General features: G+C 28.9%; 119 protein-coding genes and 1 pseudogene (1 of these 120 running past the window's edge). 35 read left to right on the forward strand and 85 right to left on the reverse strand.

The window, feature by feature from the left end; all coding sequences use genetic code 11:
* Positions 1-435: 435 nt before the first annotated feature.
* The 3 genes from bvRMA01_RS04620 to bvRMA01_RS04630 all read right to left on the reverse strand — a co-directional run bounded on the left by bvRMA01_RS04620 (position 436) and on the right by bvRMA01_RS04630 (position 3170).
* The gene (locus tag bvRMA01_RS04620) at positions 436-624 is read right to left on the reverse strand and encodes a hypothetical protein (protein WP_247031290.1); all 189 of its coding nucleotides are present in this window, start codon (positions 622-624) and stop codon (positions 436-438) included.
* 61 nt (positions 625-685) lie between these two features.
* Positions 686-1753 (reverse strand): glycoside hydrolase family 3 N-terminal domain-containing protein, encoded by a 1068-nt coding sequence (locus bvRMA01_RS04625; RefSeq protein ID WP_433996701.1) that lies wholly within the window; start codon positions 1751-1753, stop codon positions 686-688.
* The gene (locus tag bvRMA01_RS04630) at positions 1716-3170 is read right to left on the reverse strand and encodes a UTP--glucose-1-phosphate uridylyltransferase (protein WP_247031292.1); all 1455 of its coding nucleotides are present in this window, start codon (positions 3168-3170) and stop codon (positions 1716-1718) included. The genes bvRMA01_RS04625 and bvRMA01_RS04630 overlap by 38 nt, the downstream gene beginning before the upstream one ends.
* Before the next feature lie 151 nt (positions 3171-3321).
* Here bvRMA01_RS04630 and bvRMA01_RS04635 point away from each other — a divergent pair, with 151 nt between their 5' ends.
* On the forward strand, positions 3322-5112 hold the full coding sequence (locus bvRMA01_RS04635; protein WP_247031294.1) for a phosphoglucomutase: 1791 nt from the start codon (positions 3322-3324) through the stop codon (positions 5110-5112).
* Between the two features lie 52 nt (positions 5113-5164).
* On the opposite strand, the gene bvRMA01_RS04640 is transcribed toward bvRMA01_RS04635, so the two are convergent.
* Together bvRMA01_RS04640 and bvRMA01_RS04645 are read right to left on the reverse strand one after the other, a co-directional pair.
* The gene (locus bvRMA01_RS04640) at positions 5165-5452 is read right to left on the reverse strand and encodes a hypothetical protein (protein WP_247032499.1); all 288 of its coding nucleotides are present in this window, start codon (positions 5450-5452) and stop codon (positions 5165-5167) included.
* A 671-nt stretch (positions 5453-6123) separates the two neighbouring features.
* On the reverse strand, positions 6124-7095 hold the full coding sequence (locus tag bvRMA01_RS04645; RefSeq protein WP_247032500.1) for a BTA121 domain-containing protein surface lipoprotein: 972 nt from the start codon (positions 7093-7095) through the stop codon (positions 6124-6126).
* Positions 7096-8318: 1223 nt separating this feature from the next.
* On the opposite strand from bvRMA01_RS04645, the gene bvRMA01_RS04650 reads away from it, so the two are divergent.
* Positions 8319-9104 (forward strand): hypothetical protein, encoded by a 786-nt coding sequence (locus bvRMA01_RS04650; protein ID WP_247032501.1) that lies wholly within the window; start codon positions 8319-8321, stop codon positions 9102-9104.
* A gap of 164 nt (positions 9105-9268) precedes the next feature.
* Here bvRMA01_RS04650 and bdr read toward each other — a convergent pair whose 3' ends face one another.
* A complete protein-coding gene (bdr, locus tag bvRMA01_RS04655; protein ID WP_283847907.1) occupies positions 9269-9514 on the reverse strand; it encodes a Bdr family repetitive protein in 246 nt (81 codons plus the stop codon).
* 286 nt (positions 9515-9800) lie between these two features.
* On the opposite strand from bdr, the gene bvRMA01_RS04660 reads away from it, so the two are divergent.
* The 12 genes from bvRMA01_RS04660 (at position 9801) to bvRMA01_RS04715 (ending at position 22449) form a co-directional block, all read left to right on the forward strand.
* Positions 9801-10634 (forward strand): complement regulator-acquiring protein, encoded by an 834-nt coding sequence (locus bvRMA01_RS04660; RefSeq protein ID WP_247032503.1) that lies wholly within the window; start codon positions 9801-9803, stop codon positions 10632-10634.
* Positions 10635-11116: 482 nt separating this feature from the next.
* Positions 11117-11326 carry a CRASP family complement regulator-acquiring lipoprotein gene (locus bvRMA01_RS04665; RefSeq protein WP_283847909.1) on the forward strand — a complete coding sequence of 70 codons (210 nt, stop codon included), beginning with the start codon at positions 11117-11119 and terminating at the stop codon, positions 11324-11326.
* A gap of 422 nt (positions 11327-11748) precedes the next feature.
* A complete protein-coding gene (locus bvRMA01_RS04670; protein WP_020282246.1) occupies positions 11749-12519 on the forward strand; it encodes a virulence associated lipoprotein in 771 nt (256 codons plus the stop codon).
* A gap of 476 nt (positions 12520-12995) precedes the next feature.
* A complete protein-coding gene (locus bvRMA01_RS04675; protein WP_247032506.1) occupies positions 12996-13811 on the forward strand; it encodes a virulence associated lipoprotein in 816 nt (271 codons plus the stop codon).
* A 252-nt stretch (positions 13812-14063) separates the two neighbouring features.
* Positions 14064-14354, forward strand: coding sequence for a hypothetical protein (locus bvRMA01_RS04680; RefSeq protein WP_247032508.1), 291 nt, complete (start codon positions 14064-14066; stop codon positions 14352-14354).
* A gap of 120 nt (positions 14355-14474) precedes the next feature.
* A complete protein-coding gene (locus bvRMA01_RS04685; protein WP_247032509.1) occupies positions 14475-15527 on the forward strand; it encodes a CRASP family complement regulator-acquiring lipoprotein in 1053 nt (350 codons plus the stop codon).
* Positions 15528-15760: 233 nt separating this feature from the next.
* Positions 15761-16837, forward strand: coding sequence for a virulence associated lipoprotein (locus bvRMA01_RS04690; protein WP_247032510.1), 1077 nt, complete (start codon positions 15761-15763; stop codon positions 16835-16837).
* Positions 16838-16965: 128 nt separating this feature from the next.
* A complete protein-coding gene (locus bvRMA01_RS04695; protein WP_247032511.1) occupies positions 16966-17841 on the forward strand; it encodes a virulence associated lipoprotein in 876 nt (291 codons plus the stop codon).
* 219 nt (positions 17842-18060) lie between these two features.
* Positions 18061-18873: a virulence associated lipoprotein gene (locus bvRMA01_RS04700; RefSeq protein WP_247032512.1), complete on the forward strand. Its 813-nt coding sequence runs from the start codon at positions 18061-18063 to the stop codon at positions 18871-18873.
* Between the two features lie 329 nt (positions 18874-19202).
* Positions 19203-20087, forward strand: a complete 885-nt coding sequence (locus bvRMA01_RS04705; protein WP_247032513.1) for a virulence associated lipoprotein — start codon at positions 19203-19205, stop codon at positions 20085-20087.
* A gap of 358 nt (positions 20088-20445) precedes the next feature.
* Entirely contained in the window at positions 20446-21276 is an 831-nt protein-coding gene (locus tag bvRMA01_RS04710; RefSeq protein WP_247032514.1) for a complement regulator-acquiring protein, read from the forward strand.
* 201 nt (positions 21277-21477) lie between these two features.
* Complete coding sequence (locus tag bvRMA01_RS04715; RefSeq protein WP_247032516.1) at positions 21478-22449, forward strand: complement regulator-acquiring protein; 972 nt, start codon at positions 21478-21480, stop codon at positions 22447-22449.
* 646 nt (positions 22450-23095) lie between these two features.
* On the opposite strand, the gene bvRMA01_RS04720 is transcribed toward bvRMA01_RS04715, so the two are convergent.
* Positions 23096-24166: a hypothetical protein gene (locus bvRMA01_RS04720; protein WP_247032518.1), complete on the reverse strand. Its 1071-nt coding sequence runs from the start codon at positions 24164-24166 to the stop codon at positions 23096-23098.
* A gap of 486 nt (positions 24167-24652) precedes the next feature.
* Here bvRMA01_RS04720 and bvRMA01_RS04725 point away from each other — a divergent pair, with 486 nt between their 5' ends.
* Positions 24653-25579 (forward strand): hypothetical protein, encoded by a 927-nt coding sequence (locus bvRMA01_RS04725; protein WP_247032520.1) that lies wholly within the window; start codon positions 24653-24655, stop codon positions 25577-25579.
* A gap of 827 nt (positions 25580-26406) precedes the next feature.
* On the opposite strand, the gene bvRMA01_RS04730 is transcribed toward bvRMA01_RS04725, so the two are convergent.
* The 32 genes from bvRMA01_RS04730 to thyX all read right to left on the reverse strand — a co-directional run bounded on the left by bvRMA01_RS04730 (position 26407) and on the right by thyX (position 57764).
* Positions 26407-27360 (reverse strand): hypothetical protein, encoded by a 954-nt coding sequence (locus tag bvRMA01_RS04730; protein ID WP_247032522.1) that lies wholly within the window; start codon positions 27358-27360, stop codon positions 26407-26409.
* A gap of 441 nt (positions 27361-27801) precedes the next feature.
* The gene (locus bvRMA01_RS04735; protein ID WP_247032524.1) at positions 27802-28587 is read right to left on the reverse strand and encodes a hypothetical protein; all 786 of its coding nucleotides are present in this window, start codon (positions 28585-28587) and stop codon (positions 27802-27804) included.
* A 468-nt stretch (positions 28588-29055) separates the two neighbouring features.
* Positions 29056-29601: a hypothetical protein gene (locus bvRMA01_RS04740; RefSeq protein WP_247032526.1), complete on the reverse strand. Its 546-nt coding sequence runs from the start codon at positions 29599-29601 to the stop codon at positions 29056-29058.
* Between the two features lie 232 nt (positions 29602-29833).
* Positions 29834-30676, reverse strand: coding sequence for a hypothetical protein (locus tag bvRMA01_RS04745; protein WP_247032528.1), 843 nt, complete (start codon positions 30674-30676; stop codon positions 29834-29836).
* A 348-nt stretch (positions 30677-31024) separates the two neighbouring features.
* Positions 31025-31843, reverse strand: a complete 819-nt coding sequence (locus bvRMA01_RS04750; protein ID WP_247032529.1) for a CRASP family complement regulator-acquiring lipoprotein — start codon at positions 31841-31843, stop codon at positions 31025-31027.
* A 163-nt stretch (positions 31844-32006) separates the two neighbouring features.
* Positions 32007-32906 (reverse strand): collagen-like protein, encoded by a 900-nt coding sequence (locus bvRMA01_RS04755; protein ID WP_247032640.1) that lies wholly within the window; start codon positions 32904-32906, stop codon positions 32007-32009.
* A gap of 244 nt (positions 32907-33150) precedes the next feature.
* On the reverse strand, positions 33151-33945 hold the full coding sequence (locus bvRMA01_RS04760) for a collagen-like triple helix repeat-containing protein (protein WP_247032530.1): 795 nt from the start codon (positions 33943-33945) through the stop codon (positions 33151-33153).
* Positions 33946-33985: 40 nt separating this feature from the next.
* The gene (locus bvRMA01_RS04765; RefSeq protein WP_247032531.1) at positions 33986-34768 is read right to left on the reverse strand and encodes a hypothetical protein; all 783 of its coding nucleotides are present in this window, start codon (positions 34766-34768) and stop codon (positions 33986-33988) included.
* 40 nt (positions 34769-34808) lie between these two features.
* On the reverse strand, positions 34809-35651 hold the full coding sequence (locus bvRMA01_RS04770; protein WP_247032533.1) for a hypothetical protein: 843 nt from the start codon (positions 35649-35651) through the stop codon (positions 34809-34811).
* Between the two features lie 330 nt (positions 35652-35981).
* Positions 35982-36623 carry a hypothetical protein gene (locus bvRMA01_RS04775; RefSeq protein ID WP_247032536.1) on the reverse strand — a complete coding sequence of 214 codons (642 nt, stop codon included), beginning with the start codon at positions 36621-36623 and terminating at the stop codon, positions 35982-35984.
* Complete coding sequence (locus bvRMA01_RS04780; RefSeq protein WP_247032538.1) at positions 36595-36843, reverse strand: hypothetical protein; 249 nt, start codon at positions 36841-36843, stop codon at positions 36595-36597. The genes bvRMA01_RS04775 and bvRMA01_RS04780 overlap by 29 nt, the downstream gene beginning before the upstream one ends.
* 305 nt (positions 36844-37148) lie before the next feature.
* On the reverse strand, positions 37149-38195 hold the full coding sequence (locus bvRMA01_RS04785; protein WP_247032540.1) for a hypothetical protein: 1047 nt from the start codon (positions 38193-38195) through the stop codon (positions 37149-37151).
* A gap of 250 nt (positions 38196-38445) precedes the next feature.
* The gene (locus tag bvRMA01_RS04790) at positions 38446-39429 is read right to left on the reverse strand and encodes a hypothetical protein (RefSeq protein WP_247032542.1); all 984 of its coding nucleotides are present in this window, start codon (positions 39427-39429) and stop codon (positions 38446-38448) included.
* 387 nt (positions 39430-39816) lie between these two features.
* On the reverse strand, positions 39817-40566 hold the full coding sequence (locus tag bvRMA01_RS04795; RefSeq protein ID WP_247032544.1) for a hypothetical protein: 750 nt from the start codon (positions 40564-40566) through the stop codon (positions 39817-39819).
* A 364-nt stretch (positions 40567-40930) separates the two neighbouring features.
* Positions 40931-41743 carry a hypothetical protein gene (locus tag bvRMA01_RS04800; RefSeq protein WP_247032546.1) on the reverse strand — a complete coding sequence of 271 codons (813 nt, stop codon included), beginning with the start codon at positions 41741-41743 and terminating at the stop codon, positions 40931-40933.
* Between the two features lie 54 nt (positions 41744-41797).
* Positions 41798-42604: a hypothetical protein gene (locus bvRMA01_RS04805; RefSeq protein WP_247032548.1), complete on the reverse strand. Its 807-nt coding sequence runs from the start codon at positions 42602-42604 to the stop codon at positions 41798-41800.
* Positions 42605-42852: 248 nt separating this feature from the next.
* A complete protein-coding gene (locus bvRMA01_RS04810; RefSeq protein ID WP_247032550.1) occupies positions 42853-43473 on the reverse strand; it encodes a virulence associated lipoprotein in 621 nt (206 codons plus the stop codon).
* Positions 43474-43640: 167 nt separating this feature from the next.
* The gene (locus bvRMA01_RS04815) at positions 43641-44240 is read right to left on the reverse strand and encodes a hypothetical protein (protein WP_020282274.1); all 600 of its coding nucleotides are present in this window, start codon (positions 44238-44240) and stop codon (positions 43641-43643) included.
* Positions 44241-44459: 219 nt separating this feature from the next.
* Positions 44460-45068, reverse strand: a complete 609-nt coding sequence (locus tag bvRMA01_RS04820) for a hypothetical protein (protein WP_247032552.1) — start codon at positions 45066-45068, stop codon at positions 44460-44462.
* Positions 45069-45311: 243 nt separating this feature from the next.
* Entirely contained in the window at positions 45312-46055 is a 744-nt protein-coding gene (locus bvRMA01_RS04825; protein ID WP_247032553.1) for a hypothetical protein, read from the reverse strand.
* Between the two features lie 245 nt (positions 46056-46300).
* Positions 46301-47110, reverse strand: a complete 810-nt coding sequence (locus bvRMA01_RS04830) for a hypothetical protein (protein WP_247032554.1) — start codon at positions 47108-47110, stop codon at positions 46301-46303.
* Between the two features lie 78 nt (positions 47111-47188).
* Positions 47189-47983 (reverse strand): virulence associated lipoprotein, encoded by a 795-nt coding sequence (locus bvRMA01_RS04835; protein ID WP_247032555.1) that lies wholly within the window; start codon positions 47981-47983, stop codon positions 47189-47191.
* Positions 47984-48129: 146 nt separating this feature from the next.
* Positions 48130-49011: a hypothetical protein gene (locus bvRMA01_RS04840; RefSeq protein ID WP_247032556.1), complete on the reverse strand. Its 882-nt coding sequence runs from the start codon at positions 49009-49011 to the stop codon at positions 48130-48132.
* A 618-nt stretch (positions 49012-49629) separates the two neighbouring features.
* Positions 49630-50436, reverse strand: coding sequence for a hypothetical protein (locus bvRMA01_RS04845; protein WP_247032557.1), 807 nt, complete (start codon positions 50434-50436; stop codon positions 49630-49632).
* Between the two features lie 200 nt (positions 50437-50636).
* A complete protein-coding gene (locus tag bvRMA01_RS04850) occupies positions 50637-50975 on the reverse strand; it encodes a hypothetical protein (protein WP_247032558.1) in 339 nt (112 codons plus the stop codon).
* A gap of 9 nt (positions 50976-50984) precedes the next feature.
* Entirely contained in the window at positions 50985-51599 is a 615-nt protein-coding gene (locus bvRMA01_RS04855; RefSeq protein ID WP_247032559.1) for a hypothetical protein, read from the reverse strand.
* Between the two features lie 859 nt (positions 51600-52458).
* Positions 52459-52629: a hypothetical protein gene (locus bvRMA01_RS04860; protein ID WP_247032560.1), complete on the reverse strand. Its 171-nt coding sequence runs from the start codon at positions 52627-52629 to the stop codon at positions 52459-52461.
* Positions 52614-53180, reverse strand: a complete 567-nt coding sequence (locus bvRMA01_RS04865) for a hypothetical protein (RefSeq protein WP_247032561.1) — start codon at positions 53178-53180, stop codon at positions 52614-52616. Before bvRMA01_RS04865 ends, bvRMA01_RS04860 begins: the two co-directional genes overlap by 16 nt.
* A 310-nt stretch (positions 53181-53490) precedes the next feature.
* Positions 53491-54456, reverse strand: coding sequence for a class 1b ribonucleoside-diphosphate reductase subunit beta (nrdF, locus tag bvRMA01_RS04870; RefSeq protein ID WP_020282285.1), 966 nt, complete (start codon positions 54454-54456; stop codon positions 53491-53493).
* Between the two features lie 40 nt (positions 54457-54496).
* Complete coding sequence (gene nrdE, locus bvRMA01_RS04875; protein ID WP_247032562.1) at positions 54497-56572, reverse strand: class 1b ribonucleoside-diphosphate reductase subunit alpha; 2076 nt, start codon at positions 56570-56572, stop codon at positions 54497-54499.
* Entirely contained in the window at positions 56550-56939 is a 390-nt protein-coding gene (gene nrdI / locus bvRMA01_RS04880) for a class Ib ribonucleoside-diphosphate reductase assembly flavoprotein NrdI (protein ID WP_020282287.1), read from the reverse strand. The genes nrdE and nrdI overlap by 23 nt, the downstream gene beginning before the upstream one ends.
* Positions 56940-56945: 6 nt before the next feature.
* Entirely contained in the window at positions 56946-57764 is an 819-nt protein-coding gene (gene thyX / locus bvRMA01_RS04885; RefSeq protein ID WP_247032563.1) for an FAD-dependent thymidylate synthase, read from the reverse strand.
* A gap of 405 nt (positions 57765-58169) precedes the next feature.
* Between thyX and bvRMA01_RS04890 the strand changes: the two genes are divergently transcribed.
* The 3 genes from bvRMA01_RS04890 to bvRMA01_RS04900 all read left to right on the forward strand — a co-directional run bounded on the left by bvRMA01_RS04890 (position 58170) and on the right by bvRMA01_RS04900 (position 61229).
* The gene (locus bvRMA01_RS04890; protein WP_247032564.1) at positions 58170-58991 is read left to right on the forward strand and encodes a S2/P23 family protein; all 822 of its coding nucleotides are present in this window, start codon (positions 58170-58172) and stop codon (positions 58989-58991) included.
* 525 nt (positions 58992-59516) lie between these two features.
* A complete protein-coding gene (locus tag bvRMA01_RS04895) occupies positions 59517-60074 on the forward strand; it encodes a hypothetical protein (protein ID WP_247032565.1) in 558 nt (185 codons plus the stop codon).
* Positions 60075-60347: 273 nt separating this feature from the next.
* Complete coding sequence (locus tag bvRMA01_RS04900; RefSeq protein ID WP_247032566.1) at positions 60348-61229, forward strand: hypothetical protein; 882 nt, start codon at positions 60348-60350, stop codon at positions 61227-61229.
* A 163-nt stretch (positions 61230-61392) separates the two neighbouring features.
* Here bvRMA01_RS04900 and bvRMA01_RS04905 read toward each other — a convergent pair whose 3' ends face one another.
* The 29 genes from bvRMA01_RS04905 to bvRMA01_RS05040 all read right to left on the reverse strand — a co-directional run bounded on the left by bvRMA01_RS04905 (position 61393) and on the right by bvRMA01_RS05040 (position 82108).
* Positions 61393-61983, reverse strand: a complete 591-nt coding sequence (locus bvRMA01_RS04905; protein ID WP_247032567.1) for a BTA121 domain-containing protein surface lipoprotein — start codon at positions 61981-61983, stop codon at positions 61393-61395.
* A gap of 232 nt (positions 61984-62215) precedes the next feature.
* The gene (locus bvRMA01_RS04910) at positions 62216-62833 is read right to left on the reverse strand and encodes a DUF777 family protein (protein ID WP_020282293.1); all 618 of its coding nucleotides are present in this window, start codon (positions 62831-62833) and stop codon (positions 62216-62218) included.
* A 13-nt stretch (positions 62834-62846) separates the two neighbouring features.
* Complete coding sequence (locus tag bvRMA01_RS04915; protein WP_020282294.1) at positions 62847-63758, reverse strand: DUF693 family protein; 912 nt, start codon at positions 63756-63758, stop codon at positions 62847-62849.
* A 72-nt stretch (positions 63759-63830) separates the two neighbouring features.
* Complete coding sequence (locus tag bvRMA01_RS04920) at positions 63831-64910, reverse strand: hypothetical protein (RefSeq protein ID WP_247032569.1); 1080 nt, start codon at positions 64908-64910, stop codon at positions 63831-63833.
* Between the two features lie 39 nt (positions 64911-64949).
* The gene (locus bvRMA01_RS04925; protein WP_247032571.1) at positions 64950-65510 is read right to left on the reverse strand and encodes a DUF792 family protein; all 561 of its coding nucleotides are present in this window, start codon (positions 65508-65510) and stop codon (positions 64950-64952) included.
* 32 nt (positions 65511-65542) lie between these two features.
* A complete protein-coding gene (locus bvRMA01_RS04930; RefSeq protein ID WP_247032573.1) occupies positions 65543-66874 on the reverse strand; it encodes a hypothetical protein in 1332 nt (443 codons plus the stop codon).
* Between the two features lie 12 nt (positions 66875-66886).
* On the reverse strand, positions 66887-67099 hold the full coding sequence (locus bvRMA01_RS04935; protein ID WP_020282298.1) for a DUF1322 family protein: 213 nt from the start codon (positions 67097-67099) through the stop codon (positions 66887-66889).
* 50 nt (positions 67100-67149) lie between these two features.
* Complete coding sequence (locus bvRMA01_RS04940) at positions 67150-67569, reverse strand: DUF1473 family protein (RefSeq protein ID WP_247032574.1); 420 nt, start codon at positions 67567-67569, stop codon at positions 67150-67152.
* A gap of 3 nt (positions 67570-67572) precedes the next feature.
* On the reverse strand, positions 67573-67992 hold the full coding sequence (locus bvRMA01_RS04945; protein WP_247032576.1) for a DUF1463 family protein: 420 nt from the start codon (positions 67990-67992) through the stop codon (positions 67573-67575).
* Positions 67992-69068 carry a DUF787 family protein gene (locus tag bvRMA01_RS04950; protein WP_247032578.1) on the reverse strand — a complete coding sequence of 359 codons (1077 nt, stop codon included), beginning with the start codon at positions 69066-69068 and terminating at the stop codon, positions 67992-67994. The genes bvRMA01_RS04945 and bvRMA01_RS04950 overlap by 1 nt, the downstream gene beginning before the upstream one ends.
* Positions 69069-69136: 68 nt before the next feature.
* On the reverse strand, positions 69137-69676 hold the full coding sequence (locus bvRMA01_RS04955; protein WP_020282302.1) for a DUF764 family protein: 540 nt from the start codon (positions 69674-69676) through the stop codon (positions 69137-69139).
* 22 nt (positions 69677-69698) lie between these two features.
* Positions 69699-70061 carry a hypothetical protein gene (locus bvRMA01_RS04960; RefSeq protein WP_247032579.1) on the reverse strand — a complete coding sequence of 121 codons (363 nt, stop codon included), beginning with the start codon at positions 70059-70061 and terminating at the stop codon, positions 69699-69701.
* Positions 70061-70450: a DUF3890 domain-containing protein gene (locus bvRMA01_RS04965; protein WP_247032580.1), complete on the reverse strand. Its 390-nt coding sequence runs from the start codon at positions 70448-70450 to the stop codon at positions 70061-70063. Before bvRMA01_RS04965 ends, bvRMA01_RS04960 begins: the two co-directional genes overlap by 1 nt.
* Positions 70451-70452: 2 nt before the next feature.
* Complete coding sequence (locus bvRMA01_RS04970; protein ID WP_247032581.1) at positions 70453-71382, reverse strand: hypothetical protein; 930 nt, start codon at positions 71380-71382, stop codon at positions 70453-70455.
* Between the two features lie 59 nt (positions 71383-71441).
* Positions 71442-72044, reverse strand: coding sequence for a DUF228 domain-containing protein (locus bvRMA01_RS04975; RefSeq protein ID WP_247032582.1), 603 nt, complete (start codon positions 72042-72044; stop codon positions 71442-71444).
* Positions 72045-72116: 72 nt separating this feature from the next.
* Complete coding sequence (locus bvRMA01_RS04980) at positions 72117-72716, reverse strand: DUF1357 family protein (RefSeq protein WP_247032583.1); 600 nt, start codon at positions 72714-72716, stop codon at positions 72117-72119.
* Between the two features lie 23 nt (positions 72717-72739).
* A complete protein-coding gene (locus tag bvRMA01_RS04985; protein ID WP_247032584.1) occupies positions 72740-73945 on the reverse strand; it encodes an anti-CBASS protein Acb1 family protein in 1206 nt (401 codons plus the stop codon).
* 45 nt (positions 73946-73990) lie between these two features.
* Positions 73991-74221 carry a hypothetical protein gene (locus bvRMA01_RS06210; protein ID WP_283847884.1) on the reverse strand — a complete coding sequence of 77 codons (231 nt, stop codon included), beginning with the start codon at positions 74219-74221 and terminating at the stop codon, positions 73991-73993.
* A complete protein-coding gene (locus bvRMA01_RS06215) occupies positions 74208-74633 on the reverse strand; it encodes a hypothetical protein (RefSeq protein WP_283847886.1) in 426 nt (141 codons plus the stop codon). Before bvRMA01_RS06215 ends, bvRMA01_RS06210 begins: the two co-directional genes overlap by 14 nt.
* A 26-nt stretch (positions 74634-74659) precedes the next feature.
* The gene (locus tag bvRMA01_RS04995) at positions 74660-74989 is read right to left on the reverse strand and encodes a hypothetical protein (RefSeq protein ID WP_247032585.1); all 330 of its coding nucleotides are present in this window, start codon (positions 74987-74989) and stop codon (positions 74660-74662) included.
* Positions 74990-75054: 65 nt separating this feature from the next.
* Complete coding sequence (locus bvRMA01_RS05000) at positions 75055-75234, reverse strand: hypothetical protein (protein ID WP_247032587.1); 180 nt, start codon at positions 75232-75234, stop codon at positions 75055-75057.
* 228 nt (positions 75235-75462) lie between these two features.
* Entirely contained in the window at positions 75463-76014 is a 552-nt protein-coding gene (locus bvRMA01_RS05005) for a hypothetical protein (protein WP_247032589.1), read from the reverse strand.
* A gap of 149 nt (positions 76015-76163) precedes the next feature.
* Positions 76164-76505: a hypothetical protein gene (locus bvRMA01_RS05010; RefSeq protein ID WP_247032592.1), complete on the reverse strand. Its 342-nt coding sequence runs from the start codon at positions 76503-76505 to the stop codon at positions 76164-76166.
* Positions 76506-76872: 367 nt separating this feature from the next.
* Positions 76873-78528, reverse strand: a complete 1656-nt coding sequence (locus tag bvRMA01_RS05015; RefSeq protein WP_247032594.1) for a hypothetical protein — start codon at positions 78526-78528, stop codon at positions 76873-76875.
* 202 nt (positions 78529-78730) lie between these two features.
* Entirely contained in the window at positions 78731-79171 is a 441-nt protein-coding gene (locus bvRMA01_RS05020; RefSeq protein WP_247032596.1) for a hypothetical protein, read from the reverse strand.
* Between the two features lie 152 nt (positions 79172-79323).
* Positions 79324-79692 carry a hypothetical protein gene (locus tag bvRMA01_RS05025; protein ID WP_247032598.1) on the reverse strand — a complete coding sequence of 123 codons (369 nt, stop codon included), beginning with the start codon at positions 79690-79692 and terminating at the stop codon, positions 79324-79326.
* Positions 79693-80031: 339 nt separating this feature from the next.
* Complete coding sequence (locus bvRMA01_RS05030; RefSeq protein WP_247032600.1) at positions 80032-80610, reverse strand: hypothetical protein; 579 nt, start codon at positions 80608-80610, stop codon at positions 80032-80034.
* A gap of 232 nt (positions 80611-80842) precedes the next feature.
* Entirely contained in the window at positions 80843-81502 is a 660-nt protein-coding gene (locus tag bvRMA01_RS05035; RefSeq protein WP_247032601.1) for a hypothetical protein, read from the reverse strand.
* Positions 81503-81550: 48 nt separating this feature from the next.
* A complete protein-coding gene (locus tag bvRMA01_RS05040; RefSeq protein WP_247032602.1) occupies positions 81551-82108 on the reverse strand; it encodes a hypothetical protein in 558 nt (185 codons plus the stop codon).
* A gap of 303 nt (positions 82109-82411) precedes the next feature.
* On the opposite strand from bvRMA01_RS05040, the gene bvRMA01_RS05045 reads away from it, so the two are divergent.
* From bvRMA01_RS05045 to bvRMA01_RS05055, 3 genes are all read left to right on the forward strand, one after another.
* Complete coding sequence (locus bvRMA01_RS05045) at positions 82412-83215, forward strand: p23 cell envelope protein (RefSeq protein WP_247032603.1); 804 nt, start codon at positions 82412-82414, stop codon at positions 83213-83215.
* Between the two features lie 11 nt (positions 83216-83226).
* Entirely contained in the window at positions 83227-83412 is a 186-nt protein-coding gene (locus bvRMA01_RS05050; RefSeq protein WP_020282332.1) for a hypothetical protein, read from the forward strand.
* A gap of 757 nt (positions 83413-84169) precedes the next feature.
* Entirely contained in the window at positions 84170-84622 is a 453-nt protein-coding gene (locus bvRMA01_RS05055; protein WP_247032604.1) for a hypothetical protein, read from the forward strand.
* 351 nt (positions 84623-84973) lie between these two features.
* Here bvRMA01_RS05055 and bvRMA01_RS05060 read toward each other — a convergent pair whose 3' ends face one another.
* The 17 genes from bvRMA01_RS05060 to bvRMA01_RS05135 form a co-directional block, all read right to left on the reverse strand.
* Positions 84974-85900, reverse strand: coding sequence for a hypothetical protein (locus bvRMA01_RS05060; RefSeq protein WP_247032605.1), 927 nt, complete (start codon positions 85898-85900; stop codon positions 84974-84976).
* A 468-nt stretch (positions 85901-86368) separates the two neighbouring features.
* Positions 86369-87721, reverse strand: a complete 1353-nt coding sequence (locus tag bvRMA01_RS05065) for a PBSX family phage terminase large subunit (RefSeq protein WP_247032606.1) — start codon at positions 87719-87721, stop codon at positions 86369-86371.
* Between the two features lie 2 nt (positions 87722-87723).
* Entirely contained in the window at positions 87724-88281 is a 558-nt protein-coding gene (locus bvRMA01_RS05070; protein WP_247032607.1) for a hypothetical protein, read from the reverse strand.
* Between the two features lie 911 nt (positions 88282-89192).
* On the reverse strand, positions 89193-89738 hold the full coding sequence (locus bvRMA01_RS05075; protein ID WP_020282337.1) for a chromosome replication/partitioning protein: 546 nt from the start codon (positions 89736-89738) through the stop codon (positions 89193-89195).
* Positions 89739-89795: 57 nt separating this feature from the next.
* Complete coding sequence (locus tag bvRMA01_RS05080; RefSeq protein ID WP_020282338.1) at positions 89796-90548, reverse strand: ParA family protein; 753 nt, start codon at positions 90546-90548, stop codon at positions 89796-89798.
* Entirely contained in the window at positions 90524-91090 is a 567-nt protein-coding gene (locus bvRMA01_RS05085) for a DUF226 domain-containing protein (protein ID WP_247032608.1), read from the reverse strand. The genes bvRMA01_RS05080 and bvRMA01_RS05085 overlap by 25 nt, the downstream gene beginning before the upstream one ends.
* Before the next feature lie 29 nt (positions 91091-91119).
* The gene (locus bvRMA01_RS05090; protein WP_247032609.1) at positions 91120-92229 is read right to left on the reverse strand and encodes a plasmid maintenance protein; all 1110 of its coding nucleotides are present in this window, start codon (positions 92227-92229) and stop codon (positions 91120-91122) included.
* Positions 92230-92715: 486 nt separating this feature from the next.
* Positions 92716-93093: a BBA14 family lipoprotein gene (locus bvRMA01_RS05095; protein WP_119024362.1), complete on the reverse strand. Its 378-nt coding sequence runs from the start codon at positions 93091-93093 to the stop codon at positions 92716-92718.
* Entirely contained in the window at positions 93090-93485 is a 396-nt protein-coding gene (locus bvRMA01_RS05100) for a BlyB family putative holin accessory protein (protein WP_247032610.1), read from the reverse strand. The genes bvRMA01_RS05095 and bvRMA01_RS05100 overlap by 4 nt, the downstream gene beginning before the upstream one ends.
* 24 nt (positions 93486-93509) lie before the next feature.
* Positions 93510-93671, reverse strand: coding sequence for a BlyA family holin (locus bvRMA01_RS05105; RefSeq protein WP_119024364.1), 162 nt, complete (start codon positions 93669-93671; stop codon positions 93510-93512).
* Between the two features lie 117 nt (positions 93672-93788).
* Positions 93789-94895 (reverse strand): DUF685 domain-containing protein, encoded by a 1107-nt coding sequence (locus tag bvRMA01_RS05110; protein ID WP_247032611.1) that lies wholly within the window; start codon positions 94893-94895, stop codon positions 93789-93791.
* Positions 94896-94936: 41 nt separating this feature from the next.
* Complete coding sequence (locus bvRMA01_RS05115) at positions 94937-95518, reverse strand: DUF735 family protein (protein ID WP_020282345.1); 582 nt, start codon at positions 95516-95518, stop codon at positions 94937-94939.
* A gap of 4 nt (positions 95519-95522) precedes the next feature.
* The gene (locus bvRMA01_RS05120) at positions 95523-96383 is read right to left on the reverse strand and encodes a DUF276 domain-containing protein (RefSeq protein ID WP_247032612.1); all 861 of its coding nucleotides are present in this window, start codon (positions 96381-96383) and stop codon (positions 95523-95525) included.
* The gene (locus tag bvRMA01_RS05125; RefSeq protein ID WP_247032613.1) at positions 96380-96709 is read right to left on the reverse strand and encodes a DUF2634 domain-containing protein; all 330 of its coding nucleotides are present in this window, start codon (positions 96707-96709) and stop codon (positions 96380-96382) included. The genes bvRMA01_RS05120 and bvRMA01_RS05125 overlap by 4 nt, the downstream gene beginning before the upstream one ends.
* Positions 96710-97301: 592 nt before the next feature.
* Positions 97302-97442, reverse strand: a complete 141-nt coding sequence (locus bvRMA01_RS05130) for a hypothetical protein (protein WP_054287481.1) — start codon at positions 97440-97442, stop codon at positions 97302-97304.
* 315 nt (positions 97443-97757) lie between these two features.
* Positions 97758-97883, reverse strand: coding sequence for a hypothetical protein (locus tag bvRMA01_RS06220; protein ID WP_054287482.1), 126 nt, complete (start codon positions 97881-97883; stop codon positions 97758-97760).
* Positions 97884-98127: 244 nt separating this feature from the next.
* Positions 98128-98979 (reverse strand): hypothetical protein, encoded by an 852-nt coding sequence (locus bvRMA01_RS05135; protein ID WP_020282348.1) that lies wholly within the window; start codon positions 98977-98979, stop codon positions 98128-98130.
* A gap of 434 nt (positions 98980-99413) precedes the next feature.
* Here bvRMA01_RS05135 and bvRMA01_RS05140 point away from each other — a divergent pair, with 434 nt between their 5' ends.
* From bvRMA01_RS05140 to bvRMA01_RS05205, 14 genes and pseudogenes are all read left to right on the forward strand, one after another.
* Positions 99414-100883: a BTA121 domain-containing protein surface lipoprotein gene (locus tag bvRMA01_RS05140; protein WP_247032614.1), complete on the forward strand. Its 1470-nt coding sequence runs from the start codon at positions 99414-99416 to the stop codon at positions 100881-100883.
* Between the two features lie 346 nt (positions 100884-101229).
* Positions 101230-101916 carry a BTA121 domain-containing protein surface lipoprotein gene (locus bvRMA01_RS05145; RefSeq protein ID WP_247032616.1) on the forward strand — a complete coding sequence of 229 codons (687 nt, stop codon included), beginning with the start codon at positions 101230-101232 and terminating at the stop codon, positions 101914-101916.
* A gap of 2 nt (positions 101917-101918) precedes the next feature.
* Positions 101919-102299, forward strand: a complete 381-nt coding sequence (locus tag bvRMA01_RS05150; RefSeq protein ID WP_247032618.1) for a BTA121 domain-containing protein surface lipoprotein — start codon at positions 101919-101921, stop codon at positions 102297-102299.
* A gap of 15 nt (positions 102300-102314) precedes the next feature.
* Positions 102315-102716: pseudogene (locus bvRMA01_RS05155) on the forward strand (BTA121 domain-containing protein surface lipoprotein); the annotation flags it as partial.
* Between the two features lie 307 nt (positions 102717-103023).
* A complete protein-coding gene (locus bvRMA01_RS05160; protein ID WP_247032622.1) occupies positions 103024-104064 on the forward strand; it encodes a BTA121 domain-containing protein surface lipoprotein in 1041 nt (346 codons plus the stop codon).
* Between the two features lie 423 nt (positions 104065-104487).
* On the forward strand, positions 104488-105717 hold the full coding sequence (locus bvRMA01_RS05165; protein ID WP_247032624.1) for a BTA121 domain-containing protein surface lipoprotein: 1230 nt from the start codon (positions 104488-104490) through the stop codon (positions 105715-105717).
* Positions 105695-105877, forward strand: a complete 183-nt coding sequence (locus bvRMA01_RS05170; RefSeq protein WP_247032626.1) for a hypothetical protein — start codon at positions 105695-105697, stop codon at positions 105875-105877. Before bvRMA01_RS05165 ends, bvRMA01_RS05170 begins: the two co-directional genes overlap by 23 nt.
* Before the next feature lie 209 nt (positions 105878-106086).
* Positions 106087-107550, forward strand: a complete 1464-nt coding sequence (locus bvRMA01_RS05175) for a BTA121 domain-containing protein surface lipoprotein (protein WP_433996721.1) — start codon at positions 106087-106089, stop codon at positions 107548-107550.
* Positions 107551-107882: 332 nt separating this feature from the next.
* A complete protein-coding gene (locus tag bvRMA01_RS05180) occupies positions 107883-108329 on the forward strand; it encodes a BTA121 domain-containing protein surface lipoprotein (RefSeq protein WP_247032629.1) in 447 nt (148 codons plus the stop codon).
* Between the two features lie 204 nt (positions 108330-108533).
* On the forward strand, positions 108534-109331 hold the full coding sequence (locus bvRMA01_RS05185) for a BTA121 domain-containing protein surface lipoprotein (protein ID WP_433996722.1): 798 nt from the start codon (positions 108534-108536) through the stop codon (positions 109329-109331).
* A gap of 243 nt (positions 109332-109574) precedes the next feature.
* Positions 109575-111212 carry a BTA121 domain-containing protein surface lipoprotein gene (locus tag bvRMA01_RS05190; protein WP_247032631.1) on the forward strand — a complete coding sequence of 546 codons (1638 nt, stop codon included), beginning with the start codon at positions 109575-109577 and terminating at the stop codon, positions 111210-111212.
* A gap of 225 nt (positions 111213-111437) precedes the next feature.
* A complete protein-coding gene (locus bvRMA01_RS05195; protein WP_247032632.1) occupies positions 111438-112679 on the forward strand; it encodes a BTA121 domain-containing protein surface lipoprotein in 1242 nt (413 codons plus the stop codon).
* An 823-nt stretch (positions 112680-113502) separates the two neighbouring features.
* The gene (locus tag bvRMA01_RS05200) at positions 113503-114969 is read left to right on the forward strand and encodes a BTA121 domain-containing protein surface lipoprotein (RefSeq protein ID WP_247032633.1); all 1467 of its coding nucleotides are present in this window, start codon (positions 113503-113505) and stop codon (positions 114967-114969) included.
* A gap of 206 nt (positions 114970-115175) precedes the next feature.
* Positions 115176-115343, forward strand: the 5' portion of a protein-coding gene (locus bvRMA01_RS05205; protein WP_247032634.1) for a BTA121 domain-containing protein surface lipoprotein. Its footprint extends 1008 nt past the window's final position; only the first 168 of its 1176 coding nucleotides appear in the window; it begins with the start codon at positions 115176-115178; its stop codon lies beyond the right edge, outside the window.

The raw sequence follows: 115343 nt of genomic DNA on the forward strand, positions 1-115343 counted from the left end.
TAGTTTAATTGTTAATAGTATAATATTTATTATTACCTCCTTCCAAACAAGTACAAACTGTTCTTTATTCCTTAATAACATGTTACAATTCCTTACACACACAATGAAAAATTTAATACTTATATCACTACTAATAATATATACCCATGCATGGGGTAAAAAATTTAATAATGAAAATATAAAACCACTACAAATAGGTATCATTCAACACAATTATATAAATTTAACTCCTTATAATCAACATTATAAATATTACGCTTTCATTGGAATAACCATGACCTACAATGAATGGATTGATTTCAATATCATCCCCATCCACTTTTATCCCCTCATTCCAACTTTCTCAAATGTCTATTTTACTCTATCTATTTCTCTTTATATATTGAAATATCAAATACACATATATTCTTTCATTATCAATATCTTAATAGGTACTCAATTACCTATAGCTCTTAGAACTTCCATTATTACTGGTAACAATATCTCTGCTTTTCTTTTCCCTGCATTGCCTTTTGTCTCTGTTAAACTTAACATTCCAATTACTAATTTATTCTCTATCCTCTCTACATTTTCTTCTTCTCTACGTGAGTATTTTTTAGTCGATATAGCTATTACCTTTCCCATCTAATTATAACAATAATGGTAATTTTTAATAAGCATTTCCTTTATACAAAACTAAGAATATTCATTCTTCTACATTAAGTTTCTTAAACCCTTCTGGAATAAGCACAACATCAATACCTGAATTTAATGATTTCCTAATCGCATGCCCCAAACTAAAATTATTTACAATTGCCCCCATATCATATGCATCTGTCATGATAATACTAAAGATATTCAGATTATGTCTTATAATATCCACAATATCTTTTGACATACTACTTACATCTCCGGAAATCTTAGGAACAAGTACATGCCCAAGCATAATAAATTTTGCTTCCTTGCCAAAAAGAAATGGTATAAAATTATTTACCATTAAAAAATTTTTACTATAAGGTAATAAGGCCAAATCTTTATGGGTATCTACTTTTGTGCCTCCAAGTCCAGGAAAGTGTTTAACCACAGCAAACACACCTTCCCTTTGTATCCCATCAATAAATGCCTCTACCATAAGACCAATATTATAAGATGAATACCCAAAAGTTCTGCTACCTAAGGGACTATTTGGAACAAATTTTGCATCTGCTACAGGTGCCATATTTACATTGATACCAAGTCGTCTAAGCTGTTTCCCAAGAATTTCACCAATCTTATATGCAAGCTGAGAATCTCCAGTCTTTCCAACAGATTCCATAGCAGGAAAATTATAAACTCCCAATTTTTTATTCTCACTAGCTCTACTAACTAGTCCTCCTTCTTCATCAACAGCAATCAATATGTCAGAACCAAGATGTCTCTTTATCCCTTCAATCAACTCTTTAGTTTGCTGTGCATCCTTAAAATTTTCTCTAAATAAAATAATTCCTACTGGATTTATCTCTCTTATTTTACCAAGTTCTTCTTTACTTAGTGCTTGCACAGCACTAGGATTAGCAACATTCCTAATGCCAATAAAAAAACAACGTTCCCTCAAAATGTTCTTAACATTAACTCTTCCTAAAAATTTATCAATATCTACAAGATCAAATTTATCATTTTCAAAATAATCATAATCTATATCAGGAATGGAGCCTAGTAAAACCAAACTAGACAATAAAAGGCCAAATAACACAAATCTAAACATCCCACTTACCTTGCCTAAATACCAAATCATATTTATTCTTCAATGCATTATTAAGAGCATAATTTAAATATCTAGCAATATCAGAAATATTACCCGAAAATTTATCATTCATGTAATTACTCATAATAAGCGTATCAACAAATAATTTTGCGGGCAGAAACCTATCTTCTCTATTGACCTCAAAAATTAATGGATTATCTACTATTCTCATAACTTCCCAAGTTATTTGCTCAATTGCAGTATATCTACCAAACTCTTTATCCTGTTCAATAATTCTTATAGGCATATCTGATATTATTCTATCCATATTTTCTATCAAATATTCTAAATTAAAAAGACCTGTGGCACAATTAAATAAAATCCTAGAACCTCTACATTCAGCTTTAAGTACAGCTTCTTTAGAAATAACACTACCAATATCAACACATGTTAAATGATTATCATCATCCAAGACTAAAACCCCACCCTTTGTATCTAGTAGGGTTTTAACACTAAATTCAAAGCCAGAAGAACTATTAGTTATAGCCATTATGGCAAGAGTCTGTAAATTAACAGTAAAACCAATATTATCAACATTACCAATATACACAAATTTTTTTCCAGAATTATAAAGTCTAAAATAAATATCTCTTAAAACTTTAAAATTTTGCCCATGACCAGCAGGTAAAGCCAAAAAAGATCTCTTGCCATTAGTACAATAGCTAAAATATTCATATTGACCATCATCTAATTTATTATAACAATAAACCAAAGGCTGAATCGCCGTCAAAATATCTGCCCTTTGCAAACCACAAGAATTCAAATCTTTAATCAAATTATCATCAAAAATATTATCTAAAAAATTAGAAATTGGTTTATAAGTCTTAAAACTTGTCATCTGAAAAATCGAAGGCTTAATACTCTTACCATAAAGCTCACAATATCTATTAGAAAGCATTAAAAGATGTCGCATTTTTAATGCTAAAAATGAAAATCCATAACTACCATCTCTATTAACATATGCGGGTGTTATTCCCTTTGGCAAATGCCCAAACAACCTCCTAGCTTCAAGTATTTTATCTGCATATAAAGAATACAATTCCTCATTAAAATCGTTATTTTTCAGTATATCAAAATAACTAGTCGCAGAACCCCCATTTAAAATACCAAATGAGAGATAAGGATAAAGCAATAATCCTAGTCTTTCCAGATCATCACCGGTAAAAACATAAAAATTACTTTCTGATGAAACCGAAAACTTTGTAAAATCATCAATATATTTTTTTAAATTATGTTCAACAAGCTCCTTTTTAAACTTTAATTTAACAGAATTATTAGCAAGACTTAAAATACTGCCATGACTCTCATCAGGAAAATTCTTAACAGATATGCTTAAAGTTTTAAGTTTGTGCATATTAAGCATATCAAGCATTTTTTTAGAAAAAATTTCATCAATTACTTCATACACACCAAAACCTCATTTGAAGACAAGGTAAACAACAATTAACATAATAAGAAGCACGTTAAATAATGCTTATTATAATAGAATATGTTACTATAATCATAGTACTACAAATAAAGGCAAATATTAAATAAAATATACTAATGAAGAGGAAAATATGCTAAAAAGGTATATACTAAATATGACAAATCTAAGCAACGCCATTAATGAAATGATACTCTCTCATTCAGGATTTAGAAAGATATTTGCAAAATCAAAAAATGAAAATTCAATAGAATATGAAATCAATGATGACGACAAAATATTGGTTGCTCTTATAACCCTTACAATATCAAATTATTTTAAAGATAAACCAAAAAAATATATCAATGTTGGATTAGATTCAAGAGCAACTGGAAATATAATCTCAGAGATAATAATTAAGACCTTAATTTTAAACAATAACAGTGTAAAATTTTTTGGAATACTCCCAATACCAGAAATCTTAGCTTATACAAAAGAAAATCAAAATTCAAAAGGATTTATATACATTTCTGCCAGTCATAATCCTACAGGATATAATGGCATTAAAATTGGATTAAATGATGGGGGTGTGCTAAATTCAAATGAAACAAAGAAAATAATATGTCAGCTCAGATCCAACATTGAAAATGAAACTTTAATAAACAATCTAATAACAAACTTACAAAAGTTTAATACCAATGCTCTGCACTTAAAAACATATGAAACAATTATCACTTCACAGGCTAGACATAAAACACAATCTTATAACTCATATAAATCATTAATGCAGCAAATAATATATTCAGATACCCATAATCAAAAAAATATTGACATACTAAAAAAAACTATCAAAAAAGAACCTATAGGAATCATAGGAGAGATGAATGGTAGTTCTCGCATTAACTCAATTGATAGAGAAATGATTGAATCTTTGGGAATAAAATTGGAATTTCATAACACAGAAATTGGTATCTTTAAACATGGAATGACTCCTGAAGGGACATCTTTAAACATATGCAAACAAATATTAGAACAAAAATTTAAGAATGACAATTCTTTCAAGTTAGGATATGTCCCTGATTGTGATGGAGACAGAGGCAATTTGGTCGCAATTTTAAAAAAAGAACAAGCAAGTATCATTACACCACAAAAAATATTTGCACTCTCAGTACTCTCAGAGCTTAGCTATCTTTACCATACAGGAATTAAAGACAATTTAGCTATCGTAGTTAATGATGCAACCTCACTAAACATTGAAAAAATAGCCTCGCTATTTAACACAAAAGTTTATAGAGTGGAGGTTGGTGAAGCCAACTTAACAGAAATGGCTGACCTTTTACGGAATAAAGGATTAATAGTAAAAATTTTAGGAGAAGGATCAAATGGGGGCAATATTACATACCCTTCAAAAGTAAGAGATCCATTAACAACTCTCTTTAGCATCATAAAATTGCTTAAAATCAAAAATCTTTACAAAATATGGTGCTCAATATCTAATAATTCATATAATGAACAATACACTCTTGAAGACATATTAAAGACAATCAATTTTTATAGCAATGTAGAAGTATCATCAGAAAAAGCCATGCTTAAAATAAAAGTAGAAAATCAAGAAATATTAAAAACCAACTACGAAAAATTATTAGACAAAGAATTCAACAACAATAATACCGTATTACACAAATTACCAATACATAATTATGAAATTATAAATTATGAGGGTATCAAACAAAACATCTCTAGAACAGGTGACTCATCAGGAGGGCTTAAAGTTTTATTTAAAAATAATAAACATGAAATAATTGCTAGTTTATGGTTCCGTGGCTCAAAAACAGAACCAATACTTAGAGTATTAAGTGAGGTCATATCTGAACATAATGATTTACTATATCCTCTCTTAGATTTTCATACAAATTTAATACACTCGGCTAACTCTTTAATCTAATTAACATACATGAATTTTTATAAAGAGCCTTATTAAAGAACTCCTACTCCTTTTAAAATATCCATCTGTTTAATAAATAATGAGCAGCTACTTTTGCATTAAAAGTAGCTGCAATGTTTCCAGCAACCGTTTTGGTTTTAAGAGCACCAAAAATAGTAGATAATAGCTTATAAAAATCATGATTATCATACGTTTTTACCATTACCCCATCTGTATCACGTACAACAAACTCAGAATCAGTCAACACACTTTTTAAATACAAAATAACGCTTATTTGGTAATCAGTTAAATCAAATTGAGAAAATAATTCATCAAATCTAACATTATTATGATCATTCACACTACAAAATGTTCTATTTATTGGAAAATTAATATTATGATACTCATCTATAGCGTTTTTTTATTCATATCACAACTAATTAATAACAATATTAGTAATAATTCACTCTGACTGATCTTCATGTTTATTTCATTTCTATTTTTTTTATTTACGTGCAATAAATACCTAATAATAACCCCTATTTTCTGCTCTCTATAACAGGTTTATACAGTAAAGATTAAAATTAGCAAATTCCCCACACCAATAAGCTTAGCATATGATTGAGCAGAATCACTAAATACACTTTTCAACTAGACTTTATAAGTACTATTCTCTTCATTAATCCTTGCAACAACCTACTTCTTTAGGTCTCATATTGTACATTATCAACAACTGCAAGAATCCCTTTATTGTAACAAGACTCTCTATAATATTGCTTAAATCGCCTTTAATTTTAACAATACTAAAAAGAAGAGATGATAATATAACATAAACCCTCCTCATCAGAGAATACTACTTCTACTTCATTACCTATAATAATTGCAAAAATAGTTAATATGTCTCAAAAGTAATATATAAACTTTTTCTATTCAGGAGTTAAATCTGCTTAAATTCTATTAGAAACAATAAATAATCTCCTTTTTTATGCAAAACAAATCCCATTATTTCAGTTTTAAGACCCACTGTTTACACTAACTTTTTGCTTGTGCTTCTCGTTCAATTCTCTCAAACTCGTCTGCAACACTATGATTCAAACGAACAAATACATCACTAGTAAGCTTAGCAAATAATTTATCAGGATCCTTTAATATGGGTTTTAACTCCTGATCATATAAATCCTTCTGACGATTAAACCGCTCTTTCAAATTATTTTTCTCAACATCGTCTTTCACCTTACCAATCAATGCCTCAGCTGCATGCAAGTTTTCAATAGTATTTTTCATGTTTGCCACAACTTTTTTAAGGTTATCAGCACCAAAAGGAGGAGACACTAATAGCTCATAAAGTTTATATTTAGTATACGGATTTACATTTACTCCAGACTCATCATATTCATCAAAAACAAATGATAAAGCTAAAATATACCGAACAACTCTTTTTTCATAAAGATCCAAATTAAAGGTATCATATATTTTAGAGGCAAGCTCTGCACTTATCTTAATTTTTTCAAATACTTCTGCTACATTCAGATTGCGTTCAATAAGCTCAGCATATGACAACGAAGGATCATTGCATGTCACTTTTAATACCTTTTTATACCAACCCTGCCTTAACTCAAGTTGTTCAAATACCTCTCGTTCAATTAAATCTCCTATCTTACTGACAGCATTCTCAGCTGCATCCTGTGCCTTTAAAACTGCCACAATGCTTCTAGCAACTTCTTTAGTACCCTGTTTACCAAATCTAGATAATAAACTATAAAACTCAGCACTGGTATACGTTTTATAATACTTTTTATATACACCAGGTATAAAATGATTAAAATTAATTAATGTATCTTTAAAATAATCTATAGCCCTCTTCTCTTCAGCCGTTAGATCAAAATCTTTTTCTCCAATATCTTCAACAAATGAATAATGAAATTTATCGTCATTTTGAAATGAACCACAACCAATTAACAGCAAAAATAATAATGACAATAATTCAATCTTATATACCTTCATACCTAACTCCTTTCTTACTTAGACATAATCCTTTTATTTTAGACTAAAATAATATCCCGTAAATATTATTCTGGTTTTATACCTTTAGCTTCATTGAAATCAATTGAGCTTACTTACTCTTACTTAATTTGAACATAATTGCCTACAAAATAAAAACTCAGATTTATCAAATTCATTATCAGTAAGATTCATACACATCCTACACAGAATCTGCAAATGCATGTTTTAACTCTGTGCCACAAAACTAAGCATAATCCTTAAGCTTCCAACTCAATACATCTCTTTTACTAAAATCTTAAATCCTATAAATAGCTATCTAATCACATACCTCCACAACTTCTACAACTTTTACAATCTCACTTATAGCATTTTTAACTAGCTAGCAACATCAAAATGAAAAGATGTTAATATAACATAAACCTTCTCATTAAAATGATTTAATTCTTTTTCATCTACATCTTCTACAACAAGATACTCAGTTAACATATTCCGCAAATAATCTATAGCTTATTTTTCATTAATAGTGAAAAAATTGCCATCAAATATTTGATCAGTTAATACTATTATTAATTCTCTTAACTTTCTATCTCTCTTAGACCCTATCTTATAACATATCAACAAATGTTATAACTTTTATCATAAATCAAAACCTTCAAGTAATTTAGTTAGGCAACTTTTTACTAAATCACCAGTTAAAGATGTCGTTGATTCTTCTTTTTTTAAATCGAAACTAAATTAATAATATTAATATTATTAATAAATACTAAAACTAGCATATTCATTATTATATAATAATAAATGTTAAGATCCAACACTCATTCATTACTATCAAGTAATTAAGGTTAAAAATTATTTATAAAAAAAATTTGAAGAAAAGTTAAAACTTTTTTAAAAAAAACTTGAAAACAAATAATTTTTGAATTAATAATTCAATTACCAAATACTTTAATTTTTCAAAAGGAAGATTGTTTACTCACAATGTTTTATACATTCTTTTAAATATCCCCTTTATCAAGGGGCTTTTTTATATTGATTTTCTAAATAACTGCATTGTTATCTTCTTAATTGGCCAATTTAATTCAAATATTACATCACTCCTCATTTCTGCAAATTAAGCAAATCGAAAAGTTAAAGCAATAATTTAAGTAAAACACATTTTAACGAATGTTTACCAAGTACTATCAGATTTATGAAGTATATTTAATTGTCAAAGGAGATATTATATGAGGTATGTAAAAGTAGTAACAAGTATTGTAGTATTGCTACTTATAATCAATTGTAAACTAGATAATAAAAGACTAAAGGCAGAAAGTGAGACTAAATTAGCACAAGAAAACGCAAAATCTGTAGCAAAATCTATTACAGGACACGTAAGTAAACTTACAGGATTAACAGTAACTGAGATTAAAGCTTTAAGTGAAAAAGAGCTCGCCAAGATTGCTGCTGAAGCAAAAGTAAATTCTGAAGATTCTAAGAAAGAAATTAATAATTTTAGAATAATCAAAAATAAAGCAAAATTAGAAGTAAATGATATCCCAAATCCCGTTAAAGCAATTAAAAATGCTGCTGAAAAGATTGAAACAGCATTTAAGGCATTACTAAACGCAGGATACAACGGTCCTGTGGCAAATGTAATCAAAAGCAACATAGATAGTGGGGTAAAAATGATATCATTACTGGATAAGTTACTAGACATAGCTACCAAAGGAATTAATAATACCAGAGAACTAGATATTAACAAGGTAATAGAGGAATTTAACACACAAAATCCAGCACTACGGATTTATATTAATGAATCTGGGGTAAACGATATCATGAGATCATGCATAAAGATTATTATGACAAATATAAGTAGATATTTTTTTAATGGAGTCCATAATGAGTTAAGAGATAATTTGGATAAAGCTCCAAGCAAACTTAAAGAAGCTTTAACATCTCTAAAAGAAGCTGCCAGCTCCATAAACACTGCAGCAGGAATAATTGAACTATGCTTTAATAGCAATTATTAATGATATTATATATTAATGTTATACTGAAAGGGTGTCTCTACGAGATTATTTCGGTATATCTATCTACTTTAATAAGCTTATAAATTCTTGTATAAGAAACTTAAGTATTTTTGGTAATAAATAAACATATAACTGTCAGACTTACTTGAAAATAAAGCCCACTACTATAGTAATAGCAATAACAAAAGTAAAATCAAATATCCATCTAACAAGATTTTTGTCTCTTTTATATTCCCATTTAATGATTCCCTAGATGCATCTATTTTATCATCTAGATAATCAAATTTAATATTAAAATTCTTCTCTAACTTTTCTAAGTTTTTATACGTAAGCTCATCATGATGATAACGCCTCCATAGATCAAGTGCAATAAATTTATGCATTCCCATCGCAACAACTTCACTATAAATTTGATTTTACTATAATGATATAAGCTATCTTAATATTTATTCCTTATTACAAGGACAAATAACCGCATATAAAAATAATCCAACTGCAAGGTGAGAATTATAAAATGAATGTTACATATTATTCAATGTTAATTATTTAATCAGATTATTATAATTTATTACACTTCTCCCCTTCATCCTTTTGATATTTAAATTAAATAATATATAATTATCAAATAATACGTATTATAATTTAATAAAAAATATTAATTAATATTTGTTAAATTTTACAAGCAAGGAGATTATTTTGAAAAATAAAGTTTTTATAATGTCTTTTATAATAATTTTTACTCTAACCGCTTGCAAATCAGACCTTAATGAACAAAGAACAAAAGGATTTAATTATAAGACTCAAAAAGACTGTACACAGTCAATACATAAAGATGGTACATCATCAATACAACAGATACAACAAAAATGCAAAAAAGAAGTTAACACAAAAGCAAAACAGATCTTAATAGACTTCTTAAGAAAACAGGTTCAAAATGTCACTGCTTTAATAGAGAAAGACAAAAAACATACTCAAAAGAACGAGCCTGCGGATCAATTTGGAATGAAAAATGGTGTATTTAAAATTGTCATAGGCAATCCCAGCCAGAAAGCCTACAATAATCCTGAAAGTCAAAGTAATAGAAGACAATTTTATTCATCTCTAAACTACAATGAAGTAAAAATTAGAAAGCTTGGGATCATCCTTAATCAAATAACATCTGATGACATCAACAGAGGACAATTACACATAGACATCACAAATGCAGGAAGAGCTTACTCTCAATTTTTATTTGAACGGGTAATCGATAAAATAAAAGATGTTCAAGATAAACTCGATTCTTTGAATTTTAAAGATTTAAAAAAAATTAAAACCAAATTTGATGAAATTGCAAAACTAAAGTTATTGTGGAAAAACACTGCAGATAATATCATCAAGGACTATGATAACGATGCAGATGGAATTAAAACTGATAGTCAAAAATTGATTGAATATATAAGAGAAAAATATGGCAATATATTTCAAAAGGAAATTCCTAAAATTGGCATACTAGTTGGTGATATTAACAAAATTTTAAAAATGCTAAATTAGTAATTTTTATTAAATATTATAATTAAGTAAAGACGGATTGAAAAAATTCTTGCCTTAACATAAAACATATCATGCCGATAGTAACACTATATATGCTATAATATTATTTAATAAAAATAAATAATTAAAATATATTAAAATTTTAAAAATAAGGGCAATGTTTTGAAAAATAAAATTTTTATAATGTCTTTTATAACAATTTTTACTCTAACTACCTGTAATTCAGATCTCGAGTTCTTTCCAAAAACAGGAATAGTAGGTTTACGTAGATTTCTAGCTAGCCTAGAACCAGAATCAATAAAATAAGCCAAAAATGATTTAATAAATGAACTAAGAACAAAAGCTTACAATATTAAACCCATATTAGATTTACACAACAATGATACTTGGATCGAAGATAGTACGCAATTTGGACTTAAAGGAAATGGTAAGGCGTTTGATAAGATTGCCAATAAAATGAATAATCAAAAGCAAGTGATAATATAAACAAGCCTATTAGAAGGAAATTTTATTTATCGTTGGAATATGATGAAATACTAATCAGAGATTTTGGAGCAGTTCTTAATCAAATAGCAGCAACTACAACTCATAAAAATAATGCTATGCTTACAACGATCATAAATGCGACAATAACATACTCTTCCAATTATTTTGAAATTGCATTTACACCCCTCATTAATAAAGAAAAATAACTTCAATCTTTAAGTTTTAATGCTCTACAATTTCTTAAAGACGAATTTGACAAACTTGAAAGGATAACTCAGAATTGACGACAAACCGTCAAAAATATCACAAATGATTACATTAAGAATAAAAATAACATTAAAACTGACAAAACTAAAATAGTAGACCACATAATTCGTAACTATAAATTGAACTTTACAACCGCAATTAATAAAATTCATACAATAAATAATAATATTGCAAAAATCTTAGGCGACCTTAAATAAAATCAATAAAACTAACACTTAAAAAGTTTATAAAAAAATATCACATGCTCTAAATAACAACTTGATTTTCTAAATTTTCCTGTTGATATTAAAAATTAAATCAATATAATCAATAATTAATATTAACAAAAAATTAATTTGATTTTAAAAGCAAGGGGAATACTTTGAAAAATTATTTTTTTACTCCATTAATTTTAATAACTTTTATTTTAATCGCTTGCGATCCAAGTTATAATTCAGATCCCAAATCAGTTATTAATGATAAAAAAAATAAAAAGATTAAGATTTTAATAGACAATTTAACAAGCAAAAATGACAATATTAAGCATATATTCAACATCATAAATACACACAAAGATGATAAATGGGTAGAGGACAGTGATCAATTTAATATGCAAGGAACGAACCAATTATTTGATGTTACTACCACCGATGACAACATAAAATATAAGAATAACAAACTTGCCAGAAGAGAAGTTTACTTAGCTTTTGAGTATCATACAAACTCCATTAAAGAATTTGGGAAAATTGCTAACAAATTAGCCGAAGGCGCTATTAAAGCCAGTAATACAGAAATTCAATACCTAAAACAAGTCATAAATCAAGTAAGACAATATGCTAGAAATTATTTTTTAGTTACATTCACACTACTAATGAATAAACAAAATAAGCTTACCTCTTTAAGTCTTTCTACATTAAAAAAACTTACAAATAAATTCAAGATACTTGACAATACAAAACAAGAGATTAAAAATGCTATGAACAAGATCAAAGATGACTTCAATAATGATCATAATAAAATTAAAACTGGTGAAATCGCTAACCTAATAAAATACCTAACTATCGATAATAAGTATCATGAACAATTTCAAAAGGCAGCTATTAAAATCAACTATATATGTGAAGACATTAAATCAATCTTAGATAAAAAATAAAAAAACATTATTTAAACATAATTACATTACAAATAATAAAGAAACAAAAACATTTATTGATTATTCCTGCATGATAAAAGATTAACATTTATAATTTATAGGTCAATCTGCATTATGTAGGATCTTTACACAGAACACAATTGGGCTTTTTATATGTTATTATTTTATTTTGTACAATTTAAAATTAAGCTATAGATCATTTTTTTTATCCCTTTAAACAAAATTTAATATCAAAATCCAACTATAATAATTACTTATATACAAAATAATTATATATAATTTACATCTTCAAAAATAATACAAGCTATTAATTAATTAATATTATTATAATAAAAAATTATTATTTTTTAACTATTACTGTATTGATATTTAAATCAAATACATATACAATACTAATTAATAACAATTATTAACTAGCACTTTTCTAAATATGGTTGGTTAATAAATTTGTTTAATCTTAACAAAAGGAGAATATTGTGAAACATAAGGTTTTTATTATATTTATTTTAGCAAGCTTGGTTTTATTCATTGCTTGTGACAACAATCCAAATAAAACTGATCCGGCAAAAAAGCCGACAGAGGAAGAAACAAAAAATACAGAAGAGGATCAAAAACAGGAAATAGTAGACAATATAAAAAATTTACTACCAATGGTAACACAAATACTAACAACACATAATGACAATACTTGGAACGAGAATGCACAAGGATATGACCTCACTGCTGCCAATCAACTATTTGCTGTAATTCAACATACTCCCCAAGGTCAAGCAGGTGGTGCTATACCATATAATGGTAATGATGCTAATAGTAAAGTAGCCAGAAGAGAAATGTACCTAGCATTTGAGTATAATAAAGACTATATTAAAGCTTTTGGTACACTTGCTAACAAAATGGCAGCAACTGCTACAGCAACTCCTGCTATGAAGACTATCCTAGAGGAGATCGTGCATGGTATGAGAGAGTATGCTAACGCTTACTACTTAAAAGCATTCTATATGCTAAATAACAAAAAAGATGAACTTAAAAACTTATCTCTTGACAAGCTACAAACACTGTTAAATAAAATTAATGCAATTAAAGAAGCAAAAACAAATATTGTAAATGCAGTAAATAAAATCAAAGAAGATTACGATACAGACAAAGAAGTTGGTACCGCTACACATAAACTTAAAACTACTGCTACCGCTACTGAAATAAAAGATTACCTAGAAAGCAAACAAGGTACCTTTGTAAATGACATTACAACAATTAAAAACACAGCTGCTGAGATCCTTACTATCTTAATTTAATGTGATATAAAACATATAAATATCATTACAAAATTTATTGTAAGAGAAGAACATTTATTCTTCTCTTATTCGTGTGTAAATGAAATAATATTGTATCCTAATAGAAATTATTACTTTGTACCACTTGTTATCTCAACATTTACTTGATATTTAAATTAAATCCACATATAATACAAGTTATTCAATTATGCTTATTATAAATCGCATTCATAAGTTAATTTAATCTTAAAAGCTAAAAATAAGGGGAATATTTTGAAATATATTATTTTTGTCACACTCATTTTAATCAGCCTAATTTCTTGTAAATCAAGCATAAGCAAGGCAGAAATAGACAAAAAGGCACATCAAATTAGAGAAGCAATAAAAAAAGAAGCAGAAAAAAAAAGAAAGGCACAAGAAACAATAAACAAAGCATTAACAACAATACCAGAAAACAAAGAAATAAAAAAAGCAAAAGACGCAAGAAAAAAACAACTACTAAAACAAATACTTCAATTCAATAATACAGACATGCGATTTTATTATAAAGATCCGCTACCTTGATATCCAAATTCAATAAACATATAATATTAACTGATGGTTATTAATTAACTAATTTATAAAGTAAAATATAAAGTAAAATGAGTTGTTAATTAGCTTGCTTTTAAGAATAAGGAGAATATTTTGAAATACACCATTTCTGTTGTTATTTTTATCATTACTTTAATAACCCTTAACTGTAAAATGAATTCTGGTAAGACTGCAAAATTAGAAAAAGCACTACAAGAAGCAGAAGATGAAAAACAAATAGCATTAGAAGTGCAAACAATAAGAGCAGATGTAGAAGTAGAAGCAAAAATAAAAGCAATAGAAGTAGAAGCAGAAATGGAAGTACAAAGAATTACAGAATCTGAAGCAACAGTAGCAGAATCAATAAAGGACACAAAACAAAAAATCGCAACATCAGCAAAAGCAGAAAGCGAAATTGCAAAACAAGAATTGCAACAAGCACAAAATGCAAAACTAGAAGCAAAAAAACAAATAATAAAAATAAAAGAAGAAATGAATCAACAACAAAAACAGTTCATAATTGCTAAATTAAAACTTAAAATTGAGAATATCGCAACAATATTAAATATACACACAGATCCTAATTGGCCCGAACCTATTGATCAATTTGGCATGTCACATTCATCGCAAACATGGAAGGACCTGAAAAGATTTAGATCAATGGACAGAAAAAAACATGATCCACGCAAAACATACTTCTTAAATAAAGAGAGATCTGCTAATGACAGAAGAAACTTTTACTTAGTTTTTAAATACAATAAAACCAAAATCCAAAAATACGGTGAAATTTTTCATAGATTAATGCTGGCTCAGCTATATCATGAAACCACAGAGATCGCCGATTCAATAATTAATTATGCTATGGTTTACTTTCAAACCGCATTAATGACACTGCATAAAAAACAAGATAATCTTAATTTTTTAAGTCTAGAGGATCTAATCAATCTTAAAGAAAAATTCGATGAAATTGAACAAAAAAGTACGATTTTTGAAAATCACCTTACAACACTATATGATGACTACCACAATAATCAGTATAATATTAAAGACGGTCATTACACAAACATAATAAATTACATGAATAATCAAAACTACAGACAAAAACTTCAAAAATTAATTGAAATTATAACAAATATAACTTTAAAGATCACACATATACTTAAATAATATAAAAGCTTTTATTTAAATTTAATATCAATTTTCATTAACTTAACATCTACTTCAATATCCATATAACACCTACATTCAAAACTTATAAAAGTCAATATCAAAACAACTATTAAGATTACTATATTAAGCAATCTTGATATTAAAATCCAATAAATGTATAATACCCTTTAAACAAACATTATAAAATAATAGCTGTTAATTGGTTTATTTTTAAAAAAGAGGAGAATATTTTGAAGCACAAATTGCCTGTTATGCTTATTTCAATGACTATTATTACCTGCAAAGCAGATCTTGGCAAGACTGAAAAATTAGAAAGAGCACTAAAAGAACAAGAAATAAAAATAGTAAAAGAAACAAAAAAAATAAAAACAAAAGCAATAATAGCAGAAGCTAAATTAAAAACAGCAAAAAAAGCAACTGAAAAAGCATTAAAAAAAGTGATATTATCAGCAACATCAATAAAAGAAGCACAAGAAACACCAGAAAAGTCAAACAGGGAAAAAGAAGATGCAAAAAATGAAAAAGCACAAATAGAGAGAGAAAAACTAAAAATAGAAAACGAGGCAAAACAATTAGAAGTACAATTGAAAGAAAAATGGAATCAACAACAAACACAGTTTAAAATTGATGAAGCCAAGCTTGAATTAAAACGCAAAACTAAAGATATCGAAAGACTACTAATTATATACGACAATAATTATGGGATTGAACCGTCGGATCAATTTGGAATGCATGATAGCAATTCCAACAATAAGGCATTTGATGTACTGCATCAAGGCCTAAAACCATATCATCATGCCGATAATAAAAAGGTTAGAGAGAAAATTTACTTGGTTTTTGAGTACAAAGATATTTACATTCAATCTCTTGGAGAAATTCTTAACAAAATTGCAAAGGTTTCTTACCTGCCACCTGATCAAGCAAAACAAAAAACTCTTGAGCAAGAACAGGCTAACGCATTACTAAACGAGATCATAGAAAATATTCATGAATATTTTGCTCACTACTTTGAGGGTGCATTCAAAATACTTAGTGATAAACAAAATAGCATTGATGCGTTAAATCTTAGTGATTTAAGAACACTTTTAAACAAACTTAATGAACTTCAAAAAATAAAGGATACCTGCAAAATGTACGCAGAAACAATTTACAATGATTTTAAGAACGATAAAGGTAAAATTAGAACTGGGGGTGTTAAAGAATTAGGCGAATATATCACTAATCACGAATACAAGAAAATTTTTAAAGATGCAATTGAACAAATCAAAACATTAGACACTCAAATTAGCAACATCACATACAAATGACTATATCAAATAAATATTTTGATAGCTATTCTTAACAAACTTGATATCAAAGCTCTATAAATATATAATAATAACTATTACCAAATAATAATCATTAATTGGCTTATTTTAAAAACAAGGGAAATATTTTGAAGCACAAACTAACTGTAACGCTTATTATAATCACTTTACTTATTACTACCACCTGCAAATCGGATTTTGGAAAGAATTCAGAATTAGAAAAAGTACTAAAAAAGGTAAAAGACACAAAGCAAACAGCCTTAAAAATCTTAGAAGCGCAAACAACAAGAACAGATGATGAACTCAAAAGACAAAAAAATTTTATAATCGCCATATTAAAAAGCAAAACTACAAGGGCCAAATATACATTAAAGATACACAAAAATGATATTTGGACAGAGAATAACGATCTATACGGAATAAATGAGCAAGGCCAAACATTTTATGTAGCTAAGAACAGTGATAATGGTGAAATTTATTCAAGTGATCGCAATAAGGCTGCTAGAAAGCTAATTTATCTAGCCTTTGAACACCGCCTACCAGCCATTACAAATTTTGGAAAAATTCTAAATAAATTAGCAGAGAGTGCTGATACTAACATTAATCATGCACCAAATGAATATGACATCAAAACAGAATACAATATTTTAATAGAAAACATCTTAGCAGAAGCAAAAAAATATGCACATAATTACTTTGAAGTTGCATTAATACCACTGTATGAAAAGAAAGATAAACTGAATTCTCTAAGTCTAGAGACCCTAAGCGAACTTAAAGACAAATTTGATGAACTCCAAAAGATAAGAGATACTTGCAAAATGTACGCAGAAACAGTTTACAATGATTTTAAAAATGACAAAGATAAAATTAGAACTAGTAGTACTAATTTAAGAAACTACATAAATAAAAACAATTATAAGCATAAATTCAAAGACTTGATAAAAAAAACAGAAGAACCAGCCTATAAAATTAGCCAAATCTTAAATAAAATACAAACACATTGACTTGAACATTTATTTACAAGTAACTTCATAAAAAAATAAAAATTCTTCCTTTATTTATTGATATTTAAACCAAAATAAATATATACTAATTATTAGTTAATAATTAACATTAACTAATAATTATCAAATTTATAAGACTAAATTATACAATTAATTTTAACTAAATTACTAATTAGTATTAATTAACTTTTAATTTTAAAAATAAGGAGGAAACAAACTTTGAAACACATATTTTATATCCCATTCATTTTATCATTATTATTTCTAATCTTTTTAACTTCTTGCAACCCAAATTCTGGAAGGACTACTAATTCTGGAGAGACGACTACTAAAGAAGAAATGTATGAAGCAAAACTGGCAGAATTGAGAGATCAGATAATAAACAATGCAATTGATGAATTAAATACAAGGGTTAGTAATGCTCAAATAACGCTAAGCATCCATGCGAATCAAAATTGGAATGCAGAAGGTAATAAACAATTTAACATGCATTATGATTCTCAAGATAAAAAAGTATTTGATATACTGAAAAAAGATAACAAACTATACTATCATGATGATAACAAGAATGCCAGAAGAAAATTTTACCTGGCCTTAGAGTATCACGAAGCTTCCATTGTATCTTTTGGAAAAATTCTAAATATGCTATCAAACGGTGCGGTTGATAGCCCGCAAAACAAACAATACTCATTGCTGAAAGATATCGTAGAAGCAACAAGTAAGTTTGCCACAAATTACTTTGAAGTTGCATTAACAACACTAACAAACAAAAAAGATAAACTTACAAGTTTAAATCTAGAGGAGCTAAAAGAACTTCAAAATAAATTTAGAAGACTTGAAGAGCAAAGACAATTAATCAGAAAACGAGCAGATGAAATACAAAACAAATTCAAAGATGCTAATACTACAATAGGTACACAAAATAATTTAATAAAGTACATAGAAGATGAACATCAAGCAGCCTTTGTACAAGCATTTGCAAAAATAGAAACATTAGCTAATGAGATTAAAGAAATTTTAGATAAAATATAAAGCGCTATACGCTTAAAAAAATTTTAATAACTCTACTAGGAGTAAAGAAACACATCTTTGCTCCTTTTTCTTGCACACATATTTCATACACATATTCCCTAAATACATAAAACGATAATATAATCTTTATTATTTCCTATCTCTATTCATCACTACATCTGCATAAATTATCTCAAATTAAAACGTTGATTTAATAATCAAGATAAATATATAATATTAGTTAATAATAATTGGTATTTTTTTAATTTATATTAACAATATACATTAAAAAATAATTTTATTAATTTTAATATTAGCTAGCTTTTAATTTTAAAAACAAGGAGAATATTTTGAAACACATTTTAAATATCTTTATTATCACACTTATTTTACCACTCTTAGTGCTCTTTGCCTGTAATCCAAAATCTGGAGGGGACAAAGATAATCAATTACAAAAATTAAAAACAAAATATAACTCTATTCAATCAATAGAAGAAACACTCAAACAACATAAACAGGAGTCTATAATCTTTAAATTAAAATTAAGAGCTCAAAAACACGAAAAGATGTTATATGCTCACACCCATTATGATTGGATTGAAGATGGTGATGAGTACCATAGAGGATACTCATACGGAAATGGGGGAAGTCAATATGGAATGAAGGGTGATAATCAAGCATTCGGTATAATTCAGACGGCTCCCGGTATTTATTGGGACCCATGTAATAATAACGATACAGATAACAAACAAGTCAGATCAAAAATCTATTTGGCTTTTGAGTATAATGAAAACCTTATTAGAGCTCTTGGAGCAGTACTTAATAAATTAGCGGCTTCTGCTAATAATCGTGATATTAACAGACATCTTAGACTAAACGAATACAATAATTTACTTCAAGAGATCGCAGATGGAATAGGAGAATACGCTCACAATTACTTTGAAGTTGCATTTGCAGAACTAATTAAAAAGGTTAATAAACTCAACATTTTATCGCCCAATCAGTTACAAGAACTTGATCAAAAGTTTGATAAACTTACAGCAGAAAGACAGATACATATTAAAGATGCAAAAACAATTTACAATGACTTTAAAAATGACAAAGATCAAATTAAAAGTAATGCTGCCAACTTAAAGGATTATATAAACCAAAACTATAAGCAAAAATTCCTGACCTCATTTGCAACAATAAAAACACTAGCTAATGAGATTAAAGAAATTTTAGATAAATTATAAAACGCTATACGCTTAAAAAAACTTTAATAACTCTACTGGGAGCAAAGAAACACATTTCTGCTCCTTTTTTTTTGCACACATATTCCATACACATATTCCCTAAACACATAAAACGATAATATAATCTTTATTATTTCCTATCTCTATTCATCACTACATCTGCATAAATTATCTCAAATTAAAACGTTGATTTAATAATCAAGATAAATATATAATGTTAGTTAATAATTATTGGTATTTTTTTAATGGTACTTCTTAAATTTATATTAATAAATATACGAATAATTTTAATTAAATGACTAATTAGTATTAATTTTAATATTAGTTAACTTTTAATTTTAAAAACAAGGAGAATATTTTGAAACACATTTTAGATATCTTTATTATCACACTTATTTTACCACTCTTAGTTCTAATTGCCTGTGGTTCAAACCCCAAGCCAACCAACCAATTAAACACTTCTCCAAAAAAAGATATATTCATAATGGGCTCAAAAACAAAAAACAATCTCAACATAAAAATAAATTTAACAAACCAAATAAAGAATAAAGTCGACACTGAACTAACTTTACTAGAGAAACACTCAACAGATATTATCAAGGAACCTGTAAAACAACTTGGAATACAATGTGCAATCTTTGATGAAATTCACTACCATAAGATAATGCATTCATTAAACAAAATATATCCCATCAACAAAGAAAAAATAAAGTTATTTCACGCATCTCTAAACTACAACATAATAAGATTAAAATGGCTGGGGGAAATCCTTATTCAAATGCAAGCTATCAATACTAAAAAAGGTAATGAACTTTATAAATCAATCTTAGACACAGGAAGAGAATATTCGCAAAAATCATTTGAAGCGCTCATGAATCAAATCAATATAGAAAGAGATAAACTAATTCTTTTAAATGTTGAACAACTAAAAGACATTACAAACAACCTTGACACAATTAAAAATTTAAGAACAAATTGGATATCATTTATCGATGATATCATTAATGATTATAGAACCGATACAGACATTAAAAATAACAGCATAAAATTAATAGAACATATAACCACCAAATACAAAAAAATAGAAGATAAAATTAATGGCATCAAAGATATAGCTCACAAAACTAACAAAATTTTAAAAACAATAAAGCACCAATATTATATTAATAAACAGCTTCATCAAAAGTAAGATAAGATACTTTTCAAAGATATTCTTATCATTTAATAAATTTACAAACTAACGACTAATATTTCGGATAAACACAACAAGAAAAAATTTTAATATTTTTATAATTATATTGGTTTTTAAATTATATGATATACAATTTTATATAAGAATCATTATTAATTAATGATCATATTAATATAATATTAAGGAAGAAGAATTTCTATGAGAAACAATATTTTAAATAACACTTTTATTACATTTGCTTTAATAGCATTTATACTAGTCGGTTGTAACCCAAATGGAACCCTTGCAAAGGTAAAATCTCACACAAACTCTAAAGCAAATACAAATCAAAGTGATGATACAAAAAAATCAATGAACATAACGTTCAGCCCACAAATACCTAATAACAATGCTCAATTAGCAGCAAAAAAAGGCGATGACAAACCATCAGAATTCAACCTAAATAAAGAACATGCTCAAGACAATCTAAAAGAAGCTCAGGGCTTAGAATTAAAAGAAAATAAAGAACAAAAACATGCACAAAAAAATACAAAAGAAGATAAAGACATAAAGTCAAAAGAAGATAACGAAAAAGCAACCCTAATAGCTGAGATAATAAAAAAAGTTCAAACCAGTATAGCTTTAATAAATAGATATAAAAATAATATTGAAGATGACGATCAATATGGAATGAAATTGGGAGTGTTTAGATTCTTAAATAACGAAGAAAATAAAAAACCAATAAATTCTGCTGAAAATACACACATAAGAAAGCAATTTTACTTATCCTTAGAATGGAAAAAAGACACACTTAAAAAGTTTGGAACAATCATAAAAAATAACGACAACGATTTGGCAAAAATAATCTTATTAACAGGAATAAACTATGCTCATGGATATTTTGAATGGATAATTGATACAATATACGACAAAAAAGATAATCTTCAGACTTTAAAACTTCAAAAATTAAAAAAAATTAAAAAGAACCTTGATACAATTTATGAATTAAAACAAAAATGGGAAGATACTATTGATAAAATCATTGCTGAGTATGAAGCTAATACTAATGACATGCAAACTAACAATCAAAAATTAATAAATCATATAAACTCTAAATATGGCTCAACATTTAGGACTGAAATTCCTAACATTCAAGTATTAGCTCAAAATATCACAAAGATTTTAAAATAAGACGTTACAAATAACTCAAACCTTAGAGAGGAATTTTTTCCTCTCTTTTTTATTTTAGATAAAATACCAAATTAAGAAATAAAAATGATTAAACTTCCTACAAGTTAAATATCTTCCTTCCAATCTAATTGACAAACTGATTTATTTTTAGGTCTATAAGAAAAGAAACAATCATCATAAACAATATCCAAAATAATATACTAAAATTTTTCATAAAAATCGCTCTTTTTTTAAGCTTTTCTACTATACAAATAATAATTAATCTTATATAATACATATTACATTATGATACTTATTACACATTTCATTAAATATAATTTAAAGGTGGTAAAATTTTTGTTTCGTCCATTCATAACAAACAATATTTAAATATCAGCTTGGGCATCCCAAGCTGATAGGTGGCTTAGCCTTCTTAGCCAAATCTTTATTACATCTTTCTAATATATTAATAATACTATTGATAAAATTACTTACCAAAAATACAATAATAAAAACATATTCTTTTTTAAATACTGCCCTTTAAAAAAGGAGGCCCGATACAAGCCTAAATGAAATAAACCCTTTAATTTTTAAATTTATATCACATAATAATCCATGATACTCGCACTCTAGAAAGTTTAAATTATTACACCTAAATTCACCCAATTTATAAAGAACTAATTAAATGTCCAATGTCTTGTGACAGTTTGAATAAAGAGTCAATTGCCAACCTTATATTCCCCTTTGGCTCAGTAATTTCCTTCAATGAATCTAACATTCTCTCTTTGTTAGCTCTATATGCATGTGCAAAATACAATTTTCTCTGAATGTTATAAATCACGTCTTTCCTTATATCAATAAACTTCTCTAATTTAAGGTCAATTTCAGAAATTTTGTCTGCAGAATCACAATTGTTAATTAAATCTAATTTTTTTTCATTGAAATTCATACTTAAATTGTAAGAAGAATACTCTGAAACATCACGCAACTGGTATAATACACCCACCATAACACTCGTTTCACTACCATCGTATCTAGGATCACGATGATCAATTGACAAATCTAAATTTTTAAATATACTTTTCAAAGTCAGAACATCTCTAATATTATTTTCCAATGTTAGATAAATCTTATTTTTTGTATGCGGCTGATTAAAATCCTGTAGTCCCTCAGAGATATTTTGGTCACCAAATAAAGAGGTTGTTGGATCAAATCCTGCGTGCACAAACACAAATTCATCTACCATAGAATTAAGAGTATCTCTATAATTTTTTAGTCTAATAGTGAATATTTTATAAGCCAAATCTCTGGCTGCTTGTTCACCATTACCTTGTTCACCATTACCTTGTTCACCATTACCTTGTTCACCATTACCTTGTTCACCATTACCTTGTTCACCATTACCTTGTTCACCATTACCTTGTTCACCATTACCTTGTTCACCATTACCTTGTTCACCATTACCTTGTTCACCGGCTCCTTTGTTTTGCTTATTAACATCAACCTCAACATTACCTACTCTCAGTGCTTTTAAAATATCTGTTCCTGAATTTTCTCTAATCTCTCTAGTCAATAAAGAACGCGATACATCTAATTTATCTATAGCACCATTTACTGGATTTTTTGGGGAAATTGCCTTACTTACATGTTTCTTCCCTTTGTTCAATAATCCTTGGTCACATCCCAACATTATACTTATAATACTAATTAAAAAAATTAATAAATTAATTTTTTTCACTACACTTCTCCTTATATATTAAAATAATTTATAAATCAATCTTCGATTAATATAATTAATAAATCAAATTACAGTTAAATCAATTTATAAACTAATTTATTATTAAAAAAATTGATAAAATCACTTATTTTAAATTAAAATTATGCCGTTTTGAAGATATACACAAATTAATGATGAAACATTTGAAATTAATATACACATTTGGTGATGCATAAATTAACATTTATAACTTCATTGGTACTCTTTTATTTACAAATTACTACTTTTCAAATAAGAAAGCATAACTTAAAAAGAATCTCATGTTAAGTTAAAATCCAAAGTATCGTGGTCGAGTGTGCTTTAAGTTGTTGTGGGATACTTAAGTTACAAGTTTAACCAATTAAATGCAATGCAATTTAAAGGTGTGTACATATGGTATGAAATTGTGTTATATATATTAGGTAATCTTGAATGATTGATAAAAGATTAAAAAAGGAGAATTATTATATGAAAAGAGTCAACGTCAGAATTTATATATTTGCAGTTGCAACTCTGTCTTGCAAACAGGGAGTCTCTCGTAATGTAATTAGTCAAGATGAGATGAGAGTAGTGTCATCAAAAACATATATTCCCACAAATCCTGATGTTCCTAAGGTTATCAAACCTTCTAAGTCAAAACAAAAAATTCTGATTCCTACAATGCCTGGGATTAAAAAACCTTTTGACTCAGATATAAAACGAGATAAAGCTTACGTTGAATTTAAGCAAATCATAAATGAATATAAAAAACAATTGGAAATTGAACTCAATAAAGTTACAGCGAATAAATCAGTCGATGACCTTATAAAATCATTATCAGAATATAATACTCAGTCTCAGTGGAACTATATTTATACTAGTCTGGAGCATGATGAAAGTGTTATTGAGAATTTAAGAGTAATACTTAATAAATTATCTAATCCCGTTGAAGAAGAGCCTGATGAAGAAAATAAGGGTTTTTTTACAAGAATATTTACTAATTTTTTCTTTTCCAAAACTAACTCTTCAGGTCCTGATGATACAGTTCCCAAATCATCAGTTGATAGAAACTTGGAATATGAAGTCCTTGTTGATGATTTATTGAGTAATTTATTTAATCTTACAGATTTGATTCATAAAATTTTAAATAAGTGGTCAGATGAGAAAAACTTAGTTAAATTTCAGTCTGCAGAAGAGCTTGCTGAAAAATCTGCTCAATTAAAGACAATAATGCAAGCACGAAACACCGCTATTTCTAAGATTAAAGCTCAAATAGCATCAGCTGCAAAAAATATAGATGATGAAGAGAAGTTGGTAAAAGAACTTGAAAAGATTACTGAGGATGGAGAAGCTAATTCTGCATTGAAAGATGTTGAAAGCTCTGCTGCAAAAGATTGGACGGTTACGAGTTATTAAGGGTTTGATCCCTTAATCAGATATAGGAATATATTTTTTAATGACATAAGTACTGTTAATGACAGTTGATATTTTTACTATAGAATCAACTATAAACCCAATCTTTACGTTTGCATTAATATTTTAAATACATCCTTAATGCCCGAGATCCATTTTGACTGAAAAATTTAGAAGACACTGTTAATTTCTTTATAACAATCCTTAAGTTAAGGATATATTCCAAGGCATGTCCTAGCTCAGCATAAACGCTATCTTTTTTGCCTGTATTAAATAATACATTACGATCCTTTTGATTTTTTTTGTATACTTGAAAACTCATCTTTATGGTAGACTGAATCATACTTTAATAAACTGCCTACTGATGGACATCCTAATATCAATAGTCCAAAAAAACATTAAAGATACATAATATACATACTCTTATCATAAAATTGTTCTTTGGTTTTTTATTTTTTAAGTGAAAGTAAAATTTGAACTTAAAAAGTTGAGCCACCACCTGATCCAGATTACTTATTTAAGAAATTTAGACCGGTATTTTTGTTAGCAACTTTCATTTTTTAATTATATAATATTAATTACATATTAATATCTATTATTATATATAAATAATTATTAATAATCACAACTAACATCATTTTAATAAGAATTTTTAATTGAAATTTAACTTTTAGATTATAATCTACCTATTTTAACTGATTACATCAATTTATATTAACATTTAATAACAAAAATATAAAAGCTCGCTAGTCCAAATACAATTGTCAGTTTGCGGACTAGCAAAAGCTCAACCTTTTATAATCACTTAAACTAAAGGTTTTAAATTTTAATTATGCACTCTTCTTCCTACGGTACCTTGAAGATGAATTTATAATGTCAAATCTCTTACTAATTAAATTGCTTAAGCCAAATAAGCTCTCATCGTTATCTAAGTCATTCTTCTTGTTAGAATAAATTTTATGATAAATAAATCCGCTCTTACGAGAAAAAATTTTCTCAAGTTCACTTCGAATTGCTTCATTATCACCCAATTTTTCTACTGCTGATGCTAACATTTGTTTAATATCTCCTATCACCTCAATTCTTCTTGCAATCAATACATCTAAACAATTCTTAAGGTATTTAATGGTTCGTAAATCACTTCTTTGCCGCAGTATATATAAATTGAAGTCACTTAAATCACCCTCATTTTCATCTACAACCGTTAAAACAAACTGAGTAGTATCTCTTAAAAAGGCCAATAAATCATCAGCACTCATTATATCTTGATCGCTGGCCTTAGATCCTGTTAATGCATTTACTATTGTTTGTAAATTAAGCACAGCATTAACATCATATCCTAGCGCAGCATAAATATTGTCCTTATCGCGACTAAAATCATTTGCAAATTGACCATGTACAAATGTAATTCGTGAATTAAAATAAGCAGAATTATTAGACCCTTGCTCAAACGCATCATAATTATCTTTAAATGATTTATTGAAAGCTACTAAAGTTTTCTTTAAAATTCCAACAGCCTCCATTATTGTCTTCGGGATTGATACTGATTGGTCTACTTCAAAATCCAAATGTAATCGATTACATACCTTTTTTACAAACACACATTTATGTTCATCTTTTTTATATTCATCCTTACGTTCATCTTTATCTGCGCCTAAGCCTTTCTTTACTACTAAAGTTGGCTTTAGAGAACTAGCTCTTGCAGCTGGGCTATCATTAGTACACTGGATCATCATTAATCCTAAGATACTTAGCATACATACATACATAGATGTTATTGTCATTAATATTCTCCTTATCATTATTTTTATGTCGTACTTTTATCTACACTTCTACACATATACATAACCAAAATATAAATCCATTAATTAAATATAACAATAAAAAATAGATATATTTATTAATAAATATATCTATAATTAAAAAATTTATTTATTATTAAATATTTTATTTCTATATTTTATATCCATCTTTCAATTGATAATACAAGAATAATTAAAGTGATATTATAATACGTAAATACAATAAAAAAGCCAGTCTACGTCTTTGAAGTAAACTTTAAAATACGTAAACTGAATCAGGTGGTGGCTCAACCTGTAATATTTATTATACTTAAACAATATAAAATTTGCAACCTAATCGAAATTAATATTAAATTAAAACTTGAAACTAAATTCAAATAACCACAAGCCTACCTAAGAAATACACAACTGATCTAAGTTCACCTACAGTATTAAATTACTAACTTTATTTTTAATACTTTCTTTTAAGTTCTTCAAATTTCTATCAATAATACAAATTTGACTGCTACATGTTTTAAATATCAAACCAATAATAGAGCCCAATGCATCTTGAATATGATTTTTATCATTAACATCGAATAATGCTGCTTGATTTATTATGTCTTTAAGTAATACTACCATTTGTTCTCTTTGTACAAGCATATTATGTACCATAGTCTCAAGTTCACTTAAACTTGCTACATCTTGAGTTTCTTTAAGTTTGGTTAAATTGTCTTTATTTAAATAACCATTATTTTCACCGATAACGCTAATAAAAGACTCCAAACTCTCATCTAAAGCCATCAATAAATCACGAGCAGTCTTCAGACCTGCAACACTAGTAGCAGTCGTAATCGTTAAATTTATTACTACTACCTTCAAGTTACTGAGAGTCTCAGGATCTCGCTTTAAACTAGCATAAACTCTGTTCTTTTTCTCTTCAACAGGCAAATCCCAAACCCTACTAAACATACTATCAAACACATCCTGATTAAATCCTTTGGGCTTAAAATTTAATGACTCTTCAAGCAATCTTAATCTTCCAAGTAATGCAGCATAAACTTGCTCTGCTGGTGTTTTAAGCTCGCATTTCTCTTGTCCCCTTACGTCTTTATTTATATCTAAGCGACAGTCTAATGGAAAGCTTTCTTCATTTTTGGTTGTCTTTTTGAATGTGCACCCTAGCACTGACACACTAAGCAAGCACATTAACATACATCTTATTTTCATGAAATGATTAATTAACATTCTCCTTGATGATCTTTTATGTACATTAAACACTACATACTACCTTTATACTATATAATATGTAATACATATTTATAATTAATATAATATAACATTATATTAATTAATAAAAATTAATCTATTTACTTAAATTTATAGGTACTCTACACCCCAACTTTATCTCTCTTAATTCTTTTGCTTTAAACAACATAACAAAAGTAAAGTCTATCCTATATACTTAAATACAAAGTAGACTTAATATTTGTAAAAACTATAAAATGAACATAAGTCCTAAGCAACAGCAAACTGCTCAACAAGTACACAATATGATCACACTTACTAGACCTATTTTTTTAACTCTTCTTTCTTTAACCTTTCCTCTTCAAGTCTCTCTTTAATTTTGAAATTAAGACGATCCTTCCGCTTCTGTTGCTCTACTAAATCATCAATTTTATCTTTAATTGTATCCTTTCAACCTAGCAAGCTATCATTACCAACCTCAATTACCTTAAAAATCTCTCCGTTCTTACCAATAATGAGATCCACCGCATCTTTAATTGATTCGACATTGTCTAGACCTGATATATCCCTTATTTTATTTTCAAATAGTTCTATCACACGATTTCTTTGTACAAACAAGTTATCTAAAGCAGACTTAATACCACTAATAATCTCTACATCCTTGATCTGCTGCAACATACCTAAATTGGCATCATTTAAAATCTGACCATCCTCTTTCACAACTTCACTAACATAGATCCCACTATCTCTTAACGATATCAATAAATCAAGAGCAGTATCCTTATAATCAGAAATACCAATACTCCTTAATGCCCTTACAATTTGCCTTATTTTCTCAATATATACAAAGTTATGCTTTAAGGCAGCATAAACACAATTTTTTAAGTAATAATCATCACTCTTAAAGTACAAAGCAAAATCATTAAACATGCTATCAAACGCAGTTTGATCAAATCCTTCAGACTTAAAATTTAATGACTCTTTAAGTAATCTCACACTCTCAAGTAATGTAGCATAAGGCGTTTGTGGTAAGTCCTATTCTCATTATATATTCTCCTTATCTGCATTATATCTCTCATTATTAGAAATACATAGAAAATGCATAGAAAGAAACTATAAATCTATGCAACAATCTATGTTAACACAATACTTCCCCAAGTATACAATAATATTGTTAATACATTACTTATTGTCCCACCAACTGCTTAATATATCATTACTATTAAACCTAATGTCCTAATTTATTAACTCGTATCCTCATTAAATCTCTCAACCCTCGCAAACCTAAAATTGGCTTACAAGTAGAAAAAATACTCTTATAAAGGAATCCATCTTCCTCAATAATCTTATCAAGATGCAAGATCAATGCTCGAATATTAGCTCGTGCTAATACTTTCATAGTGGCCAACCCTGCTGCTCCCCGTAGCATTATTTTAACTCTTTCTATCAAATTATTACGTATTGATAACATCAGATCTAAAATATACTTAAAGTCCTGCATATCTACTACATTATTACTGGCTCTAAGTGCTAATAAATTGTCTCTACTTAAAATTGAACCCTTATCATTTATAACTTCACTTATATACTCCACACTACTCTTTAAATTATCCAATAATTTCATAGCAATAGTCCAATCTACAACATGAGTACCTGCACTTGCCAAGTTATCTACCACTATTTTCAAGTTACTGAGAGCTTCAACGTCTCGATTTAAACTAGCATAAACTTTCTCCTCATATTCTCTCTCTTTTTTAACACCCTGAGAATCAACCCAAACTTGAAATATATTATCAAACTGAGATCTATTAAATTTTTCGGGTTGATAATTCAATGAAGCTTTAAGTTTATTCAAATTTTCAAGTAATGCACCATAAGCTTGCTCTGCTGGTGTATTGCTCTCTCTAGCGACTCTCCCTTCACCCATCTTTACTAAGGTTAATAAATTATTATCGTTTCTAACACCTGAATGACTCTCTCTCTCCTCTCTTACAAAATTACTACCTGCTGGACACCCTAACATTAGACTCAACAAACCTAGCACACAAATCATTATACACACTCTTTGCATTAAACAACTCCTTTTTTTTACACATACAATATATTTTAACTCAGTTTAACAATTAAACCATTATTAATTAAAAACATTAATATTTTATTGATTAATACAATTTATTATTTTGCTTTATTTGTTTTGTTACACTTAATCTTAAATTAATAATATGTTTAATTTTTTAAATTTAACCTACAATTAGCATGATAGTATCTATACCACCATACAAAATAATGAAGGAAGCTTGACATATACTTGACATATAAATAACACATTAAATAATATATTATTTATATATATAAACATTACAAATATAACATGGATTTAAGCAATGCTCATCTAAATGTGCATATATTAAAAAATATGCTACCATTGCCCCCTTAAAACTTGCAACCTTAAACTATCAACTGTATTTTCAATTTTAGTTCGTAAATCTCTCAAACTTAGTTTCATACCAGAATTAATGATCTCTTTAAGCTTACCTTGGGCACTAGTAATCGGCTCAAGTGCAAGTTGAATATTTGCATTATCACCTACCACTTTTACTGCCATCTCCAACATACCTTTCGCCATATCTATTACAATATTTCTCAATCTCAGCATTTCATCTAAATCAGACTTAAGCGAATTGAGGCCCTTTAAATTATTGCTATGTTGCAGCAAATTTAAATTAACTTTATTTAAGATTCCCTCATTTTCATCTATAATTTCCCTGATGTACATCGCACTAGCCCTTAAACGGTATAATAAACTCAAAGCACAATTCCTACTAAACTGATCGACATAAGATGTTAAAGTCTTTATCACTGTTTTTAAGTTTGTAACATATGAAACCTCATACCTTAGACTCGCATAAACATCATCCTTTGCATCACCATCAAAATCCACCTCAAACTCATTAAATATACTACTTTCAAATAGAGCCTTCATCGGCAAAAAAGCATCACGATTATCATTATAAGAAGCTTTAAGAGCAGACAAACTTATGTTTAATGCATCATAAGATGTCACTACTTGTGGATATCTTACTCTAGGTGGAGGTGGTGTAGATGGTGCTAATGATCCAATATATCCTGAAAGTCTGTGAATACCAGACACATTCATGCCAACTGAAGCTTTTTCAGTTACTGCACATCTTAACACTAAAAAACCAAATGTGCAAATTAACATGCATACTTTTTGCATTAATATTCTCCTTCCTCCTACCTATATAAAAAAACTTAAAATAAGTCTTAACATAATTATTTTATACTATAATACATCTAAATTTAGCAAATATACACACTAAGACACACAAGGTCTGTAAACCTTTGTGTCTATTGTGCGTTTGTTTTTATAAATTTATTATTTACTTAGCCTTTTTCTCAATCTCAGCTTTTAAGCCTTGTAAACTATTTATAGTATTCCCATAAACTCGTGCATAAATACTTGCACCTACATTAACAATTGGTGATAAAGCCGCTTGAACTCTGTCAATATTTTTTATACCTTTTACTGAAGTGAATATTGAATGAATCTCTTTTATTAAGTTAAATCTCAAAAAAAACATTTTATCTAGCAAAGAAACAAGATCAAGAAGAACATCTTGCTCTTTGTATAAAATAAATTGATCTAGAACATCGTTACTTAAAATTACATTTGCTCTACCCTGATCTACAACATCACCAACATAAGCTCCAATATCCCTTATAACATTCATAAGCGTCTTAGCAGCTAAAATTCTAGCACCATCAACATCAGGAACAGGAATAGAATTTAATAATTTACTTATTACAATTTCTAAGGCTTCAGCAAAATTTTGATTATAATCCATACCAGCATAAAGATTATTCTTTACAACATCATCTTCAAAACCAACAAATGTCTTATCAGCACCAAGCTGATGAGCAAATGGAATATTAACTGATCCATAATCAAATTGATACTTATTAGCAGAATATGTATTGTGAAGATTCCTGAATTTTACTTTTAGCAATCCAGCACCAACATTCCCGTCCCGACCCGGAATTCCCGGAAAACCATCTAATCCATCTCTTCCTGCTGGTCCGTGTATCCCTTGTGGACCTTGTGGGCCTTGTGGGCCTTGTGGACCTTGTGGACCTTGTGGACCTTGCATTCCGTCCTTACCATTTTTGCCTGTAACTCCTTGTGGACCTTGTGAGCCCACTGAACCAGAACATCCCACAATCATAAATAGTAAAACAATCAAAAAACATATACCACACATATCCTTAAATCTTTTTTGCATTAAATATCTCCTTTTTTACTTAGTTTTACATAATAAAAAAAATAAAAATACTATTACATCAATATAAAACTAAATATCTATTATTAATAATAATATTTAGCATCATATTAATCAATATTTTTTATTTGTACTCCAAATTAATTAACAATAATTATTCAGAATACACAAATTCAGTCATCTAAAATGGCAGTGTTTTATATATTTATAATCTTTAAATATATCTCAAACTAAAAGCTATGCTTCACTATGGTAATAATATTTGCTTGATGTTATTCACTTTCTTCTCAATTGCATCTCTTAAATTTTTCAAGCTTTCATCACCCACATAAATTTTTTTATGAATTTTGCCATCAAAGAGAACAATTGGGTCTAATTTAGATCGAACACTTGCTATATGATGTAAAATAGACAGGTTGACTAAAAACAATTTTGTTGAATCTAGCATATTTTCAATATCATCTAGAACACTTGCCCTTCTGTACAACATCTCCATTAACATAGCATTAAGTTCACTAATATCTTCTTCATTAATTTCTCTCTTCAGTTTAGCTAAATCGAAATCATTCCCTGCATCCATAATTTCTATAACCTCATGGACATACTGAGCACTATCTCTTAAAGCTAATAGCAAATCATTAACATAGCGTTTATTAGCATCACTAACAATATTCATGAATCCAGTTATAATTTGTTTTACTATCTCAATATCTGAAACTCTATACCCTAAACCAGCATAAACGTAATTTCTTTGTTTCTCCGTGACAAATTTATTATTAAATTCAGCACTGCTAAATGGAATAATCTTATCAAAATCAGCCTTTCTTGACTTAAATGTTTCATAGTTAGTATTATAGACTCTTACAAGATTTAAATAATTTGCCTTTAGTAAATCAACATCGCTTCGTCCATTGTGCCCTTTAAGTCCTTTTTGCCCAGTATGTCCTTTAGGTCCACTCAGCCCACGTGGCCCCATTGGACCAACACACGCTACAAATCCTAAAAGACTTAAAACACATATTACCATACATATTCTTTTCATTAAAAACCCCTATATATTTTTTACCTTCTTTAATACACCATTAAGACACTAATAATCGTTTTAATTCATCAATTTTATTTTCAACCGAATCTCTTAACCCCTTCAAACTTCCATTTCCAATATAAATTTTTTCATAAACTTTGCCCTGAATATTAATAATTGAATTTAGGCTACTTCTAACCTTTGCAATATCCAATTCCCTCTTAAATAACGACCTTATGTCAATTAATACCGATTGAATATCGGCTAAAACACTTTCTCTTTGTCTAAACATATCCATCACCATAGCACAAAGTTCAGAAATATGAGGTTCATCATACTTACGAAACTTAGCCAAACCAACACCGGATAAAAAGAAATCCATAAACTCATATACATATTTCGCACTGTCCCTTAAAGCCAATAACAAAAGCTTAACAGCATTATTATCAAGATTATTAGCCAAAACATTACCTGTTAATTGCGCTACGATCCGTTCTACCATACTAATATCGCTCTCATCATGCCTTAAGCTAGCGTAAACGTAATCTTTTGGCTGATCTGTATTAAATTCATCCTGAAATACACTATGTCCAAATGCAATACTATTATTAAAATTTGCTCTCTTTGAATTGAATACCTGATAGTTATAATAATAAGAAGACTTAAGAATCAATACATTTGCCTCTAGTAATTCAAAATCACCGCGCAAACCTTGGCCAATTGCACCACGTTTTCCATCAGGGCCTCTAAAACCCATAAAACCCCGTGGTCCCATTGGACCAGTACATCCCATAAACATCAAGGTGCTTAAGATGCATATTATCGTACATATCCTTTCCATTAAAAAACTCCTCTTTTTTTTTACCTTCCTTTATACACTACTATGATACTAATGACCGCTTTAATTGATTAACTTTTTCTGTAATTGCCAATAGCAAGCTTTGCAAACTCCTATTAATACTAAAATGTCCTCCATAAACTTTTTCACGCAATCTTTCCCCCGGCCTAACAATTGAACCTAATGCATCTCGCATTTGTACAGTATCAACAAAATTTGGTTTGAAAGACTGTTTTGCGTTTCTTAGTACATCGTGAATATCATCTAGCACAGACTCCCTTTGTCTAAACATCATTATTAACATAGAATTAAGTTCACTCATACCTTCTAAATCATTACTTTGCTTAAGTGTAACTAACTCCTTATCTAAAAAAGATATAATTTCCCTAATAAAACGAGCACTGTCTTTTAAAAAGCTCAACAAATACTTAGCATATTCCTTAACAATAGAATCAGAAGAATTTGTTAATGACTCTATAATCCGTTTTACTGTTTGAATATCTTCAACATTATGCTTTAGACTCGCATAAACATCATCCCTACCATTTTCTGGATTATTTAACTTAAATAAATCCTCAAATATACTATGATCAAATAGAGCCTTAGTATCAATATCGTTTTTTTGCAAATTAAATTCATTAATGTTAGCATAATATGAACGCTTAAGCTTCGACAAGCTTGTCATTAATATTGCAATATCACCTCGTCCGACTTCATCTCCAACATCTCCTCTAAGCCCTGCATTGCCTGCTAATCCCGTTATCCCTCTCGGACCCCTTTGTCCTACTATCCCAATTGACTCTCCCATCTCCATTGAAACAGTACATTCAACTATCAAAAACCCTAAGGAAATCATAACAAATATAACCACACATACTTTTGTCATCAAAAAAACTCCTATTTATTTACTTTTTCTTTGCACAACATAAAATACATAATATAAAAAGCATTCCTACACAACCACCTATATTATCTATAACAAGATTTATACCAATATAGTAAACAGTATTTATTTATACTTATTATTATATCATACTTTATTAAGTATGATTAATTAAAATTTAATATCCAGGTGTAATATAAATAAATATTTATACGTAAATGATATATTTAAAACCTGCAAAAAAATAGGGCCTACAATTGGCCCTAACTGAATTTTTATTAAATTCTCTAAATTCTCTCTTGATAACTTCTATTTGCCTTCAATTATTTGCCTTTAATTTCTCTCAACAACCCTCCCAATTTTTGAAGATAATGATATCATAGTCGAAATCTCAACCTGAAATCCTGCTCCATGCCTCCTAATCTCATCAAGCTGATCTATAACAAATTGACGATCATCACTTCCCCCTGCTAACATTATTTGATTCTTCAATTTACCTATTAATCGCTCTCTTGTCTCAATGAATTTTGTTACATCAGAATAAGTCTTAAGAATAACATCTATACCTTTCTTTTTAAGTTTATTTAAACCTTCTTTACTCAAGATCTCACTAAATACTTCTTCCGTCATTTCTGTGATTTCAAGCAACTCTTCAAACAAATTTTTAATAACAATACTATATACAGTTTCATCAACAAAAATTAAATCTAATATATCATCTAATTTATCAATAACTGCAATATCGTGTCCTAAGGCAGCAAAAACTTCATCTCTTTTATCAGAATCTTTAAGAGAACGTAAGACTGCGTCATAAAGCAGACCATACATCTCCTTATTGTCGGCAAATTCAATACGTTCATTATTAAGACTATCCTCGTATTTAGTTACTAAACTTGATAATATATCGTAAGCTTGATCCACTGTCTCTATCTTAGTCACTTCTAGGTTAGTTCTTACAGGGGGGGGGATTATCAATCATCTCTTGAACTATATGCACACCCCCCTCCCTTTTAATTGAAGGTGGTACTGGTAACTTCTTTTGCACAGGTGCAACCAATTTACTATTTGAACCTGGTTGGATCACTTCTCTTTGAGCCGCATCTATTTTTTTATTCGATTTATTAGTCACACCTTGCTTACAAACAAGAATGCTTAATATACATAACATAAATAATAAGATATTGATTCTTCTCATATAATTCTCCTTTTTCATGCCATATAACTTTTTTACCCATATGGTAAAGAAATAATAATTAACAATCTTGAATATTAATTAATATAGAGCACAACCACAGTTATACAATAATTTAAAGCTAAAAAAATTAAAATTTTATACATATTAACTTAACCTAAATAGCAATAAAAACTTCAAAAAAATAAATATTAAACCTGTATCAATGTTATTTAACCTAATTAATTATTAATTAAACACAAACTAAAAAACACTAAAATAAAAAATAAAAGGGAGGGGACCAAAAGGCCCCCCCTTTAGATCATAAATTACTTTACTAAATATGCTATGCGAGCTACCATTTCTATAATAGAATAAGATGCATGCTGAATCTCTCTAGCAGAACCGCTACTTAACCCAATAGTTTTCTTAAGCCCATCTAACATCTCTCTCTTATTTTTTGATGCCAATGATATTATTTGATACTGAATTGTCTTTACTGCCCTCTCTCTCTCTTTTATAAATTCTCCTAAAAGAGCATCAATTGTAATAATATCTTCTACACTCTTTCCCGTCCTAATTTTCTCAAGATTAGTACTATTTAAATGAATATTGACAAGCTTTCTGGTGTGATCTGAAATATTTAATAAAAGATTAAATAAATGAGCAGCTATTTTCGTATCACCATAAGTATACCAAGCAGGCTCTTTTAAATTTAAGTTACTAAATATCCTCTCCAAGTTCATAATAACTGACACATCATTCCCCATAGCAGCATAAATATCCGACTGATACTCTGCAGAAGTAAAGATTGGTGATACCTTTTTAAAGGGAATATTGAATGAATAATACCTTGGATCAAGTCTATTGCGCTCATTTACAAGCTTCGACTTATACTTTATTACTTTAGCCTCAAATTCAGCATAAACTTCTTGTGCTGTCTTTCTTGGAACTGGTGGTTGTTCTTCTACCTTAACTTCTGACTGCAATTCACCCCTTTTGCCTTCAACCCTATCATCTGCAACCTCCTCGTCTACAACTTTTTTATTCTCAATCCTATTATCTTCAACCTTTTTGTCTATGACTTCCTCAACTCCTCCTTTGTTTTCAACCTTTTCGTTTTTAATATCTTTATCTATATTTGGTGATTTTGCTGCATCTTTACTCGATGACTTACTCTTTGACTGACGTAAAACTGAAGATTGTTTCTCAGAAGATAAATTCGAATCTGCTTGGCTTAAATTTGAGTAACTCTTTAAACTATCTTCTGCTTGATACCCAAACGGAAGCTCTGTAACCACTCCACTTGCCAACTCACCCTGTTTACAAGACAGCATAACAAAGACATATAAAAATATTATACTCAACCTTTGCATAAACTTCTCCTTTTTTAAAGCTTTTACATTAATCAATATTTATTAGTAAATATAATGCAACAGAATGATATTTACATAGTAATTTAAGTAAAATACAATAAAAAATTTTGTCTTTTTTATACTTTTTGTTTTGGATAAAATTAAAAAAAATACAAATATAAAGATAAACACAAATTCAATATAAATTATTATGCAAAAAAAATGGGAGTTAAAATTAACTCCCAAATCTAATTAACAAACTAATTAGTCTTCAATTAATCAATAATTGTATATCACCTTCCAGTCTTACAATCAAATAAGATACCTTCTGAATTCCTTTAGCACCAACATCATCATTTAAACCAACAGTGCTCTTTATTGCCTCTAACAGCTCTGTCTTATCACTTTTTGAGACTAATAATCTTATTTGCTCTTGAATTACCTGTACTGCATTGGATCTCACTCTAATAAATTTCTTCAAAAAATCATCAATTTTAATAAGCTTATCTACATCATTGCTAGCCTTAATTCGATTTAAGTTACCACTACTTAAATGAACATCAATAACTTTTCTAGTGAAATAGCCAACCTGCCATATGAGCATTAATAAGTTATCAGCAAGGTTATTCTCAGAGATTGTACTATTTTTCTGTGAAAAAGGAAGTTCTCTTTGTAAATTTAACCTATTTAATACACTTTCCAAATCTCTAATAGTTTTAACATCATGTGTTAAAGCAGCATAAATATCTGCCTGTTGATCTAGAGCAGCAAATCTTGCGTTTACCTTATTAAAAGGAACATGTAATAAATGATGATTTGGATCAAATTGACTACGTGCATTGTTAAGTTGTGCTCTGTAATTAGTTACACTTCCTTCAAGCTTAGTGTACACTTCTTCTAAATCATTCTCTGGTGTATTCCCCTTAACTTCTTTTGATGTTTTTGCCAAATCCTCTTTTGGATCATTTTTTGAGATTGTTCCTACACCTTTTGCTAAATCCTCTCTTAGGGCATCTCCTGGTTTTTTTTCTGGAACTACAAAGGATTTTTTTACATCACTCTCCTCTGTCGCACCTTTCACACCTTTCAAACTTTCAGCACCCTTCTCTGTTTTGTCTGAGCCCAAGTAGGTCCTTGCAAGATTATCTAAACCCTTTATAACTGAACCTTTATCTAAGGACATTGAACTATCTTGTTCACAAGACATCACACCCAAGCAATACAACGAATAAAAAATTATACTAATCTTTTTCATATACTCCTCCTTTTTTAAACTTCACATCATATAATATTATGTATTATATGATATACGTTATAATAATATATTTATTATAACATGAATTTATACAAAAGAAAAACCTAGAAGCTGATTTAACGTCAAATTATAATAATCTTAAATGATTTGTCTAAGATAAATTATGAATTTTAAATTTATTGAATTTGAATTGCTCTTCTAGCTAGAGTTTTTTAATTCATTGCAAATACTTTATTAAATGTCTCCAAACTAGTTTATTAACCAGTCTTGAATTATCCCATACCATACTTTACACTCTATTTCAAAATAACACTATTCTTATCCCACTTAACTTACCTCGAACTTAAAAATATGCGTTGAAATACTCACTTTCAACTTAACCTAACATTAACAAAGACTCCAAATTGTGACTGCAATTGTACTCATTAAACTAACTGCTCGTCCAATCTCTCCCTCATAATCAACAATTTCCTTTATTCCTGATAACACAGCTTCTCTAGTCATTCTTGATTCTAAAAATGTTATCTGTAATTTAACTTTAGAAACACAATCTTTGCTTATATTAATAAATTCTTCTAAATTGGTATTAATTTCATTAATCTTTGATTCATTCTTGGTAGCTCGAATTTGAGATAAGTTTTCATCACTTAAATAATAATTTACAACGGTTCTGATATAATCCGTAATACTATTTAAAATTACCAATAAATTATGAGCAATACTTGCATCAGTATTGATGAAATAGGGACCGTTGAAATCCAATTTACTAAGTACCCTTCCTAATTGTTTAATAACATCAGCATCATACCCCAGCCCAGCATAAACTTTATCTTGTTTATCTGAAGCAATAAAATCTGGTGAGATTTTTTTGAAAGGAATATTCAATAAAAGCTTACCTAAATCAAAATGATTGTGTGCATCTTTAAGCTCCTCTTTGTAAGAACCTACTCTTGTCTTTAATGCATAGTAAGCTCTATCTTTGGAACTTATATTAAAACTTATATTAAACGATTGTTGTGCACATTCATTATTACTTGAGTGACCTCTTACACTCAATGATTGTTCAACTGATTTGTCCTTTGCAATTCCTTCTAGATTGTAAGAAATCACACCCATAACTAAACTGGATTCTTTCATATACTCCTCCTTATTATAGTCTGTATACTGTATAATATTGCATATTATATAATAAGTAATATATATTTATAATAAATAAATATATCAATAATTTAATTTATCCAAAATTTCAATAATAATTTAATGAAAAATCATAATTTTAATTGCAACAAAACTTGAATAAACTTTCCCTAAAGCCCTTTTATTACGCATAAATGCTCAATAATTCAATATCTATTTATACTAAATATATTTTAATACCTAATACTATATAATATAATTACATTTATACAATAAGATCTTATGGTAATAAGATACCTAAAGATTACTTAAAAAATTAAAGTGTCAAAAAGCAAATTAAAGACTCAAAAAAAATCACAGTAATTTAATTCTTAATCAAACACAAAACTATATCTACTTTTCTTTTCATACTGACATAAAGTAAATTAATAGTGTCTCGACTAATCGAAGGACTTAACTCAACAAGATCTCCATGCCTAAGGCCATCGCCTTGGCCAACAATATCATTAGTCAGTCTCTCGAAAACAAAATCCCTATTAGCATCCTTCACTGCAATTTTGATTAACGCTATTGAAAGTTGTTTTATAAACTGCCTCCTATAATTCATAGCCTCACCTAAATGAAAATTAATTTTAGTAAGCTCTTCAGCTGTCTTACTAACCTTAAGCCGCTCTAAGGTTGCCTCATCTAAATTATCATTTAGAAGCGTCTTAAACAATCTTGCACTATCTGATATATACTCTAATAATTGGGAAGTCTGCAATAAATCTTGATTAATAATATTAACGTCCAAGTTCAATGTATACAATATTAACTCCAAGCTATCAATAGCAATAGGATTATAATTTAAACCTTCATAAATGAAATCTGCATTCTTATAGACTGGAAATATTTGTGCTATAGGAAATTTAAATACAAGCTTATAATCTAAACCTTGAAATGTTCTATTATTAAGAAACTCTTTATATTCATTTACCATTTTGTAAAGTTTATAAAAAGCTACATGTCTGGAATCAACCTCTATCTGTTCTACTGGTCTTAAAATCATTTTTTGATCACATGGACCTACATTTTTTTTCAAATTGCTGTCCACTTTGTCAAATCCTGAGCTATCCGGGTCCCCTTGCTCACAAGCCAGTAGGACAAATATATACAATACCATACCAACTTTTTTCATAATATTTCTCCTCTTAAATACATAAATTTACCTATGAATAGAATAATAATAAAATTAAGGCATAACTTTTGTAATCTGAGTAATTAAATTTTGAATATCTCTTACCAAACTACTAATATCGCTAATTTTGCTCTTAATTTTGCCATCATTAACAATCTTTTTAAGCTCAGCTTCCATTAATTGTCTATTATCTCTTACTACTTCTGCCCCACTTATAACCTTTCTAAAATCTCTAATTAACTCATCTCTTGCTTGCATAAACGAAAATAGCCAAGAAGTAATCTGAGAAATACTCTCTATTGTTGCTATACTGCTAGTCCTAACTTCATTTAATTTTTCATCACTCAAGCTATTCTCTAAAAGGAAAGTATAATATGAAACCTGTTCTAAATTAAATAACAACATAGCAGCAATGGCTATATCTCTATCTCCGTTATCGGAACCTGGTTTAAGGTTTAATTCAGCAAGTATGTTCTTTAATGCTTGCATAAGTTTAAGATCACATCCTAAAGCTATATAAATGCTATAACTCTTACTATCCTTCTTAGATATACCATAATCTGTTATACCATAGGCTGATAATTGCTGGACAATAGAATTGCTAAAAGCATCAATTACAAAAGGTATACCGGTTGTATTACTGAAATATTCATATACAAGCTGATTTCTAAAATACTCTACTAATGACTTTAAATCATTATAAGCTTTACTTGTCGTATCTTGTAAAAATGGTACCAACATAGATATTGAAAAAGGTTCTTCGACTCTTTTACCTTTCATTAACACTGTGGCACTCCTACCATAAGCAGTACATCCCAACACTAAACCCATCATGCACAATATCATACTAAACCTTTTCATACTCATACAAATTCTCCTCTTAATTATCATTTTCACATATATATAACATACATAATATCCATATTACTACATAACATACAGCATATAATAATACTCATTATATACACCTTAAATTCTCTTAAATAAAAGATTTTCTCTTATATCTCTTATATACTAATTAATCACTATTCTTTATCTACAAAATATAAACCTTTACCTTCAAAGTACTTACTTGCACTTATAAAAACTAAAATAAAAATCATCCTCTCTTAAACAATAATCATATCAAGCTCAACCCATGCTATAATATCAAACAAAAGACCATGAATATTGCGGAGCATACTATTAAGCATCACATACTGGTTAGCAAGAATACCCCCATTTAACGCCTTTACCACATCCTTTGCACTAGTTTTTGATGCAGCTGATAATATAACAGACTTAAGTTGAGGTACTAAACCTTTTACCATCTCTATAAACTGAACTAAACACTGAGTAATTATATTAAGGTCATCTACATCTCTAAACTTAAGCATCTCTAATTTTGATTCATTTAAAACATCCTCAAAAAAAATCTGAATTGAACGGGCAATATGCATTAAACCGTTTAATAAACTAGTAACAGTTCTTGTATCTCTATCACCTAGATGTTTGAAGTTCAACTTAGCAAATACTTGACCTAAGCTACAAATAACCTCAACATCATACCCCAATGCCTTATAAACTTCCCCCACATCTGATGGATAATAAACTTCACTTAATACTCCACTTAAATTAATATTCAATTGCCCTTCCTTGAGAACAAATGCAACACGTTTATTTTCAAGTTCTCCTTTGAACTCCACCAATACTTTATTAAGTACACCAAAAACTGTATTTACTTCATTCATCTGTCTCCCTTTTTCTACATATACTTCTACATATACAATTGTGTAACATGTAAATATCAATTAATATATATCTTTATTATCTATATTTAATCTGCATTATAATATAAACTCTTAACACAAAATTTATTTGAATAAATAATAAAACAATAATGCTTTCCTACAAATCATTATAAAAGATCAACTAACTCTATGATATCAAATAAAAGATAATGAATATTGCGCATCCCCTTATTAAGCCTAGCATCCGAATTAGAGATAACTCTATTTAACTCATTTAATATATCATCTTCATTGGTTTTTGATGCAGCTGATAATATAACAGACTTAAGTTGAGGTACTAAACCTTTTACCATCTCTATAAACTGAACTAAATACTGAGTAATTATATTAAGGTATTTTGCATCTCTAGACTTAAGCATTTCTAATTTTAATCCATTTAAAACATCCTCAAAAAGAGTCTGAATTGAATGCGCAATATGCATTAACCCGTTTAATAAATTAGTAACAACCCTTGTATCTCTATCACCTAGATGTTTGAAGTTCAACTTAGCAAACACTTGACCTAAGCTACGAATAACCTCAACATCATACCCTAATGCCTCATAAACTTCCCCAATATCTGATGGATAATAAACCTCATTTAATGCTCCCTTGAAATAAACATTCAACTCTTTGGGAGAAAATGCAACTCGTTCATTTTCAAGTTCTTCTTTAAATCTTATCAGTACATTAGTAAGGCTCTCAAAAGCTGTATCTACTTCATTCATACATTTCTCCTTTTTCCTACACATACCATCTACTATTTTGTCGCGTTCACATCTTTATTATTTTTTATTATTGTTTATAATTAAATATATAACATAATATATTACATAATTAATATTAAAAACAAAAACAACAAATAATTAACATTATTTATTTTAAAAATATTACCCCTTATGAAAATTCTCTCTTACTTAAAAAAAATAACAATTTCCTGCAATTTATTATAAAAGATCAACTAACTCCATGATATCAAATAAAAGATAATGAATACTACGCATTCCCCTATTAAGCTTTGCATCTGAACTAGAGATAACTTTATTTAACTCATTTAATATATCGTCTTCATTAGTCTTTGATGAAGCCGATAATATAATAGCCTTAACCCGAGACATCAAATCTTTTACCATCTCTATAAACTGAACTAGATACTGAATAATTTTCTCAAAGTCACCTACATCTCTAGACTTAAGCATCTCTAATTTTGTTTGATTTAAAACATCTTTAAAGAGTGTCTGAATTGAATATGCAACACGCATTAACCCGTTTAAAAAATTAGTAACAACCCTTGTATCTCTATCGCTTACATGTCTGAAATTTAACTTATCAAATATTGTACCTAATTTGCCCATGATTTCAAAATCATATCCCAACATCGTATAAATTTTGTCCCGATCTGACTGATAATAAACGATATTTTCTAATGTTCCCTTGAAATCAATATTTAATTGAGCCTCTTTGGAAATAAATGCAGCCCGTTCATTTTCAAGCTCTTCTCTAAACTCGATTAATATCCTTCGAAGATTATTAAAAACTTGATCTTTTTCGGCCATATATTTCTCCTTTTTTTTACACACACCATTTATAACTAGTCTATTACTAGAATGTATATATTATATAATATAATTAACATTTATTACTTTAATCTTAAAAAGATAATTTCACTCTCAGAATTAGCATAAATTTAAATTACTAAATAACCAAAATTCATTAAAAAAATGACAATATCCAAAATAAAAAGACAAAAAATAGACTTTTTTCTACTTTAAAGAAACACAAATCACTCTAAATACTATTTAACTATCCCATTTAAATGTATCTTTCAGTTTAAATTCAATTTTAAACACATTGTCTACAAGCCTAACTAAAATTTCTTTTGAAAGATCTCCTTGCTCGTCACTAAGCGTCTTTAAATAATCTATCATAGCCGATTTATCACCTCGCTTTGCTGCTGCTGTTTTTATTACTCTTCTAATTTTAGACATCACATCGTCCCTTCCTTGAATAAACTGATCTAGATAAGAAGTAATCTCATCAAGCAAATCAACAAGACCTAACTCAAGAAGAAAACTGTTCCTAATTCTAGCCAAGTTTCTCTTGCTTAAATGCTTATGGAACAATGCAATTGCTAAATTTGTAACACTAGTTAAATGATTTAAAATACTAACAGCAATAGCAATATCATTAGAATTGCTCCTGTTTTTCAAATCTAACGTATCGAATACTTCTCTCAATCGCTCAATAACTTTAAAATCATTCCCTAGTGTAGTAATGATGCTACGCTTGGTAGAATCTTCTTCAGCTAGTAATAATACAGAAGAATAAGTTTGATCTTTAAATAATAAAACACTATCCAGATGAACTGACTCAAGTTCAGCTACAAGTTTGCTCCTGTAAGTATCGACTTTACTCTTGAATTTACTGTAAGCCCGATGCGCTTTCGGACCCAAGAATGATTCACAACCTGATGTACACGACACACACATCATTAAAAATAAACTTAAAACACTAATTACCCATACCACACTAAGTCTCTTCATATACATACTCTCCTTTTTTCACCTATACAGCATTTGTATATCTTTTTTATGAACTTACTGCTGCCACTAATATAATTTTATACTCAATTATAAACTAAAGCTAATATCAACTTCAAATTTACTATTTGAGCACATTTAACTAACTCCTTAACTGAAACAACAATGTGATACGCTAGTAGCATTACTGTTTATAAAGGCTTAAAGACATACTAATAAATACATACGTTTTAAACCCATCACATTTATTATTGCTGTGATTCCACTTTAACATAAAATTTAATTTCAAGTCCCTTTATCATAATCCTTAACTTTAAATCTTGAACTAAGCTCTCATTATCAGTAATTTTTTTAAGCTCATCAGTCATAACTACTCTATCACGCCATAATGGCTCTGATTTCTCTATAGCTATCTTAATCTGAGACATCGCATTGGTCCTTAAATCCGACAATTCTTTGAAAGCATTATAAATTGTAGTAAGTTCTTCTGCAGATTTATTATCTTTCAATTGCTCTAGATTGAAATCACTTAAATGGTCAACCACAACTCTTCTAATATAAAATGTAGTATTATATAAAATGTCTAATAACTTAGCAACAATAGTAGCTGGTCTGTCAGAAAAATAAGTGGGAGCTGTTGCGGGAGTTATTGCACTCACAATGGTTTCCAGTTTTGTAATAAGCCCAACATCATAACCTAAAGTATCATAAACTATGTCCTTTTCATCCCAGCCACTAAATTTGGGAAATTTTTCAAAAAAAGACATCTGAAAATAATAATGACCTCGTCTAAACCTAAACTGAGCAGCTCTAAATGCTTTTCTATATTTTTCTAACTCACCTGTCAGTTTATCGTAAATTTGCTCTTTTGAGGTCTTAAGTATATGCTCAGAGGAACCCTCTACACGAGTTAAAGCTGATAATTTGCCCTTAAAACGACCTTCCTTATCTATGACATCTCTTGTCAAGGAACCACCTACTGCATTATTTCCGGGTCCACATCCCATCACTAATCCCAATGTACTAATTGCACACAAAATCATACACATCTTTTTCATTGAAATCACCTATACCTCTCTTCAACCCTGCAAAAGTTTCTATTATCAAAACACACTGACTGCAAAAAATTAGCAAATTTAATATAAATCTCTCTCATCTATCTCCTCATCTTTCCCGTCAACGAAATATTGAATTTTATGTCCTATTTGCATGATCTCTAAACTTAACTGAGAAACCGATTTTTTAGAATCAACAATTTCCTTAAGCTCAGTTAACATGGCTGTTTTATTATACTCAAAATTCATTGCTGACTCGATAGCTGTCCTAATTTGAGACATCACATTGGTCCTTAAATTAGACAGTCTCTCAAGAGCATTATAAAGCTCAGCAAGCTCTTCCTTAGATTTGATCAAACTTAGTTGTTCTAAACTAACATCATTTAAATGATCAACCAAAACTGATTTGAAATAATATGTAATATCATATAAACGATTTACTAATTCAACAATAACATGTGATGCCAAACCACTTTCATATGCTTCCTTTAAAGTTATTTTACTCATCATTGTCTCTAACTTTTTAATAAGATCAACATCATAACCCAAAGTAGCATAGATCATATCCCGCTTCTCATCAGTTCCAAATTTTACCAATCTGTCAAAAACAGGAATACTAAATTGATGCTGTCCTTGTTCAAATTTAAACTGACAAGCCCTAAATTCCTTTCTGTACCCTTTAACTCTACTTTTTAATTTTTTGTAAATTTGACCGATTAAAGGCTCAAGTAAGCCATCTACATGAATTGAAGATGATACTCCGATATTAACACGAACTTTCTGATTTTGCCCACCTATTGCCTTACCTCCCGCTAAACACCCCATAATCAATCCTAAGATACCAATTGTACACAATACCATAAATACCTTTTTCATTTAAAACCTTTCTTTCCTCCTACATCTTTTTATTAATTTTTAAAGTTTTTGATTAATTTAATATACCCATGTCCGCAAAACACTAAAAGCCAATCACAATCCCATTTGAAAATCATTACTTGCACATCACATAACAAAAATCTCAATTATTGTGATTCTGAAGCCACATTAACTAAATCTTCAATCGTTTTTGTTATGACCATCATCCTTCCAAGTGTCTGTCTAATCTCCCCGTTTTGATCAATAATTTTTTTCAGTTCAGCTTCCATAGCCGCTTTATTAGATTTTGATTCTGCTAATACGATATATCGATGCAATTTAAATATCAATTTCTCTCTTAATTGAATTAATGTCTCTAACAAATCCTTAACAGCAATAATATTATCTGATATTACGGCATCATTATTCTTCATTTTATCTAGATTGAAAAGATTTAAATGATTATTCAACACGACTTCTCGTACATAATACGTAACATTATATAAAATGTCCAATAAACTAGAAGCAATGCCCTTATCTAACCCGCTTAAATAAGAAGGGACATTCGGATCTACTTTATTTATCAGTGTTTCTAATTTTTTAATAACTTTAATATCATACCCCAACGATGCGTAAACTATGTCCTTTTTATCTTCACCATCAAATTTTGCAAATCGATTAAAAAAAGGAATACTAAACTGATGTTTACCTTGGGTAAATTGAAAATTTGCATCTAAAAATTTATTCTTAGACTCCCTCACCACTCGTTCAAGCTCATCAAAAGATTCTTCTTTGCTTCCTACCAAAACTGGTGGCAAATCTTCAGATAATTCTGTATACTCAACTCCATCATTCTCATCTTGTGGAAGGGACTTAAAATCTGCAACTGGTTCATTTTCTGAAAACAACCCTTCTTCTGCAACTATTTGTGCTTTCGTAAATGCTAAGTCTTCCTGAAGTCTTGAGCGATATCCCATGTCTTGATTCCAATAAAATATTATGAATACAACCGATAATACGCACAATAATATTATGCCAAAATTTTTCATACATTCTCCTTTTTAAAATTAATACTACTTAATACTACATAGTCATTACTATGTAGATATAGTGTATAATGCACACCAAATTTTATTATTATACACTGCTATACAAATTATTAAATAATTTGATTTTAAATTAATGTTCAAAATATTAATCAACCATCGCAATGAATTTTAACAAAAAATTTCTGTGTTTGCATCAAAAGACAAAGTCACTTCAATTTTCAAACAACATATATTACATACCCTGTATGTCTCACCACATATTACTTACAAATAATATACTTAAATAAGGCAAAACAAATACACATTCAATCAAATACCACACTTATGATCAACAGTCCACATCTATATGAACCATTAAAATCATCTTCCTTAGTTTAAGTAATTTAAATTATAACTTAATTTACAATTTAATAATAAGTTTTGTTTAAGTTTATTACAACTTTTTAAAACATACTTGACCTAAAAAGGTCTTAAGATTACCTAATTTATGCTCATGTACTTTAATATTATTTATTATACGACTACCTATATAAGTAGTCGTATATCTTGCAAAAAATAAAGAGTATTGTTATCTTTGTGCTAAAACAAATTATTTAATACTTATTTAATTACTTATATTTAATCGTCTGCAAAAAATTTGCCTGCCAATAACTCAGAAATGAAGCTTACATAGCGTTCCATAGAATAAATATTTGAAGCAATCAATCTCAATTCCTTCAGATCAAAATGATTCATCAACATATTTAAAATGTCTTTTTTATCGCTAAATCGCAAATCTACCTGATCTAGCTTATTTTTGATTTCATATAATATCTTTATAACGGTGGTTCCAATAAGATTCCATCCTTTCAAAAATCTCTCTAAGGTCCAAAAAATGACAGCAATAGTTGCCTCATCTTGAGAAAACAACTTTAATCGTGATTTCGTTAAATCCTCATATACAACTTTTGTAGTAAGATCTGACATTCTATCTAACATTGATAAAAAACTATTTATGCTCTTTAAATTACGAGAACTAGGATCATCTAAATTTAACATATATAATAGATCCATCAATATATATGCAGGTTGAACCTCGTATTGTAAGGCCGTAAGAATATTATGATATGTAGCTAAACTATCTACTAATGAGCTCATTTTATTCAAAGGAAAGTTAACTCTCTTTTTTTCTACATTAGTTTCCACCTCAAAGAGTTCTTTTTTATGCTTAACAAATGTTTTGTGACGATCTAACATAGATGCTATATCAGATACACTACATGTTAAATTACTATCTCTTAAAATCTTTAAAAGATTAGAGCGACTTGGACGTGTCGAAAGTGCCTTGCGGTTGACAGAAGATCTCAAAAAATTATTATCAGCAAACATGGTTGAATAACTCAAACCATATCCATTATCCTTGAATGACTTTTTTTCGGGGTTCACTTTTACTGAATGCTTACAAGCTATTACAAATATACATAACAATATAATTAAAATAATACAAACATTAAGCTTTTTCAAATCAAACTTCCTTATTTAAAAATTAATTATATAATATTAATAATTACACAATATGACCAATTTTTAATAAATTTAATCAAATTGACATACAAACTAAACAAATATATTACCGAAACACCAAATTAAAGAGCTCTAAGTAAATTATTAACTGCACATTGAATTACAGCCGCTTTTCTTTGCGCAAAATTAAATGCTGAGATAATATCTCCTTTATCATTCATAATCTCTTGCAAGACAACCAACATGTTTTGTCTATTACCTATCTTTACATTTAAGATCACATTTTTAATATTGTCTATAAATCGAGCCCTGGTTTGAATAAATTCATCTAAATGATTACTAAGTTCAATAAGTTTTTGTGCAAAGTTACTGTTTGCAAGAGAACTTAAGCGTGTCCCATATAAATACTCATTGGTAATCTTCCAAGCTGGAATTGTAATTTCATATAAAGAAAATAACATACCATAACTTCAATCTAACAACTTTTTATGAAAGTTTGCGGCTAATGAATCTCCTATTGGTGCCGTGATATCCAAGTTTAATGAAACAATTATTGCCTCTAACTTATTGATAACTTTAACATCATACCCTAGAGAAGCATAAATCTTGTATACTATATCCATGTGACTAAACTTATCAGATACTTCATAAAAATGGGTTTGTGATAATGTCTCTAGATTATCTCCTGTACTATCCGTTTCTTGACTACCATTTGTCTCACTTTGTTTGCTAACCTTTTCAACATAAACTTGAAAACTTTGTTCTTCATCGAAAAGTTGTGTCTTGTATTTTTTTACAACTGATTCAATTTGAGCATAAGCCTTATCTCTTTCTACTTTCTCATCTTCCAATAGTTCTCTTGGAAATTTTTCAAATGCATCTTCTGCACATAATGAAACATCTGTTTTTGCAAGCTTTGATGTTAAACCTGCTCTGTCTACCATTTGCTCATTTCCACTAACCAATCCTTGTCCTGTTTGTTGGGGTCCTGTTTGTTGGGGTCCTTCTGCTGATTTATTACAAGTTATAATAAGTAAGCTAAGTAATACATTGAACATAAATAATACTGCATAAAACTTTTTCATGATTCCTCCTTAATAAAGAGTTGTACACACACATAGGGGCCAATTACTCTGCAACGCATCTTATATATTGATAATATATATATTATTGTATTTAATATCAAAATATATTTTTACATTCTGTATATTTATACTAATTTAAAATAGATATAAATTGCAATTATTTTTAATAAATTTAATCAAATTAATATTATTATTAAAGACGATACAAATTTATATGTTTGACCTTACACAAATACCTTGCATCATAACTATATGGTCATCATAATCACATTTATTAATACTGATTAATAATTTTAATCTCAAGACCACTTAAGTAAATTACCTAATTAATGATTCAATATGGCCTTTTATGTCGTTTATAAAGTCAATTAACCGCTTATTCTCGATTTATTCTTGCAACTCTCAGCAAAAATATTACTTATTTTATTATCTCTCAGTCAAATTTAATTTTTACACTTATAAGTCCATCTCTATATTCGTTAAATGCCAATTTAAAATTATCAAATCAAGAACATCAGAAGTTGTAACAGGTTGTAACACCCTCTCCAAGCACCAAAAACCTGTCAACCTATGATATAAACCGAAATTGCAAGATAATATAAATAATACCAACACATAAAATTAAATTTTTTTAATTACTTTTTTATTATCAAAATCACAAAACATTTTTACAAAATTTTCATGTAAAAAACTAAAAAAATACCTAAAAGATACAAATTTAATCATACTTTTAGGCATATACAAACTAAAGGAGAATAACAAAGTAAAGGACAAAGTACTTTAAACCACATTGTACGTGTTTAAAAGGACTAAATTAAAACACAAAAAGCTTAAACCCTTTTTGCTACTTAAATATTATTTAACTATCTTTGAAATCCTCCCTAGACATTTTTCTTACAAAAGGAACACTTGATTTAATCATCCCATCATCAATAATGTTCTTTAACTTTTGCAAAATATTTTGTTTGCTACTAGCTAGATCTATTGCCAAGCTCCGCCCCATCACTTGCAAAACTAACTCTTTTCCCATAGCCATGCTCTTTTCAAATTAAAAGTGATTATAGAAACAATACCTATATTTCTGCTGATAATATTTCCAGTCAAATTTGCATCACTAGGATACCCATTAAGGATTTCATCAATTGGTTTTGTAAATTCCTTTAAAAGACACAATAAATCATAAACAACCTTTGTATCTCCAGCCATGTAATCAGAGAATAAGTCTAATCCCTCAGAGATTTTAGCCAATTTTTTGCTGACTGTAGCATCATATCCAAACGTATCATAAACATTAATCTTAGACTTTAAACACTGAAAGACTGGTATAAATTTATAAAAAGAAATATTAAAATTATGATTGTTGTTTTTATGATTGTTTTGTTGGTTTTGTTGAAAATTAATGATTGCATTATTAAATTCATCTCTAAACATTTTTACGGCTCCATTAAGTACACTGCAAGCCCTATCTCTCACTTCAATGTCTCTCTGGAACAGATTTGAGTTATAAAGAAAATTATAAAACAGTATAGTCACAATAAATGATATAAAAAAAATACCAAATAGAACACATATTTTTTTCACAAAACATTCCCCTTCTCAAAACCACACAATATACATCTTGATATTTATTATTATATAATAAAATTACATTTATAAAGCGGTTTAATTTAAAAAAATTATTAAAAATAATATAAATTATTACATTTTTTTAACCACTTTAACAAACAAGCAAACAAAATAAACTAAAACCCCCCTAGAAGAGGATTTTTAATTTAAATTAAATACAAACTAAATTAGAAAATTCATATAAAATCTTAAAAAAAAAGCGAAAAAACATAAAAAAAGTTAAAAACTTTAAACTAAAAGTTAAAATCAAAATAGGAAATGAAACTCATGCGAAATCATCATCCTGCAATGGCTCAATTTTCATGGGCTTTATGTAACCATTACCTTTAGTAGAGAAAAAATCATGGGTTTTAGTATCAGTTCTAAGACCATTTAAAACCAAAGGATTAACATCAATATCTTGAATGTTAAATGTAGGCTCGAAACCTAAATTCATCAAGGCCTTGTCAGCATTATACCTAACAAAAACATCAACAGCAGATTCAAGACCAATAGATGAATATAAGTCTTTAGTATATGCCTTTTCTAGATCATAAAGCCTATCTAAGATAAACATAGCTTCTTTGTAAGCAAATTCTTGTTCTCTAGAAGTCATTTTATTAAACTCTTCTTGTGCCAATAGACCAACGAATACTCCATGAACAGATTCATCACGCAATATCAAATTAATAATTTCACCACTATTAATCATCTTACCTTGACCTGCAAGATAGAGTGGATAAAAAAATCCAGAATAAAACAAAAAAGTTTCAAGAAATACAGAAGTACACAAAGCCTTATATAAACTCATTCTATCGTGTATGTTGTTATACTTCCCCAAGATCAGATCTAATTTATCTTGAAAATTTCTATAAGTTTTTACCCAATCAAATATATAATCTATTCGCTCTATGTTTGATAGACTTGAGAATATGCTACTATAACTCTTAGCATGCATATGTTCCATAGCACCCATAAATCCAAGAACCGGTTTATAAGCCAGATTATCTATTGCCAAAGCTATACGAGGCATACCAACAGAACCTTGTTCTGTATCTAATAATGTAAGTCCACCCAAAACCTTCTCATAAACATCCCGCTCATCGATATCTAAGGAATTCCAAACCAACTTATCATCAGAGATAGGGATCTCTTCATCTACCCAAAATTGTCTTATATTTTGGTCCCAAAACATCTTGGTATAACCATTATTTAATCTATTCCAATTTATAGCTTCTCTATTCATATTCATTTAACAATTCTCCTAAACTTATATTTCATATATATTGCATTTATATTGCACAAAGAATACATTCATCTACTGAGAGATTTTTATTACGCGTATAATATAAGCTCTTAAGTCCCTTATTTTTAGCATAAATGTAAAGTTTTACAAGTTCCCTGGTACTAGTTTCATTTGTAACATAAAGCAAGGTACTAATTCCCTGATCAACATGCCGCTGAGCCTCACTTACAAGATCAATCAATTTTTTCATATCCATGTAATATGCTGATTTAAAAAGCAAAGCATTTTCCCTATTAAGATATGGCATTGGATAATATGTTGTAGAATTACCATAAACCCTAGCTTCAACAGGTTCAACAATAGGCATAAGAGATGTTGTTGCATTTTGAACATAAGATATACTCTGAGTTGGTGCAACGGCTAACCTATAAGAATGATAAAGCCCATGAATTTGAACATCACGCTTAAGGCTCTCCCAATCACTCTTTAGAGGAAGTTTAAGTCCACTAAATATCTGTTTTATAACATCTGTTTTGGGAGTGAAATCTTCACTCAAATACATATCAAAATAATTGCCATTATAATATTCACTCTTATTGAAATCTTTAAAAGCACAGCCTCTATCTCTTGCAATATTCATACTACTCTTAAGGGAATAAAAATTTAATAACATAAAAAAGGTACGAACAAAATCCAAAGCTTCAGCACTCTCATAAGAGATTTTATTTTTAATCAAAAACCCATGTAAATTCATAACACCAAGACCAACGGCATGATAATCATTATTTGCCTTCCTTATACTTGGAGCATTTTTAATATCAGCCTTATCAACAACCGATGTCAATGCCCTCATAGCAATATCAACGGTATGTTCAAAATCACTATTAATTACATTAACGATATTGAGTGAACCTAAGATACAACTGATATCATATCCAATCAAATCCTCCTCACCATAATCACCAATAACTGATGGCGTTTGAATCTGAAAAATCTCTGTACAAAGATTAGACATCTTAATTTTTCCAAGACCTTTTAGTGGATTATTTAAATTACATGCTGTTTGGTACACTATATAAGGATATCCAGATTCAAATTGCAGCCTAGCAATACGAATCAATATGTCTCTAGCAGAAAGCTCTTTTTTCAAAATACGAGGATCACTTGCAAATAAGTCGTATTCTAAGTCAAAATCGATCTCATTCATAAAACGACCAGTTGCCTTATAAAGCGAATATGGTGCGAAAGCATAATAATTTTTACCTTGTTTTGCAATATCAAAAAATTTATCTGGAATTATTACCCCTAATGATAATGTTTGAACACGGCTTTTCTCATCAGCATTGATCTTCTTTGTATCCAAGAAATCTTCTATATCATAATGAAAGATATTTAAGTATACAGCACCAGCACCTTTTCGCTGTCCCATCTGATCTGCATAATTAAATCCATCTTCTAAAAGCTTCATAACGGGAATAATCCCTTTTGCAATATTAGGAATACCCCGTATCTCCTCACCCCTAGCCCTAATATTTGAAAGATTTAAAGCCACTCCTCCACCAATTTTTGAAAGCTGCATAGCAGAAGAGATATTAAAAGTAATACTATTAAGGGAGTCTCCCACTTCCAACAAGAAACATGATACAAGCTCACCTCGTACCTTCTTACCAGCATTTAAAAATGTAGGTGTTGCGGGCTGATAGCGTTGTTTGATCATCTCTAAAGCAAGTTTTAAAGCAAAATCAAAACATCCATCTGCTAAAAAGAGACTAACTGCAATTATTCTATCCTCATAAGATTCAAGATAAGTATTCCCATCATTCATCTTAAGTGCATAATCTTTATAAAACTTCGAAGCACTCATATAAGACTTAAACTGAAAATTCTCAAGACTTACAAGATTATATATTTCAAGTATCTGCTCTTCAGAATAGTTTTCATAAAAATTTTCATACAAATCATTATCAATTAAATAATGCATTCTCTCATTTGGATTTTTAAATTTTAAAGACTTAGAATTGACTTCACTTAAAAAAATACTCAAAGCCTCAAGATCTTTTTCTAATCTGTAAAATCCATCCTTTAAAACCATAATTTCATTATTTAACTCTAAGTGCCTCATTTTTAATCCTTTCTACAAAATTCTCAACATCATGTGATGTTCCTGAAAGCTCAAATTTTAATATTTCGCAAACATTATATTCATTTTTTATTAAATTAACAGCATTGCAAAATGAACCACCCCAATTTCTGTTTCCAGAACCAGCAACTCCAACCATAAGCTTAAAATTATGCTTTAAAAATTTCTCTACCTCAGGTGGAACTTTTCCAAAAGCAAACGTATATGTAAGTAACACATAAGGCCTACTTACGATCTCATCACCTGTAACCACACGAAAAATATCTTTAAGTCCCGTTTTTGCAATAAAACGCGACACATTCCCTGTTTTTGAAGCATAAACTACTAAAATATACTTAACTCCTTTCATGACAAATCATAAATTAAGTTTTTCTTTTAACCGATTTAAACTCTTATCCTGCAAATTAAGTTTGGTTAAATCTAATACCTTTCGAATCTCACATACCTCTTCACTTGAGAGCATAACGCCCCCCAAAATATGTCTCTTAAAACTAGCAGTTGCTAAAGGCACTACTAACTTAACAATATCTAATAGAACATTAGCATACTCCCTTATCTCTTTTTGTGCATGTCCTGATGATCTAAGCTTAATAAAATGAAATAAATTATTAAGATCAATTTGCCAGTACCATTCGGTATACAAACTTAAAGGCAGAGTTATTCTTGCAAGCTCTCTAGATACATCATTCTTGATCATATCATTATAAATCTTGTAAGAAGTCTTATAACTCTCATCTAGACCACCTAAAGAGGATAAAGCAATATCATCATCAACAGGCTCATCTGAACGTCCCTGTTTATTAGTAATACTTTGTTTCTTAACATCTTCCCTGCAAGGAACATAAAACTCTTCTCTCATCAAACTATAACGGCCTGAGACTTCATTAATTCTTGATGTTCTATGTCTCATCCACTGTCTTGCTACAAAGATTGGCGCTTTAACATGAAAAGTAAAAACCACTTGCTCAAGTGGACTTGTATGCTCATTTCTTACCAAATAGTCAATAAGACCAGCATTATCCCTTTTTGCCTTAGAATCTCTATAAGAAACTCTAGCAGAATTTACTATTCGCTCATCACTACCCATATAGTCAACAAGTCTTAAAAAACCTTTATCTAAAACTTTGTATTCCTTATCTAAAATCTCTTCTGCAGCCTCTACATGATCGTGCATATACCCACCCTAATCAAAATTTCTATTTTTTAATAAAGTTGTCACCAGAACTTCCGGGTGACTAGATTTTCATATAAGACTTAGGAATAACATTACAATTATTCTGCAATAATCTATGTTATTCCATAAATATCTTAACTATTACACAACACATCTCATTATACAAAATAAACTTCCCCTTAATAAAAATTGAAAAAACAATTAAAACCAAAGTTAGTAAAACAAATGTTAACATAAAACTACCTAATATTAAATAAGCATTTTTTACGATATAAAGATACTTAACCACAAATACATCCTCTAATAAGCTAAATATTTAATACTTAAATATTTAATACTTAAACATTGAATTTAAATGAAAAATGAACTTTTAGCTATATATTTCTGCACTTGGGGAGGTCAAAATTGCAAAAAATAGTTTTTTTACTACCGTTATTTATAACATCTTGCTTCTTAAGTGATAGCATTATAAAAAATATTAAACCTAAGCTTGAGCAAGCAATAATGCATAATGACAAATCAAAAAAACACTTAGAAGAAAAAGAGGATGAACATGAAAAATTAATAAAAGAAGATGCCACTTTTGAAATACTTGAAGGTACTACTGAAAAATGCATGTGCCCAATCTGCTGGTTGTGGTGTGGATGCCCACCAAAATGCCAAATCACTTGGATGAAAATTAAAGCCAAAGAAATCATCGAGGATAATCAAAAACCACTGGAAGCTTTAAAAGGTAAACTTAGATACTCATATTCAGTATCACCTATCAAATATAATGATCAGTACAGTAAGTACGTCATGCCTTTAATATTATTTGAAAGCATGGACGAGAATATTGAAGTAACCTCATTTAAGTTAATAAATCACACCAACCTAGATTTCAACACCAAAAACGTTTTGGGTGGAATTATTCAAGGTATACCTAAGGTAGAAAAATCATCTGAAGAGGGATACAAAAACGTATATCCTTATGGAATATTAAATGCACTAAATCCAACTGGTGGGGATGAGTTAATATCTGCTTTTGCTGCTCTTTACCAAAATGGCAAATGGAACCTTATGGAAGGAGAGATAAAAGTTAAAGATAAAAGCACAAACACCGAGACAACCCACAAAATACTATTAAGTGGTAAATTATTTAATGAATTTATAAAAACAGTTGTATCTAAACATCAAGGTACCACAACTGCAAATACCAAATTTAGAGTTCCAATTAATTCCAATTAACAATTAGATTAAAAAATAACGGTTAATTAAATTAAAGTTCATTACTTAAGGTTGTCTTTAAGTGAATTTTTTAAAATTCACTTAAAGACAACCTTAAGTAAGATCTATTTAATACCCCTGTAACAACTTTTAACTTATTTTTAAACACCTTTTTGGAAATTAATTAATTAAAAAAAGTTAAATAAATTTGTTTTATAAATCAAAATAATTTATTATATAAATCGATAAAATAAAAAACATATTTAAAATAATGTACTCTAAAAATAAAAGGGGGTAAATATGAAGAGAACAATTATTTTATTACCAATCTTCATAACATGTCATGTGTCGCAAGATCAATATGACAAACCAAATCTTAAATACGCCATTAAATCAGGCTCTACACGCTCCGTCAGGACAAACACTAATACAGAAGACAAATATGAATACCAAGCAGAACCACTGCAAATATCTGAGGGAATCTTAGATGTATGTCTCGGTAATCACGTGATAACACCTAGTAATCACACCTGCCATCTCACTTGGATGAAAAGCAATGTACAAGATATAATTGGAGAAAACGGAAAACCATCACCAGTATTTCAAGGCAAATTTAAATACTCATATGCAGTAGCTCCTATTAAAAATAATGCAAACTACTCTAAGTATGTCATGCCTTTAATACTATTTGAAAGCTTAGTTGAGTATGTTAAAATAGTGTCATTTAAACTCACAAACCACAGCGAACTAAATCTAGATTTTCGCAATGGACACATGCAAGGCACAAGAGATAAAATAGCTAAACAGCTGGAGCTCTCAACTCAAAGGTTAGGATATCAAGGTATAAGTATTTATGGAGAACTATATGCATTCTTTCCAAATGGAGGAGATGGTCTTATAACTGCTTTTTCACAGCTTCACAAAAATGGTGATTGGTTCTTCATGTCAGGCAAAATAACTATTGAAGACTCATTAAGTAAAAAAACAAGCACCCACACAATCTTGCTAGATGCTCAATTATTCAATGAATTCCTAAAAGAAGTTATAGCAAAGCATCCATCAACCAGAACTGCAAACAGAAAATTCAGAGTACCTGTTAGTTAGCGGTACTCATCCACAATAATTAATCTTTAAATCTAATTAATTTTTAGTAATCATAGTAATCACAAAAATTAAAAATTACTTGAGTGAAGATTATTTAAATTATATTATTTACATGTATTAATATGACTTAAATCAATATGTACTTGCTAAAATAGTAGCAAGAATTTAGATAAGATCTTAATGTAAAAATAATTAAGGAGAATAATAAATACTCATAAGTTATAAATAATAATTGATATAATTGATAAAAATTTAATTTGAAAGGATGTATAAATGAAAAAGATAATTATTTTATTAACCCTATTTATAACCTGTAAAATATCCCAAACTAATAAACCATCCATGGCAGAAGAAGACGAAACGGATGAGCATAAGACCAATCTAGAACACGATTACGAAGAATTTATTCCTCCCAAAAGAGAGCGTATCCACAGCATACACCGAGCATTTGAACTATTTGAAGACTACTTAACTAATATTTGTCTGCAACCACCTCACATACCATTAAAATGTAGAGTACAAGTCTGCGGTTTTAGTTGGATAAAAATCAAAAGCAAACATATCGTAGGAACAGATAAAAACATAATACCAGAATTAAAGAATAAAATTAAATACTCATATGCAGTAGCACCTATCAAGTATAATGGTGGATACAATGCAAACATTACACCTCTCATATTACTTGAAATTTTTGATACAAACATTAAAATTACATCATTTAAACTTACAAATCATCAAAACCTAGAATTAGATCTTGGCAAAAAGACACATGATACTAATGTTACTAGCATAATTCAAAGTTATTATAATGAGACTCGAAATTCAATTCTAAGAGAGGCAAAAAACAAAATTAAATCCTACGGGGGTCAAGATGTATACCTTTATGGCATAATGAACATGCCTACACCTGAAAAACCTCAAGTCATTGGCAGCGATAGATTAATATCCATTTTTGGCAATCTTTTTAAAAATCAACAAGGGGCAAGCTTGCAAGCAGAAATCACTATTAAAGACAAAACAAATAATCAAGAGAAAACCTACCAAATACTTCTAAGTAGTAAAATATTTAATGAATTTATAAAAACAATTCTATCAAGACACAAAGGTATAACCAATGTAAATCCTAAATTCAAAATTCCTGGTGAGGATAAATAATAAAACTTTAAGTTACCCTCAGTAATATTTCTTAAGTAGTATTACTGGGGATAAAACTTTATCTTCAGTAATGAGATTTATAGATTTCAAGATTTATTTTAAACAAAAACAGTAAATATAAAATGGAACTCAAGTTACAATGCAACAATTTAATTAAACAAATTTAATACTCATGCAAAACATCATATATTTGCCTTTTTAATGATGTAAATAAGTTTGAACAATTAGCCATCTTAAGTGATAGATATGCACCCTTGTAACCATTATCACCACCACAAGAAATTTTCAAAAATTTTAAATATTCTCTCTGCTTAGTAGCAAGTTGAACTTCAAAACCATCCCTTTTAGGATGTCCATCTGTAAGCTCATATATAGCATCCAGTATGTCATCTCGTACTCTTAATGTCACAACTATATCAGCAACTGCCTCTTTAATCTTAGCAGAACTAAGAACAACTAAAAACTCATAAAATTCATCATCACTATAAGTACGTACATTTGGAATACCTTCTGCAATTGTAGGATCTGTTAATGCACTTCTTAAAAATCTAACTGCTATTTTTTCTTCTCCTGAAAGATTAAAATCTGTCATTAAATTTTCCAATGAAGGATGGTCAAAGACAAGACCAATGTCAAGATCACTACTGGCAATATCATCAAAATTGTAACCTAGCCCCAAATTATTGACATATTCTTCATCCTCGCAACAACAAAATAGAATCATCAATAAAATTAAAATGTTGAAAGCTTTCATATTTCAATATCTCCCTTATATATGAAAAATATATCTCATTAATGATTTATTAAAAATTAAAATAATACTTATATTTTTTAATAAAAAAACTCAAATATTATTTTTAAAACCAAATAAAATAATTGTCAAATTTATAAAATAGAAAAACAACCTACATGATACCAAAAATCCAAATGAAAGTTGGAATAAAGATCGAAATAAAGATTTAAATCAAATTTTAAACTTTTTAAAGTTACACAACACCTGAGGTATTACCCGTTGCAAGAGTGGGAGCTCCACTGGCATTAACATAAGTTATGCTACCAACCCCATGTGTATGACTTTCAAACAATTTACCATTAATATATACATTACCTTTAAACTCAATACTAGTAGCCTCAATAACTAGAGAGTTAAGAGAGATCCTGGTATGATCACCATCACATATCACATTTTTAGAATTCAACGAAGCATCCTCACATACCACATCCAATTCTTTTGCACTGATGCTTAATTTCTGTACATCAATACCTGCATACTCAAGACTTACTGCATTTAAGATATAAAAATAATGTTTATCGAAATAATTATTATCTTTCTCATTAAAGATATTTATGCCGCTTTGAAGCAAGATTACCCTATCATCTTCCTTAAGTTCAAGTTTTAAATTCGAGATATTGCGACTCTTAATCCTTAAGTCCTCATATTCTTCAATTACAACAATTCCTTCTTGGGAATTAAAATCAAATTCCTTAATAATCCCAATTCGACAAATAAATACATTATCACGTAAATATTTCTTAGCAGCCTCAAGTGCTAAATCATTACTTAAACTTCCTATTCTTCTAGAAATTTCATAAGTTTTGCTCATAAATTTATCCTACCTATAAAATATTAGATTCATCATAAAGCTTCAATTTTAATGTGCAACTACCCACATTGCTTAAATTAGCACTAGTCTCTTGCACAAAAGCCCTAACAATTTTCCCATACCTATCTATAAATTCAACCCCATCTCCAACCTTAATCTTATCTGTAAAGAGAAGTGTAGTATTCCAAAAATTAATGGCAGATTGGCCTACAAATTTCACTTCTCTTTGAGGAATAAATACAAGTGCAAAATCTTCAAGCTTCTTATAAACTCTTTGGTCACCTAGTTTATCAAAATTAATAAAAACAAATTTAGTATCAACCTTAAAGTCCAACTCCCCAACATCAACAAAAATCAAATGCACATAGTTTTCAATAAGTTTTTCTATAAATTCCTTTAAAGTAGGGGCATAAAAACTCTCACTTATTATGCGATTGCGAGCATGAGGGCCTATGTTAATAATGGCTTGACCTGGAAATGCCAAATTTATTGCCTCTTCTAAAGATTTGCCTATGTAATTTTTAGTATCAAGTTTTTTATTAAAAAACGTATCTTGAGAGAGAAGATAAACTTCATACTGACAAATAAAATCACCATTTTCAAAATCAAAATCAATAGGCGCACCCAGATATCCAGCCATAACAAATCTATAATCCAAATCATCCTCATGCGCAAATTTTTTATAGTATATTTTAACAATATCTCCATGCCTTAAAGATTTATTAAAATTTAAAGGCATATTAAACAATTGCAATCGTGCTTTTTTACATTGCAGAGCACTCACAAGGAAATATTCATTACTAATTACAATATTAATAATAGGTGCCCCATGTTTTGTCTCTATAACAAACTTTGGTTTCCTATTTTTAATCTCACCCCCAGAACTATAAAATTCTAGTTTAAAATCATATTGAAATAATAACATAACTCCCTTGATCAACTCCTAAAGGTTACTATTAGTAAACCTAACTACTAAACTCAAGCATAAATAATAATATTAATTCTCATCTTCCATGTACTCAGATCTAAAACTAACTGGCTTCTCACCAAGCGGCCTAACAATAGGTCTTACAAAATTTGGCCTTATATCACTTCCTGGTCTCTTAAGGCTTGGTCTTGTACTACTTGGTCTAATATTACTTTTCTTAACACCACTTGGTCTTACATTTTTTACTCTCTGGCTGTCTGGTCTTGAACCTGTCTGTCTTGGGTTTATAGATCTTGCACTTGGCTGTCTTGAACTTGGCTGTCTTTGACCCGCCTGTCTTTGACGTCCTAAACTCTCATCATTACTCCTAGGAATGGGTCTTCTCTCTGAACTCTCACCACTCTCTTTAACCACTGGTTCTTCATCATCATAAGTCTCTTTAACCATATCACTTGGTCTTAATTGTCTTAAACCTACTTGTCTCTCATACTCATTTCTGGTAATGGGCCTTTGAAAACCATATCTTTGACCTGTTTGTCTTGAACTTGGCTGTCTTTGACCCGCTTGTCTTTGACTTGGTTGTTTTTTACCATTCAAACCACTATTTGAAACACCTAATGTTACACCAAGTTTTTGTGTAACATAATTTTCCACAAACTCAATTTCTCTAAGCTGAAGTTTAATGAATAACTTGGTATAATCTGGATTTTTAATCCAAGTCTTATTACTAAAACTCAAAACTCTATGCCTATATTTGTCAAACGCATTTTCCATAGGGATTTCTATTGCCTGTTTAAACCTATTATCAGTCTCAGTAAAAACATCATCATCAAAATATTGACCATACTCTCTTAAAAATTCACCTTCTACCTGCAAAAAAATATCATCCCTTATCATATTTACAAGACATCTGTAATATCCTTCAAGCTCTGATATTCTTTGTAAAATTTTTTTAGATTTCACATTTTTATTAACATCATCAACATTTACTAAAACACCATCTACAACCTCATAACTTGCCTCATAAGCTTCCTCAATTTCCCTATCAAAATTCCAATTGACAAAATCAAAAGGCCTTAAAGGTGCCGCATGAAGATTAAAAAATAAAAATAATGAAAATAATAATACAATATACCTAAATTTAACCATAAACATTCTCCTAAATATAAATTATTATATAATTATATTCTAACCTTTATATGTTAAAAAATTAAAAGTTTTCACTATTTTAATTTGTAAACTAACATTAAGCTCATCTACAAATGCAGTACCTTTAATGCTTAAAGAATTAATAATAGTAGTTTCATGAAATCCTATTGATGCACCATAAATGCTATAATAAATACCTGCTTTAAATCTTTCCCTAAACTGCATCTTTATAAAATTAGAATCAAACTCTAAAGCACTATTTGCAAAAGGCGTTCTCTTTAGACTATCAACTAAAACTTTATCATAAACAGAAGACAAAATCGCATTGGAAATAGTAATTATCTCTGGGTTTGCCGTAACATTATAACTTACAAATTCACTACGCCTGGTATTCAGATTAATAATGGGGCACTGGCTACTAACGCTACTTAAACTTTCCTCAATAGCTCCTGATTTTGGAAATATAAAAAATAATTGTGGAACATATACAAGTCCCTTAAAATCAGGTCTAGGAAAGAGTACTATAAAATTAGATGAACTTGCACGACTTAAAATATGATTTACAACTTCCCAAATAAGTAATTTTACATCCTTTACCATATTAAATATCCCTTAAATATCTTTAAAATCCTTTAAGGCATGCGTGAAATTTCACTGCCCATCTTATAGTCCTGCATATTATCTTGCAAAGAAACACCTTGCATGTTAAACATTATAGCGTCTCTTAAACCATTAATGGCCCTCTCCATATTAGTAAAATACATACCCAAAGGCTCTATAATACTCCTCTCTAAATCTATGCCACAAGCCCAACTTAAAAATTCCCTTACCTCTTCTACAAGCATATGCATATCATCACCACGCATATCATTAATTAGTCCAAAACTGTCTGGTCTTAAATCATCTATAACTCGCCTTTGATCATCAATTAAGTTTGAACCTATATCTATATTCATACCTGCACCTAAATTTGAACTTATATCTGCACCTTTAACTGCATTTACACTCGGATCTAAATTTAAGCATGCATCACAAAAACGCTGTTTTACTCCCTCATCAAAACTCATTCCCGTGCCTGAAAACTCAGAAAAATTATCTCTTCCCCCTACATCATTCTTAAGAAAAGATAAACCATCTCTCTTAAATAAATCATAAATAACAGATACAGCTTCCGAATTAGCATCAAACTGACTATTAGTTCCCTTTAGAGAACTTGCAAGTTTAACTGTATCAAAAAGAGCATCAGGTGTAGTCTCAACCTTAGATAATAACGATTTCAAACCACAAGTCTTACGAATAAAATCATTCATGTCCACTTGATTATCAAACTTACCCGTGCTTGAAAGCATGTCCTCAATCCTCTTCCTCTCAAAATCACTATAAGTTACATCATTAATTGTGCCCTTGCTTGCAACACTATTCTCTTTTAACTTAAAATTATTAGAAAAATTATTAGGAACTACCATAGAATCTTCATCAAAATCGCTTAAAGATTTAAAAAAATTTAAGTCTAGCATATTTGTATCTAAATTCAAAAGTGAACCTGATTTTGAACCTGCACCCAAACCACCAAAGCAAGGCAAACTTAACTCATCCTCAGGTTTAAGCTTAGATGGCAACTTTAAATCTGAAAACATAACCCCAATTGAATTATCGTCTCTCTCTACACTTTTTACATCTCCTTTAAAATCTGAAACTTGACTTAAAGCTTTAAGGGTTTTAAGTTCTTGCAAACCAATATCAATTCTTGGTAACTCAACTAATAACTCACTCACAAACCTATCATTTAAAATATCTTCAGATTTAAAACCACTAACTATCCCAGGCTTAATTAATACAGACGCCATCTGTTCCTCTAAAAACTTATTACTTCCTGCAAATTTTAAATGTTCTTCTAAATCACTACTTAAATCGAAATCATAAAATAAATCCTGCATCACATCAGCAAGTTTATCTAAACTCATACACAAAATCTCCTATAAATTTGCAATTAAAAAGTTTTCATACATTTCCTTCTTAAACTTAAAATTAGCAATCTTATTAATTTCTAAAAGTTCAGCATATTTAAATCGCTTAACCTCAGCAAAAGTGCAAACTCCCATTAAAACGGGAAAATAATATTTGCAATCCTCACTCCTTAAATACCTTAAATAACTAAAATACTCACTTAAAATTGCACTACGATTCATAAACCTTCCTTCAAATTTAATGTCCTTAATTCAAAATAATCCTTAAAATATTACTTACCAACAGATACCAAATCATTATAATTCCACCTATCATCAATATGTGGATACTTAACAAAAGTCCCACCAGAATCCTGAAAACTCTCAACATACACTAAACTGGGTTCTTTAAATCCTTCTATCTTTTCTACCAAAGCATACTGAACAGCAAAAAAAATGGTGGGAAGCTGATATTTATATAAAAATGCATGCTCCCTATTAGTACTAATAATTTCGTAAAATTCATCAAAAAAAGATTGTGATATCATTAATGTGCTTATTCGCTTAAGAATAGGCAAACTATTAAGTTCTCGCCTTAAAGTCTCTTGACTTGCATCAAATCCTAAAATAGAATCCCAATCATACATAGGAATATCCCTTAAAACATATTCATAAATCTTATAATTAGTCAAAATCTTTAATTTATATCTCACAAATTACCCCCTCTCAATTTCGCAATTAATTGCGTGAATTATAAAATTTACAGTATCATTATTATTTGCATAAGTCCTACTCGGCACTTCAGAAAAAAATGCACTATTAGAAATAATCTTAAGCCCCATCTGGTCATTAAACACTAATGGCCTAAGCTTATCCTTTTTGGAAGTCGAATAGTAAAACTGTTCATTACTAAATTTAGTTAAAATTCTATAATCAAATGAACCCTTGGTAAGCTCTAAACTAAATATATGAATAATAGTTCTAGGATCCCTAAAACTTGGAATAGGAACATTCTTCTCTTCAGTACTGGCAGTAGCCATAACATTAGGAGAAGTTGAATATTGTAACTTTCCCCTATCTATGAGCATACCTGCAAAACTAAAAAATACTAAATCCAATGAATAATAATCTTTCATTAGACAGCCTCCTTTCTTAAATAATCATTAATATCATCACTACTTATGTTTAAAACCACACTCTTAAAACTATCATTATATTTAATACGAATGGATAAACTTAAGCCCAAAGCATTATCTGCCTTAAGTCCAAATTTAATATCACCAAAAGATACAATAAGTCCACGTTCTTTAAACTCTTTAAATAAACATTCAAGACCTGCAGTGTAAGCATTGGGTCTCCCATCAGCAAATTTTAACTGACTAAGCTTACTATTTTGCCTATTATTACGGTTCCAAATACGAATCAGCTCACGTGTTGATTCATTTTTTAAAAGATAATACGTAAATGACTCATCAATTGGCCCACCTGAACAGTCTACCCCTTCTTTGAAAGCCAAAACCCCATCTCTACCAGTCTCATTAAGAAGAGAATAAAAATTAATATTACTGCGTCTTAAATGACTAATTAAAGTCGCATCATAAATTGGTTTGGCTCTTAATGTCATTCCATAAGGATTAGTTGCATGAAAAATACTAGCCTCATGCAAATATTTAGCCATGAACTTAAGATGCAAATTATCTTCACCACTATCATAAATCAAAATGGCTTTATCCCTCTGACTTACAGGTAAAACCTCTATGAACTCAGGCAGCCGATCAATATTAGTTGAGAATACCACAAATTTAGTAAGCTCACTAATCTTATCAAAATCCCTTTTAAAAATCTCTCTCAACATTTCTATAAAGACTACAAATGGATATATATTTTTCTTTAAGAATTCAACTATTGTATTTATATCTTTATAAAGATATAAATTAAAAGACCTAAGCCCTTCTGAATTAAAAAAATCACTAAAACTTTGTGCCAAAAACTCACGCTCAACAATAGCCAAGTTGACGTGTTCTGCTGAAGCCTCAAACTCCTCTCTAATCCCAACAGACTTTAAAGTCTCCTTAGAGCTTGAAACACTTACAACAAAATGTCCCTCATTTAAAACCTCGCTCTTATAAATAAGCAAAGGATTATAATAACCAATGCTATGCAATCTAACTGTATCTTCAATCAAATTGACACTAATTGTATCTTGTGGCATATAATCTCCTATTTTTAAATTTAATTTTTTATTTTAATCTTTATTAATCTTTTTTATTAATCCTTGTCTTAATTTTTAATCTCAATAACTTGTATGTCTGCTCTGTAAGACTGAGTTAACCCCAAAATTGCCCTTCCGCTATTATAAGCAACACTACTACCTCCCCCATTTAACAAATCACCTGTGGATTTAAGATAATAATTTAAAGACAAATCATATTCATCCTCTAATGATTTTATAAATTCAAATTTGCAAGAATTTTCATGCAAAAAATCCAAGAAACATTCATAAATTTTATGCAAATTAACATAAATTTTAAGATCACCAACATCCCCTACAAACCCCATAAAACAAAGAGTAAACTTTAATCCAAATTCATTAACACTAGAATAAAAATTGCCACTTCTTAAAGCTCGCGGATCTAAGCAATCAAAACCTTTAGGATTTATGATTAACAGGTAAGAATAATCATCTATTAAGTCAGTCAAATACAAACGATTATAAGAATTGATAACCTCTATCTTGAAAGAATGATGCTTTAAGTAATTCTTAAACATAATTAGTATTTTTGTTAAAAAAGTTTGTGATTCATATAGATTAAGTAACACAAATATTCTCCTTAAAGGATAATTAAAGTTTCTTAAGAATTAAAACGGTATATCCGGTTTTTAAATATACATAATACTTATTCACACCTACAATCTCCATTAAATCTTCGTCCACTAGTACCTGATCTTCCAAGTTAAAATCAATAGTATCTAAGGTATAGACCTTAGCGTGCATTTCTTTTATAAAGATATTTGAATCAAAAAGCTCAACCGTATCTTCATCCTTAAATAACAACACACCATCAAAATTAACAGGGGTCTCTCTTAAAGTCTTTTTCTCATAAGAAGCATTAGTGATATTCTTAATTAAGTTCCTCTTAAATAAAAACATAGGTCTTGAATATCTTATAATGCTACTAGTCATAGCTAGACCAAGACCACTCATCATACAACTCCTATTAATGTTCTCTTGCAAGTCTTAATATCTTCTACAAGATTACTAAAAGCAACGCAAAAATCCTTCTTTAAAGACTCATTATGCAAAACATAACCAGAATATTCTACCGATATTTCACCCAGTCGCTCGGACTTAACTTTATTACAATCAAAATGCAAAAGTTTGCCTCTCTTTTTAAGTTCACACCCAAGAAAATAATATATAAGCAAAAATATCTTGCTCATATTTAAATCCCCAAGTCCTAAACCTTTGCTAAGCAAAACATCCTCAAGCAAATCCACATATACATTAAATTCACTAAACTTAAGATCCTCAGACTTAAGCATCAGTAAATCTAGTACCTTGGCATAAATCTTACCCAAGTTCTCATTATCCATGCTCAGGTCCAATTTATCTTAAGTCTAAGTATTGATTCTTGACTTGCAATGATGCTTCCAATAGAAAAATCTAGAAAACTAGTCCTAAAATTACTACTTGACATCTGTGTATATGCATTTAAAATCGGAGGATGGCCATCTTTTAACACCAAAAGCTTAGAACTTCTTGGATAAATTAACATCTCATCATCTAATAAATTCGTAGTCTCAAGCTCAATATCAGCATCATTATTTATTGAACTTAAAGAGTCAAATAACATGTCCTTATATGAATAATTATTATTACGTAGTCTCTCAAGTAAGAGAGCTTTAACTCTAGGTGTTGTTAATACTTTAAAAGGAACTTTTCTCTCATCTTCCAAATTGATCTTACCCAATTCAGCATTGAAAGCCTTTATTAGATCTAAAGCTTGCGTCACTTTAACAGTTTTATCTATTTGACCTGGAATATTAAGTAACCCATACATGGTTTCCCTATTAGCATCATCAACAAGAAGAGTACGTCTATTCTTTTTATCACTTGAAAAGCACAAGCCACCTCTTAAGTAATGTGCACTTAAAAGCTTATGTATCTCGGATAATGAATACTTAAGTCCGTCTCTCATATTAATGTTATTAATTGCCTGCACATCTAATTTCCCATCAGGTGCATAATATGTAAAGGCATACTGAAATGGCAAATAGTTAACAAAAACCACTTGTTTTTTAAACTTAATAGTAGCTACAGTACTAAAATCATTTACTCTAAGCGTTGGTTGATCTACTATATTTGAATTCCACTTTATAACCTTTTCGCTTGCAAGCGATATATCACCACTCTCTATTTGTTCATTATCAAAAAAATGATAATATTCAGGAATTGGTTTATCAAGGGACATAGAATCCCTAATAGTATTTATAAATTCTAAATTATTAAATAGACTTTCACTCAATGTTTAGTTTCTCCTTGAATTTTTAACTAATTTTTTTTAATTCAACTTAATTTTAATTACTAACCACCCACAACCTGTGCAGCAGGCCCACTTATAAACATAACCTTTGTACCATAAAAGCTAGGCTTATCTCTAAATTCATAAGCATCGCTTAAAGCTATTGCTTGCACGGGAGTAGAGTCAACAACCTTCCCAAGAAATCCAAGATCATCAAAAGCTAACTTATCCCCAGCTTTAATACTAGAATCTGAGAGTAAAATACACTCAAAACTGCTAGCTGTTGATATTACTGTAGCCGTTTTTGTAGCTTCATCGTAATCTATGCAAATTCCATAAAGATCGCTAAGACCACCACATGCTACTCGAGGCGCCATACCATTCTCAATAACTAGTTTAACTCCTCGTTTATAACAAAAATTAATAGCCTGATAATTTTCTAACTTATCCGCTACAGAATATTGCAGTCCTCCTCTATGGGTAAAATAAAAATCAGATGCTCCAAACCGACTGGTTTTATCAAAAACAGCTGGATATGTGCTATAGTTTTTAAGTTGTTCCAAAATTGATGTTTGTCTTTTTGTCCTCAAGGATGCTATTTCCTTCTTAATACTACTTTTCTCAACAGTAGAGGTAGCTTTCCCAGGTTCACTATCGTTTGGCATAAATACTCTCCTTAAATTTTTTAAATTTAAATAAATTTTAAATAATTATCAAAATAACTTAAGATATAAAACTTAAGATTTAACATTATAAAACTCTTGCTTAATTTGCATCCACTCATTCAACATTGCTTGTCTTAAATCTTTATAATCCTTTATTGTACTATTTGGATTTCGTAAATTTAATACCTCCTTTAAATTTCCCTTACTAAAGGTCATTAAACTATATGAATTATTACTGTTCTTAGATGAATCAATACTTGCATTTGCAAGCCTTAAGAGTATATCCTTAACCCCATCACTTAAATTAAAAATATCAAGATTACCTGCAACTGCCATTATTTGCTTCTCATCAACATACTTCCTTATAAGCTCACATACTTGAATATCTAAAACTTTATCTAATGAATTCCCAGCACCTAAAAGCTCTTGTGTACTATAACTCAAACTTAAATTATCATCAGCAAGTCTAGTAATCCACACAGCTCTGGCTAGTAATTCATTATTATTAACACTGTCAATCTTACTAAGATTATTAACTTTAGTAAAAACCATATTATTATAAGTACTACTATCAGTATCATTAATACTATTATGACCAGTATTATTTAAACTCTCACTAAGAGAAATATCTCCTTTAAGTTCATCTGAAACATTAATACCAGCATTTTCCATTACTAAACCTCCTAAAATAAAATCTAAAATCTAAAATCAAAATGTAATTTATTCTTTAATATCGCAACCTCATCATCACTTAAAGAATGCGACTTTATAATCTCTAGATATTTAGAATACACATCCAGTAATCTCATATCTCTCTCTAATTTTTGCTCATCACTTAATATGACTAAATCATTAAAACTCATGCTAAGTCTGTAATACTTACTTAACTTAAGATTAACTGAAATCACTACTGCTTCTTGCACGGTATGCAAAAAATCAATATAATTAGCTCTGTCTCCCTTTCCATCACTTCCCAAACCCTTTACCTGCTCATTAAAACTTCTTGTTAAGGGTTCTTTACTATCAGCACCTATCTTTGCTTTTACAAGTTCAAACGCATCCTTTAAAAATGCAAGATCGTACTTTATAACCTGTAAACTTGCACCCTCATCAGCACTATAAAAAATTCCCTCATTACTCAAACCACCCTTTAGCCTCTCAAACACAAGATCAATCTCGGACCCAACCTTGCCTAAGTCTTTATTTACACCATTATTACTTTTAAAAAAGGTAGAAAATAATCCCTTACCCTTAGTATTAAGACCAATCTGATTCTTAGCATCTTGCAATGACTCCATAAGCTCAACTAGCTGCTCATCTTTATAAAACAAAAAATTATATTGCCCAATGCGCTTTTCAATCTCTGAATATATCTGCTCTAAGAGACAAATACTTAAAAGTAAGCTTTGGGTATAAACTGGAATATGCTCTCCTAGTATATAATCAAAATTTTCATGGATTATAACTCTACTCTTGTGCAAAATAATAGATGTACCATCATCTTGCAGATATTCTAAATAATCACTACTGTGATCATCTATTATCCGATTATAGTCTAAATATTTAAATCCAACTGGCAATTCATCCTTCACACTCTTGCTTAAATCTTCATCTAGCACCTTAGGTTTAATTAAAATATATCCTGCTCCATTAAACCTATAACTTATCATTGCCTCAAGAAGTGCCTCGCTAAGTTCTAAGCTTAAAGGTTGTAAATCACTTAAATCAAATGTGGAGGAATTTAAAAAATCTAATCTAATCCCAGGTCTTAATGCATCTTCTGCTGAATTTTCTATGTAATTCCTAAAAAATAAAGAATACCTGTAAAGCTTCAATGGATCGATTGTATATTTATTAAATAATAAATTTTCAAAATCATTCTTACATTTCTTAAATATCATGAATTAATTATATCAATAATATTTAACTTTGTAAACTAAATATGACTAAATAATAACTATTAATAATAATTTTATTTCAAAATTACATCTTTTAATAAAATTATCGGTTTCCACAACAAACTCATCATCATAAATAGAGACTAGAGTAATTTTAATTCTAGACGGTGCTAAAATTTTATCAACAAGTCTTTTCCTTAGATAAATAATAAATGTATTACTTACGGGAACTGGAAATATAATTCCTAAAAATCGTTTATTAACACTAGATGATCCCATCTGAAAATCTTATAACCTCTGCAAGCTGCCAACTAGGCTTATAAAGATGAAATACTGAAGGGTCTGCTTCTACTTCATCAAAAACAACCTGCCTAATATTAACTGCCCTATAATCACCAACTATCTTAAATTTTAGAGAATAATCTGATGAACCTGCTTCAATTGCTTTACCATACTCCTCATTGGTTTTCATAATCGTTTCCCTTAAGTTTATCTTAGCCGCTTCCATTATCTCACTTTTAATAAAAAGAATACGACTTATACTCCCAGATTTAAAATCCTCTACATACTCTTTGTGACAATAAAAATTCTCCTTATCACAATATGTCTTAAAATCTGCTGAGAGCAAAAATATACCTAATACGTAAAATAAAAATATACGACACATAATAAAAGGAAATCTAATAAACATTATATGACTCCTTCAAGACAACACAGTTAAGATAAATAACTAAATCCAAGTTCTAAACCATGTACTTGTTCTATCAGATCAATCAATTTACTCAAATTTGCAGAACTAACTTTAAAATAATATTTCTTCTCAAGTCCACTCTCTACGTCAACACAAAAGACACAAAATTTTAAATCTCCGCCCTTAGCATCAGCAATGAGTTCTCTCCATTTAGGCTTACAGACATTAAACTGAAAATCAAAACCATTGCTCCACAAGCTACTCCGATTAGAAACACCATTTGTTGACCCATCCCCAACAGAAAGGCCGTAAAAACAAACATCACTTTCATTTAATTTAACTGACTTTAATCTCATCTCACGCTCACTCTTAAGCTCAAGATATATTCGTACAGAACCACCTAAATAAGAGTTATAACTAATTACAAGTAAATTACCATAACTATACCATAACTATTAGTCAAATCCAATACAAATCCGCCTGTACCACTATGATTGCTTAAATAAGATACTGTAAACTTTTCAGATTCTTTATTACAAGTATTAAACACAAGTAAACTAAATGCAAATAATAATTTTAAAAAGAGTCTTCTTACTACCATAAACCAAATACTCTCCAAAATTAAATTTTCATCGATAAATATTAATCACATATTTAAATATGTGTCAGAATCTATACTTAAAACAGATATTAATCAACCCTTATAATAAAAAACTTCAAAATTTAATTGACAGAAAAAATTAAACTAATTAAATAACTGGTAAAAATAAAAATACCCTAAAGCTTAAAAGCCCTAGGGTAAGGTAAAGCATAAATTGGTATTTAAATTTTATTCCTTAATCTTGCTCTTCAATGTAGCAAAATCACCACTTTTATAAGCAGTACCATCAAGCACTGATTCCATTTGTCTAAATACATAATCAAAGGAATTATCACTGCAATCATAACAATATTCAAAACTATCTGCTAATCTTTGGAAAAATAGACTTAAATAATATCCACTATAAAACCTATCACTAACAGAAAGTCTCATTAAAGCTTCCACTTCAGCATCACTCTTAATGTCACTAGCAGAATTAATCCCAGCTGATCTTAAAATCTCGCTACCGTTGCTTACAGTAATCAAATTCTGAATCTCTTTTGAATCACTAGCATTTGATCTTATAAAATCAAACACCTTTTTCATATCTCGTCCCAATTTTAATCTTTTAAAAGAAGAAGAGGAATCCTCTTTTTTTAACCACTTAAAGAAGTTTTGGTACATATTATTAAACTTATCTTGATCAAAGCTTGATCTACCATTAATTTTAATAGCACTCCCAACATACTTCTCTAAACTCTCAAATTTCTTCTTCTCATCATCACTGATATATACGATCATACCACCTGTTGAATTAATCTCTCTTGACTTACAGTTAATATCACGGGAACCATAAGAATGAGCAACTCTTGTTCCTAAAAGAGGGGAGATATATACTCTTTTGGTTTTTGTTGAATTTGACTAAGAGTTTTCACTCTATTTCTTCTTGACTATTTCACTTTTAGGACTACACCTTTATTAGAAGCTGTTACTGTTAAAGTAACAGCTTCTTGGGTTCCATCTTTCTTAACTTCTGTTGCTTGAGAAGTGACAGCTTTTTGATTATCACCAACAGTAACTACTCCACCAGCAGACACATTAATTTCATCGCTACCCTCTACAATATCAACTTTTGGAAGATAACCAACACCATCATAATCTACATAAACAATGTTACCCTGCTCATCAACATAAAAATATTCATACTCATCTTCCATTTCTTCAAGAGAATCTATCAAATACTCTGCACCGTCAATAACAGTCCTAAAGCCATTTCGAAGAAAATCTCCCATTCTCTAGATCTGATGATCATCAAGGTTATCCTTCCCAAGTAAGTTAGCTAAATCACAGCTAAATGCCAAAATACTTAAAAACACAACAAAAATTTTAGCAATTTTCATACTCTCCCTCCTTATTAATTGCTAAAAAAATTTTTAAATATCAAAATAATATAAATCAACAAATTTAAATTTAAAGTAACAACTCAAGTTATTATCAAAAAAAATACCTTGAAGTAAAAGATAATACAAATGTACGTACACGTTAATTTGCATATAATAATTTCAAAAAGATTTACTACCCTGCATCAATCAAACGAAACTAAATAAGAACTTACCCTAAGGCCTTTATAAACTTAGAGTAAATTCTTAAATCATTACATTAATTTGTAGCTTCAATTTTAGATTTAAACTCTACAACCCCCTCACTTTTATCAGAACTATCGGAAAATACTTTCCTTAGATCTTGAAATATCTGCTCTTCAGATTTATCACGATTATTGTCACTATCATAAAGAGTATCTGCCAATGATTGGAACAATAAACTCACAGCAAATCCACTATAATCCCTAGAGGCAAGAGTATTCTCTATTAAAAAGTCTACCTCTTTATCATTATTTAATTCATCATCACTATCAATATCAACAATAGTACTTTTATCCTCAATCTTATCTACAATACTTTGCACCCAATGCTTAAGCTCTGTTGAATCTGAACTTTTTTCTTTTATTAAATCAAATACCTTCTGTAAATCCTGTACTAATTCTTTTCTCTTAGAAGCATTAGTATCACTTGTTTTTAACCAATTAAAGAATTTTTTGCGTCCGGATTCTAAGTTACTTTGATCAGAATCTGACCTACCATTAATCTTAATGGCACTTTGAAGATATTTCTCTAAACGCCCAATTACTTGGGTCTCATCAGAACTCAAACCCACTGCTACATCGTTGCCTTTACTTGTAACATCAGAACTCAAGACCACTGTTACATCTTTAGCTTCACTTGAATCATTGGAACTCAAACTCATTACTGACTCGCTGCCTTCACTTGCAACACTAGAATTCTCTCCCGTACCAAAAAGCATACGAGCTCCCATGTTTTGGATATCACTTATAACAAAAGTCCCTACATCTTGAAGCACATCAATAACGGTGCCTACACCTTGCATAGCAGCTGTAGCAAAAGTTCCTGCTCCCTGAATAACATTATCAATTCCACTCATAACATTGTCTACAACACCACCAACAACACTTCCCAAAACTTTATCTCTTATATCTTGATCAGAAAAATCAGAATATTGTGTTTTAGAATCCTGTGTGCCAGTCTCAACAAAAGTTCTATCTTGAGTATTAGTAGTAATTTCTCCTTCATAACCAGATGTTCTTGTAGACGTTCCTGCCATTTGTAAAGCAGTATTCAACCCTGAACTAGTACTAGTAATTGAATTTATTGAATTTCCATTTCCTGTTACATGATTAGTAGACATACCGTTAGTAGATATACCATCCTTGCTTCCAACACCTAAATCAGAACTACTTACTACTCTTTGAATACTTTGAGTACCAGTATCTCCTAAATTTTGGGAAACCTTTCCTGCTTCTTGACCACTATCAGCTCCAGTATCAGCACTACCTACAGCTACTTGAACACCAACACTCCCTGGATTTTGAATAACATCATTTTTTATTCCTTCACCACTACCATCTACATCTCTTTGAACAGCATTTCCTGCGTCCTTAAGCACACCCCCCGCTTCCCGGACACTAGCAACTCCAATCCCATCATCAGCTGTACCTTGTCTTTGTCCACCAGCAACTCCTAAATTTCGACTAACAGCTTTTTCTATTTTTTTACCACCAGCTGAGACCTCTTGGTCAAAACGATCCGGTTTTCGAAGAGGAGAATCAACAAAACTTTTTGTTCCTTGAACAAATCCATCATTATCAACTGACCAATAACTTGTACTTCCCGTATCATAGAATTTGCAACTCAATGTCAAGGTACTCAGAAACAAAACAATAATACCAAAATTTTTCATATCCACCCTCCTTACAAACCACACAAAATATTAAGATAATAATATAGCAATAAAATTGGATTTCAAGGAAATTTTCAAATTCTTACTTGAAAAGTACTTCAAATAAAAGGAAATGGGAATTTTAAACCAATTTAAATAACAACTTAAATAAAAAAATATACCCTAAAATTTGTAAAAACTTTAAGGTATATCAATTCACACATTAACTTATAGGATAAACTTTAAGCTCTTTCAAATCTTCAATATGCATATCAAAACGCTCTTTTATTCCTTCGAAGATTCGCTCACTAACCTCATCATTATCTTCAAAATCTTGATCCTCAATTTCGTCAACATACTCATAGTCAATATACTTGTCTATTTCAGATAACAATCTTTTCAACAATAATTTTACAGAACATCTATTACTATCAGAGTCTTTATCATATTCTAATAAAAAGGATAGACTCTCATCATAAGCATCCTCATTCTTACTATCACCACTAACATCAAGAAGATTTGTTACCTGATTTTGCATACTCAAATCAAGATCTTCTGCCCACCTTTGAACACCTTCTGATTTCTGCATACCCTCTTTTATCTCTTCATCCACTTTCTTCATTAAACTTATCAATTCTTGTCTTTTATTTTCACTTTTTTTCAACCACTTAAAGAACGCTTGGAGTATACTATTAAATAATTCACTCTCTTTATCTTCTTCTTCGTCTTCCTCATCGTCTTCATCTTCTTCACTTGAATCTATAGTAACGGTATTTGTTGATCCAACCTCAGTAACAGTTTTACCCTTGCTAGAAACTACTGCTTGAATAACTTCAAAAGTATATTAACTCCTTGATCAGAAACCACGTCTTTAGAACCAGCAGATCCAGAAGCAACATTCAAATCAGTAGAAATGGCTACTCCTTCCTTAGCAACAGCAATTTTCGCTTCCTTATTATCATCACTAGCAATTTCCAACTCATCATCCTCTCTTAAGTGTTGGTAACCAACTCCCTTAAGAATAGTCATAATGCCATCAACAAATAAATCACCTACTCCTTGGACAACATCCATAAAAACACCATTAGAATCAGTTGACTGATCATCTACCATTGAACCTTTATAAAGGTTACAACTAAATGTTAATACAACTAAAAATACAACAACAATATGAATTGTTTTCATAATATTCTTTTATTTTCATCGCCTAACCTAATAATTTACTTAACGTTTATCTTTAAATACCAGAAATAATAATTTATAGCAATAAATTTAACTTTTCAAATAAAAACCTAAAAAAATTACAAAAAAAACATGAAATACATACCTTCACACAACCAATACAAACTTTGAAAATTATTGATAATGGAAGACACTAAATAAACTTAACTTAAATAAAAAAACCCTAAAGTTTACACACTTTAGGGTATATCAATTAACACACATCGATCAATCCGAAAATATCATCAGCATACAAAACATCATCTCTACTTTCACAACAACTTAAGGATTTCTTTTATTTATTTACCACTCGTAATTCCAACTTGTGCTAAAAAGCCAACTCCACCACCAACTCGAATTTGATTTTCTTTGGTTATTAGAATTTTCATTTTTAAGCGTTTTATTTGTCACTACTTCTTTACCACCATTATCTGATATCTGCACAGCGGGCTTAAGAGGACTTTTCACCTCTTCTTTAGTTACACTAACAGTTTGTGATGATACTTCTTGAGCAACCACTAAGGTCTCTGAGGTTTTTGATACTCTTTGGCTAGAAGCTACTGTTTCAGATTTAGTTCTAGTTTCGGTTTCAGAACTAGCAACTTCAGTTCCAGTAGTTCTAGCAACCACAGAATTAACACCATCTGAACCTTTTTCTTCACTAGAACCTTCTTCTTCTTGCTCTTCTTCGCCTTCAAACTCTTCTTCACCTTCTAGAGCCTCTTTATCTCCAACAACTTCACCTTCTGCTACTTGAACAACAACTTTATCAATAAGTGATTTCCCTACTTCTTCTTGAAGAATACTCATCCCAGCTTGGACATCCTCTGACTTTGCCAAAGCATCTGCCAATAAACTTTCAGCAAGGTAACAACCAAACATTAATGTAGCTAAAAATAAAACAATAATATGATTTTTTTTCATAATCTTCTCTTATCCTTATCTCCTTAAGAAATATTTAAAAAATATTTTTAAATCATAAAATATGAATAATATAATGTATGGCAAAAATTTCAAATTTTCATCAAAATTTTCTTTAAAAAGATAAAGTGCATGTCACTAAAAATTAAATAAAATGGAAATAAAGTTTTAATTTTATTAATGTAATTATTAATTAATGTAAAATATCGAATCTACTATCAGATAAAAAGTTACCAGTCTCAATACTATATTCAACATCATCATGAGAGATTAAAGTAATTTTTAATTTTTCTTGCTCACGTAAAACCCTAAATAGGGCCTCATTAAATGCAATAGTCAAATCATTAACCACCTTAACTGAATATTCACCCAAATATTTTTGATCTACACCACTATTACCAATAATACTAAAATATGGCTCATCTGATGAATTAAACTCTGGTTTAGTTATCTTATCATTATATATAGCATCAACTCCATCAAAAACTACATTTTTAAATTTCATTAAGCGTCCTTTATCAACTACCTGAAGACGTAGAGTAAAAGATGGATGAGAAGCAACTATTTTTTCTCTCTCTGCATCTTGCAAAGACTTAAAATCGGAAGAGTCCTCATTAACATACAATTCTCTAAAAAAAATATTCTTGATGCTTTGAAAACCAAACTCTTTAAAACAAGTATTCTCCCTTATCATACTAGTATATGGATTTGAAAAATAGTGCTCTCTTGTTGTAAACAATCTATTTGAAAATAAATCGCTTAAGTATATGGTAAAAAAGAGCATGAAAAACATACAAAAACATATAAGCAAGAAAATATATATTTTAAATAAAAATGACTTAATCTTATCCATTCTATTCTCCTCTAAACATATTTTACTAAAAAATGCCAAACAAAAACTTTAAAGGGCTTCAAACTTAACAACAAGATCAAAAAACTTCTGAGCACTACTTACACTGCTATTAAAAGAAACATTATTCTTAACACCACTCTTGCGCTCAATACACTCAACATCAAGTTTAAGACCTTCAGTTCTTGCAAATTCTAACAGTTTTAAACGTTCTATCAACTCAGGACTTAAATAAATCCAAAAACCCGTTAATTCAATTGAATCATCAAAAGGCAAAATATACTGTTCTCCATCGAATTTCAATCGATCATCATAAGACAACAATACCTCTTTAAGATCAAGTTCAATACCATTAAAAGAAACCTTTAAAAGATTAAGGGCTTTATTAGTTTTAATATTAAAATCCAAAACAAAATATTTATTATTATCCTTTTTACTCCCATTAGGATAACCCATATAAACAAACCCTGAACCATTTTTTAAAGTCATCTTCGTATAAAGTGTACCTTCACTGACATTATGCAAAACCTCTACCGTTTCTGAAGATGAAGATGGAGATGAACAGCCAAAAATTAAAAATGTTAAGATAAAAATAATATTTAATAACATAATTTCTTAATATCAATTATATTGCATTATTAAAATTTCTACAACTTATCTACAACATGTGTATGCCGATTATGTACTCATGAGCACAAAATAACAATAAAATAACAATTTGTATAAATCAACACTTTAATATTAAATTATATTCTGTTTAATATTAAACTAATAATCAAGATGATAAAATTCTAAACTTATGAGATAATAAAATCCTATGCGACAATGCAACACAAAAAATTCTAACCTAAGTCTACTTAAAAAAATAGACCGTATGAATTAACTTAGAGATAAATTAAGGAGAAATATTTTATGTACAAAAAAATCTTACTATTAATGCCCACATTGATACTTTGCTTACAATGCGATAATGAAAAAACAATAAGTGCCAAACAGAATCAAGAACAAGTTAGACACCGCATCACTAAACGTAATTCTTATTTAAGCCAATTAAATAACAATAGAAATAACCAACATGGCTCTCTTATAAATCTGTCTTCAAGACAAGAATTCAAAGAACCATATGAAATGCTAGAAGGAATCACACCCACTGAGGTACCTACAACTCTTTTCACATATAACTCAATAGTATTATGGACAAAAAACAAAGCCATAAGCATTAAAGGATTAGATCAAAAACCCATAATCCCACTTGCAAACAAACTTAGATATTCCTATTCAATATCACCTATTAAAAGTAACGGAAATTTTAGTGTGTACATTAAGCCTGTTATACTATTTGAAACAATCCAGTATAATGGTGATGACCTTGAAGTTACAAATTTCTATCTAGAGGATGATCCTCAATTGGATTTCAATACAAGAACACAAAAAGTGTCATTAACAACTGCCAAACCACACAAAACAGAACTCTCCAAAGAAGCTGGATATGATAAAGCAAATCCTTTCTGGATAGCATATAAAACTAGAGAAGTAATAACGGCTCTCACGCAATCTCAATATATAAAAGCTACAATAACAGTCAATAATAAGACAAAAAATACTATTACTGACTATAAAATACTACTTGATAGCACATACCTTGTTCAGTTAATTCAAGAAACACTTAACAAATATCCACAAATTAAAACTGTTGCGCCTGATTTCAGGCTTTAATGGGTTTCCTAATGAGTTTAAAGAAAAAATTTAAGATTAAAAATACAAAAATTCTACACTATAGATTAATAGACTACAGTGTAGGATCTTGTATCATAACAACGCTCGCTCAGCAATTAAGCAAAGCTGCCACTCAAATATCCTATGATATAGATAATGACCTAAACAAATTAAGTCTACAAGCATTAATGCATTAACAAAATATGCATATAGTTACGTATATATATTAAACATTTTACAAATAAAAACAACACTTTAACAAAAAGACCTCTTAAAAGGTTTTGGCAAATACCTAAAAAACATGACATATCCTACCACCTACTACCATCAAGACTCAAAACAAAAAAATTACAGATAACAAATAAAAAATTCCAAACAAGACACATGCATTTAAATTGATGCAATTTAAGAAAAATTAATGTTTAAACTGCCAATGTTGTAACTTCAAACTATTATCTATTCTTTGGGTACTTAGGTTTTTTGGTTCACAAAATGTGAAAGAAAGATAATAATAACAAAACTAGAATAAAATTAACGCCACAACATTTTCCTTAAACATGCATTGCCTTATTTGTTGTTAATAACAAACATATGCCAATATCTCAATAGAGCAAGTATTATTTAAAAAAATTGCAAAATATAAATTAAGCTTCAATCAAAATTAATACCAACTTTTAAAAGTCTATATCTACTTAAATAAATTCCAAATTAATACATAATCAAGATATACTTAAACATAGGCAAACATAGGCTTAAAAAACAAAACAGAATTCCTATACCGCCTATCATAACTATCAACAAAACATCTTAAATTATTCAAGTAAGCCTGTTTATTAATTAATATGATATATTAATATGGAATGCACTTGTGCTTTTCAATCAAAAATGATAACATGATTATAAATCAATTACATTATCGTGTTAAATATAACTCGATAAGAAGGAGAATGTTTAATGAAAAAAATTATTTCATGTACTATAGTAGCATTATTCACTTTATTAAGCTGTGGCCAAAATTCATGTCCTGAACCAGCAAAACTTGGAACAGGAACAGGTGATAAATACATAAAAGTTATTCAAGATCACTCAAAGATAACGGCTCTTGCTAAGAACTTTAACGATATTAAGACTCTCTTGCCTGCAGAAACAACAGCTAAACCTTATCAAGAAACTAAGTTAAGCGCTGCATTTACAGCCATTGGTAGTGATAATGAAGAAAAATTCTTAAAAGCATTGGCTGCAAAAAAATCAATCGAAATTGCTAAAAAGAATACAGGTGCAAGTCTAACCGAGATCGACAACGAATGGAAAGAAATACTTAAAAGTATAGGTTTCGCAGAAGGTGATGCTACTAAAGACGGTAGTTTTGAAAATGTTCTTAAGAAATTCCAAGATGCCTTATCATAGAAATAATTTTTAAGGACTGGTTTGTAGTCATTTCAAATTTTGAAATTGACAAGACTAGCACAAGAATTTCAATTCAAATAGATAAATAAATGCGCTTAAAACGCATTTATTTTTTATAATTTATTATCATATATAACTTAAAATTAATAATGTCTCTTAAAAAAATCCCTTAATAAAAACATATAAACTTCAATGACTAACAACCATGCTAATCACAATTAGATAATATCAAGACTTACAAATAAATTAATAATTTTAATTCAAGCTTTACTTCAAAAACACTAAACAAAACATTTAAAGCCCTAATATTTTTGTTTAATGTCTTAACTATTGAATAAAAAAAACTAATTATCATTTTACAAATCTTAAAATAGCATCCTTATTCTCATCAAGGAAATCCTTTAACTGATTTACAGTAATCAAATTCTTTAACACATTAATATAACCTACAGACATCTTAATAACTTCAAGCTTCTGTATTACAGTTGAATCATTTTGACTGTAATCCTGCTCACCTTCATTTCTAAATATCACTTTAGCATCAGAACTATCGTATTTAACTTCACCTGGCAAAAATAATTTATCATGGTTATCAAACTTAGTTGCAAAATTTAATTTTAATGCATAAGAATTTTTATCACCAATGTGAATCACCTTATCTTTTTGCTCTAAAGCCTGCTCTAAAATACTTAAATGATCAAAATTCATCTCTACATTAATCTCTTCTCCAACCTTAGTCCTAAATCCTAAAAGTATAATCAATAAATGTCTGGGCTGAAATCCTCTTCTTTTCATTTCATTTAAAATTTCAGGAAAATAGTCTGTACCTAAAATTTTCTTAACAGGGTCTGTAACTAAAAGACTTATACTTTTTAATTTTGCATCTTTTATCTTTTCCACAACTTGATTTTTTTGACCACCGGGCTTTACTTGTCCATCTTGAACACTGTGAGTAAAATTTACTCTAAAAAAACTAAAATCTATATCCAAATTGTCAAAAGGACTTGATAATTTTGCTACATCAAATGAAACAACGGGGAGTTTTAACTCATCAATTATACCTTCTGGCTTTTCATTTTTCATATTCTTAAAAACATCACCGTCTACTTTCTTTAAATGTATATATCCAAACTTATCTTTAAGACCCTCTAACTTTGCCTCTTGATCATTTTGCAAATTTGAATTTCTATCTTGCCACATAGCCTTCAAACTTGTAAAATAACCTTGAACACAAAAAAATAAAACAACAGTTAGTAAAACAATAATTTTTCTACTCACTAAACTTCTCCCACTTAATATATTAAATAATAACAACTACATTATTACATATATATAGCACACAAATGCATGCAATATACTAAACTACACACTTATAATGTACTTAAAACTATCTGGGATCATTTTAGCTATAAAGATATAAACCTTCACAAATTAATTAAAAACTTTCCTCTATTCTGTTATTATGCGTTACACTTTCTAAGTATTTATCCCCTACAATTCCATTATTCATTATATATAACCCTGAAAGTTAAAAAAATACATCTAACAAGAATCTAACTTTAATTTAAAAAAAATATGTGTATATAAAAAAACTGAACTATAATTTTTAAAAAAGTCACACTTTGAATGATTATCCCATTAAAGTGTACTTGAAAAATTACGTAAGCTGCAGTTTTGAAACTGTGGCTTTTAATTTACACTTTTCATACTTATTTATACTCAAATCCAATAATCTTAAATATAATCTTAGATATATCTGCTCTTGGTAAAATGTTTAAGTCTATCTTTATATTCAAGGCTTAAGAGTAAATAACAAGCACTCAAAGCATCAAGAGCATCATCTCTGCCTTTAAAAGCACCACTATAGCTATAAATATCATTTATAACATTTTTATCCGTCATTTTTAAAAACTCTATCCTGCGGGCATTAAATAAGGGTATTAGAGCACATATTCGCACAAACTTATTACTTAAAGGTTTAACTGCTGATATTTTAAAATAATGACTAATGCTCTGTCTAATAGATATCATAGTTTTTGTTAAAAATCCATGTCCATCAGTACTATCTCGATCTTCAATATAAAGCGTATTAATATTAAAGTTTTCTGCCAAAACACTAATTGCATTAAGAATCGAACCGTCACTTATAGGTTTTCTATCCTGATAAATATAAGCATAATACTTACAACCCATTCTCTCAAGCACACAAATAGCAGTATTGTCCATACCAACAGAAAATGCAGGATCAACATACATAATTGGACTTTTAAATGTATAATCTTCATTAAAAAGAACTTCATTAAAACACGCATCAGCACTAGCAGTCCATTCTCCTAAGAGTACTCGGGCCTTGTAAGCAGATAAATTTTTATAAATCATCTCCTGTGTTTCAATAAAATCTTTCGAATTTAAAGGATTATCATAAATACTAAAATTATATGTCCTATATACATCACATCTATCAATATAATCGGTCTTAAAATAATGCACAGGATTATCAGGATTAGTATCAAAAATAATGATGGCTGGTTTTTGTCTAAGCCTTTTCATTATCTCAAGCAAAGTCTCTTTATGCATTAAGGTTGCCTCATTGACATATACCAAAGAAGAATTACTACCCCTAATCTTAAAAAAAGAATCACTATTTTTCCCACCATAAACATTAAGTGTCAAACCCGAAATGGTGCATGAAACATTGCGAGAAACCTTTAAATCATACTCCACATTTAAAAGATTACATATTTTCTCTATCTGTTTAAGCGTATTGGTAAGCAATGCACCAATTGAACTTCCCACAATAAAATTATTAGTATCTTTATGATAATAATGTTTATTTTGAATCAAAAACTTAACCAGCAAATAGGATGCTAAAAATGTTTTGCCACTAGATATTCCACCATTAAATATTATTTTAGAGCAAAAATTATTATTTATATCCTCAACTATACTTCTCTGTTTAAGAGTTAAATACTTCTCTTCAAACGAGTTGAAATCAATTTCTCGTTTTTTATTTTGTGAAAATGTGGCAATATTAATATTAAATTTTTGTTTAAATTTCTTCTGTAATTTAATAAAAACCGATAAATCATTTAACTCCAAAATCACCCCAACTTCAAACCCTTATCAAAAATTTCTTTTAATTTAACCAAACACTCATAATCTTCTCTCATATCATTTAAAACAAGCTCTTTAGATATACGATCCCTCTTATAAATCTTTTGCCTTAAATCCAATTTAAGTTTTTTACATAAATTTTTATCATCACTATTACTTATTTCCCTCTCTAAATTTAAAATTTCTTCATTAACATCAATTAATTTTTTAAAAGCGGATCTCAGAGTAAGTTTTTTGTACTTAAAATGAGAACTTACGTAAGAATTTGCAATGCTATAAAACGATTTATAAAAACTGTCACGCTCTCCTTCAAGTCTATAAGCTTCACATGTTGCATCTCTGGCAAGGGTATCCACATCAACATCACTAGAAGACACAGAAAAAGTCTCAGTATTGCTTAGACCACTTGCAATCTCACCTAAAATATTAAGTTTAACTTTTAAAACGGTAGACTCACTAACGTCCAAAACTTTTGCAATATCAGCCGTACTTAAATTTGATTTGAATAAAATATTATATTTTACTTCTCTATTTTTAAATGTCATTTAAATAAATTGTAAACAAGTTCTTACAAAAATACAAGATTGAATACGATTCAAATTAAATAAAAAAATTCTTAAAGACTTATTACAAAAAAATTCATTATTAAGTGAATTATTGTTACACGAATTATGCTACATACAAAATAGATATTGGTTATAACCGATATCTATAAAAAAGGAGAAAAGTATAATTAAAAAATTAATTTAAATTAAGCATCATTTACAAAACTATAAACTTTAATATTAATTATAATCTTAACATAAAAGATGGGTTTAAAATAGAGAAATTAACAATAAAATTTACATCAATTCTATCTTAACAGATATCACATTTCTAATTTAAAATAAAACATAAAAAATTAACAAAATATTTCAAAATTCCATCACAAATATTATATTCTCAACTAGGGGCCCTAAGCCCACTTAAGAGAATCTATGAAAAAAATAATATTATTGGCATACCAAAAACAAAGGGTTTATTAGGAACTCTGGCCTCAAAGTCCCTAATAAACCCTTTAAGGTAACAGGTCCTTATATTAAGAGTGACATATTGCATGTCAATCTGTACTAACTATAATATATAACAATTTCAAACATTTTGCAAATATTTTTTAAAGTTTTTTTTGAAAAAAAATAAAAAAAATAAAACAAAAAAATTAGTTATACTAAAATCTCTCCTTCTCTTATCTTATCTACTTCAAAAACCAAGTTTAACACAAAAACATTAAAATCTTAACTCTAAAATCTATGCCTCAAAATATATCTTAAAATAAGGGTTCTAAAATAAATGTTTCAATATCAAAACTTTTGTTATTATATGTTAGGTTTATTCCTAAAACCTTTGACATCCCAACATCATTAAATTATTTGCAAAAAATCCTTAGAAATAAATCCAACGCCATAAAACTACTGCCCTATTTTTTCCCCTTCTTTGAATATTCAAACTGATTTATTATTTTTGATAAAAACTCTTTTTCTTCCGAGAAAACTCTCTCCAAAAGAAAACTTGTAAGTTTGGCATTACCTTTATAAAATGCATAGGCATCCGGACATTTAAGCTGAAACCTTAAAGGTTTTAACGGATTTTGTTTAGACTTTTTTATATTAACACCTTCTTTATTTCTTAACAAAAACATAGTCCCATTAATCCCATTGTTAATAACATACTTTTCTTCCACAATGCCCTCTTCAATCGCAGTAGCTATCTTTAAATATTTATAAGTTTGAGTTCTTGCAAGTCTGTAATCTTTGGCAAAATCATCAAAACTGGCATAATTATCAAGTTTGTAATACTCATTATCTTTAATCTCTTTTAAAACCTTCATTGCCTCAATTTTACAAAAAATCTCTTTTTGAAAATTAATTTTTAATCTTTCTTTAAGCTTATTATAGTGAATAGATATCTGTTCTTCAGGTGTAATCTCTTTAGCTAAATTCCTCTTATTAACCTCTATGCCCATTTCTAACCCTCCTTTACTTTGTACGTACACTTAGTGTACGTAAGTTATAACTTTAGCTTAAGCCATAATGCCTATCTTATTCATCAAAGTTAAAAGCGTATCTTGGTATTCCCTTATGTAATCTTTACTTAAATCAAAAACATCATTCCGAGCAATTTTCCTATTTAAATCTTCCCTCTCAGATATTGTACCTAAAAAATTATCATTTTCTTTCAAAATATTTAACAATTCCTTATGTGTATTATTCTTTTTAAACTTGGTATTAAGTAAATAAATGGGAGCTTTTATAGATAATTTTTCTATGAAAAAATTAAATAAATCTAAACTCTCAACTGCCCATTTCTCTGCCGTAATTGGTACTATTATATAATTGCTACATACTAAAGCATTAGTTAAAGTAAAATCTAAGCTAGGATTAGTATCAAGTATTATGTAATCATACTCAAAACCCAATAACTTTAACTGTTCCTTTAATCTGAATTCCTTGTATGGAATGGCCTCTGAATTAAATTTGTGCAAAGTTAAATAACTTGGTATTAAATCTAAATTACTACTAATATTTACAATAGCATTATCAATATGAAGATTGGATATTAAAACTTCGTATATGTTCCGATTAAATAAATCTATACCACATTCTTTTATTATTTTAAAATAATAACTGGTAGTTGATGCTTGTGTGTCTATGTCTATAATTAATACCTTAAAAGACTGCGATAAAAGCGTTGCAAATATTAAACTAGTAGTGCTCTTACCTACCCCACCCTTAATTGATGCTACTGTAATTACTTTTGTCTCTTTTGTATCCATCTTGGAACGATCCCCCCTTCCGGCAATTTTTTCCCATAAAATGCATAAAGTTCCCGCTCTAATTCTAGGAGTATGCTTAGTAAAGTCTGATAGTAGGAACTTCCAACCTTATCTTTTTTTAATAAATTATGAAGCCCACTTAAATAACAAAAAACCCCACCTTTTTTAAATCTAAATTCTATGTACTCACATTTCCTTAAAGTATAAGTCTCTCTTTTATTGAAATTCTTTACCAAAAAGGCCTTGTCTAATTTCTTAATTCCATAATAAATACCAAAAAAATCATCATCATCTCTGATAGAAAATAAATGAAACATGCTTATATCCTCTATGTTAAAAATTCCTCTAAGAGAGATGAAAAACTTAGTTGGTTCATTCTTACTTATTCCAAATGTATAAAAATCGTTAAAAATCTTAGTATGATATATCCTGCGGTTGTTAATCTCCTCAACTTTAGAGAAAATATTATGTTTTCCCTTTTGTCTATTATTGGGATCTATCTCCTTTTTTTTCTGCTTCAATAACTCTAGTAAAGCCACCATCCTTCCTTTTCCTCGGTATCATTAATTTCTTACTTTATTATTTTAAGTAATTCGTAATAATATGTATTATCAACTACTTTGCTATACTTCAACTCATCTTTGGCGTTAATAAATTTCTTTAAAGCCGGTATTAATACGCCAATATCTACCTTATACCTCAGCTGTTCTAATAATATACTAAAAATATTGTTTTTTATATCATCCGCTTTGATTTCTTGCTTCTCACAAGTCTTGGTATTGATTTTGATTTTCCTTATTAGACGATCTAAATCCCCGTATTTGTCCTGTTCTATTATAAAATGGGGCTTTTCTTTATAAGCTTCGTATATTTTGCCAATTTCTTCCCTTAATATTGCTTCGTCGTAATTTTGTTTCTTAAGTTCTCCTTCCCTTGTATTTAGTATCTCTTTAAGTTTTTTTACCTTGAGCTCTCTCTTATTACTCTTGCTTTGAAAACTTCTATTTAAGTATCCCCTTTCCTCTAAAAAGTCCCTAATACACCCTTCCTGACCTCTTTCAATTTTATCCTTTATTAGGGATAAATCCTCTCTCTTAAGTGCTCCTAGACTCATTTCATGCCTTTTTATTTCCTTTATAAGTTCAATCTTTCTTGTTTTATCTATTTTTAAGTTTAGTAAAAAGAATGGAAGATCAATCTTGAAATTGCATTTACTTATGTATTTAATCAGCATGTTTTTTTCACTCTTATTATTATTATTACTATTAATACACTCCCATTTTAGACTCCCATTTTCTTTGCCGTAGTTAGCCACCCTTTCTTTAAACCTGTTTATCTTCTCTTTCTTTATATCCTTGAAATGTGAGTTTATCTTGGCATGACATTCTTTCTTTGAGTATTGTAGAGTATAATAAACTTCACTTCCGCATTGCTTGCCTAAGTGTTTGCAGTAGTTGCGTGTGATTTTAAACTTTTTCTCAAGTGCGTATAAATAATTCTGTAATGTTTTAATCTTGATTGTTTTTTGATCGTTTCTCTTTAAGTTGCCATTGAAAAAATATAAAATATTTTTTTGTGTGTATTGATTGAGTTTTAAGTTCATGAAATTAAGTGTGGATATGAGTACAATCAAGTTGTATTGATATCTATTGGTTTTACCCTTTATACTTTTGATCTTCACTGTTTACTCCTAATATAAGTATTTATAAATCTTAAGTTAATTAATAATACAATTTATCTTAAAAGTAAATACTTGTTTTAGCAAATATGAAAATAAATTAATATTTATTTTTTATAGGGTTAAATATTAGTTTTGTTTTTTCATTTGTTTGATTTATTTGTAAAATACTTTACAAACTTATGTTTTTGCTATATCATAAGATAAACGACTTATATTAAGAACAAAGAAGTACTAATAATATTTATTTAAAATTAATTAGAAATGGACGAGCCTTGTTAAGGGCAAGTCATGTTGATTCTCTTTAACCTTATAATGTTCTTTGTTTTTGTTGAATTTTTACTAAACATATTTACATATGTTTTCTTATCCTTATATACTTAAAAAGTTGGAGAAAACTTAAAGACTTAAAAAAAAAGCCCCTATTTGGGACTTTTTTATAAAAGAGTAAAGATTTTAATTGTTTTTTAATTTTACTTACTTTTAAATTCACTTTTTTAATTTACTATATTTTTTATATACGGCAAAAGCTATGGGTTTTGTATTGTTTATGTAATGTTGTAAGTGTTTTATGTTTTCTTGAATTGCTTCTAATGTGTGATCTGCTCTTAAAACAGTGGCATCTAATAACTTAAATGTTGGAAAATTTTGATCTCTAAATTTTTGCTTAGTGCGAGTTAAAAATGTTTCTAGATACAGTGCATAACCTGCAAGTTTTGCTTCATATATGCTTAAGTTTTTAAGTGTGAGTTCGGTAGGTATTTTAGGCTCTTCTGGTAGTGTGGCTATGGAAGTGCAACTAAATATCATGCTAAATATAATGAATTGCAATAAAATCATTAGGTTTAGAATTAGTTTTTTGTTCACTTTTTACTTCCTTTTTTGTCTACTCTCTTATATCCTTTCATATCCTGTTCTAGTTTTTCTTTGAGTAATTGGGCCTTAGTTGACATAAGATTATTGCGTTCAAGTCGTAATTCTTCAATTAAAGCAGAATTGGCATTAGTGTTAATTGCATCAGTAAGTTTCATAATCTTATTAAGTATGGTTTCAAGTTCAAGAATGATTTGTTTGCATTCTTGAACTTCCATTTTTTGCAGTGAATTTAAGTAAAGAGTATTCATGTATTGGTAAATGTCGATGGCCTTTTTTATGCCTATCTCAAAAATTTGGTCATTTGGGGTATCACTATATCCAAGAAATTCCATTAAATTTTGAAGGAAAATTATTCCTAAATTGGTGTTGTTTTTGTTTAACATAAATTATTCCTTAAATTTTTAATTTTATTTTTTTTTGTCAAGGAAATGTTTAATTATCTTAACTATTTCGTTCATGACAGGTCTTAATAGTAGCGTTAAAGGTATGAGTATGAGTAATACAAATCCCCCAAGGATTATAAGTTTTGTCTCGGCGATATTTGATAAGAAATCAAAGACCGTATTCATATTGTCCTCCATTTTAAATGTGTATTAGATGTATTATTTTGTATTTGAAAGATAAACCACTCAATTTTGTTATATTGATATATTAACATAAATTTAACAAAAATTAAATGACCAAAGCTACATTTTAGTAAGATATGGAACATCTTGAGTTAAATTATTGTTTAACAAGGCATAGTCTAATTTATACCATCCTTTAAGAAGTGGTAGTGTTATATTGTGTTGTTTTCCACTGTAGAAATATAAAGTTGTATGTTGTGTTGTATTATTTTCTGAAAATTTAAGGTTAATCCTTTTTGTCATATTATCATTAGTATTTGTAGCACTTTTGATCTCAAGGGTTATGTTAAGGTATATGACTTGATTTTTCAAGTTTCTTGGGAATCTTAATTCTACTTTGTCACTCGTAATGTCTATATTTAATGACTTTTCAGCGAATTCGTTATAAGAATAAAAAGTATCACTTGTGGCTGATATTCCCCAATATTTAAAATCCTCAGGCATCCCTTGTAAATGCTGGTATGTTGTTAATCTTTTTAATGCACCTCTGCTTCTACTGAATACAATAAATTCTATTTCTTTATCTTCGAAATTATTTGAGCCTAGTAATTGTGCTGCAATGTTTAATTCTCTGTGAAGATTGTTCTTCTTTACATAGAGCTGACCTATTGAATTATTTACTTTTTGGAAATCATCTATTCTGGCAAAAGTTTGTGTTGCATATTCTTTAAGTTTGTTTAAATTAGTGGTTTCTGTAAAAATTTCTTTTAAATTCTCAATTAAGGTTTGAAATTCAACTAATTCAAATTCTCGTTTATTTGGATTGTAGGTTGATATTTTGCTTGATTTTACATTATTTCCAGATGGCTTTAAATTTTCAATTAATGTTTCCTTAAGTTTGTTAAGGAGATCATTAAATTCAATAATGTTTGGTTCTGTTTGAAGTCCTATTAGCTTAGAGATTATCTTTAAATACATTTTTTCTATGTGTGATTCGTATTCAATCAGCTCTTTAGATATTATTTCTCTTATGACCTTTTTGAAATATTCAAGTCCTCCGTAGAATGTATCTTTTTTTATTTGCTCAAGTAAGTTTTTGTATGTAATTGCATAAGTTTCTTCAACAATATCGTCAATGGGAATTAGGTCGTTTTCATTAACTTTGATTTTTCTGTTAAAATCTTTTATTTGTATTATTTCTTCTGTTTCTTTACTTTCATAGTCCATATAACCTCCTTATTTGTTTTAAACAATATAATATGTGCATTTTATTTTATTTCTTCATCATAAGTGTCAAAAATTTTAATAGTCCTTCCGGCAGGAATGAGGGATTTTATAAATCCATATATTGAATTTTTAAAGTCCTTTGGAATATAGTTAGATGCAAGTTTTTTAAATTTTCCTTTGTGTTTAACTATAATAATTTTTAATTTTCCATTAATTTTGCCAGCTATTTTAAATTTAATAGGTGATCTAATATTGTCAATTAATTTGATAATAATCTTTCCGGGTATGTTTGGATTGACGGTTACCTCAACTCTTGCGTGCAAAAATGCCTTGAAGAGTAAATGAAAACTCTCATCTGTGCCTATTGATTTTATTGCAAATATTAATGCTTTAAGAGAATTGATTAGGTCTTTTTTAAGTCCTTTTTTTAAGTGAAATGCATTAAATAGTGATAGCATCATCAATGCAATGTATCTTGAATTGATGCTTCCTTCTACATTAATTGTATCAAAATTTTTAAGTAGTTCTTTAAGCTCTGTTAATAGCTGTTTTTTGAAGTTAAGTTCGCTTTGTATGATCTTTTCAATCTGTGTATTTTGTAAAAATTGTGGTATTGTTTTCATTACCTTATTCTCTATCAATTATGAGTCTTAAATTTTCATCAAGAGATATCAGTTCATTTTCTTTAATTTCAACATCGGTATTGAAATTAAACTCAGATTCTTCAATTTCTGTTATTTTAGTCTCTAAGTTTTCTTTTATGCAAACACCAATGCGCATGCTTTTAATTCCTTTAATTATGCTTACAGGACTTAAGAAATCTTGGTGCCTTAATGCAATCCCCATATCTTTATATTTGTCTTTTATGATTTTTTTGTAAATTTCTTTTATTTGTCCAGCTACTTCCTTATACATTGCCTCTGTTTCGGTTTTGTATAATACTTTTAAATATGCGTATTTAATTATTCCTAAGCTAAACTTATATGCCTTTTTTTGTCCATTTTTGTTTAAAAACTCAAGTTCTATTTGTCCTTGAAATGCTGTGCCACTTGGAGCAGTATAATATATTGCTTTCCAAATATTCATCTGTGTTTCATTATCAATGATTTGATTTTTTCTGTACTCAGCTTTAAATATTATGTGAATCGCAATTGTTCCTGATGAACTTATGATATTTGCATATTCTACATGTGGAATTGCTAGTAGTGCTTGTTTTATTGCTTCATAAGTTGAGCTTTTTGGTATGCTTAAGGATTTTTGTAAATTTTTAAAATATTCCCCCCCTTCTTTAAGTGTTTCAAATAGTTCATTTAAAACTTTAATTATCTCCATATCGATTGCAGAACTTGGGTAGTTTATTATGTCAAATATTGAATTTTCTTTTATTGAAATATTATATTCTTGTTTAAGTATTTCCTTTTTTATATTTTGTATCTCTTCTATTGATTTTGTAAGAACTCCAAGTTCTTCATCAAATATTATTTTCATATATTATATTCCATACTTAGCGTATCCCCTGCTAGGAAAAATTGTAATGTTATTTTTTGATTTTCTTGTTTTGTTCTGATATTTAATATGTCAATATTGAGGCTTCTTAAAGTATTTGCAAAAAAAGTTTTAATATCTTTCTCTTTTTGTGTCTTTAAGAGTGTTAAAAAAAAAGTAAAGTTAAGACCGTAGTTTTTATTATAAAGACTACCAATGGGTGTTTTTAGGTATAATAATAATTTTTGCTTTTGTTCATCAAGTCCATCTACTATTTTTAAATCATTGTCAAAAAATATATTAAATTCATTATCTATTTTAATATCCATTTTTAATTGCCTTAAGAACTTAATTATAGCATATTTAGCAAAAATAATATATAATTTATATTATTTTTGCTAAATATCTGAAATAGTTTAATTTTAGGTATTTGAGTTTAAGATAAAAAGAAAGACCCAATTGCAATCGAGTCTTATAGTATCATCTTTTTCGTATAATTTTGAAATATTTATTTACTTTTTATAATTTTAAATTAATTTTAATTTAAAAGTCAATATTTTTTTGTTATGTTTATAATATAATTTTTTTATAATTTAATTAGTTTAAATTATACTGATTAATTCTTAAGTAAATTTATGAGTTTGTATTGCTTAAAGAACTTCTTAACCAGTTACTGTGTGGCTGTATGTTTTGGGTAAGCGTAATGTTTTACAGTATGAATTATTTGTGAGCATATGTGAACAATTAGATTGTTTTGTTTTACGAAAAAATTGATTTCTCTTAAAAAAAAGAGACCCTTTAAACCTAAAGAGTCTCCAAGGTGAGAAGAATATAAAAATGAGATTCGTTGGCATTTTTAAATAAATTTCCATTTTCATTGCTTTAAATTTAAGTTAGAACAGATTATTTTTGGATGTGAAGCTATCCCTTTTCTTTTGATATAGATTTATCTTTGTTTTTTTCTATATTTTTAAATTCAGATTCCCCGTGGTACCTATCTTTTAAAAAAGTCCCACATGAGAATCTTAAGAGAATAAATGAAGATAATATTGTTTTATACACTTTACGACACTTTAACCTTATAATCGTATTCCTATTACGTGTCTATATTATACATATTTAATTAATAATCTGCAATAATAAAAGTATAAAAAATGAATATTTTTTTAAATATTTAATTTTTTAAAAGTATTATGAGCACTAAATGTTTTAAGATTTTATCTTAAAAATAAGAATAAATTTGCCACCAGAATATGGTGGCGATATTGATGTGTAAAGCTTTTAAGAGCAAGACCTATTTTAAGAAAGATTTTATATCTTTCTTTTAGAAGTTGTTAAAGCTTATAAAATTTTATTTTTGCTTTCTTGTGCAAATTTTTACCATTTGTTTTCTTGATTGTATCCGTCTTTATAATAATTAGGTTTTTCTTCAGTATCTTCATCTAAAGACTCACAAGAAAGCATTCCAATTAATATCAGAAATATGAATATATATTTTTTCATCTTTTATCCTTTATCTTGAAATTATACCAAATATATTTTGATACTTAGTATAATTTAAATATTATCAAAATGTATTTTGAAAGTCTAGGGTTTGGATTTTAAAATTTTTGTTCGTTAATTTTAAGTTTTAGATAAATTGTTTCTAAGGTCTTTAGTTTGGGGCTTAATTGTTATTTTATAATTTTAACAGACAAATACTTAAATAGTGTTTGTCTGTTTGATTAATCGAAAAAACTTAGATTTTTTAATTTGTTTTAATCTTACTTTTGTTAAATCTTTTACTTGTAATGAATTTTTTCATTTCGGTTGAGGTTGAAAATTGATCAACAATTTTTTTAAGTTTATTTATTCCTTTTTTGTTTATAAGCTTAAAGATTTCGTCTTTGTGTTGACGAGTGCTTTTATCATTTATAAATTCTTTTGAGTGTTTATCCATTTTTGTTTTGTAGAAGTAATAACCAGTATCTGCTTCAGATTTATTATCTATGAATAATCTGAATGAGAAACTTTGTGGTACTTTATCCGCGTCTTTATTTAGTGCTTTTGAAAATGCCATTATGTCATTTCTAATTCCTGAAAAAGCTATGTCTATAGTTTTACCCTCTGGATTTTCAAAACTTAAGCATAGATCGATAGAGTTTAACTTGTAATCTTCAATTTCGGAAAAATCTTTGAGATTATTGTTAAATGCGTAATTGGGAAAGAATAGTTTGATTTTTTTTAGTTTTCCAGATTGTTCATTTCCTGGGTGAATCGAGTTATATTCTGTTATACGATAAAATTTATGATACATAAAGAGATCGAAATTAACGTCATATTCTTTAATATAGAACTCGAAATAATAATCGTCTCTCTTGCTATCATCGCCTTTAAAGATTACTAAATCATCGAATAATCCATGTTTTGGGGTAGTTTGTTTAAAATCTTTTGTATGTTTTTTTAAATTTAAGTTGGTTAGATTTGAATTATCAGATATGCTTTTTTTAAAAATTAAGCCTAAATCATTTTGATTTCTTTTCGGATTTAGAGTACAGGCACTCAGGCTTAAGCCTATCCATATAATTAATATAGTTTTGATAAACGCGTTTGTTTGCAAAATATTCCCCTTAACTTTAGATTTAATTGTTGATTAATTTCATTATACATATAAATGCATATAATAGTATTTAATATATAGATATATATATCAATTAAATTAGTATGCATAGAAAAATGTGTATAAATCATAATATATTATTATATTCGTAAATTACGAGTATATGCAATGACATTATTATCAATAATGATTATTCAAATTTTTATAACCATTAAAAATGATGTTTTAGCCGTTATACAAAAGAAGTAATTAGTATGATATTTAATTTATATAGATTATATAGATAAATATACAAATAGAACAGATAAATATTAATAAATATGTTTAATAACTACGTGGGTATTAATGTTTTAGATATTTTAAGACTTATTATATTGTAGTAATTGTATTATAATATATTATATATAAAAATTTGAAAAAAAGGAGCTGTTTATATGTTAAAGGTAAGATATCGTAATTTGTTATTAGTATTGATATTGCTATTGCTATTATTACTAGTAATGGGTTGTAATTTCAAAAGTCCAAAAGACGCTGTTGCGAGTGGGGAAAACTCGATTGTAAAAAAAAAGGAAAAAGACCCCAAAGAGCATGATATAGAGAGTTTAAGTGCCAAGCTTGATAATCTTCTAAACACATTTGGAATATCTGAGGCAGGCAAAAGATCAATTGTTAGGATTAAAGATGTGGTAACTGATGTTGGTATTGGTAGTATTGAAGGTTACAGGAATTATACTGATTCTGAGCTTTATGCTTTGTTAAATGACTTAGGTGCTGCTAAGATTCAAGAGATTATAAAAGCCGATTTAGAACTTGTTAAAACCCAAAAAGCAGCTCTTGAGGCTATAAATAATGTTCATAAACCTAAAGAAAGGCAAAATTTGCAACTTAGGTTTAATAGTAAGAGAAATGAGTACCCATTGCATTTAAAAGGGTTATTTAATGAATCTGATTTTAATGTTGTGTATAGCAATGTTATAGGTGATAACTATGTTAATGAATTTACTGCGATTAAAGAAGAAGCTATGCAAGTTATAGAAGACTTTAATTTATATAAAGGGCTTTCATCTCGGGAAAAGTCCGTAGTTGATTATATACAAAGTGTAGTAACTAATGCTAACTTTTGTTATGCTAATAACGATTGCAAAAAATATACTGTTACTGAGTTTCATGCTTTGTTAAATAGCTTAGGTGCTGCTAAGATGAGTGACATGATAAAAGCTAGTTTAGATGTCTTCAAACTCCGAGATGAAATTGAGGCAGATATTGCAGGGCTAACTGAAGAGAAAGTAAAACAAGCATTGAAGACTAGACTTGCTAGTTATAACAATGAGTATGCATTTATTTTAAGAGGGCCTTTTAATGCATCTGGGGCGGATGATATATATTCTCGTTTTATGAAGATTAATTATATTAATGCTTATATTAATTTAAAAAAGAAAGTCAGAGATCCACGGGTTTTAGATGTATACACATGGCTTGCTGATGAGAATAAAGACATAATTGATAAAATACAAGGTATAGTAACTGATTCTAATATTGGTCGTGCTAAAGGTTACAAGACTTATACTGATTCTGAGTTGAATGATTTCTTAAATTACTTAGGTGCGTCTAAGACTGAGACAATGGCAACAGCTTGTATAAGGGCTAAAATCCTTCAGGGAATAGCTTTGGAGGCTATAAATACTGTTCCTGCAGGTACAGCAAAACAAAACTTTCAAAATAGATTTAATGCACTAAGTAATGGATATGCGTTGCATTTAAAAGGGTTATTTAACAGCTTAAATCATGATATGATTTATGATAGTGTTGTAAATGATAAATATTCTGAACAATTTCTTAGGATTAGGGATGACATTAGACGCCTTTCATCAAATACAGCAGATAGTACCGCAAGTAGTAATTAAATGAGTTCTTAGAGATTGCTTGTAGAGATTGCTTAGACAGAGTAATTAAGAAAAGTTTTAAAAAGTTTTAAGCCTTAAATTTAAAATGTTTAGGGCTTTTAATTTATATATATATCATAAATAAAAAACATCCTAATAAAAAAACTGATAAATAAATATATAAATATGGTTATAAATATAGTGAGTATTAATGATTGAAGATTGTGATTATATTATAATATAATATTATTACATTATAATAAAAATAATTATTTTATAATTTGTTTCATTTAATCATACAATCATCTTGTAATTTATTTCATTTAATAATTATGTTAAGTTTTGTTTTGAAGAAGGAAACATTTATATGTTAAAAATAAAACATTTAAGTGTGTTACTAATATTAATAGTTTTGCTATTAATATTAGTAATGAGTTGTGATGTAGGATCTAAAATAAATCCTTTAGTTGAAAATGTCGTGGCTATAATGCGGCCATTGAGAGGTTTGAGAAGAAGTGCTAGGATGAGAAATGATTTTGGTGTAGTAGATAGCAATTTAAATTTTAGTATTAATAATCTGTTGGATGAGTTTCAGATACTTGATACAGAGAGACAGGTAATTACGTATATTCGAAGTGTGGTAGTTAATCCTGTGATTGGTTGGGATGAGGATTATAAAACCTATAATGAACATGAGTTTTATAATATGTTAAATAGTTTGGGTGCTAGTAGGGTAAAGGAAATAATTAAAGTTAATTCCAAAATTTTTCAAGCACAAGAGAGAGCTATCAGTGCTATTTTAAATCTTAGTGAAGATACAGTAAAACAGCAATTGCAGAATAGCTTTGATACTAAGAATAATGAGTATGAGCTGCATTTAAAAGAGGCATTTAATGGACCTATGTCTAATGATGTGTATCTTAAGATTGTGGGTAGTAATTATGCTGATAAGTTTGACGATATTAGATACCGTGCTATAGATATTGGGCCTAAAGGTGTGTATGTATGGTTATCTGTTGAGCAAAAAAAGGTAGTTGATTATATGAAATCATAGCAATGTCTTTTTTGGTTGGTGAGGATAGAGGTTTAAAGATATATACTAGTTCTGGTTTTGATAACTTATTAAATGGGCTTGGTCTTTCTAAGGTTGAGGAAATTATAAAAATTTATCTTCAGGTTGTTAGTGCAGAAAATGAGGCTTATGCAGCTATAAATAGGATTAAAAAAGAAAAATTCAAAGAGGGTTTGTTATATGCTGTTTCTGTGGCACATCGAATTGATTCTTATCAATTGTATTTAAAAGAGTTATTTAATGATTCTATACCCGAGAATATATATCGTAACTTTATTAAGAATAGTTATTTTAGTGAATTGACCACTCTTTTAACCAATGTTATAAATAATTCTAAAGTTTTTGTAGAGTTTGAAAAGTTTTAAGCAAAGCTCTCAGCATATGATAAAGAGGTAATTACAAATATACAAAATATATTAATTGATGTGAAGATTGGTAGATCAGAGGGTTATAGAGCTTATAATGATGTTAAATTTGCTTATTTGTTAGGTAGTTTAGGTGCAGCTAAGATTAGGGACATAATAGACGTTCATTTAAATATTCTTAAAGCTCAAAACGAAGCTAGTGTGGCTGTGAATAAATTAAATCAAGGTGAAAGAAAAGAAAAATTGCAAATTGATTTTAATAGTCATGTGAATGGTTACCCATTGCACTTAAAGAGTCTCTACCATGATCTTAAAGCTGATAATGTTTATAATAATGTTATAAAAAGTGATTATGCTAATAAGTATCTTGAGATTAAAAACGCTGCTGAATACATTGCAAGCGAAAAAAACATTTAATGAAGTAATTAGTACCGTAGTTAGTACTTAAACAAGGGTACTTAAAGATAGTAATTAAATTTTCAATATCGAAAGTTTTTAGTTTATTCAGGTAAATTATATGCAGGTAAATTAGAGGTGAATAGGAGATAAATATTGGTAGGTAAACATCTAAATACATGTATAAATGTTGAGTATAAATATATAAACAATAATGCTTGAAGATCGCAGTAATATATTGTTGTAATGGTTTTATATTCAAACAATCATAATAATAGATTTATATAATAATATAATAAGTTTGATTTGAGAAAGGAGATATTAAATGATGAGAGTAAAATGTCTCAGTTCATTACTAGTATTAATATTATTATTATCATTGCTGGTGGTGAGTTGTCGTAATTTTGCATTCCAAGAAAGAGGTGGAACAAACGATAAGGCTTTAACACAATTAGGAATAAATCGTAGATTCGTTTTAGATGCTGAGTTCAATAAATTACTAGACAAATTGCAGCTATTGGATGGAGAGAAACAAATAATGGTATATATAAGAAGTGTAGTAACTGATCCTAAGATTGGTAATGAATTTTTAAGGACTTACACTAATCTTGAATTTAGTAATTTATTAAATGCATTAGGTTCTGATAAGGTTAAGGAAATTATAAAAAATCATTTAAAAGATTGTAAAAAAAGGCCCCCAGTTATATCAGAAACCCAAGCATTAATTGGTCGTTTTAATAGAAATGATGAAGTAAAGAGAATTTTTCAATCGGAATTAAATGGTAACAGTAATTATGCATTGCATTTAAAAGAGTTATTTAGTTATGATAATCCTAATTATGTTTATAATGAAATTATGAAAGATGATTGTATTGATGATCTTCTTGAGGAAATAGAGGAAGCTCAATACATTTTAAATTATGAGGCTTTATATGCAAAGTTATCTCTTGATGATAAGAAACAACTTGATTCTATACGAAATGTACTAATTAATGTTCCTATGAGTATTTTGAGGGATACTAAGAAACCTCTTAAGGTTTATGATATTTATGAATTTGAGATCTTGCTGGGTAGTATGGATGTTGCTAGGTCTGAGGAAATTTTAAGGATACATATAAATGTTTTGAAAGAAGAAAAAAATACTCAAAAGGCTCTAATTACTGCTATGGAAGGTCAAATGAAACAAAGCTTATTTAGACGTTTTATCAAGCACCAGGGTGGTTATAGAATGCATTTAATGGATTTATTTGGCCCCGATAAAGCATCTCCGAATAAGGTGTATGATGCCTTTAAAAATAGTAAGTATGCTGATGAATATATTGCTATTCGAAACGAAGCTCTAAGCATTAGAGTAAATAAGATAAGATAAGGATTAAGGGTCGCGGTGGTTAATCCTTAAATTAAGATTAAAAAAGATTAAAAATAGTAAATAAAAAAGTTTAAGCCTTAAACGTACACGTTTAAGGCTTTTAGTTTGTATCTATAATGGATAATTAGATAAAATATATAAGTTATACAAATTTATTTAAAGAGATAAATAAAATATTTGCAGATCAATGCGGATATATAGAGATATAGCAATATAATGATATATTAAAAAGTTTTAATTTGAAAAAGGAGATATTGAATGGTAAAGATTAGACATATCAGTTCGTTATTAGTATTAATATTGCTGTTATTGCTAGTTATAAATTGTGATTTAAAATCCCAAAGAGAAGGTATTGTTTAAAAAAATTCTTATTTTAGAAGAATTTTTACTGGAGAGAGAGCTTTAAGGAAGTCTGGTAAAGGAGTGGCTTTAACGGGTGTAGATTCTGTTGTAGAACAAAGGAAGCCTAGTGAAGTAGTAGCTTTAACCGGTGTAGACAAGAGTGTTCCTAAATTAACAGAAGAAGAGAAAAGTTTAGGTATTAAGCCCAATAATCCGCTAGACAAAATTTGGTTACTTAATAAGGAAAGGGAAGCGGTTGATTATATACAAAGTGTAGTAACTGATGCTAATATTGGTAGTGATAAGGGTTATAAGACATATACTGATCTTGAGTTTTATAATCTGTTAAATGAGTTAGGAGATGTTAAATTAAAGGAAATTATCAAAGTTCACTTAGGAATCCTTCAAGAACAAGAAAAAGCTAGCAATGCTATTTTAAATGTACCTTCATACATTAACAAACAGGAATTGCAAAATAGCTTTAATAAGCACAAGGATAATTATAATTCTTATTTAAAAGGGTTATTCAATAGGACTACTGCTGATGACGTTTATAATAACATTATAATTAATAATTATAATATTGAGTTTAATGACATTAAAGAAAAAGCAGAAGGTCTTATAGAGGTTGGACATGTATATGCAGAGCTTTCTGATGAGGAGAAGTCAGTAATTGATGGGATGCAAGTTATAGTAACGGATGAGAAGATTGCTAAGAGTCGAGGTTATATGAGTTATAGTGATATTTCATTTGACAATTTGTTAGATAATTTAGGTTTTCTTAAGGTTAGGGAAATGATCAGTGCTCATTTAAACAATCTTAAAGCACAAGATGAAGCATCATCACGAGCTAAAGTAGCTATTGAGAGTGTTGAGACACCTAAAATAAGTCGAAGACTTAAGTATTTGTTTTCTGATTATAAGAGATCATACCCAGAGCATTTAATTTTTTTATTTTATGGCAAAGATCCTAATCTAGTGTATAACAAAGTTGTAAAGGATTTATATGCTAAGCATTTTGCTGAGCTTGAAACTCATGCTAATCTCATTATACAGTATGAAAAGTTTTATAAAGAGTTTTCAGATAGTAGAAAGAATGCGGTTAATGAGATACGAAAAATATTAACTGATCCTAAGATTCGTAGTCCTAAGGAGTCTGTTGAAGTGTATCGTGGTTTTGATTTTGAAATCTTGTTAGGTATGTTAGGTGCTGAGAAGGTTGGGGAAATGATGGATTTTTATTTAAAAATTAAGGAAGCAGAAGAAGGGGTTAGAAATTCTTTAAAGAATGCTAAGGAGGGTACAAGCTGATTTTGATAATCAAGTACGTCTTTACCCATTTAATGTACAAATTGTATTCCATAGACCTTTTTCTGATCCTAATAAAGTATATCTTGATTTTATTGGTAATAATTATATGGTTGTATATGCTAGTCTGAAAACAGCAGCGGATCTTCTTAGAGCCAGATAATCATAGATTTAATGCAGTAGTTAGTAATTAAATTAATAAATTAAGAATAGTAAAGAAGTTTAAGCCTTAAACGTATAGATTTAAGGCTTTTAATTTATACGGGTAAATATATATAAACTTGCAAGTTATGATATGATGTTGATATAACATATATATCATCTTCTAATGATAATAGGTCAAATTTAGTTTGAAAAAGGAGATATTGGGTGATGAAGTTAAGCCATTGCAGTTTGTTTTTAGTATTAATATTTATATTATTGTTAGTGGTAAATTGTGACTTAAAATCTCAAGGAAGTACTGAGATTAAAGAGAATTTGACTTCCAAAAGAGAGGTAAGGAAATTAGGCAGGTTTGGTAGGGAATATACTTCAAAAATGGTTGCAACAGGTAATAATTTAGATATTAAGCTCAATAATCTGCTAGACAAATTTGGGTTACTTGATAAGGAAAGGGAAGCAATTGCATATATAAGGCGTACTATAACTGATGCTAAAATTGGTAATTCTAGCTATTACAAGACTTATACTGATTTTGAGTTTTATAATTTACTTGAAAGTTTAGGTGCAACTAGGATTAAAGAAATTATAACATTTTATTTAGAGGTTGTTAACATTCAGAAATCATTTGAAAGGGTTATTAAAAATGTTAAGGACGCTACATCAAGAGGCAAATTACAGAATGAGCTTAATGAACGCAAAAATCAGTATCAGTTGCATTTAAAAGGGTTATTTGATAGTGATAATTTTGATGATATTTATAATGAGATTATAGGTGATAATTATTTTTCTGAATTGATTAAATTTAAAGACGAGATTACAAAAGTTGAAGGTGGTTTGGATGTATACACATGGCTGTCTGATGATGAGCAAATTGTAATTGATAAGATACGAGGGATAGTAACTGATCCTTTGATTGGTAAATATAAAGATTATAGGACTTATACTGATATTGAGTTTAATAATTTACTAAATGAGTTAGGTGATAATAAAGTTCTTGCAATGATATTGGTTTATCTAGAGGAGCAAAGCAACCAAGATGCGGCATGGTTAGAAGCTTTAGAAGCTATTGATAGTGTTTATGATGCTGACTTCAGAGAGCAATTACGAGTGAAAATTGATTATGTGAGGGATAACTATAAATTACATTTGAAAGAGTTATTTAATAAATTTCTTTCTGAGCTTGTGTATCAAAAATTTATGAAAAATATTCGTTATTATGATAAGTTTGTTTTAATTAAAAAAACAGCTAAGAATATTATAGCGTTTAAAAAGCTATACAAAAAGCTTTCATCTGTTCAAAAGAGAGAACTTGATTATATACGAATTGTTGTAACTAATTTTAATATTGGTGTATTGCATAAAACATATAATGCTGTTGAGTTTGAGAGCTTACTTGGGAGTTTAGGCGCTACTATGGTTGAAAGGATTATAGGCTTTCATTTAAATGTTCTTAAAGCAACAAAAGATGCTCAATCAGCTATAAGTAGTCTTCCAGAAAGCATGACAAGGCATAATTTGCAAAAACTGTTTGATGCACACAGTAATGGATATGAGTTGCATTTAAAAGAGTTGTTTCATATTGATTTTCCTTATCAGGTGTATCATAGCGTTGCAAGGAGTAGTTATGTTGATTTGTATTTTGAGATTATAAATTATGTTGGGAAAATTCAGTAAGTGATACAAATGGTCCGGGAGTACTACAGATAGTAGTAATTAATTCTTAAATTAAGAATAGTATAAGAATAGTAAGTTTAAGAAAATGAATTTTTAGATCTTATTATATAAAACTTTTAATTTATATTGTTAAATGGATGTATTAATTTCTGTAATTTATGATATTATGGCATTATTATAGTAATAATTATATTGTTTCAGTTTAATTAATAAGTTTATTTAATGATAAGTTAAGTTTAATTTGAAAAAGGAGCTATTTAATGGTTCAGTTAAGACGTTTCGGTTTATTGTTATTATTAATGTTACTGTTGTTGCTAGTTATAAGTTGTGATTTGAACACTCAAGAGGACATAGCATTTAGAGCAGATTTACTTATAAGTAAGCTTGTTAAAGGTCATATGATAAAATTAAATGTTGATGATGTAAACAGTGGTGCTGACATAGTTAAAGCAGAGATAAATATAAATGCTATGCTCAATAGTCTGCTAGACAAATTTGGGATTCCTAATGACAGAAAGAAAATAATTGATGATATGCGAGATATAGTAACTGGTTTTTCTAGAGTCTTTTCAGTTAGGGTTTATAAGAATGAAGATTTCTGTAATTTATTAGAGGGTTTGGGTGTTGAGAGACTTAAGGAAATTACAGAAATTCATGTTAATATTCTTAAAGCCCAAGACGAAGTATTAGCAGTGATTGAAGGAATTAGGGACGATGTAGCAAAACGAGAATTGCAAGTGAAATTTTATGGTCGTCAGAATGCTTATCCTTTGCATTGAAAAATTTTATTTAATGGGGCTAATTCTGATGAGGTATATGGTAAGTTTACAAGTGATAATTATGTTGCTGAGTTTATTGCAATTAAAGAAGAAGCTTTAGGTCTTGTAGAGGATAGCAGAGATGTTTCTGTAGAAGGCGTTCCTCAAGAGCAAGTTCCTCAAAAAAATGTATATGAATTGCTTTTAGCTGATTAAAAGGATGTAATTGATTCTATACGAAATGTAGTAACTACTGTGTCTTCAGTTTTTAAAACTTCTTATAAACTTTATAGTAATGATGAGTTTTATAATTTATTAAATCAGTTGGGGATTGTTAAGGTCAAGGACATTATAGCAATTTATTTAAAGGACTTGAGAGAAAAAGATGCATTTCGAGCAGAAGTTGCTGCGGTTATTGAAATTGAAGAGAAATATGCATTAACTAAAAAATTGGAAATAGAGTTTAAGAAGTTAGAGGATTTTTATCCAACTTATTTAAAATGGATATTTGATAGAACCGATGCTGATGGGGTGTATAGTGCATTTGTGAGGGGTGATTATTCTAATAATTTTATTAAGCTTAAAAGTGATGTTAAAATCATTTCAGATTTTAATAAGCTTTGTGAAGGATTTTCAAAAGAAGAAAAGGAAACAATTGCATATATGCGAAGTGTAGTAACTGATTCTAATATTGGTAGTGTTGAAGGTTATAAGACATATGATGATGTAGAGTTTAATAATTTACTTCATGACTTAGGTGTTGAGAGACTGAGAGAAATTATAAAAATACATTTAAGTAGTCATAAAGCAAAAAATGCAGCATTAGCAGCTATGAATAAGGCTGAGGAGAGTCAGAAAAAGCGAGACTTAAAGTTTAATTTTGATGTTTTAAGTTGTGGCTATGCATCGCATCTCAAATTGTTATTTCATGCGTTTAATGCTGATTATGTGTATCATAATTTTATGGGGAGCAAATATGCTGCTTTATTTACTAATTTCAAAAACGAATTTGACAACATATAATCAAATGCATCGAGTTATCCTCCATTTGATATCGTAAGTTGGTACTTAAAAAAGTAGGTTAACTCTTGGATTTTAAATATTTAAGGCTTTTAATTTGTGCTAAGGGATACTTGTAGAGATGTACTAATAAGTATGTAGATACTAATCGTTGAAAACTATGTTATAATGATATATTATAATAATAAGTTTTATATAAAAAAAATCAATTTATAGATTGGGTTTTATTAAAAGGAGAGATGTTTAATGAAAAAGAGTAATAGTGTGTTATTATTGTTACTGGTTATAAATTGTGATTTTAAATCCCAAGGGGCTGACCCTCTTAAAGGGGTCTTGGTTAAAAAAAATTCTTTTGTTGCAAAACCTTTAACTACAACCCATGATTTTAAATCCCTTATAGTTCAAGATCCTCTTGTAGTTCAAAAACCTGTAGTTCAAGATCCTCTTGTAGTTCAAAAACCTGTAGTTCAAGATCCTCTTGTAGTTCAAAAACCTGTAGTTCAAGATCCTGCAGAAAGAGATGTTAAAAAATTAATACCAGAGGATGTTATAAACAGTGATTCTGTAGCAGTTGTAGAAGAGAAGAGTGTGGATGTAAAAATTGATGAATTTCTTAATGAATGTGGGATATCAGTTCAAGACAGGGAATCAAATGTATATTTAAAAGTTTACTTAACCAATTCAGATTTTGATAATAACTTGTTTTATACCTTTATAACTGAAATAGGTTCTGTGAAGACTAAGGAGCTTTTGGAAGATTGGTTAAAATTTTGTAACTTAATAACAGAAATTAAACCAATGATTGAAAATATTAAAAGAGAGAGATCAAAACAACAATTTATATCTGAGTTTGATAGTGAGCTCAACGATTCTTTTATACCCGAAGAGTTAAAAGCTCATTTTGATGATGAGTATATTGATTCTTCTATTGAAATGTATGGTTCATTAAGAAGGTCACATGATTCAATTTTAGAATATTTACGTGAACTGAAAGACAGAATTGCATATGTTATAAAAGGTGAAGCAATATATGAAGGGCTAATTGGTCAAGCAAAGCAAGAAATTGATGATATACGAAAATTAGTAATTTTTTCTGATGTTAGTGATGGAATTTATAATGAAGATGGTTATAATGATCATCAATTTTATTCTGTGTTAGGATCTTTTGGTGTCTCTAAGTTGAAAAGATTGTTAGAGGTTAATTTACATGAGTTGATTAGAGTACGAAAAGAAGCAGAGGATATTATTAAAGATGTAGAGGATGACTTATTTGCCAAAGTTTTGGAAACTAAATTTGATGAGCATAATGAATTCGCTGTATATATACTACAAAATGCATTTAGTATGAATAGTGATTATATCGTGAAAGATAAAATTATAGATTCTCGTAATAGAATTGTAGATGGCTTTATGAGAATCATAGATAAAGCTAGAAACTTAATAAATTTTAGAAAAATATACGCAAATCTGTCTAGTTCTGATGCTAAAATTATTATTGATCTACGAACTATATTAACTGATCCTAGGATTGGCAGTAAAGATAAGGATGGAGTAAGTTTTAAAACGTATACCTATTATGAGTTTGAGTATTTATTGGGTGGTTTAAATGAAGATCAGGTTGGGAAAATGATAGTAAAAATTCGAAAAGCTTTGGAATTGCAAAATGATATTTTACAAATGATAAATTCTATTAAAGACGATAAAAGTAGAGATCAGGTAAAAATAGATTTTTTTAATCAAAAGGAGCATTATAAATTTTTGCTCAAAACTAACTTTAATTGTGTTGATATCAATTCTAATGATATATATAGTATCTTTATGTCTTTTAAAGATAATGAAGATGGATTTAAGGCCATTAAAAGCCGTATTTTAGAATTAGTATAGAAGAAGTATAAGCGGAGAGGGCTTGAGAAAATTAAGCCTTAGGTATAAAAATTATTTAAGGCTTTTGATTTCTTTCAATTTATACAGGTGAATGCTAATTAAATATACAGGTAAATATTTCAAGAATTATGTTTTAGGATATTATAATAATAGGTTTATATGATAATAGATTAAGTTATGAATTAAGTGTATTTTTGAAAAAAAGTTAAAAAAAGGGGATATTTAATGGTTAAGGTAAAAAGTCATAATTTATCAATATTACTGTTATTGCTAATAATAAGTTGTAATTCAGGTTCTCAAGGGGTTTTTTCACTTAAAGGTAGCTCGTTTAATCATAGTTCGTTTCGAAAGAGATCGCTTGGATACTGTCCTCTTAGTGATAGCTCATTTCGAAAAAGCTCGTTTAGTGATAGTTCCTTTAAAAGGAACTCGAGCGAGATAATATCGTCTAGAGAAAATTTGCTTGAAGGGGGCTTGCTTGAAAAATCACCGGTTGAAGCATCTACAGTTAAAAATAATGTAAAAAAATTGGGCAAAAGTAATATCTTAAATCTTTCTGAAATGGGGAGCGTAGGGGTAAAGCTAGATGTTAAGCTTAACAAACTTCTTGGTACATTTGGGGTACCCTTTAACGAAAGGCAAGTAATTGTATATATACAAAGCATACTAACTGATCCTAGTATTGGTGGTTCTCTAGGTTATAAATTTTATGATAACGAGGAATTTTATAACTTGCTTAGTGATTTAGGTGATTTTAGATTGAAAAAAATTATAAAATTTCATTTAAAGATTATTAAAGCGCAAAATGATGCTCAAGTAGCTATTCGCGATGTGAAGGATACAAAATTAAAAGAGAGATTGCAAACTAGATTTAAAGAGTACAATAATGCTTATCCATTGCATTTAAAAGGATTATTCAGTAAAGCTATTTCTGATAATGTGTATGATAAAGTTATAGGTAGTGATTATAATTTTAAGTTTAATACGATTACGGACAAAGCTCGTAGCATTATAGACTTTGAAAGTCTATATGCAGAACTGTCAGGTGATCAAAGGATTGCAGTTGATAATATACGGATGATAGTAACTGATCCTGGTATTGGTAGTACCAAAGGTTATAAGACGTATAGTACGGATGAGTTTTATAACTTTCTTTATAGCTTAGATGCTCTTAAGATCAAGACACTTATAAAATTTCATGTAGAGAATGTTATAGCACGAAACGAGTCTCTAGCAGTTATTTGCGATGTTAAGGATGCAAAATTAAAAAAGAGATTGCAAACTAGATTTAAAGAGTGCAATAATGCTTATCCATTATATTTAAAAGAATTATTCAATGAATCTATTCCTGATGGGGTGTATGGTAGAGTTATAAAGAGTAAATATGCGTCTAGATTTGCTGAAGTTAAAGCAGTGGCTCTTGGTTTTATAAAAAGTAGATCTCCATATACGGGGGATATCAGGTGATAAAAGAATTGTAATTGGAATATATGCGGGGAGTAGTAACTGATGCTGATATTGGAAGTTTGCTAGGTTTCGAGACTTATTGATGATGAAAAATTTTATAGCTTGCTCTATAGTTTAAGGTGATGTTAAGTTGGGTAAGATTATAAACCATATTCAAATAACTCTTAAAGCACAAAGTGATGTTGCTAGTCATTTATGCAAAAGAGAGGTTAGTACTTAGAAGAATAGTTAAACCTTGGATTTCAAAAACATCTAAGGTTTTTTTATTTATACTTATAAATATTGCTAAATGAAGACTGTATACTTATGTCTTTTGAAATATTTGCTCATAACAATTAAATATGAAGAAGGATATTGCGGAATAGTCTTTGCTTGAGAAGAGATTAAACTTATGCATGGAGACAAGATTTATGTTATTAAAATCAACATATGTTGTTTAACACTAAAAGTCTAATGTTATCCTGAGTAAGGGGCTTGATTGATTATTGAACATAAGAAACATTGTAATACATTCCGTTATACCAAAATTAAGGCTTACATTGCAAGCTTGTCTACTTCTCTTATTACAAAAGATTATTTAATGTAGACTTGCAATTCCTTAAAAAAGTTTGCTATTCTATCTGAATTTAATATACGGTATGGAAGTTATTGATTTCTTTTTTTTGTATGGACTATAAGACTGTCAAGAATCCAAAACCTGTTTTTTTCTTATATAATGTTAAATAAAATATTATGGATGGAAGCTGTGTTAATGCTTGGATGGTGTGATAGTATAGTAATGTATTTTATGTGATAGTGGATTAAACTTAAAAGGAGATATTTAATGATAAAGGTAAAGCATCTTGGTGAGTTTTTAGCCTTAATATTAATATTGTTATTTTTGCTAATTATAAGTTGTAATTTAGAATCTCAAGGAGATATTGCGTTTAGAGAGGATTTAACTGTAGAAGGATCTTTAAAAAAATTAAAAAAGCCTGTTGTAGACGATATAACTGTTAAGATTAATACTCTGTTAGATTCATTTGGGATATTTGATGATGAGAGAGACGTAATTAATAATATACAAATTGCAATCACTGATCCTAAGATTGGTAATGCTGGGGATATTGGTAGTGCTGGGGGTTTCAAAACGTATGATATGGATGAGTTTTATAATTTGCTTGATGGTTTAGGTTCTCTTAAGCTTAGGGAAATTATAAAATTTCATTCAAATGCTCTTGAAGTTCAGGTCCAAGCAGAAATAGAAGCTAGATCAGTTATTGATAGTGTTAAGGGAGACGTATTAAAGCAACGTTTGGAGAATATGTTTAATCAGCACAAGGATTACTGTCTATCTTATTTAAAATGGTTATTTAATGATCCTAACCCTGATACGGTGTATTTTAGAGTGATAAATGATAATTATGTTGATAAGTTTAGTAAGATTAAAGACCGTATTCAAAGCGTTGTAGAGGATGCAAAGCAATATGCAGGGTGGATGTCGGCCTCAGAGCTTGAAGCAATTGCATTTATACGAGATATATTAACCGATCCTAGTATTGTTGGTTATGGAGGTCTTAAGACCTATAGTAACTCTGAGTTTTATAACTTGTTAAGGAATCTAGGTGATACTATTTTGAAGGAAATTATACAATTTCATTTAAATAATCTTAGAACAGAAAATGCGGCTTTAGTAGCTATTGAGAATCTTCAGGAAAATTATGAAAAACAACAATTGCAATATAAATTGTATTTTTGCAAACTTAAATATACATTGTATTTGAAAGAGTTATTTGGTGAGCCTACTTCGGATGATATTTATCGCAAATTTCTGGTTAGTCGTTATGATTTTTTTAATCTTTTTGCTAAACTTGAGAGTGATGCTTTAGGAATTATGAGGGGGAAAGAGCTATACTCAGGACGGATGTCTTCTTCAGAGCTTGCAGTAATTTGGTATATACTACTTGTAATAACTGATCCTGATATTGGGGTTCCCACAATATATAATTATGAAAGATTTTATAACTTATTAGATCACTTAGGTGATGTTAAGGTTAAAGTAATTATACAAAATATCCAAAAAACTCTTAAAGCACAAGATGAAGCGAAAACGGCTATAGAGGATGTTAATGACGTGAACTTAAAACAAAAATTGGAAAGTGATTTAAAAGAAAAAAATAGCGCGTATGTATTGGCACTAAAAGAGGCATTTGGTAAGTTGAATTATGATTCTATTTATCAAACAACTAAGAATGTTGATTATGTTAATTGGTTTAATGCTATTAAAGATACTGCTTCTAGCAGTATTTAGAGCCAATGAAGCCCTTATTTCCATAGGGAATCTTTAGCCGAGCTCCTTAAAGAATAGTTAAGCTTTAAATTTTTTTATTTAAATGAAACACATATAAGTGATATTTTATTTAAATAAATAATATTTTAAAGGTATTATATTGTGCTAATATAATAAATAAGGTTTATATAATTAAGTTAAATTAAATTTGAAAAAGGAGCTATTTAATGTTTAAGGTAAGATATTTTAGTGAATTATCGATCTTAATATCATTTTTATTGCTAATATTGCTAGTTATAAGTTGTGATTTAGACTCTTCAGAAGATTTTGTAACAAGTCTATTTGGAAAAGGATCTGTTATAGAACGTGAGTATGAAAATTTAGTACAAAAATAT

Source organism: Borrelia venezuelensis (assembly GCF_023035835.1).
GTDB classification, from domain to species: domain Bacteria; phylum Spirochaetota; class Spirochaetia; order Borreliales; family Borreliaceae; genus Borrelia; species Borrelia turicatae.

Bases quoted from the DNA above. Each gene is read 5' to 3' on its own strand.
- bvRMA01_RS04820 (WP_247032552.1), bottom strand. From the start codon at position 45,068: ATGGCCGAAAAAGATCAAGTTTTTAATAATCTTCGAAGGATATTAATC.
- bvRMA01_RS04730 (WP_247032522.1), bottom strand. From the start codon at position 27,360: ATGACAATAACATCTATGTATGTATGTATGCTAAGTATCTTAGGATTA.
- bvRMA01_RS05045 (WP_247032603.1), top strand. From the start codon at position 82,412: ATGTACAAAAAAATCTTACTATTAATGCCCACATTGATACTTTGCTTA.
- bvRMA01_RS04950 (WP_247032578.1), bottom strand. From the start codon at position 69,068: ATGCCACAAGATACAATTAGTGTCAATTTGATTGAAGATACAGTTAGA.
- bvRMA01_RS05160 (WP_247032622.1), top strand. From the start codon at position 103,024: ATGAGAGTAAAATGTCTCAGTTCATTACTAGTATTAATATTATTATTA.
- bvRMA01_RS05035 (WP_247032601.1), bottom strand. From the start codon at position 81,502: ATGGATAAGATTAAGTCATTTTTATTTAAAATATATATTTTCTTGCTT.
- bvRMA01_RS04840 (WP_247032556.1), bottom strand. From the start codon at position 49,011: ATGAAAAATTTTGGCATAATATTATTGTGCGTATTATCGGTTGTATTC.
- bvRMA01_RS05115 (WP_020282345.1), bottom strand. From the start codon at position 95,518: ATGAAAACAATACCACAATTTTTACAAAATACACAGATTGAAAAGATC.
- bvRMA01_RS05140 (WP_247032614.1), top strand. From the start codon at position 99,414: ATGTTAAAGGTAAGATATCGTAATTTGTTATTAGTATTGATATTGCTA.
- bvRMA01_RS06220 (WP_054287482.1), bottom strand. From the start codon at position 97,883: ATGAAAAAATATATATTCATATTTCTGATATTAATTGGAATGCTTTCT.
- bvRMA01_RS04920 (WP_247032569.1), bottom strand. From the start codon at position 64,910: ATGGTTAAATTTAGGTATATTGTATTATTATTTTCATTATTTTTATTT.
- bvRMA01_RS05170 (WP_247032626.1), top strand. From the start codon at position 105,695: ATGCTAAGGAGGGTACAAGCTGATTTTGATAATCAAGTACGTCTTTAC.
- bvRMA01_RS04750 (WP_247032529.1), bottom strand. From the start codon at position 31,843: ATGCAAAAAGTATGCATGTTAATTTGCACATTTGGTTTTTTAGTGTTA.
- bvRMA01_RS04735 (WP_247032524.1), bottom strand. From the start codon at position 28,587: ATGAAAATAAGATGTATGTTAATGTGCTTGCTTAGTGTGTCAGTGCTA.
- bvRMA01_RS04985 (WP_247032584.1), bottom strand. From the start codon at position 73,945: ATGATATTTAAGAAATGTAAGAATGATTTTGAAAATTTATTATTTAAT.
- bvRMA01_RS05120 (WP_247032612.1), bottom strand. From the start codon at position 96,383: ATGAAAATAATATTTGATGAAGAACTTGGAGTTCTTACAAAATCAATA.
- bvRMA01_RS05080 (WP_020282338.1), bottom strand. From the start codon at position 90,548: ATGGATACAAAAGAGACAAAAGTAATTACAGTAGCATCAATTAAGGGT.
- bvRMA01_RS05110 (WP_247032611.1), bottom strand. From the start codon at position 94,895: ATGGACTATGAAAGTAAAGAAACAGAAGAAATAATACAAATAAAAGAT.
- thyX (WP_247032563.1), bottom strand. From the start codon at position 57,764: ATGCACGATCATGTAGAGGCTGCAGAAGAGATTTTAGATAAGGAATAC.
- bvRMA01_RS04995 (WP_247032585.1), bottom strand. From the start codon at position 74,989: ATGAGATTAAAGTCAGTTAAATTAAATGAAAGTGATGTTTGTTTTTAC.
- bvRMA01_RS04815 (WP_020282274.1), bottom strand. From the start codon at position 44,240: ATGAATGAAGTAGATACAGCTTTTGAGAGCCTTACTAATGTACTGATA.
- bvRMA01_RS04850 (WP_247032558.1), bottom strand. From the start codon at position 50,975: ATGTTATTTTCTTTATATGAAATTACAATTCCAGCTTGGAAGATTACC.
- bvRMA01_RS05040 (WP_247032602.1), bottom strand. From the start codon at position 82,108: ATGTTATTAAATATTATTTTTATCTTAACATTTTTAATTTTTGGCTGT.
- bvRMA01_RS04825 (WP_247032553.1), bottom strand. From the start codon at position 46,055: ATGAAGAGACTTAGTGTGGTATGGGTAATTAGTGTTTTAAGTTTATTT.
- bvRMA01_RS05190 (WP_247032631.1), top strand. From the start codon at position 109,575: ATGAAAAAGAGTAATAGTGTGTTATTATTGTTACTGGTTATAAATTGT.
- bvRMA01_RS04795 (WP_247032544.1), bottom strand. From the start codon at position 40,566: ATGAAAGAATCCAGTTTAGTTATGGGTGTGATTTCTTACAATCTAGAA.
- bvRMA01_RS04925 (WP_247032571.1), bottom strand. From the start codon at position 65,510: ATGGTAAAGGATGTAAAATTACTTATTTGGGAAGTTGTAAATCATATT.
- bvRMA01_RS04910 (WP_020282293.1), bottom strand. From the start codon at position 62,833: ATGAGCAAAACTTATGAAATTTCTAGAAGAATAGGAAGTTTAAGTAAT.
- bvRMA01_RS04965 (WP_247032580.1), bottom strand. From the start codon at position 70,450: ATGGATAATGAGAACTTGGGTAAGATTTATGCCAAGGTACTAGATTTA.
- bvRMA01_RS04945 (WP_247032576.1), bottom strand. From the start codon at position 67,992: ATGAAAGATTATTATTCATTGGATTTAGTATTTTTTAGTTTTGCAGGT.
- nrdF (WP_020282285.1), bottom strand. From the start codon at position 54,456: ATGAATATGAATAGAGAAGCTATAAATTGGAATAGATTAAATAATGGT.
- bvRMA01_RS04635 (WP_247031294.1), top strand. From the start codon at position 3,322: ATGCTAAAAAGGTATATACTAAATATGACAAATCTAAGCAACGCCATT.
- bvRMA01_RS04770 (WP_247032533.1), bottom strand. From the start codon at position 35,651: ATGACAAAAGTATGTGTGGTTATATTTGTTATGATTTCCTTAGGGTTT.
- bvRMA01_RS04835 (WP_247032555.1), bottom strand. From the start codon at position 47,983: ATGAAAAAGGTATTTATGGTATTGTGTACAATTGGTATCTTAGGATTG.
- bvRMA01_RS04855 (WP_247032559.1), bottom strand. From the start codon at position 51,599: ATGAAAAAGTTTTATGCAGTATTATTTATGTTCAATGTATTACTTAGC.
- bvRMA01_RS04860 (WP_247032560.1), bottom strand. From the start codon at position 52,629: ATGGGAAAAGAGTTAGTTTTGCAAGTGATGGGGCGGAGCTTGGCAATA.
- bvRMA01_RS05100 (WP_247032610.1), bottom strand. From the start codon at position 93,485: ATGTTAAACAAAAACAACACCAATTTAGGAATAATTTTCCTTCAAAAT.
- bvRMA01_RS04830 (WP_247032554.1), bottom strand. From the start codon at position 47,110: ATGAAAAAGATGTGTATGATTTTGTGTGCAATTAGTACATTGGGATTA.
- bvRMA01_RS04625 (WP_433996701.1), bottom strand. From the start codon at position 1,753: ATGATTTGGTATTTAGGCAAGGTAAGTGGGATGTTTAGATTTGTGTTA.
- bvRMA01_RS05000 (WP_247032587.1), bottom strand. From the start codon at position 75,234: ATGGTAGTAAGAAGACTCTTTTTAAAATTATTATTTGCATTTAGTTTA.
- bvRMA01_RS04915 (WP_020282294.1), bottom strand. From the start codon at position 63,758: ATGTTATTATTTCAATATGATTTTAAACTAGAATTTTATAGTTCTGGG.
- bvRMA01_RS06210 (WP_283847884.1), bottom strand. From the start codon at position 74,221: ATGGGATCATCTAGTGTTAATAAACGATTTTTAGGAATTATATTTCCA.
- bvRMA01_RS05025 (WP_247032598.1), bottom strand. From the start codon at position 79,692: ATGAAAACAATTCATATTGTTGTTGTATTTTTAGTTGTATTAACATTT.
- bvRMA01_RS05105 (WP_119024364.1), bottom strand. From the start codon at position 93,671: ATGAATACGGTCTTTGATTTCTTATCAAATATCGCCGAGACAAAACTT.
- bvRMA01_RS05030 (WP_247032600.1), bottom strand. From the start codon at position 80,610: ATGTTTGGTTGTTACCTTGCTGAAAGTTTATTGGCAGATGCTTTGGCA.
- bvRMA01_RS04755 (WP_247032640.1), bottom strand. From the start codon at position 32,906: ATGCAAAAAAGATTTAAGGATATGTGTGGTATATGTTTTTTGATTGTT.
- bvRMA01_RS04805 (WP_247032548.1), bottom strand. From the start codon at position 42,604: ATGAAAAGGTTTAGTATGATATTGTGCATGATGGGTTTAGTGTTGGGA.
- bvRMA01_RS04800 (WP_247032546.1), bottom strand. From the start codon at position 41,743: ATGAAAAAAGTTGGTATGGTATTGTATATATTTGTCCTACTGGCTTGT.
- bvRMA01_RS04745 (WP_247032528.1), bottom strand. From the start codon at position 30,676: ATGCAAAGAGTGTGTATAATGATTTGTGTGCTAGGTTTGTTGAGTCTA.
- nrdE (WP_247032562.1), bottom strand. From the start codon at position 56,572: ATGAGGCACTTAGAGTTAAATAATGAAATTATGGTTTTAAAGGATGGA.
- bvRMA01_RS05070 (WP_247032607.1), bottom strand. From the start codon at position 88,281: ATGACATTTAAAAATAGAGAAGTAAAATATAATATTTTATTCAAATCA.
- bvRMA01_RS06215 (WP_283847886.1), bottom strand. From the start codon at position 74,633: ATGTTTATTAGATTTCCTTTTATTATGTGTCGTATATTTTTATTTTAC.
- bvRMA01_RS05010 (WP_247032592.1), bottom strand. From the start codon at position 76,505: ATGGGAGATTTTCTTCGAAATGGCTTTAGGACTGTTATTGACGGTGCA.
- bvRMA01_RS04715 (WP_247032516.1), top strand. From the start codon at position 21,478: ATGAGAAACAATATTTTAAATAACACTTTTATTACATTTGCTTTAATA.
- bvRMA01_RS05125 (WP_247032613.1), bottom strand. From the start codon at position 96,709: ATGGATATTAAAATAGATAATGAATTTAATATATTTTTTGACAATGAT.
- bvRMA01_RS04760 (WP_247032530.1), bottom strand. From the start codon at position 33,945: ATGAAAAGAATATGTATGGTAATATGTGTTTTAAGTCTTTTAGGATTT.
- bvRMA01_RS04980 (WP_247032583.1), bottom strand. From the start codon at position 72,716: ATGGAAAATGCTGGTATTAATGTTTCAGATGAACTTAAAGGAGATATT.
- bvRMA01_RS05050 (WP_020282332.1), top strand. From the start codon at position 83,227: ATGAGTTTAAAGAAAAAATTTAAGATTAAAAATACAAAAATTCTACAC.
- bvRMA01_RS04620 (WP_247031290.1), bottom strand. From the start codon at position 624: ATGGGAAAGGTAATAGCTATATCGACTAAAAAATACTCACGTAGAGAA.
- bvRMA01_RS04895 (WP_247032565.1), top strand. From the start codon at position 59,517: ATGAAAAGCAATGTACAAGATATAATTGGAGAAAACGGAAAACCATCA.
- bvRMA01_RS04930 (WP_247032573.1), bottom strand. From the start codon at position 66,874: ATGAGTTTAGATAAACTTGCTGATGTGATGCAGGATTTATTTTATGAT.
- bvRMA01_RS05075 (WP_020282337.1), bottom strand. From the start codon at position 89,738: ATGGGCATAGAGGTTAATAAGAGGAATTTAGCTAAAGAGATTACACCT.
- bvRMA01_RS04975 (WP_247032582.1), bottom strand. From the start codon at position 72,044: ATGCCAAACGATAGTGAACCTGGGAAAGCTACCTCTACTGTTGAGAAA.
- bvRMA01_RS04785 (WP_247032540.1), bottom strand. From the start codon at position 38,195: ATGCAAAGGTTGAGTATAATATTTTTATATGTCTTTGTTATGCTGTCT.
- bvRMA01_RS04765 (WP_247032531.1), bottom strand. From the start codon at position 34,768: ATGGAAAGGATATGTACGATAATATGCATCTTAAGCACCTTGATGTTT.
- bvRMA01_RS04790 (WP_247032542.1), bottom strand. From the start codon at position 39,429: ATGAAAAAGATTAGTATAATTTTTTATTCGTTGTATTGCTTGGGTGTG.
- bvRMA01_RS04645 (WP_247032500.1), bottom strand. From the start codon at position 7,095: ATGAAGGTATATAAGATTGAATTATTGTCATTATTATTTTTGCTGTTA.
- bvRMA01_RS05085 (WP_247032608.1), bottom strand. From the start codon at position 91,090: ATGGTGGCTTTACTAGAGTTATTGAAGCAGAAAAAAAAGGAGATAGAT.
- bvRMA01_RS05015 (WP_247032594.1), bottom strand. From the start codon at position 78,528: ATGAAAAATTTTGGTATTATTGTTTTGTTTCTGAGTACCTTGACATTG.
- bvRMA01_RS04780 (WP_247032538.1), bottom strand. From the start codon at position 36,843: ATGAGAAGAATCAATATCTTATTATTTATGTTATGTATATTAAGCATT.
- bvRMA01_RS04935 (WP_020282298.1), bottom strand. From the start codon at position 67,099: ATGAATCGTAGTGCAATTTTAAGTGAGTATTTTAGTTATTTAAGGTAT.
- bvRMA01_RS04960 (WP_247032579.1), bottom strand. From the start codon at position 70,061: ATGAGTGGTCTTGGTCTAGCTATGACTAGTAGCATTATAAGATATTCA.
- bvRMA01_RS05150 (WP_247032618.1), top strand. From the start codon at position 101,919: ATGTCTTTTTTGGTTGGTGAGGATAGAGGTTTAAAGATATATACTAGT.
- bvRMA01_RS04900 (WP_247032566.1), top strand. From the start codon at position 60,348: ATGAAAAAGATAATTATTTTATTAACCCTATTTATAACCTGTAAAATA.
- bvRMA01_RS04725 (WP_247032520.1), top strand. From the start codon at position 24,653: ATGAAAAGAGTCAACGTCAGAATTTATATATTTGCAGTTGCAACTCTG.
- nrdI (WP_020282287.1), bottom strand. From the start codon at position 56,939: ATGAAAGGAGTTAAGTATATTTTAGTAGTTTATGCTTCAAAAACAGGG.
- bvRMA01_RS05200 (WP_247032633.1), top strand. From the start codon at position 113,503: ATGATAAAGGTAAAGCATCTTGGTGAGTTTTTAGCCTTAATATTAATA.
- bvRMA01_RS04905 (WP_247032567.1), bottom strand. From the start codon at position 61,983: ATGAAAGCTTTCAACATTTTAATTTTATTGATGATTCTATTTTGTTGT.
- bvRMA01_RS05195 (WP_247032632.1), top strand. From the start codon at position 111,438: ATGGTTAAGGTAAAAAGTCATAATTTATCAATATTACTGTTATTGCTA.
- bvRMA01_RS04810 (WP_247032550.1), bottom strand. From the start codon at position 43,473: ATGAATGAAGTAAATACAGTTTTTGGTGTACTTAATAAAGTATTGGTG.
- bvRMA01_RS05005 (WP_247032589.1), bottom strand. From the start codon at position 76,014: ATGATCGTATATATCAGTGATGATGAGAAGAAGAAATTTGAGAGTTTA.
- bvRMA01_RS04650 (WP_247032501.1), top strand. From the start codon at position 8,319: ATGAGGTATGTAAAAGTAGTAACAAGTATTGTAGTATTGCTACTTATA.
- bvRMA01_RS05175 (WP_433996721.1), top strand. From the start codon at position 106,087: ATGAAGTTAAGCCATTGCAGTTTGTTTTTAGTATTAATATTTATATTA.
- bvRMA01_RS05055 (WP_247032604.1), top strand. From the start codon at position 84,170: ATGAAAAAAATTATTTCATGTACTATAGTAGCATTATTCACTTTATTA.
- bvRMA01_RS05145 (WP_247032616.1), top strand. From the start codon at position 101,230: ATGTTAAAAATAAAACATTTAAGTGTGTTACTAATATTAATAGTTTTG.